This is a genomic window from Lamprocystis purpurea DSM 4197, from assembly GCF_000379525.1.
In the GTDB taxonomy this organism is placed as follows: Bacteria; Pseudomonadota; Gammaproteobacteria; order Chromatiales; family Chromatiaceae; genus Thiodictyon; species Thiodictyon purpureum.
The window spans coordinates 1-115,343 of record NZ_KB902363.1 but is presented as its reverse complement, the minus strand read 5'-3'; the positions used below and the strand labels follow the sequence as shown (position 1 = coordinate 115,343).

Annotated in this window: 109 protein-coding genes, 1 tRNA gene and 1 other RNA gene (1 of these 111 running past the window's edge); 57 read left to right on the top strand and 54 right to left on the bottom strand. The window is 62.9% G+C overall.

The window, feature by feature from the left end; translation table 11 throughout:
- The 7 genes from A39O_RS0101740 to hepT all read left to right on the top strand — a co-directional run.
- Nucleotides 1-108 carry the 3' portion of a cation acetate symporter gene (locus tag A39O_RS0101740; RefSeq protein WP_020502996.1) on the top strand. The gene continues 1,602 nt to the left of window position 1, outside the view, so only the last 108 of its 1,710 coding nucleotides appear in the window; its start codon lies off the left edge, out of view; the stop codon is at nt 106-108.
- A gap of 460 nt (nt 109-568) precedes the next feature.
- Nucleotides 569-826, top strand: coding sequence for a DUF4212 domain-containing protein (locus A39O_RS0101735; protein WP_020502995.1), 258 nt, complete (start codon nt 569-571; stop codon nt 824-826).
- Nucleotides 827-838: 12 nt separating this feature from the next.
- Nucleotides 839-2,632, top strand: a complete 1,794-nt coding sequence (locus tag A39O_RS0101730; protein ID WP_020502994.1) for a sodium:solute symporter family protein — start codon at nt 839-841, stop codon at nt 2,630-2,632.
- 11 nt (nt 2,633-2,643) lie between these two features.
- The gene (locus A39O_RS0101725; protein WP_020502993.1) at nt 2,644-4,509 is read left to right on the top strand and encodes a putative nucleotidyltransferase substrate binding domain-containing protein; all 1,866 of its coding nucleotides are present in this window, start codon (nt 2,644-2,646) and stop codon (nt 4,507-4,509) included.
- An 11-nt stretch (nt 4,510-4,520) separates the two neighbouring features.
- Entirely contained in the window at nt 4,521-5,198 is a 678-nt protein-coding gene (locus tag A39O_RS0101720; protein ID WP_020502992.1) for a 3'-5' exonuclease, read from the top strand.
- Between the two features lie 101 nt (nt 5,199-5,299).
- Nucleotides 5,300-5,710, top strand: a complete 411-nt coding sequence (mntA, locus tag A39O_RS40175; protein ID WP_020502991.1) for a type VII toxin-antitoxin system MntA family adenylyltransferase antitoxin — start codon at nt 5,300-5,302, stop codon at nt 5,708-5,710.
- Nucleotides 5,707-6,147: a type VII toxin-antitoxin system HepT family RNase toxin gene (gene hepT, locus A39O_RS40170; protein WP_020502990.1), complete on the top strand. Its 441-nt coding sequence runs from the start codon at nt 5,707-5,709 to the stop codon at nt 6,145-6,147. Before mntA ends, hepT begins: the two co-directional genes overlap by 4 nt.
- On the opposite strand, the gene A39O_RS0101705 is transcribed toward hepT, so the two are convergent.
- Together A39O_RS0101705 and A39O_RS0101700 are read right to left on the bottom strand one after the other, a co-directional pair.
- On the bottom strand, nt 6,144-6,356 hold the full coding sequence (locus A39O_RS0101705) for a cysteine-rich CWC family protein (RefSeq protein WP_040526863.1): 213 nt from the start codon (nt 6,354-6,356) through the stop codon (nt 6,144-6,146). The two genes, hepT and A39O_RS0101705, sit on opposite strands and share 4 nt — an antisense overlap.
- Nucleotides 6,357-6,558: 202 nt before the next feature.
- Entirely contained in the window at nt 6,559-8,043 is a 1,485-nt protein-coding gene (locus A39O_RS0101700; RefSeq protein WP_020502988.1) for a phosphomannomutase, read from the bottom strand.
- A gap of 225 nt (nt 8,044-8,268) precedes the next feature.
- On the opposite strand from A39O_RS0101700, the gene A39O_RS42010 reads away from it, so the two are divergent.
- The gene (locus tag A39O_RS42010) at nt 8,269-9,117 is read left to right on the top strand and encodes a hypothetical protein (protein WP_051088748.1); all 849 of its coding nucleotides are present in this window, start codon (nt 8,269-8,271) and stop codon (nt 9,115-9,117) included.
- Between the two features lie 72 nt (nt 9,118-9,189).
- Here A39O_RS42010 and yihA read toward each other — a convergent pair whose 3' ends face one another.
- The 11 genes from yihA to A39O_RS0101635 all read right to left on the bottom strand — a co-directional run bounded on the left by yihA (nt 9,190) and on the right by A39O_RS0101635 (nt 20,523).
- Nucleotides 9,190-9,840, bottom strand: coding sequence for a ribosome biogenesis GTP-binding protein YihA/YsxC (gene yihA, locus A39O_RS0101690; RefSeq protein WP_020502987.1), 651 nt, complete (start codon nt 9,838-9,840; stop codon nt 9,190-9,192).
- Nucleotides 9,840-10,349, bottom strand: coding sequence for a cyclic pyranopterin monophosphate synthase MoaC (gene moaC, locus A39O_RS0101685; protein WP_020502986.1), 510 nt, complete (start codon nt 10,347-10,349; stop codon nt 9,840-9,842). The genes yihA and moaC overlap by 1 nt, the downstream gene beginning before the upstream one ends.
- Before the next feature lie 22 nt (nt 10,350-10,371).
- The gene (gene ppa / locus A39O_RS0101680) at nt 10,372-10,920 is read right to left on the bottom strand and encodes an inorganic diphosphatase (RefSeq protein ID WP_020502985.1); all 549 of its coding nucleotides are present in this window, start codon (nt 10,918-10,920) and stop codon (nt 10,372-10,374) included.
- 418 nt (nt 10,921-11,338) lie between these two features.
- Nucleotides 11,339-13,363: a sodium-translocating pyrophosphatase gene (locus A39O_RS0101670; protein WP_020502983.1), complete on the bottom strand. Its 2,025-nt coding sequence runs from the start codon at nt 13,361-13,363 to the stop codon at nt 11,339-11,341.
- Nucleotides 13,364-13,401: 38 nt separating this feature from the next.
- The gene (locus A39O_RS0101665) at nt 13,402-13,629 is read right to left on the bottom strand and encodes a hypothetical protein (RefSeq protein ID WP_020502982.1); all 228 of its coding nucleotides are present in this window, start codon (nt 13,627-13,629) and stop codon (nt 13,402-13,404) included.
- A 69-nt stretch (nt 13,630-13,698) separates the two neighbouring features.
- Nucleotides 13,699-14,952 (bottom strand): 6-phosphofructokinase, encoded by a 1,254-nt coding sequence (locus A39O_RS0101660; protein ID WP_020502981.1) that lies wholly within the window; start codon nt 14,950-14,952, stop codon nt 13,699-13,701.
- 74 nt (nt 14,953-15,026) lie between these two features.
- Entirely contained in the window at nt 15,027-15,389 is a 363-nt protein-coding gene (locus tag A39O_RS0101655) for a hypothetical protein (RefSeq protein ID WP_020502980.1), read from the bottom strand.
- Nucleotides 15,390-15,580: 191 nt separating this feature from the next.
- Complete coding sequence (locus A39O_RS0101650; RefSeq protein WP_020502979.1) at nt 15,581-16,789, bottom strand: UbiH/UbiF/VisC/COQ6 family ubiquinone biosynthesis hydroxylase; 1,209 nt, start codon at nt 16,787-16,789, stop codon at nt 15,581-15,583.
- A gap of 6 nt (nt 16,790-16,795) precedes the next feature.
- Nucleotides 16,796-18,106 (bottom strand): 2-octaprenyl-6-methoxyphenyl hydroxylase, encoded by a 1,311-nt coding sequence (gene ubiH / locus A39O_RS31500; RefSeq protein WP_051088747.1) that lies wholly within the window; start codon nt 18,104-18,106, stop codon nt 16,796-16,798.
- A 591-nt stretch (nt 18,107-18,697) separates the two neighbouring features.
- On the bottom strand, nt 18,698-20,008 hold the full coding sequence (gene pepP, locus A39O_RS0101640) for a Xaa-Pro aminopeptidase (RefSeq protein ID WP_026199089.1): 1,311 nt from the start codon (nt 20,006-20,008) through the stop codon (nt 18,698-18,700).
- Entirely contained in the window at nt 20,005-20,523 is a 519-nt protein-coding gene (locus tag A39O_RS0101635) for a UPF0149 family protein (protein ID WP_245561727.1), read from the bottom strand. Before A39O_RS0101635 ends, pepP begins: the two co-directional genes overlap by 4 nt.
- 245 nt (nt 20,524-20,768) lie before the next feature.
- Here A39O_RS0101635 and A39O_RS0101630 point away from each other — a divergent pair, with 245 nt between their 5' ends.
- The 4 genes from A39O_RS0101630 to A39O_RS0101620 all read left to right on the top strand — a co-directional run bounded on the left by A39O_RS0101630 (nt 20,769) and on the right by A39O_RS0101620 (nt 22,274).
- Entirely contained in the window at nt 20,769-20,978 is a 210-nt protein-coding gene (locus tag A39O_RS0101630) for a TIGR02449 family protein (RefSeq protein WP_026199087.1), read from the top strand.
- Nucleotides 20,975-21,304, top strand: a complete 330-nt coding sequence (locus tag A39O_RS0101625) for a cell division protein ZapA (RefSeq protein ID WP_020502974.1) — start codon at nt 20,975-20,977, stop codon at nt 21,302-21,304. Before A39O_RS0101630 ends, A39O_RS0101625 begins: the two co-directional genes overlap by 4 nt.
- 13 nt (nt 21,305-21,317) lie before the next feature.
- Nucleotides 21,318-21,502, top strand: a non-coding RNA gene (gene ssrS / locus A39O_RS37460) — 6S RNA.
- Between the two features lie 199 nt (nt 21,503-21,701).
- Nucleotides 21,702-22,274 (top strand): 5-formyltetrahydrofolate cyclo-ligase, encoded by a 573-nt coding sequence (locus A39O_RS0101620; RefSeq protein ID WP_083924444.1) that lies wholly within the window; start codon nt 21,702-21,704, stop codon nt 22,272-22,274.
- A 277-nt stretch (nt 22,275-22,551) separates the two neighbouring features.
- On the opposite strand, the gene ilvA is transcribed toward A39O_RS0101620, so the two are convergent.
- Nucleotides 22,552-24,102 (bottom strand): threonine ammonia-lyase, biosynthetic, encoded by a 1,551-nt coding sequence (gene ilvA / locus A39O_RS0101615; protein WP_020502972.1) that lies wholly within the window; start codon nt 24,100-24,102, stop codon nt 22,552-22,554.
- Between the two features lie 80 nt (nt 24,103-24,182).
- Here ilvA and rpiA point away from each other — a divergent pair, with 80 nt between their 5' ends.
- Nucleotides 24,183-24,842 carry a ribose-5-phosphate isomerase RpiA gene (rpiA, locus tag A39O_RS0101610; protein WP_020502971.1) on the top strand — a complete coding sequence of 220 codons (660 nt, stop codon included), beginning with the start codon at nt 24,183-24,185 and terminating at the stop codon, nt 24,840-24,842.
- Between the two features lie 308 nt (nt 24,843-25,150).
- Here the strand turns inward: rpiA and A39O_RS36075 are convergent, their stop codons facing one another.
- Entirely contained in the window at nt 25,151-26,884 is a 1,734-nt protein-coding gene (locus A39O_RS36075) for a porin (RefSeq protein WP_020502970.1), read from the bottom strand.
- Between the two features lie 466 nt (nt 26,885-27,350).
- Between A39O_RS36075 and A39O_RS0101600 the strand changes: the two genes are divergently transcribed.
- The 15 genes from A39O_RS0101600 (at nt 27,351) to A39O_RS0101525 (ending at nt 46,290) form a co-directional block, all read left to right on the top strand.
- Nucleotides 27,351-28,472: a hydrogenase small subunit gene (locus A39O_RS0101600; protein ID WP_020502969.1), complete on the top strand. Its 1,122-nt coding sequence runs from the start codon at nt 27,351-27,353 to the stop codon at nt 28,470-28,472.
- A complete protein-coding gene (locus tag A39O_RS0101595) occupies nt 28,469-30,259 on the top strand; it encodes a nickel-dependent hydrogenase large subunit (RefSeq protein ID WP_020502968.1) in 1,791 nt (596 codons plus the stop codon). Before A39O_RS0101600 ends, A39O_RS0101595 begins: the two co-directional genes overlap by 4 nt.
- A gap of 544 nt (nt 30,260-30,803) precedes the next feature.
- Nucleotides 30,804-31,496 (top strand): Ni/Fe-hydrogenase, b-type cytochrome subunit, encoded by a 693-nt coding sequence (gene cybH, locus A39O_RS0101585; protein WP_020502966.1) that lies wholly within the window; start codon nt 30,804-30,806, stop codon nt 31,494-31,496.
- 194 nt (nt 31,497-31,690) lie between these two features.
- Nucleotides 31,691-32,335: a HyaD/HybD family hydrogenase maturation endopeptidase gene (locus tag A39O_RS0101580; RefSeq protein WP_040526833.1), complete on the top strand. Its 645-nt coding sequence runs from the start codon at nt 31,691-31,693 to the stop codon at nt 32,333-32,335.
- Complete coding sequence (locus A39O_RS0101575) at nt 32,335-32,673, top strand: HypC/HybG/HupF family hydrogenase formation chaperone (protein WP_020502964.1); 339 nt, start codon at nt 32,335-32,337, stop codon at nt 32,671-32,673. The genes A39O_RS0101580 and A39O_RS0101575 overlap by 1 nt, the downstream gene beginning before the upstream one ends.
- Before the next feature lie 136 nt (nt 32,674-32,809).
- Nucleotides 32,810-33,676 (top strand): hydrogenase expression/formation protein, encoded by an 867-nt coding sequence (locus A39O_RS0101570; RefSeq protein ID WP_040526858.1) that lies wholly within the window; start codon nt 32,810-32,812, stop codon nt 33,674-33,676.
- Nucleotides 33,677-33,908: 232 nt separating this feature from the next.
- Complete coding sequence (locus tag A39O_RS0101565; protein ID WP_020502962.1) at nt 33,909-35,423, top strand: sigma-54-dependent transcriptional regulator; 1,515 nt, start codon at nt 33,909-33,911, stop codon at nt 35,421-35,423.
- Nucleotides 35,424-35,563: 140 nt separating this feature from the next.
- Complete coding sequence (gene acs / locus A39O_RS0101560) at nt 35,564-37,510, top strand: acetate--CoA ligase (RefSeq protein ID WP_020502961.1); 1,947 nt, start codon at nt 35,564-35,566, stop codon at nt 37,508-37,510.
- A gap of 143 nt (nt 37,511-37,653) precedes the next feature.
- Nucleotides 37,654-38,487, top strand: coding sequence for a LabA-like NYN domain-containing protein (locus tag A39O_RS0101555; protein ID WP_026199084.1), 834 nt, complete (start codon nt 37,654-37,656; stop codon nt 38,485-38,487).
- A gap of 105 nt (nt 38,488-38,592) precedes the next feature.
- A complete protein-coding gene (gene pilB, locus A39O_RS0101550) occupies nt 38,593-40,305 on the top strand; it encodes a type IV-A pilus assembly ATPase PilB (protein ID WP_020502959.1) in 1,713 nt (570 codons plus the stop codon).
- 70 nt (nt 40,306-40,375) lie between these two features.
- Entirely contained in the window at nt 40,376-41,635 is a 1,260-nt protein-coding gene (locus A39O_RS0101545) for a type II secretion system F family protein (RefSeq protein ID WP_020502958.1), read from the top strand.
- Entirely contained in the window at nt 41,635-42,522 is an 888-nt protein-coding gene (locus A39O_RS0101540) for a prepilin peptidase (RefSeq protein WP_020502957.1), read from the top strand. The genes A39O_RS0101545 and A39O_RS0101540 overlap by 1 nt, the downstream gene beginning before the upstream one ends.
- A gap of 13 nt (nt 42,523-42,535) precedes the next feature.
- The gene (coaE, locus tag A39O_RS0101535; RefSeq protein ID WP_020502956.1) at nt 42,536-43,120 is read left to right on the top strand and encodes a dephospho-CoA kinase; all 585 of its coding nucleotides are present in this window, start codon (nt 42,536-42,538) and stop codon (nt 43,118-43,120) included.
- 71 nt (nt 43,121-43,191) lie between these two features.
- Entirely contained in the window at nt 43,192-44,955 is a 1,764-nt protein-coding gene (gene ilvB / locus A39O_RS0101530) for a biosynthetic-type acetolactate synthase large subunit (RefSeq protein ID WP_245561719.1), read from the top strand.
- Between the two features lie 288 nt (nt 44,956-45,243).
- Nucleotides 45,244-46,290, top strand: coding sequence for a quinone-dependent dihydroorotate dehydrogenase (locus A39O_RS0101525; protein ID WP_020502954.1), 1,047 nt, complete (start codon nt 45,244-45,246; stop codon nt 46,288-46,290).
- A gap of 157 nt (nt 46,291-46,447) precedes the next feature.
- On the opposite strand, the gene A39O_RS0101520 is transcribed toward A39O_RS0101525, so the two are convergent.
- Nucleotides 46,448-47,356: an aldo/keto reductase gene (locus tag A39O_RS0101520; protein WP_020502953.1), complete on the bottom strand. Its 909-nt coding sequence runs from the start codon at nt 47,354-47,356 to the stop codon at nt 46,448-46,450.
- A 167-nt stretch (nt 47,357-47,523) separates the two neighbouring features.
- Between A39O_RS0101520 and A39O_RS0101515 the strand changes: the two genes are divergently transcribed.
- A complete protein-coding gene (locus tag A39O_RS0101515; RefSeq protein WP_020502952.1) occupies nt 47,524-47,952 on the top strand; it encodes a GNAT family N-acetyltransferase in 429 nt (142 codons plus the stop codon).
- Nucleotides 47,953-48,137: 185 nt separating this feature from the next.
- On the opposite strand, the gene A39O_RS41515 is transcribed toward A39O_RS0101515, so the two are convergent.
- The 3 genes from A39O_RS41515 to A39O_RS0101500 all read right to left on the bottom strand — a co-directional run bounded on the left by A39O_RS41515 (nt 48,138) and on the right by A39O_RS0101500 (nt 50,759).
- Nucleotides 48,138-48,296, bottom strand: coding sequence for a hypothetical protein (locus A39O_RS41515; protein ID WP_020502951.1), 159 nt, complete (start codon nt 48,294-48,296; stop codon nt 48,138-48,140).
- 82 nt (nt 48,297-48,378) lie between these two features.
- Nucleotides 48,379-49,839 carry an NAD(P)/FAD-dependent oxidoreductase gene (locus A39O_RS0101505; RefSeq protein ID WP_020502950.1) on the bottom strand — a complete coding sequence of 487 codons (1,461 nt, stop codon included), beginning with the start codon at nt 49,837-49,839 and terminating at the stop codon, nt 48,379-48,381.
- A gap of 122 nt (nt 49,840-49,961) precedes the next feature.
- Nucleotides 49,962-50,759, bottom strand: coding sequence for an inositol monophosphatase family protein (locus A39O_RS0101500; RefSeq protein WP_020502949.1), 798 nt, complete (start codon nt 50,757-50,759; stop codon nt 49,962-49,964).
- A 77-nt stretch (nt 50,760-50,836) separates the two neighbouring features.
- Here A39O_RS0101500 and A39O_RS0101495 point away from each other — a divergent pair, with 77 nt between their 5' ends.
- From A39O_RS0101495 to iscX, 9 genes are all read left to right on the top strand, one after another.
- The gene (locus A39O_RS0101495; protein ID WP_020502948.1) at nt 50,837-51,619 is read left to right on the top strand and encodes an RNA methyltransferase; all 783 of its coding nucleotides are present in this window, start codon (nt 50,837-50,839) and stop codon (nt 51,617-51,619) included.
- Between the two features lie 4 nt (nt 51,620-51,623).
- Entirely contained in the window at nt 51,624-52,406 is a 783-nt protein-coding gene (gene cysE / locus A39O_RS0101490) for a serine O-acetyltransferase (protein ID WP_020502947.1), read from the top strand.
- A 60-nt stretch (nt 52,407-52,466) separates the two neighbouring features.
- The gene (gene iscR / locus A39O_RS0101485; protein WP_020502946.1) at nt 52,467-52,955 is read left to right on the top strand and encodes a Fe-S cluster assembly transcriptional regulator IscR; all 489 of its coding nucleotides are present in this window, start codon (nt 52,467-52,469) and stop codon (nt 52,953-52,955) included.
- A gap of 117 nt (nt 52,956-53,072) precedes the next feature.
- Entirely contained in the window at nt 53,073-54,287 is a 1,215-nt protein-coding gene (locus A39O_RS0101480) for an IscS subfamily cysteine desulfurase (protein ID WP_020502945.1), read from the top strand.
- A 506-nt stretch (nt 54,288-54,793) separates the two neighbouring features.
- The gene (gene iscU, locus A39O_RS0101470; RefSeq protein ID WP_020502943.1) at nt 54,794-55,180 is read left to right on the top strand and encodes a Fe-S cluster assembly scaffold IscU; all 387 of its coding nucleotides are present in this window, start codon (nt 54,794-54,796) and stop codon (nt 55,178-55,180) included.
- Between the two features lie 287 nt (nt 55,181-55,467).
- Nucleotides 55,468-56,013 carry a Fe-S protein assembly co-chaperone HscB gene (gene hscB / locus A39O_RS0101465; RefSeq protein ID WP_020502942.1) on the top strand — a complete coding sequence of 182 codons (546 nt, stop codon included), beginning with the start codon at nt 55,468-55,470 and terminating at the stop codon, nt 56,011-56,013.
- Nucleotides 56,014-56,106: 93 nt separating this feature from the next.
- Nucleotides 56,107-57,993 (top strand): Fe-S protein assembly chaperone HscA, encoded by a 1,887-nt coding sequence (gene hscA / locus A39O_RS0101460; RefSeq protein ID WP_020502941.1) that lies wholly within the window; start codon nt 56,107-56,109, stop codon nt 57,991-57,993.
- Nucleotides 57,994-58,007: 14 nt separating this feature from the next.
- Nucleotides 58,008-58,346 carry an ISC system 2Fe-2S type ferredoxin gene (fdx, locus tag A39O_RS0101455; RefSeq protein ID WP_020502940.1) on the top strand — a complete coding sequence of 113 codons (339 nt, stop codon included), beginning with the start codon at nt 58,008-58,010 and terminating at the stop codon, nt 58,344-58,346.
- A gap of 331 nt (nt 58,347-58,677) precedes the next feature.
- Nucleotides 58,678-58,872, top strand: a complete 195-nt coding sequence (iscX, locus tag A39O_RS0101445; protein WP_083924442.1) for a Fe-S cluster assembly protein IscX — start codon at nt 58,678-58,680, stop codon at nt 58,870-58,872.
- A gap of 28 nt (nt 58,873-58,900) precedes the next feature.
- On the opposite strand, the gene A39O_RS0101440 is transcribed toward iscX, so the two are convergent.
- Nucleotides 58,901-59,329 carry a rhodanese-like domain-containing protein gene (locus tag A39O_RS0101440; RefSeq protein ID WP_026199082.1) on the bottom strand — a complete coding sequence of 143 codons (429 nt, stop codon included), beginning with the start codon at nt 59,327-59,329 and terminating at the stop codon, nt 58,901-58,903.
- 125 nt (nt 59,330-59,454) lie between these two features.
- On the opposite strand from A39O_RS0101440, the gene A39O_RS0101435 reads away from it, so the two are divergent.
- Nucleotides 59,455-60,426: a lysophospholipid acyltransferase family protein gene (locus A39O_RS0101435; protein ID WP_020502936.1), complete on the top strand. Its 972-nt coding sequence runs from the start codon at nt 59,455-59,457 to the stop codon at nt 60,424-60,426.
- Here A39O_RS0101435 and sat read toward each other — a convergent pair.
- Nucleotides 60,423-61,610, bottom strand: a complete 1,188-nt coding sequence (gene sat, locus A39O_RS0101430; RefSeq protein WP_026199081.1) for a sulfate adenylyltransferase — start codon at nt 61,608-61,610, stop codon at nt 60,423-60,425. The two genes, A39O_RS0101435 and sat, sit on opposite strands and share 4 nt — an antisense overlap.
- A 234-nt stretch (nt 61,611-61,844) precedes the next feature.
- Nucleotides 61,845-62,390: an oligoribonuclease gene (orn, locus tag A39O_RS0101425; RefSeq protein WP_026199080.1), complete on the bottom strand. Its 546-nt coding sequence runs from the start codon at nt 62,388-62,390 to the stop codon at nt 61,845-61,847.
- A gap of 120 nt (nt 62,391-62,510) precedes the next feature.
- Here orn and A39O_RS31490 point away from each other — a divergent pair, with 120 nt between their 5' ends.
- The 3 genes from A39O_RS31490 to A39O_RS0101410 all read left to right on the top strand — a co-directional run bounded on the left by A39O_RS31490 (nt 62,511) and on the right by A39O_RS0101410 (nt 64,665).
- Nucleotides 62,511-62,843 (top strand): hypothetical protein, encoded by a 333-nt coding sequence (locus A39O_RS31490; protein ID WP_020502933.1) that lies wholly within the window; start codon nt 62,511-62,513, stop codon nt 62,841-62,843.
- Nucleotides 62,843-63,868 carry a ribosome small subunit-dependent GTPase A gene (gene rsgA / locus A39O_RS0101415; RefSeq protein ID WP_020502932.1) on the top strand — a complete coding sequence of 342 codons (1,026 nt, stop codon included), beginning with the start codon at nt 62,843-62,845 and terminating at the stop codon, nt 63,866-63,868. The genes A39O_RS31490 and rsgA (A39O_RS0101415) overlap by 1 nt, the downstream gene beginning before the upstream one ends.
- A gap of 332 nt (nt 63,869-64,200) precedes the next feature.
- On the top strand, nt 64,201-64,665 hold the full coding sequence (locus A39O_RS0101410) for an EVE domain-containing protein (protein WP_020502931.1): 465 nt from the start codon (nt 64,201-64,203) through the stop codon (nt 64,663-64,665).
- 370 nt (nt 64,666-65,035) lie between these two features.
- On the opposite strand, the gene A39O_RS0101405 is transcribed toward A39O_RS0101410, so the two are convergent.
- Both A39O_RS0101405 and A39O_RS31485 read right to left on the bottom strand, forming a co-directional pair.
- Nucleotides 65,036-66,502: a hypothetical protein gene (locus A39O_RS0101405; protein ID WP_020502930.1), complete on the bottom strand. Its 1,467-nt coding sequence runs from the start codon at nt 66,500-66,502 to the stop codon at nt 65,036-65,038.
- A 91-nt stretch (nt 66,503-66,593) separates the two neighbouring features.
- Nucleotides 66,594-68,003 (bottom strand): polysaccharide deacetylase family protein, encoded by a 1,410-nt coding sequence (locus A39O_RS31485; protein ID WP_083924441.1) that lies wholly within the window; start codon nt 68,001-68,003, stop codon nt 66,594-66,596.
- 152 nt (nt 68,004-68,155) lie between these two features.
- Between A39O_RS31485 and A39O_RS0101395 the strand changes: the two genes are divergently transcribed.
- The 6 genes from A39O_RS0101395 to A39O_RS37445 all read left to right on the top strand — a co-directional run bounded on the left by A39O_RS0101395 (nt 68,156) and on the right by A39O_RS37445 (nt 71,672).
- Nucleotides 68,156-68,395: a hypothetical protein gene (locus A39O_RS0101395; RefSeq protein WP_020502928.1), complete on the top strand. Its 240-nt coding sequence runs from the start codon at nt 68,156-68,158 to the stop codon at nt 68,393-68,395.
- Nucleotides 68,396-69,188: 793 nt separating this feature from the next.
- Nucleotides 69,189-69,386 carry a DUF4258 domain-containing protein gene (locus A39O_RS0101390; protein ID WP_020502927.1) on the top strand — a complete coding sequence of 66 codons (198 nt, stop codon included), beginning with the start codon at nt 69,189-69,191 and terminating at the stop codon, nt 69,384-69,386.
- Nucleotides 69,387-69,399: 13 nt separating this feature from the next.
- Nucleotides 69,400-69,630: a type II toxin-antitoxin system MqsA family antitoxin gene (locus tag A39O_RS0101385; RefSeq protein WP_020502926.1), complete on the top strand. Its 231-nt coding sequence runs from the start codon at nt 69,400-69,402 to the stop codon at nt 69,628-69,630.
- Nucleotides 69,631-69,958: 328 nt separating this feature from the next.
- Complete coding sequence (locus A39O_RS40165; protein WP_157639557.1) at nt 69,959-70,630, top strand: hypothetical protein; 672 nt, start codon at nt 69,959-69,961, stop codon at nt 70,628-70,630.
- A 56-nt stretch (nt 70,631-70,686) separates the two neighbouring features.
- Nucleotides 70,687-71,259 carry a GTPase RsgA gene (gene rsgA, locus A39O_RS31480; RefSeq protein ID WP_020502923.1) on the top strand — a complete coding sequence of 191 codons (573 nt, stop codon included), beginning with the start codon at nt 70,687-70,689 and terminating at the stop codon, nt 71,257-71,259.
- Nucleotides 71,253-71,672 (top strand): hypothetical protein, encoded by a 420-nt coding sequence (locus tag A39O_RS37445; RefSeq protein WP_083924415.1) that lies wholly within the window; start codon nt 71,253-71,255, stop codon nt 71,670-71,672. Before rsgA (A39O_RS31480) ends, A39O_RS37445 begins: the two co-directional genes overlap by 7 nt.
- 85 nt (nt 71,673-71,757) lie before the next feature.
- Here the strand turns inward: A39O_RS37445 and A39O_RS0101360 are convergent, their stop codons facing one another.
- Genes A39O_RS0101360 through ettA form a run of 3 tightly spaced genes read right to left on the bottom strand, consistent with a single transcriptional unit; the run spans nt 71,758 to nt 76,332 of the window.
- Entirely contained in the window at nt 71,758-72,645 is an 888-nt protein-coding gene (locus tag A39O_RS0101360) for an ATP-binding protein (RefSeq protein ID WP_040526854.1), read from the bottom strand.
- 8 nt (nt 72,646-72,653) lie between these two features.
- Nucleotides 72,654-74,657, bottom strand: a complete 2,004-nt coding sequence (locus A39O_RS0101355; RefSeq protein WP_157639556.1) for a putative bifunctional diguanylate cyclase/phosphodiesterase — start codon at nt 74,655-74,657, stop codon at nt 72,654-72,656.
- Between the two features lie 7 nt (nt 74,658-74,664).
- A complete protein-coding gene (ettA, locus tag A39O_RS0101350) occupies nt 74,665-76,332 on the bottom strand; it encodes an energy-dependent translational throttle protein EttA (protein ID WP_020502919.1) in 1,668 nt (555 codons plus the stop codon).
- Nucleotides 76,333-76,580: 248 nt separating this feature from the next.
- Between ettA and mobB the strand changes: the two genes are divergently transcribed.
- Nucleotides 76,581-77,120, top strand: a complete 540-nt coding sequence (gene mobB / locus A39O_RS0101345) for a molybdopterin-guanine dinucleotide biosynthesis protein B (RefSeq protein WP_020502918.1) — start codon at nt 76,581-76,583, stop codon at nt 77,118-77,120.
- On the opposite strand, the gene A39O_RS0101340 is transcribed toward mobB, so the two are convergent.
- The gene (locus tag A39O_RS0101340; protein WP_020502917.1) at nt 77,099-77,932 is read right to left on the bottom strand and encodes a class I SAM-dependent methyltransferase; all 834 of its coding nucleotides are present in this window, start codon (nt 77,930-77,932) and stop codon (nt 77,099-77,101) included. The genes mobB and A39O_RS0101340 overlap by 22 nt on opposite strands.
- 197 nt (nt 77,933-78,129) lie before the next feature.
- Between A39O_RS0101340 and A39O_RS0101335 the strand changes: the two genes are divergently transcribed.
- Nucleotides 78,130-78,220 (top strand) — tRNA-Ser (locus A39O_RS0101335).
- Nucleotides 78,221-78,478: 258 nt separating this feature from the next.
- On the opposite strand, the gene A39O_RS0101330 is transcribed toward A39O_RS0101335, so the two are convergent.
- The 17 genes from A39O_RS0101330 to A39O_RS0101250 all read right to left on the bottom strand — a co-directional run bounded on the left by A39O_RS0101330 (nt 78,479) and on the right by A39O_RS0101250 (nt 97,969).
- Nucleotides 78,479-78,811 carry a hypothetical protein gene (locus A39O_RS0101330; RefSeq protein ID WP_020502916.1) on the bottom strand — a complete coding sequence of 111 codons (333 nt, stop codon included), beginning with the start codon at nt 78,809-78,811 and terminating at the stop codon, nt 78,479-78,481.
- Nucleotides 78,808-79,038 (bottom strand): hypothetical protein, encoded by a 231-nt coding sequence (locus A39O_RS0101325; RefSeq protein WP_020502915.1) that lies wholly within the window; start codon nt 79,036-79,038, stop codon nt 78,808-78,810. Before A39O_RS0101325 ends, A39O_RS0101330 begins: the two co-directional genes overlap by 4 nt.
- A 204-nt stretch (nt 79,039-79,242) precedes the next feature.
- Nucleotides 79,243-80,325 (bottom strand): cell division protein ZapE, encoded by a 1,083-nt coding sequence (gene zapE / locus A39O_RS0101320; RefSeq protein ID WP_157639555.1) that lies wholly within the window; start codon nt 80,323-80,325, stop codon nt 79,243-79,245.
- Nucleotides 80,326-81,101: 776 nt separating this feature from the next.
- A complete protein-coding gene (locus A39O_RS31475) occupies nt 81,102-82,481 on the bottom strand; it encodes a putative O-glycosylation ligase, exosortase A system-associated (RefSeq protein WP_020502913.1) in 1,380 nt (459 codons plus the stop codon).
- Nucleotides 82,481-83,836, bottom strand: coding sequence for a phenylacetate--CoA ligase family protein (locus tag A39O_RS0101310; RefSeq protein WP_020502912.1), 1,356 nt, complete (start codon nt 83,834-83,836; stop codon nt 82,481-82,483). Before A39O_RS0101310 ends, A39O_RS31475 begins: the two co-directional genes overlap by 1 nt.
- A 76-nt stretch (nt 83,837-83,912) precedes the next feature.
- Nucleotides 83,913-85,130 carry a TIGR04063 family PEP-CTERM/XrtA system glycosyltransferase gene (locus tag A39O_RS0101305; protein WP_020502911.1) on the bottom strand — a complete coding sequence of 406 codons (1,218 nt, stop codon included), beginning with the start codon at nt 85,128-85,130 and terminating at the stop codon, nt 83,913-83,915.
- Between the two features lie 33 nt (nt 85,131-85,163).
- Nucleotides 85,164-86,360 carry a TIGR03088 family PEP-CTERM/XrtA system glycosyltransferase gene (locus A39O_RS0101300; RefSeq protein ID WP_020502910.1) on the bottom strand — a complete coding sequence of 399 codons (1,197 nt, stop codon included), beginning with the start codon at nt 86,358-86,360 and terminating at the stop codon, nt 85,164-85,166.
- Nucleotides 86,357-87,901, bottom strand: a complete 1,545-nt coding sequence (gene xrtA, locus A39O_RS0101295; RefSeq protein WP_040526827.1) for an exosortase A — start codon at nt 87,899-87,901, stop codon at nt 86,357-86,359. The genes A39O_RS0101300 and xrtA overlap by 4 nt, the downstream gene beginning before the upstream one ends.
- 95 nt (nt 87,902-87,996) lie before the next feature.
- Nucleotides 87,997-89,208, bottom strand: a complete 1,212-nt coding sequence (locus A39O_RS0101290) for a TIGR03087 family PEP-CTERM/XrtA system glycosyltransferase (RefSeq protein WP_020502908.1) — start codon at nt 89,206-89,208, stop codon at nt 87,997-87,999.
- 19 nt (nt 89,209-89,227) lie between these two features.
- On the bottom strand, nt 89,228-90,289 hold the full coding sequence (locus A39O_RS0101285; protein WP_020502907.1) for a FemAB family XrtA/PEP-CTERM system-associated protein: 1,062 nt from the start codon (nt 90,287-90,289) through the stop codon (nt 89,228-89,230).
- On the bottom strand, nt 90,289-91,119 hold the full coding sequence (locus tag A39O_RS0101280; protein ID WP_026199076.1) for an XrtA system polysaccharide deacetylase: 831 nt from the start codon (nt 91,117-91,119) through the stop codon (nt 90,289-90,291). Before A39O_RS0101280 ends, A39O_RS0101285 begins: the two co-directional genes overlap by 1 nt.
- Before the next feature lie 88 nt (nt 91,120-91,207).
- Nucleotides 91,208-92,248, bottom strand: coding sequence for an XrtA/PEP-CTERM system-associated ATPase (locus A39O_RS0101275; protein ID WP_020502905.1), 1,041 nt, complete (start codon nt 92,246-92,248; stop codon nt 91,208-91,210).
- A 6-nt stretch (nt 92,249-92,254) separates the two neighbouring features.
- Entirely contained in the window at nt 92,255-93,775 is a 1,521-nt protein-coding gene (locus A39O_RS0101270) for a TIGR03016 family PEP-CTERM system-associated outer membrane protein (RefSeq protein WP_020502904.1), read from the bottom strand.
- A 78-nt stretch (nt 93,776-93,853) separates the two neighbouring features.
- Nucleotides 93,854-94,807, bottom strand: coding sequence for an XrtA-associated tyrosine autokinase (locus A39O_RS0101265; RefSeq protein WP_020502903.1), 954 nt, complete (start codon nt 94,805-94,807; stop codon nt 93,854-93,856).
- A gap of 10 nt (nt 94,808-94,817) precedes the next feature.
- Complete coding sequence (locus tag A39O_RS0101260) at nt 94,818-96,407, bottom strand: XrtA system polysaccharide chain length determinant (protein ID WP_020502902.1); 1,590 nt, start codon at nt 96,405-96,407, stop codon at nt 94,818-94,820.
- A 27-nt stretch (nt 96,408-96,434) separates the two neighbouring features.
- Entirely contained in the window at nt 96,435-97,019 is a 585-nt protein-coding gene (locus A39O_RS0101255; protein WP_245561717.1) for an XrtA/PEP-CTERM system exopolysaccharide export protein, read from the bottom strand.
- Nucleotides 97,020-97,189: 170 nt separating this feature from the next.
- The gene (locus A39O_RS0101250; protein ID WP_026199075.1) at nt 97,190-97,969 is read right to left on the bottom strand and encodes an HAD-IA family hydrolase; all 780 of its coding nucleotides are present in this window, start codon (nt 97,967-97,969) and stop codon (nt 97,190-97,192) included.
- A 261-nt stretch (nt 97,970-98,230) separates the two neighbouring features.
- Between A39O_RS0101250 and dksA the strand changes: the two genes are divergently transcribed.
- The 4 genes from dksA (at nt 98,231) to A39O_RS0101230 (ending at nt 104,692) form a co-directional block, all read left to right on the top strand.
- A complete protein-coding gene (gene dksA / locus A39O_RS0101245; RefSeq protein ID WP_020502899.1) occupies nt 98,231-98,668 on the top strand; it encodes an RNA polymerase-binding protein DksA in 438 nt (145 codons plus the stop codon).
- Nucleotides 98,669-98,677: 9 nt separating this feature from the next.
- On the top strand, nt 98,678-99,610 hold the full coding sequence (gene gluQRS, locus A39O_RS0101240) for a tRNA glutamyl-Q(34) synthetase GluQRS (protein WP_020502898.1): 933 nt from the start codon (nt 98,678-98,680) through the stop codon (nt 99,608-99,610).
- Between the two features lie 99 nt (nt 99,611-99,709).
- Nucleotides 99,710-102,103: a phosphoketolase family protein gene (locus A39O_RS0101235; protein WP_020502897.1), complete on the top strand. Its 2,394-nt coding sequence runs from the start codon at nt 99,710-99,712 to the stop codon at nt 102,101-102,103.
- 81 nt (nt 102,104-102,184) lie between these two features.
- Nucleotides 102,185-104,692, top strand: coding sequence for a glycogen/starch/alpha-glucan phosphorylase (locus tag A39O_RS0101230; RefSeq protein WP_020502896.1), 2,508 nt, complete (start codon nt 102,185-102,187; stop codon nt 104,690-104,692).
- A 452-nt stretch (nt 104,693-105,144) separates the two neighbouring features.
- On the opposite strand, the gene A39O_RS0101225 is transcribed toward A39O_RS0101230, so the two are convergent.
- Complete coding sequence (locus A39O_RS0101225; RefSeq protein ID WP_020502895.1) at nt 105,145-106,263, bottom strand: glycosyltransferase; 1,119 nt, start codon at nt 106,261-106,263, stop codon at nt 105,145-105,147.
- Nucleotides 106,264-106,360: 97 nt separating this feature from the next.
- Here A39O_RS0101225 and A39O_RS0101220 point away from each other — a divergent pair, with 97 nt between their 5' ends.
- From A39O_RS0101220 to mtaB, 3 genes are all read left to right on the top strand, one after another.
- On the top strand, nt 106,361-106,921 hold the full coding sequence (locus tag A39O_RS0101220; protein WP_020502894.1) for a hypothetical protein: 561 nt from the start codon (nt 106,361-106,363) through the stop codon (nt 106,919-106,921).
- A gap of 421 nt (nt 106,922-107,342) precedes the next feature.
- Nucleotides 107,343-107,717 carry an Hsp20/alpha crystallin family protein gene (locus A39O_RS40160; RefSeq protein ID WP_020502893.1) on the top strand — a complete coding sequence of 125 codons (375 nt, stop codon included), beginning with the start codon at nt 107,343-107,345 and terminating at the stop codon, nt 107,715-107,717.
- 11 nt (nt 107,718-107,728) lie between these two features.
- The gene (gene mtaB / locus A39O_RS0101210; protein WP_020502892.1) at nt 107,729-109,108 is read left to right on the top strand and encodes a tRNA (N(6)-L-threonylcarbamoyladenosine(37)-C(2))-methylthiotransferase MtaB; all 1,380 of its coding nucleotides are present in this window, start codon (nt 107,729-107,731) and stop codon (nt 109,106-109,108) included.
- Between the two features lie 605 nt (nt 109,109-109,713).
- On the opposite strand, the gene A39O_RS37430 is transcribed toward mtaB, so the two are convergent.
- The 8 genes from A39O_RS37430 to A39O_RS37415 all read right to left on the bottom strand — a co-directional run.
- Nucleotides 109,714-109,956: a hypothetical protein gene (locus A39O_RS37430; protein WP_083924410.1), complete on the bottom strand. Its 243-nt coding sequence runs from the start codon at nt 109,954-109,956 to the stop codon at nt 109,714-109,716.
- Nucleotides 109,953-110,147 carry a type II toxin-antitoxin system HicA family toxin gene (locus tag A39O_RS37425; protein WP_083924408.1) on the bottom strand — a complete coding sequence of 65 codons (195 nt, stop codon included), beginning with the start codon at nt 110,145-110,147 and terminating at the stop codon, nt 109,953-109,955. Before A39O_RS37425 ends, A39O_RS37430 begins: the two co-directional genes overlap by 4 nt.
- 467 nt (nt 110,148-110,614) lie before the next feature.
- On the bottom strand, nt 110,615-111,304 hold the full coding sequence (locus A39O_RS0101195; protein ID WP_020502890.1) for a caspase family protein: 690 nt from the start codon (nt 111,302-111,304) through the stop codon (nt 110,615-110,617).
- 327 nt (nt 111,305-111,631) lie between these two features.
- Complete coding sequence (locus A39O_RS31470; protein ID WP_245561714.1) at nt 111,632-112,147, bottom strand: transposase; 516 nt, start codon at nt 112,145-112,147, stop codon at nt 111,632-111,634.
- A gap of 231 nt (nt 112,148-112,378) precedes the next feature.
- Nucleotides 112,379-113,590, bottom strand: a complete 1,212-nt coding sequence (locus tag A39O_RS40155) for a hypothetical protein (RefSeq protein WP_157639553.1) — start codon at nt 113,588-113,590, stop codon at nt 112,379-112,381.
- Nucleotides 113,591-113,635: 45 nt separating this feature from the next.
- Nucleotides 113,636-113,914, bottom strand: a complete 279-nt coding sequence (locus tag A39O_RS40150; RefSeq protein ID WP_157639552.1) for a hypothetical protein — start codon at nt 113,912-113,914, stop codon at nt 113,636-113,638.
- Nucleotides 113,904-114,392, bottom strand: coding sequence for a type II toxin-antitoxin system VapC family toxin (locus A39O_RS37420; RefSeq protein WP_083924404.1), 489 nt, complete (start codon nt 114,390-114,392; stop codon nt 113,904-113,906). Before A39O_RS37420 ends, A39O_RS40150 begins: the two co-directional genes overlap by 11 nt.
- Before the next feature lie 737 nt (nt 114,393-115,129).
- Nucleotides 115,130-115,343: helix-turn-helix domain-containing protein (locus A39O_RS37415; RefSeq protein ID WP_157639551.1), on the bottom strand; the 214-nt coding region annotated here is incomplete at its 5' end.

Here is a 115,343-nt window from a genome sequence, read left to right as displayed (position 1 = left end):
TCCATTACGGATAACTCCAAGCAGGCCCAGAAAGAGCGGGCACTCTTCCCGGCGCAACGCGTTCGCTGCGAGACCGGTATCGGCTCCGAGGGAACCGCCAGCCACTAGCGGGAGAACCGTCTGCGGAACAGGGATGTTCCGCGGCAGCACAGCAGGCCGGGACAGGCGTTCCGGTCACTGTGCATCCAGAAGCCCAGGGTCGTGTTGCGACCCTGGGCTTCTGTCTTTGTAGGTTGACATACGCAACAGGACAATCCAACAATGCCGTCACGCCGCTGGAACTACGGACCGGGCAAGTAACGCGTCAAGAACAAGATACACACAATTATTGTCGTTGTCGTTGTCGTAATCGAGTTGATGATACTCGCGAGGATGCGTTGGTCCCGTGCGTGGCGTTCGAAACCCGACAGACAGCGGGGTGCTCATGCCAAACTTGAATCGCTTATCCGATTACGACAACGACAACGACCGAGACGCCAAAGGCGTCCCCTAATGGGCTGAACAACTCCTCAGGCCCTCCCAGCCACACCCAAGCCACTCCCGCCGGAGCCGGACACCTATGACACCCATGACACCCGAGGATCGTGCCGCCTATTGGAGGGCGAATCTGCGCCTGGTCACGGTCCTGCTGATCTGCTGGTTCACCTGCTCCTTCGGATTCGGCATCCTGTTGGTCCATCCGCTGAATGCGATCACGATCGGCGGCTACCCACTCGGTCTCTGGTTTGCCCAGCAGGGGGCGATCTACTGCTTCATCCTGCTGATCTTCATATACGCCTTGGCCATGCATTGGCTCGACAAGAAATTCGAGATCCCCGAGGACTGAGGAATCGCTGCCATGACATCATTACAGATTTGGCTATGGCTCATCGTCGGCGGTTCGGTCGCCGTCTATATCGCCATCGCCTTCTGGTCACGCGCCGGCTCCACACGCGACTTCTATGTGGCCGGCCAGCGGGTCCACCCGATCGCCAACGGGCTGGCAACCGCCGCTGACTGGATATCCGCCGCCTCTTTCATCTCGATGGCCGGTCTGATCGCCTTCGCGGGTTATGACGCCTCGGCGTACCTGCTGGGATGGACCGGCGGCTATGTGCTGCTCGCCCTGCTGCTCGCGCCCTATTTGCGCAAGTTCGGCAAGTTCACGGTGCCGGAGTTCATCGGCGAACGCTACTACTCCCAGACGGCCCGACTGGTGGCCGTCATCTGCCTGGTCGTCATCTCCGTCACCTACGTGATCGGCCAGATGAAGGGCGTCGGCGTCGCCTTCTCGCGGCTGTTCGAGGTCGATCTCGAAATCGGCGTCTATATCGGCATGGGCATCGTCTTACTCTATGCCGTGATGGGCGGCATGAAGGCCATTACTTACACGCAGATCGCGCAGTATTGCGTGCTGGTCTTCGCCTACACCGTCCCGGCGGTGTTCATCTCACTGCAACTCACCGATACCGGCGTACCCCAGCTCAGCCTGGGTGCGGAGTATCTGCGCGACGGTGCCGACGGCGGGCTGTCCCTGCTCAATAAACTCGATGAGGTCGTCACCGATCTCGGGTTCAGCGCCTTCACGGCGCAGAAGGACAATACCCTCAACCTGTTCCTGCTGACCCTTTCGCTCATGATCGGCACCGCCGGGCTCCCCCATATCATCGTCCGGTTTTTCACCGTACGGCGGGTGGCGGATGCGCGCTCCTCCGCGGGTTGGGCGCTTCTGTTCATCGCCGTTCTCTACACTACCGCACCGACGATCGGCGCCATGGCGCGACTGAATCTCACGCAGACCATCCAGACCGGCCCGGTCGGGGAGCCCGCGGCCAACGTTGAAATCGCTCGGGTCCCGGACTGGATGAACCGCTGGCGTACGACCGGGCTGCTGGAATGGCAGGATCGCAATGGCGACGGCCGCATCCAATACTACAACGACCAAAACCCCGCATTCGCCGTCCAGGCCGCGGGTTTTGGCTGGAAAGGTAATGAACTGACCGCCATCGATAATGACATCATGGTCCTCGCCAACCCGGAGATCGCCCATCTGCCCGATTGGGTGATCGCCCTGGTGGCGGCCGGCGGCCTGGCCGCGGCACTGTCCACCGCCGCTGGTGTGCTCCTTGCCATCGCTGCGGCCATCTCGCATGATCTCCTGAAGGGCATGATCCTGCCGGCCTGTTCGGAGCGGACCGAACTGCTGGCGGGGCGGATCGCGATGGCCGCGGCCATCTTCGTCGCCGGCTACCTGGGGATCAATCCGCCCGGCTTCGCCGCGGAAGTGGTGGCCCTGGCCTTCGGCCTGGCCGCGGCCTCCCTGTTCCCAACCTTGATGTTGGGTATCTTCGATCGGCGCGCCAACCGGATCGGGGCCATTCTCGGAATGCTGGCGGGTCTGCTCTCGACACTCACCTATATCTTCTGGTTCAAAGGCTGGTTCTTCGTCAAGGGAACCGAGATGGCCGCCAATCTCCCGGACAATTGGTTCCTGGGGATCTCCCCGGAGGCGTTCGGCGCCCTGGGCGCGGCCATCAACTTCGGCGTTGCCTATGCGGTCTCCCGCCTGAGCGCCGAACCCCCGCAGGCGATCCAGCAGTTGGTGGACGAAATCCGCTTGCCCAAAGCCTCTCACTCCGTTGTGCAATCCTAAGAGGGATCAGCGTGGACGTTGAACTCGTTGAGATCCAGGAATTCCTGGCCAACCACCCACCCTTCGACAAGCTCCCGGCGGAAACCCTGGAGCGTTTGCCGAAACGGCTCTCGGTGCGCTACCTGCGCCGCGGCAGCGCCTTCCCTCCGGAGGATGCGGATCAGCCGTATCTTTACATCGTGCGCCGCGGGGCCGTGGAATTGCGTGACCCCGAGGGCGACCTGGTCGGCAAGCTGGCCGAGGGCGATCTGTGGGCCAAGCCCTGCGAACCAGGCGCCAACGACCCCAGCATTCGCGGCAACGCGGCTGAGGATGCGCTGTTTTACCTGCTGCCCTGCGAGGACCTCCAGACCCTGCGCGAGCAGCATATGGACTTCGCCGAACACTTCGAGCAATCGGCAACCAACCGGCTGCGCCGCGCCCTGGACGCGATGATCGAGACCCCGGCCGCGGGCTCCGGTCTGATGACGGTGAACGTCGGCCGCCTGGTCAACCGCATCCTCGTCCCCGCGACCCCGGAGACCAGTATCCGCAAAGCGGCACAGCTCATGTCCGAGCTACAATCATCCTCCCTGCTGATCATGGACGGCGAGCGGCTGGCCGGCATGATCACGGATCGGGACCTGCGCAGCCGCTGTATCGCCGCGGGGCTTTCCTACGACCGGCCGGTCCGCGAGATCATGACCGAACGGCTGCAAACGGTCGATGCCGAGACCCTGGGCTTTCAGGCGCTGATCACCATGACTCGGCTGAATGTCCACCACCTGCCGGTGATGGAGCACGGCCGCGTCGTGGGCATTCTCTCGACCACGGACCTGACCCGCGTCCAGAGCGCCAACGCCGTCTATCTGGTCGGCGACGTGCATCGTGCCCGCGACCTGGATACCCTGGTACAGATCAGCACCAAGTTGGGCGAGTTGCAGGTGCATCTGGTGAGCAGCGGTGCCACCGCGGATCAGGTCGGCCAGGCGATCAGCGCCATCAACGACGCGATCACCCTGCGCTTGATCGAGTTCGCCGAGGAGGAGTTAGGCCCCCCACCGGTCCCCTATGCCTGGATGGTCGGGGGCTCCCAGGCCCGGCGCGAACAGTCCGCCCACTCCGATCAGGACAATGCGCTGCTGATCGCCGACCACATGAAACCGGAAGACGATGCCTATTTTGCCGCGCTGGCCGGCATCGTCAACGACGGGCTCAATGCCTGCGGCTACATCTATTGCCCCGGCGATGTCATGGCCAGGAACCCCAAGTGGCGCCAGCCACTGCGTTTGTGGAAGAAGTATTTCAACACCTGGATTCAGCGCCCCGATCCCATGGCCTTAATGCTGTGCAGCGTCTTCTTCGACCTGCGGCCGGTCTATGACCCGGAGGGCATGTTCGAGGAGATCCACGACCAAGTCCTGCGCTTGTCGAAGAACAGCCGGATCTTCATCGCCTATCTGACCGCGAACGCCATCCAGCATCGGCCGCCGCTCGGCTTCTTCCGCAACTTTGTGCTGATCCACGGCGGTGATCACGATCAGACCTTCGATATCAAACACCGGGGCACCGTCCCCATCATCGATCTGGCGCGGGTCTATGCCCTATCCAGCGGCATCACCGAAACCAACACCCTGGAGCGACTGCGCACCGCGGCCGAAAACGGCGCACTGAGCCGCGAGGGTGCCGCCAATCTGACCGACGCGGCAGAGTTCATCGGAACCCTGCGCATGCGCCACCAGGCCGCACAACTGCGCCGAGGTGAAAAGGCCGACAATTTCGTCTCCCCGGACGAACTCTCACCCCTGGAACGCGGACATCTGAAGGACGCCTTCATCCTGATCGACAGGATGCAGGAGGCGCTCGGGCAGCGTTACCAGACTGGCCGATTCACCTAAGGCGCCGGGGCGTGCTGTCCCCGCTCGACTGGCGCCGACGCTGGCAGTTGCGGCGGACCCTGCCCTGTCCGCTGCGCGACTATCTGGCGCGACCGCTGCCGCCCAAGGGCCAGGACTATCGAACCACCGACTTTGTGGCGATCGACCTGGAGACGACCGGACTGGATGCGTCCCGCGATCTGATCCTGAGCGTCGGCTATGTCGTCTTGCACGGCAACCGCATCGATCTGAGCAGCACCTGCCACCGGGTGGTGCGGATCGACCGTTCCATTCCGGAAGCCAGCGCCGTGATCCATCAGATTACGGACGACCAATCCGCCCGCGGTCTGGAGCTCATCGACGTGATGGTTGAACTGTTGGACGTGCTGGCGGGCAAGGTCCTGATCGCTCACCATGCCAGCATCGAATGCGGTTTCCTGGGCAACGCCTGCCGCCGGTTATGGGGCGGCGGGCTGCCGGTGCAGGTGGTGGATACCCAGGTGCTTGCCCACCGGACCTTCGAGCGGCGCCAAACCGCCTTCAAGGCGTCGGATCTGCGTCTGCACTCACTCGGCGAGCGCTTCAACCTGCCGCGTTACGGCGCCCACAACGCGCTCAGCGACGCGCTGGCCGCCGCCGAACTCTTCCTGGCCCAAGCGGCTTACCGTGACAACGGCCAGGGGCTGCCGCTCAAGGAGTTCCTCTGGTGAGTCGGACCGGCTGACGGCTTGAGCCGGCGTGGCGCCTGGCGTAATCTGACAACTTGACCGTCGCCTGTTCGATTCAACCTTTGCAACCGTCCCATCGTCCGATGCGCAAACTGGATGACACCGATTTCGCGAGACTGACCAATCTCCTGCGCGACGCGCCGGAGCTGGCGGCGGGTTATTGCTTCGGCTCCCAGACGGACCCCACATGCCGGAATCCGCGCGATCTCGATCTCGCAGTGCTGGCGGCGCAACCGCTGGGCTTGCGGCGTCTGCTGGAACTGGGAGCCGACATCACCGACCTCATTGCCAACGACGCGGTCGACCTGATCGATCTCCACCAGGCCGGCCCCGTGCTCAAGTTCCAGGTCATCAAATCCGGACACCTGCTGTTCGCCCGCGATCAATCGCTGGTCAATCGCTTCGAGCTTGCTGCCATGCGCGAATACCAGGACTCCGCCTACCGTCGCCGGGTCCAATTCAGCGCGCTCTGTGCACGGCGGACAGCAGCGTGACACTGGAACCCCGCGTCGTCGAACAACGCCTGAAAAAACTCGACGAGACCATTCGTCGGTTGGAGCCCTTGGCGGCGATCCCCCGCGAGGCATTCATCGCCGATTTCCGCACCCACTGGGCCGCCGAGCGCGGCATCCAACTCGCGGCAGAGGCGGCATTGGACATTACCAACCACATCCTCGCCGGGCACTTCGACCGCTTTCCGGAAACCAATGAGCAGGGTCTGGACGCACTCTTGGAGACCGGCGTTATTTCCGCCCACACCCGTGCCCGTTTGCGAGGCTTTGGCCGTTTCCGCAACATCCTGGTCCACGGCTACCTCGAACTCGACGTTGGCCAGGTCTACGACCACCTTCAGCGGATCCCCGCGGACCTCGGTGCATTCGTTCAAGACGTGGTGCACTGGCTGGCAGGGGCTGGAACAGCAACAACTTAAGTCGCACCTACAGGCGTCTCGTTCGCCAACGCGGTCAGACAAGACAAACACAGACAGTCGCGATACTGCTCCTGAATGCGCAGCAGGGTCTCCTCGGACAAGTGAACTTGGGCGCACTCACAATGCACCGGATTGTTGAGCTTGCACTCGAACACCCGGCCACAGCGCGGGCAGGTCTTGACCTCGTGTTTGATCCAACACTCGGCCATGGTCTTCAAAGTCCTCTGACAACGCTGCGGCACGCCGCGCGTTCGGCGTTGAAGACGATGGCACACCCACACGATGGGCATCGCCCGTGGGAGCGGCCTCCGGCCGCGATGGGGGCTCGCCGGATCTCGCAGCGTCGGAGTTCACGATGGCCCCATCGCGGCCGGAGGCCGCTCCCACAAGATCGCCAGGTTATTTTCACAGTTATCGCCATCCCCCCAACACCTCCAGACAGATGGCGTTCATCCGCGCCGCTCGCTCCGGGCTGTCAGCCTCGGTGTAAGCACGCAGTTCAGGCGCATTGCCGGACGGGCGCAGGTGGGCGATCTCCCCGCTGGTGAAGGTGATGCGCAGCCCGTCGGTGCAGTCAATCCCGAACACCGGGCCGAAATGGCGGCCAAACAGCGCTTCCACGGCCTGGATGTCATGCGCCATATCACCACTGGTCAGGGCCGCAATGTGCGCCTGGCTGACCGCGGTCGGGAAATCCCGGATGCGGTCGCTGTGGGTAAAACGCCCGGGCAGATCCTCGGCCAGGGCCGACAGGCTCCGGCCCTGCTGCGCGGCGGCCTGGAGGAGACTGAGTGCGACCAGGACCGCGTCACGGGTCGGCAGGGCGGCCAGGGTGCGACCCTCGCACCGGATCGGGGTCTCCAGCAGGAATCCGCCGTTGGCCTCGTAACCCGCGACCGGGGCCAGCCCCTGAGCCCGCAGTTGCCGCATTCCCTCGATCACGAAGGGCGAACCGATCCGGGTGCGTAACACCTGGGCAAAGGCGCCGCAGCGCTCAACCGCGGTGTTGCTGCTCACCGGGGTCGCGACCGCGCTGACCCCGAGTTGGCGCGCGCACAGGATGCCCGCGATGTCACCGCGCAGCCAGGTACCGGCGGCGTCGGCCACCAGCGGCCGGTCACCGTCGCCGTCGGCTGACACCAGTGCATCGAAGGCCCCGCCCGCCGCCCAATCACGGGCCAGGGTCACATCCTCAGGGCGGATCGCCTCGGTATCGACTGGAATGAACCGCTCGGCGAAACCCAGACGCGTCACCTGGGCACCCAGCCCGGTCAGAATGTCCCAGTAAGCCTCGCGCGCGACGCTGGAGTGTTCATAACTGCCGATCCGCCAACCGCGCAGACAGCCGGCCGGAAAAAAATCCAGATAGCGCCGCACATAGTCATCATAGGCCGCCGACTCCGCGATCGGCAAAGCGGACGGCGCCCCATCCGCGAGCGTCCCGGCCGCGTCGAACAGCCCCGCCGGAAGCGTCACCGCTTGGGCGCGGATGCCTGCCTCGTCGGCCTTGAGCACTTCGCCGGTCGGCAGGTTGAACTTGATCCCGTTGCGGTCATCCGGGATATGACTGCCCGTCACCATCAGCGACGGGCAGCCGTGGGCAATCCCCCAGGCGGCCACCGCGGGACTGGGGATGCGGCCGAAGTGGCGCGGCTGACAACCCAGATCGCGAACGGCGCGGGCACAAGCGGCCAGAATGCGCCCGGTGCTGGGCCGTAAATCGCCGGCCAGACCGACATCCACACCCGGCCGCACGGCCCCCGCGGCGAGCAGATAGCCCAGGAACCCCGCCGTGTAGGCGTAACAGACCTGGTCGGTCATCGCCGCCGCGAGTCCGCGGGCACCGCTGGTCCCGAACCCAACCCCGCTCTCGTTCATCAGATCGCCGATATACATGAAAAACCTCGCTTGCGCCCTTACCTTGCGGCGAGGACGGTTACAGCCCGCGGGCGGGCAAGTCAGGGTCGGCCGCGACGCACCCGGCGGGGGGCGAGTATGCCACTGCACCCGGTCCCCGCCATGGAGCACGCGAGAGCACAAGGCGCTGCCGACACCGTCCTCCCGCGCACTGAAGCACGTCAATCGATTCGCAAACACTCAAACACTCCTGGAGACCTCCGCATGTTCGCTATCCCCCGAGTCCTGTCAATCGCGTCCGCGGCCGCACTGACCCTGGCCCTGAGCCAGGGTGTGGTCCTGGCGCAGCAACCGCCCGCGGCGCCGGCCGCTCCGGCCCCGGTCGCCCAGACACCTGCAGCCCCCATGCCCGCTGCCGCGCCGAGCGCAATGGACACCGCCCGTGCCAAGTCCGAGGCCCGCCGCGCGGAGCTGGATGCGGAGCGCGTCAAGCGCTACGAGGAATTGCGCGCGCGGGCCGCCGAGATCGGCGTGGACTTGCCCGCAACACCGCCCTGGGCCGGCGCGACGGCCGGCTCCGACCTGCCGCGGATGCCTGAGATGCCGCCTCAGGGCGCCGGAATGACACCCGAGGAAATGAGCGCGATGCGCGCTCAGCGGGAAGCCATGCGCGAGAAGATGCAGAAGATGACACCGGAAGAACGCAAGGCCGCTCGGGAAGCGCATTGGCAGGAGATGCGCACGCGCGCGGCCGAGCGCGGGATCGAGATGCCGGACTCCCCGCCCTGGGCCGAAGCCGAACAACGCTATAAGGCCGCCCAGGAACAGTTCGAGAAATACCGCAAGACCATCGATGAACTGACCCCCGAACAAGTGGAAGCGGCGCGGGCGGTCTTCGGCCGCGGCGGCCCCGGAATGCCGGGCATGAACGGCCCCATGCCGCCGATGGGTCCACGTGGACAGATGCCCCAAGGCGGTTATGGCTATGGTCCTCAAGGCGGCTATCCGGGATACGGCGGCTATCAGGAGGGGCAGGTCCCGATGGCACCGCCGGTCATGCCCGATGCCGGCGGGGGTATGGAGCAAGCACCGCCCCCGCCACAGGGCCACTGATCCAGCGGGTCGCGGGCCCGCCCGGGTCCGCGGCCCGCAACGAGCGGCCAGCGCTGACCGCTCTGTTCAGGTTCATTCGCCTTCGTTCGCGACCGAATCCGGATTCGCTTCGCCATCCGACAACCCGGCCACCCCGAGCCAGTGGTCCAGCACCGCCTGCACCGACTCAACGCCGGTCCGCTCGGTGGCCGAGAAGGTCAGCACCAGAACCTGCCCGTCCGCCGCGGCCGTCTCACGCGCCACGCCGAGTTGCGCGGCAAGCACCGCCCCGCGCTTGAGTTTATCGGCTTTGGTGAGGAGCAGCAGCACCGGCAGGTCGGCACGGCGCCCCCAGGCCAACATCTGCCGGTCATAGTCCGTCAGCGGATGACGGATATCCATCACGATGACCAGGCCGGCGAGTGCTCGACGGCGTTCGAGAAACTCTGCCATATGCGCCTGCCACTCGAGTTTGATGGATTCCGAAACCCGCGCGTAGCCATAGCCCGGCAGGTCCACCAGTCGGCGCTCGTCGTCCAAGCGAAAAAAGATCAACTGCTGGGTGCGGCCCGGCGTCTTGCTGGTCCGCGCGAGCGCGCGTTGATGGCAAATGGCGTTGATGGCACTGGACTTGCCGGCATTGGAGCGGCCGGCGAAGACCACCTCGCGCCCCAGATCCTCGGGCGCCTGGTCGAACCGTGTGGCGGCAGTCAGAAACTGCGCGCCTTGATAGAATGCATTCATCAGACAGTCACCTCGGTCGCGCCGGTTGCGTCGGCGGACCGCGACCAGGCACCCGATGTGCCGCCGGCCTTTTCAAGCAGACGCACCTGTTCGATGGTCATCCCGCGGTCCACCGCTTTGCACATGTCGTAAACCGTCAACAGGCTGATCTGGACAGCGCACAGCGCCTCCATTTCGACGCCGGTTTGGCCGGTGGTCTCAACCCTGGCACGGCAATAGACAGCCGCTGCCGCGGTGTGGACCTCGAACGCGATCTCCACCCCAGTCAACGCCAGCGGGTGGCACAGCGGCACCAAATCCGCGGTCCGCTTGGCGCCCATGATCCCGGCGATGCGGGCAACGCCGAGCACATCCCCCTTCTTGTGCCCACCCGCGGCGATCAGGGCCAGGGTGGCCGGCAGCATCCGGATCGAGCCCTCCGCGACCGCCACCCGGCGGGTGACCGCCTTGGCGGCTACATCCACCATGTGGGCCTCGCCCGCGGCATTGAAGTGCGTCAGTTGGGACATTGCGAAGATGACAAGAATCGCCTTAGAACGCCGGCTTCTCCGGGGCTTCCTCGAACATCTTCACGCTGGCCATGATCTCGGCGCGCGCTTCATCCACCCCGCCCCAGCCACCGACGCGGACCCACTTGCCCTCATCCAGGTCCTTGTAATGCTCAAAAAAGTGAGCGATCTGATCGAGCATATGCACCGGCAGGTCGCGGAAACTCTCGACGTTGCGGAAGCCCTTGTAGAGCTTATCGATCGGCAGGGCCAGGATCTTGGCGTCATCGCCCGACTCATCCGTCATGGTCAGCACACCGACCGGACGACACTTGATGACCGAGCCCGAGATCAGTGGGTAGGGCGTCATGACCAGCACGTCGACCGGGTCACCGTCGGAAGACAGGGTGTGGGGCACATAGCCGTAGTTGCAGGGATAGTGCATGGCGGTAGACATGAAGCGGTCCACGAACATGGCCCCGGTAGTCTTATCCATCTCGTACTTGACCGGGTCGGAATGCGACGGAATCTCAATGATGACATTGATTTCATTTGGAACATTAGCGCCGCGGGAGACCTTCGAAAGATCCATGACTCGACCTCGTGGGAACTGAAACGGATGATTGGGAAAGGCACAACAAGGCGCAGGACCCGCACGGGCACTGCCCCGGCGCCAAGCCTTCTAATTGTATGCCAGAAGACCCCGTAAAATCCCGCTTCCGATCATCCCGGATCCGGCAATTGCTCACACAAAGACACAAAGAACACGAAGAAAAACAGATCACTGAAAACGTCGGGCCGATAATCGCGCGAAGGACCTGCTAAACCAACCCATCGCGTTAAATATCTTTGTGATCTTAGTGTCTTTGTGTGAGAACTGCCTTTTTCCGGGTAGAAAGAAAAAAGGCCCTCGCGGGCCTCTGAAGGGCGTCGGCAGTACTGCCGACGCCGACTGCGTTGTCCGGGGCGCAGAGCACCCCGAACCGCAGGATCGCTGACAACAGGATCAATTACAACAAGGGCACGATCAGCAGTGCCACGATGTTGATGATCTTGATCAGCGGGTTCACGGCCGGGCCGGCGGTGTCCTTGTAGGGGTCGCCGACCGTGTCACCGGTGACCGCCGCCTTGTGGGTCTCGGACCCCTTGCCGCCGAAGTTGCCGTCCTCGATATACTTCTTGGCATTGTCCCAGGCACCGCCGCCGGCGGTCATGGAGATGGCCACGAAGAGACCGGTGACGATGGTGCCGATCAGCATGCCGCCCAGGGCGATGGGGCCTAAGATCAGGCCGACCAGGATGGGCAGGCCCACCGGCAGCAGGGAGGGAATCAGCATCTCGCGGATGGCGTCCTTGGTCAGCATGTCCACGGCGCGGGAATAATCCGGCTTCTGGGTGCCGGCCATGATCCCAGGCATCTCGCGGAACTGACGACGAACCTCGTTCACGATGCCGCCGGCCGCGCGACCGACCGCCTCCATGGCCATGGCGCCGAACAGATAGGGCACCATGCCGCCGATGAAGAGCCCGATGATGACCATGGGGTCATTCAGACTGAACTCCGTGTTGCCGCCCAGCGCGTGGGTGTAGTCGGCGAACAGGACCAGGGCCGCCAGACCGGCGGAGCCGATGGCATAGCCCTTGGTGACGGCCTTGGTGGTGTTGCCGACGGCGTCCAGCGGGTCGGTGATGGCGCGGATCTTCTCGTCCATCTTGGCCATCTCGGCGATGCCGCCGGCGTTGTCGGTGATCGGGCCATAGGCGTCCAGGGCCACGATGATGCCGGTCATGGAGAGCATGGCGGTCGCCGCGATGGCGATGCCGTAGAGCCCGCCGAGCCAGTAGGAGGTCAGGATCGCCAGGCAGATGACCAGCACCGGGGCGGCGGTCGCCTTCATGGACACACCCAGGCCGGCGATGATGTTGGTGGCATGACCGGTCTGGGAGGCGGCGGCGATGTGACGCACCGGGGCGTACTCGGTGGCGGTGTAATACTCGGTGATGACCACCAGCAGTCCGGTCAGGCCCAGACCCACCAGGGCGGCCAGGTACAGGGAAAAGTTGCTGTGGGCCGCGGCATACTCGCCGCTGCCGATCGGGTTGAACAGGAAGGTCAGTGGCAGGAAGGCCACCGCGGCGATGCCGCCGGCCACGATCAGGCCGCGATAGAGGGCGTTCATGATCTTCTCGCCTTCCTTCGCCTTGACGAAGAAGGTGCCGACGACCGAAGCGATGATGGACACGCCGCCCAGGACCAGCGGAAAGACGACCGCGTTGGTGTCCTTGATCAGGAGCCAGCCGAGCAGCATGGTGGCGACCGTGGTCACCGCATAGGTCTCGAAGAGGTCCGCGGCCATACCGGCGCAGTCGCCCACGTTGTCGCCCACGTTGTCGGCGATGACCGCCGGGTTGCGTGGATCATCCTCCGGGATGCCGGCCTCGACCTTGCCCACCAGGTCAGCGCCCACGTCGGCGCCCTTGGTGAAGATGCCGCCGCCCAACCGGGCGAAAATCGAGATCAAGGAGCCGCCGAAGCCCAGACCGACCAAGGCGTGCAGGATGGCGTCCTGTTTGAGCGGATCGGCACCGCCCAGCAGGGCGTAATAGCCGGCGACGCCCAAGAGCCCCAGACCGACCACGAGCAGACCGGTGATGGCGCCGCCACGGAAGGCGACCTGCAGGGCGGCGTCAAGGCCGTTATGGGCGGCCTGCGCGGTGCGCACGTTGGAGCGCACTGAGATGTACATGCCGATGTAGCCGGTGGCCCCGGAGAGCACCGCACCGATCACGAAGCCGAGCGCGGTCTCCCAGCCCAGAAAGAGCAGGATGAGGACGGCGAGCGCACCGCCGACCATGGCGATGGTGGTGTACTGGCGATTGAGATAGGCCTGGGCACCCTCTTGAATGGCGGCGGCAATCTCGCGCATCCGCGCGGTGCCGTCGGGCAACGCGAGTATCCACTTGACTGACCAGAGGCCATACCCGATCGCCACCAGGGCGCACAGGATGGCAAAAGTCGTACCGAACGATGACATAGTGACGTGACTCCTCGATCATTAAACCCTGAAATGGGCTAGGTTTGCGGATTTGGCCCCGGCGGGCGGCCGACCCCGCTGAAATCGGTTCCGGGCTTCAGACCAAAGGCGGCCTCAAGCCCCAGTTCCCGGATCAGCCCGTCCACGGCCCCCTGGCCGTGCGCGCGACCGATCTCTCCCAGCATAAGCCTTACAGCGTTGCGGTTATAGCCGCCGCCGAACTGCAACTGGGTCTGGATCAAGTCACGCGCCTGGTCGAGGGTCATAGCGGGCCTTTTCTTATGATGCAAGCCGGGCCTCGGCAGGAGGCAGTGACCCCCTGCCAACCAGGCATGTCACAGTTGGAAGGCACCGAGCCGGCGGGCGACCGGAGCGTTCGTCAGGGTGACATACTTGGGCAGGCCGTTCTCGTAAGGCGGGTAGTCCTCCCCTTGAATGAGCGGATACAGATACTCGCGGCACTTGTCGGTGATGCCGAAACCGTCCTCGGAAATGTAATCCTTGGGCATGAACTTCTCGACATTCGCCACCGCCGACAGAGGCGCCTGGCCGATCTCCCAGACATAGGGGGACGAGGACTTGCGCACCACCGTGGGCATGATGGAGCCGTGGCCGGCGATGGCGTACTCCACCGCCGCCTTGCCCAGTGCGTAAGCCTGCTCCACGTCCGACTTGGACGCCAAATGGCGGGCCGCCCGCTGGAGATAGTCCGCCACCGCCCAGTGGAATTTCAGACCCATGGCCTCCTTGATCATGTTGGCGACCACCGGGGCGGCCCCGCCGAGTTGGGCGTGGCCGAAGGCGTCGCGCGTGCCCTGCTCGGCCAGGAAACGGCCGTCGGGCCAGTGACAGCCCTCGGAGACACAGATGGTGCAATACCCATGGGCTGCCACCTTGGCCTTGACCGCGGCCAGGAACCGCTTTTGATCGAACTCCACCTCCGGGAACAGGGTGACGACCGGAATGCCCTGATCGGCCACCAGGGCGCCGGCGGCGGCGATCCAGCCGGCATGACGCCCCATCACCTCGATCACGAAGATCTTGGTGGAGGTGGCGCACATCGAGCGCACGTCGATCGAGGCCTCGAGCGTCGAGGTGGCGATGTACTTGGCGACCGACCCGAAACCGGGGCAGTTGTCGGTGATCGGCAGATCGTTGTCGACCGTCTTCGGCACATGGATGGCCTGGACCGGGTAGCCCAGGGTGGCGGAGAGTTGCGACACCTTGAAGCAGGTGTCGGCCGAGTCGCCGCCGCCGTTGTAGAAGAAATAGCCGATGTCATGCGCCTTGAAGACCTCGATCAGGCGCTCGTATTCGCGCTTGTTCGCCTCCAGGCTTTTCAGCTTGTAGCGGCAGGAACCGAACGCGCCCGAGGGCGTGTAGCGCAGGGCCGCGATATTCTCGGCCGCCTCCAGGTTGGTATCGATCAGGTCCTCGGTGAGCGCGCCGATGATCCCGTTGCGTCCGGCATAGACATTGGCGATCTTGTCCGGATGCGCACGGGCGGTCTCGATCACGCCGCAGGCCGAGGCATTGATCACGGCCGTAACGCCGCCGGATTGGGCATAGAAGGCATTCTTCGCGGTCATTGGTCTCACCTCGTTTGGTTCAGTCTCGAATATTGTTCTTGCAGCGCCCGGGCCTTGATCGTTGGTCTCATCACTCAAGGACCGGCGGACGGCAGATCGCCGCGTTGTTCAGCCGCATAGTCGGCCTGGGCCTGCAGAATCGCTACGGCACACTCGGCCAAGTCGTCGTACTCCTCGATGCCCGTGCCCATCTGCTTGTAAGGTTTATAGAAAAACTGACAGCGGTAGTGCTGCTCGCCAGTCTTGAACAAAACGAAACTGCAGCCGTCGTCGGCTTGCCAGAAGAACACGGGGCAGGTTGTCAGCTCCCGATCGGCAGCGTGCAGCCGGATATCGGCATCCGCCAGTTGATACGCGGGTTCCCGCCCGTAGCGCTCCCGCAGGGTCGTCTGGATGACCCAGCGTTCGGTGTCGGTGATGTCCGGAACTGAAGCCATAGAATCTCAACACTCGGAACGAAACCAGGGGGTCGGGTCACAGCCTACCAGCGCGGTCGGCGCTGACCGGGCAGCGAAGGCATCGGCAACCGACGCTGCGCGTGACCATCGCGTGTCATACGGCCGTCACGCCAGCCTGGACCGGGCGCAAGGCTACCCAAAATGTGCGTCCACTCCAAGTCTAATTATTTTCAGGGCCGCGCCAACGGCGGCAGACCGGGGTTCAGACCCAAGGCCCGGTCCATGAAGCGTCGCTTCAGGGGCGCCGCCCGGTCGGTCAGATCGAGCCCCCAACTGCGAAGCGCGGCAACCGGCGCGATGTCATTTCCGAACAGACGCTTGAACCCGTCCATCGCGGCCAGCATCACCAGATTATCGCCGCGGCGGGCGCGCTCGTAACGGCGCAAGGTCCACAGTGATGCGAGGTCGCGACCGCGCTCCAACGCAACATCCAGCGCGGCAACCAGTTCAGCGGCATCGAGCAACCCCAGGTTGACCCCCTGCCCTGCCAATGGGTGGATCGCATGAGCGGCATCGCCGATCAGGGCGAGCCCCGGCTCCACGTAACGTTGCGCATGCTGTAACCGCAGCGCCACCGACGCCCGCGGGCCATCGACCCGGACCTGGCCCAGACGGCACTCGAAAGCGTCGGTGAGCGCCTGCCCGAACGCGGCATCATCCAACGCCGACAGGTCATCCGCCCGTGACCCGCCCGCCGACCACACAATGGAGCAACGCCCGTCGCGCAGCGGCAGGAACGCCAGTGGACCGGTCGGCAGAAAGCGCTGCCAGGCGGTCTCCTGGTGCCACCGGGCCGTGACGACCGTAGCGACGATAGCGCGTTGATCGTAGTCCCAGCCTTGAGTGGGGATGCCCGCCAAGTCGCGGATCAGCGAATCACGGCCATCCGCGGCCACCAGCAGCCGCGCCCCCAGGCGCCGCCCATCGCCCAGCACCAGTGCGGGGCCGGCGGCCGTGCGCTCCAGCTCGGCGATGGTCGCCGGACAGATCAGCGTCAGGTCCGGCAGCGACTCCAGCCGTTCCCAGAGCGCCAGTTGAATCACCCGGTTCTCGACGATATGCCCCAGGTCCGGTTCGCCCAGGTCCGCGCTGTCGAAATGGATACTGCCGCCGCCGATGGCGTCCCAGACCCGCATCTGCCGGTACGGGCTGGCGCCCAGATCGCCGATACGCTCCCAGGCACCCAGCCGCGCCAGCATCCGCTCACTGGCGCGCGACAGGGCCGAGACCCGCAGGTCGACCTCACCGGCCGGCCACGCGCGACGGGGCGGGCGCGCCTCGACCAAAGCGATCGTGAGGCCCTTGCCGGAGCAGGCCAAAGCAAAAGCGGCACCGACCATGCCGCCGCCGACGACCAGCAGGTCATAGTTTGTGTTCATGGGCGTTCACTCGCGGCTGGATTTCGACTCAGCTGGATTTCGACTCAGGGGCAGCCCGCGCGCCAGACGCGGCGCCCGCCCCCCGGTCCCCATGAAATGGCGCGCCACCGCGCGCCGCGCCGGCGGCAGCAGGTCGAGCCCCAACAGACCCAGGTTACGCCCCAACCGCAGCGGCAGCCAAGGATTGACGAAGAGCCGGGCCAGCGTGTCGGTGAGGGTGGCCGTACGCTGCTGATCGCGACCGCGCCAGGCGCGGTAGGCCTCGAGCACCGTCGCCGCGCCTGGATCGAAGCCGGGCTCGCCGGTCGGCTCACCGATGGGGGCCAGCACCTCCGCCAGGGCGGCCACGTCGCGCAACCCCAGGTTGAACCCCTGACCGGCCACCGGATGCAGGGTGTGGGCGGCATTGCCGATGAGCACCAGCCGCGGCCGGATGGTCTCGCGCGTGAGCAGGAGCTTCAGCGGATAGGCGCGACGCGGCGCCGCCTGACCCAACCGGCCCAGCCGAAACCCGAAGCGCCCCTGCAGGCGGGCCAGGAAGTCGGCATCCGACAGCCCCAGGAGCGCCGCGGTCTCAGTGTCCCGACAGGTCCAGACCACCGAGTAGCGCCCGCCGGTCATGGGCAGCAGCGCCAGCGGCCCGGTGTCGGTAAAGCGTTCGAAGGCCCAGCCGGTGCGCGGCCGGTCCGGTGTCACGGTGGTGATGACGGCCTGCTGTTCATAGGCACGCTCCTCGACCGCGATCCCCTGGTCGCGCCGAATCAGCGAATCGCCCCCGTCCGCGGCCACCAGGAGGCGCGTACTCAGGCGGCGCGTCTCGCCGCCGCACTGAACCTCGAGATCCACCCGGTCGGCGTGCAGCCGCTGGCTGGTCACGCGCGCGGGGCACAGCCATTCCACCTGAGGCGCCGCCGCCAGGACCGCCCGGATGGCCGCCCCCATGGCGCGCGCGCTCGCCACGTAACCCAGGGCCTCGACCCCCAACTCGGCGTGGTCGAGCCGGGTGGTACCACAGCCGCCGCGCTCGGCGATATGCACCCGCAGGATGGGCTCCGCCTCCGGTGCAATCCCGTCCCACAAACCCATGGCGCCCAGGATGCGACGGCTGCCCAGGGACAGGGCGATGACCCGTTCGTCGTAGCTCGGCTGAACCGCGGCATCCGCCGCCACCGCCTCGATCACGGCCACCCGCAACCCGGTGTCGGCCAGAGCACAGGCCAGCGACCCGCCGATCAGCCCGCCGCCGACGATCACCAGATCGAACTGAGCCTGGCACGGGGCGGGTGAGGAATGGCGGGTGCTTGGTTCTGGATGCATGGACGCTCGAATGAATGTGAAGAGAATCTGAAGACCAAAAACGGAATGTCGTTGTCGTTGTCGTTGTCGTTGTCGTAATCGGAGAACCGATTCAATGTGGGCATACGCAGCCCGCTGTCGATCGGGATTCGACTCGCCACGTAACCTGGGCGGACAAGACCGCCAAACGCCTGAAAGGCTTCGATCGCCATGCACGGGACCAACACGCATCGTTGCGCTGATTGCCACGCTCGAACAGCGAAACGACGCGGTGCGATAGCCGGTATCATAAACTCGACTACGACAACGACAACGACAACGACAACGACAACGACAACGGTAGTTATTAACTTTCTAGCAGCCTGTCGGACTTTAGGCGATTTCCGAATAAGACGCTATCAAGAATCAAGCTCCGTAGGAGCCCGCTTGCGGGCGACGTGACCTGCCGGAATCGCGTCATTGTGCCCCACCCGTCGCCCGCAAGCGGGCTCCTACGGGTTGGATTTTTCGCGGAAATCACCTTACGTTAGATTGTGGAGCAACAAAAAGCCTTTATGTTGACTCATACCCTAATCCTAGGGGCTAAGTCCGACAGGCTGCTAGACGGGTTACCTAAGACCCTCCCGCCATCACCGCCTCGATCGCGTCCGGGTCCTTGGGCGCTGCCGCGGACAGGACCTCATTGCCGTCCTCGGTGATCAGCACATCGTCCTCGATCCGGATGCCGATCGACCGATAGGGCGCGGGGACCGCGTCGGTCGCCGGCATGTAGAGTCCGGGCTCCACGGTCAGCACCATGCCCGGCTCCAGGATACGCCAGGCGCCATCCTGCTTGTAGTGTCCGACGTCGTGCACGTCCATGCCGATCCAGTGGCCGGTCCGGTGCATATAGTAGGGCTTATAGGCTTCATCCTTGATCAACTGCTTCGGTTTTCCCGCCAGCACCCCGAGCCGGATCAACCCCTTGGTCAACACCTTCAGCGCCGCCTCGTGAGGGTCGATCCAGCGGTTGCCGGGGCGCGCCTGGGCGATCGCCGCCCGCTGCGCCGCCAGGACCAGTTCGTAGAGTTCCCGCTGGGGCGGACTGAAGCGACCGTTGACGGGGAAGGTCCGGGTGATGTCGGAGGCGTAGCCGCCGAGCTCGCAGCCCGCATCCACCAGCACCAGATCGCCGTCCGCAAGGCGTGCGTCATTCTCCACATAATGGAGGATACAGCCGTTGACCCCGCCGCCGACGATCGTTGGATAGGCCTGACAGCGGGCACCCTGCAGGGCACAGTGATGCTGGAACTCGACCTCCAGTTCCGACTCGACCAGACCGGGACGACAGCGGCGCATGAGTTGCCGATGCGCTTCGGCGGAGATCCGTGCCGCCCGGCGCATCCGCTTGATTTCGGAATGGCTTTTCCTGAGCCGCTGCTCGTGCAGCACGGCCTCGATGGTCACGAAGGTCTCGGGCGGGGACGCCCCCTTGCGCACATTGGCACGCACCTGATTGACCCAGCCCAATACCCGCGCGTCGAACGCCGGATCGGCACCGATGGGATAGAAAAGCCGGTCACGCCCGTCGATCAGCCCCGGCATGAGCCCGTCAAGGTCACTCAACGGATACGCCTGGGCCACGTGATAGGTCGCGACCGCCCCCTCCACGCCGGCCCGACGGCCGTCCCACTGCTCCCGTTCGGGGTCACGCGGACGGCAAAACAAGATGAATTCGCCCTCCTTGCGCCCGGGGGCGAAGACGGCGACAGCAGCGGGCTCAGGAAATCCGGTTAGATAGGTGAAGTCGCTCGATTGACGAAACGGGTAGTGAACGTCCCGGTTGCGTATCACCTCGGACGCGGCGGGCAGGATCGCGAGTCCGGCGGGGCCGATCGACTTGAGCAAAGCGCGACGACGGCGCTGCCACTCGGCGGGAGTCACCGCGCCTCCTGGCGGGGGAGTCCGCGCTCGGCATGGATCAACATGGCGGCCACCCAGACGAACTCGATCAACTCGGCGAGCGCCGCTTCATCCTCCTCGCCCTCACTCAGCGCATCCAAATCCATCCGGGTGAGGGTCGCGAAATCGCTTAAGACCTCGCGGCCCTGAGCGGAGAGATCCGGCGCGGATACCCCCAACACGCCCAGTGCGAACAGAAAGCCGCGGATCCAGTCGTACAAGGCGGTTGCCCGTTCGACCAGGGGTCGGTCGTCGGCGGGCAGCAGGAGCGTAAACCCGATACCCGGACCCTGAATCTCATCCAGGGTGCGCTGTGCCAGCGCGTGCAGCCCATCGCGCGCCGCCTCGAAGCGTGGATCGATCGGTCCTGATCCCTGCGCAACGTCCAGGATCGGGGTCGGATCCTGGTCGGGATCCGCCTGGGGCGTTTGCAGTAACTGGTTGAGCCAGACGCGCTCCGGGTGCGGTTCACCGCCGCAGATCAGACCGCACAGGATGCCCTGCGCCTCGCTCGGAGTCGGGGAGAGCGCGCTGACCTCGAGCAGTTGCCCGATCTGATTCCAGTTATGATCCCCGCTCTGATGAGGGTGAATATCCGTGGCAGCCTCCGATTAGCCGGTGGGGGTCGGGCGCCGCGGTGCCCGCCTTTGTGTCGGTGGCGATCATAGCACGCGCTTCGGCCTGATTGACCCTGCCTCGCACCCCTTCTATAGTGCGTAAAATTGCTTGGGAGCCCCGCATCTTGGCCAATTTCGACATCGATCAGCTCGAACGCCGGGTGGATGGCCTGATCCACCTCTGCCGTCGCCTCCGAGAGGAAAACGCCTCCTTGCGCGCCCGCCAGGACGTGCTGGTCGCCGAGCGCGGCGAGTTGATCGAAAAGACCGAACAGGCGCGCAGTCGGGTCGAGGCCATGTTGTCGCGGCTGCGCGCGATGGAGGAGAGCCTGTGACCGAACAACCCATCGGAGTCGACATCAAGATCCTGGACAAGGATTACCGGATCGCCTGTCCGGCCGAGGAACAAAACGAACTGCTGGCCTCGGCGCGCTTCCTCGACAGCCGGATGCGCGAGATTCGCCAGACCGGACGGGTCATCGGCACCGACCGCATTGCGGTTCTGGCCGCGCTGAACATCGTCCATGAATTGCTGCAAGTGCAAAACGGACAGCCCGGCCTGGACAGCGATCTCGCGCGGCGCCTGGCCCGACTGGAGGAACGGATCGGGGAAGCGCTTTCCGCCGAAGCGGGTCTGGACTCATCGCCCGAAAGGGTATAGCCTGTTCCTCAGACACCCCCTGTAGTGTTCGACCGTGGCCTGGGTATTTTCTTGAGCCTAATTTGTACCCCGGGAGCATGACCCTGAGGCTGTTGCGCAAGTCCGCCCCGAGCGGAAAGCCTGAAGCCGATGCGACTGTTCCCACTTGAACCCTGCGGTTCAAGAACAAAGGTCTGCGACGGCACCGGCGGGGGGTGTCCCCTTTTTTAGTGGATAGTGGATCGTGGAGAGTGGAGCGTCTTCGGGCTCGGTTCTGATCAGCGCGGATGGCCGCGGACAGACGACCGATTCACCGCTCCCGCCGCCGGCCGCCGATCCAACCTGTCCAGTCCCCGACGGGAACCTCAGTCCAGTTGGATCTGTCGCGAAAAATGTTCTTAGAGCATCGAGACGCGATCTGCGCGCGGCGCGGCGTCGGCTGTCTGCGCAAGAACAACGCGACCACACCATCGCCTTGACCCGATTGCTGGGATCCAAACCCGCATTCCTGAGCGCCCGCCGGGTCGCCGCCTACTGGCCCGCGGACGGCGAACTGGACCCCAGACCCCTCCTGGAATCAGCCATCGGCCGCGGTCGACGCGGCTTCCTGCCGATGTTGCGACCCGGCAAGCGCCGTCAACTCTGGTTCCTGCACTATCGACCCGGCGAGCCGATGCGCGCCAATCGCTTCGGCATACCGGAACCAGCCCGGCGGCAGCGACGACTGGCGCTCGCCTGGACCCTCGACCTCATCCTGGTGCCCTTGGTCGGATTCGATGCCGACTGCAACCGTCTCGGCATGGGCGGCGGCTTCTATGACCGCACCCTGAGCTTTTTGCGCCAACGCGCACACTGGCACCGACCGCGCCTGATCGGCATTGCGCATGAATGCCAGCGGATGGAGCGCATTCAACCCCAACCCTGGGACATCCCGCTGGACGCGGTGGCGACCGAACGGGGAGTCTATCGGCGCAGCAGGTGCATAAGCTGAACAATTCCAAATTTGGGCGGCATCCGCGACCCCCGGTGGATGCGGCGCGCGCGACCTATTTGCCAGGCCACCGACACCGAGTGGCGCGCCTTATCCACCCTACAGCTACAGCGGGGCCGGTTTCGTAGGGTGGATAAGCGTAGCGCATCCACCATCAGCCTCGCTGCCGGCACTCTGTCGGCGACGACCACGGAACTTTGGAACCGCCGTCGCGGAGCAACACATTGACATCCGATGAGTGCTATGTGATCTCTGTGGTGAAAAATCCGGGTGAGGATCAACCGGTACCGGAGCCGGGCAAGCGCCCGGCAAAAATCCGATAGGCCGGATTGTCGGTCTCATCCCAATGCGGATAGCCCAGATCGTCGAGTGAGCGGCGGAATGCGGCCTGTTCATCGGCCGGCACCGTCGCGCCCATCAGCACCCGGCCATAGGCCGCGCCGTGGTTGCGATAATGAAACAGGGTGATGTTCCAGCGCTTGCCGAGCCCGGTCAAAAAATCGAGCAAGGCGCCGGGGCGTTGCGGAAACTCGAAGCGCACCAGCGTCTCGACGGCACCGCAGGCCGCGATGCCTGGCGCGTGTCCGCCCACCATGTAGCGGATATGCAACTTTGCGGTTTCGTTATCGGTCATGTCCAGTACGCCGAATCCCTTTTCGATAAGCCGCGCGATCAACTCGGCACGTTCCTCGTCGCCGCGGCCGAGTTCCACGCCCACAAAGACTTGGGCGCGCTGCGCATCCGCATAGCGATAATTGAACTCGGTGATCTGACGCCTGCCGATCACTCGGCAGAAAGCAAAGAAACTCCCAGGCCGCTCCGGGATCTCCACCGCCAGTAGGGCCTCACGCCGCTCGCCCAGTTCAGCACGCTCGGCGATATGCCGCAGACGGTCGAAGTTCACATTGGCGCCGCTCTCGATGGCCACCAGGTGCTCGCCACGGCAGCCGGTGCGCTCGACATAACGCTTCAGACCCGCCACCGCTAAGGCTCCGGCGGGCTCGGCGATGCCGCGGGTGTCGTCGAAGATGTCCTTGATGGCGGCACAGATCTCGTCGGCGCTGACCAGGATCACCTCATCCACCCGGGTGCGTGCCAGACGGAAGGTCTCCTCCCCGATCAGCCGCACCGCCACGCCGTCGGCGAACAGACCCACCTGCGGGAGTTCCACCCGCTGCCCGGCCGCCAGTGCCGCGTGCAGGGTCGGCGCGTCCTCCGGCTCCACACCGACGATCCGCACCTGCGGCATCAGCCATTTCACATAGGTGCTGATCCCCGCGATCAGACCGCCGCCACCCACCGGGACGAAGATGGCATCGGGCGGCCGCGGATGCTGGCGCAGGATCTCCATGCCGATCGTTCCCTGCCCGGCGATGACCTCCGGATCGTCGAAGGGATGCACGAAGGTCAACCCGCGCTCGGCTACCAACTCCATCGCATGGGCATAGGCGTCGTCATAGGAATCACCGAAGAGCACCGCCTTGCCGCCCAAGGCACGCACGGATCGGACCTTGATGGCCGGCGTGGTCCGCGGCATGACGATGGTGGAAGCCATCCCCAGGCGCGCCGCCCCGAGGGCCACGCCCTGCGCATGGTTGCCCGCGCTGGCCGCGATCACCCCGCGGGCGCGTAGTTCCGGGCGCAGATGCACCAGCTTGTTATAGGCCCCGCGCAGCTTGAAGGAGAACACCGGCTGCAAGTCCTCACGCTTGAGAAACACCTGATTGCCCAGGCGCGATGACAGTTGGGCGGCCAGAGTCAGGGGCGTTTCCCGGGCGACCTCGTAGACTCGCGCTCTCAGGATCCGTTCGATGTAGCTGTCCGGCATGCAGAAACCTTCAGAGGCGAGAGGTGCGGAAATGGCTATGATACCCTTTGGTTCATCGTCGAATTCAGCGAGGTCCATCCATGCAACAAGACGAACAAAAGAAACAGGCCGCCCAGGCGGCTCTGGCTTATGTGGAAGGCGGTATCATCGGCGTGGGCACCGGGTCCACGGTCAATCACTTCATCGACGCGCTGGCGACCATCAAGGGCCGTATCGACGGCGCGGTGTCCAGCTCCGAGGTTTCCAGCGCGCGCCTGAAGGGCCACGGCATCCCGGTCTATGACCTCAACGCCGTAGGCGATCTGGCACTCTACGTGGATGGCGCCGACGAGACCAATCGTCAGTTGCAGCTCATCAAAGGCGGCGGCGGGGCCTTGACGCGCGAGAAAATCGTGGCGGCGGCGAGCGCGCGCTTCGTCTGTATCGCCGATGAGACCAAACTGGTGGACGTCCTCGGCCGCTTCCCGCTGCCGGTGGAAGTCATCCCCATGGCGCGCAGCCTGGTGGCCCGGCAACTGGTTCAACTGGGCGGCACCCCGGTGTGGCGCGAGGGCTTCGTCACCGACAACGGCAACCTGATCCTGGATGTCCACCACCTGAGCATCCTGGAGCCCGCCAAACTGGAACAGCAGATCAACAATCTGCCCGGCGTGGTGACGGTCGGCATCTTCGCCCTGCGGCCGGCCGATGTACTGATCCTGGGGACGCCCCAGGGGCCGAAGACGCTCAAGGTGGAGTGACCGCGCCGGCCCAGACACTTCCGTATTGTATTTCTTGGCGCCTTGGCGTAAGCAATTGCTCACACAAAGACACAAAGAACACCAAGAAAAACAAATCACTGAAAATCGTCAGGCCGATCACCGCGCGGGTGACCTGCGAGACCGACCTGTGGCGCTGAATACCTTTGTGTTCTTTGTGTCTTTGTGTGAGCACTGCTTTTCTTTGGTTTAAGGTAACGAAGTAGAATTCACCTCAACAAAAAAAACGGGGCCCGAAGGCCCCGTTTTTTGGTCCATCCCTGACCGCCCGAAGGCGGGCTTCTAAATCATCAGAAGCTGTGCATCATGCCGATCGAGAAGCCGCTCCAGTCCGCATCCTCGATGTTGTCCGTGACCTGGGTATACAGGGCGAACGCGGTGGTGCGCTTGCTGAAGTTGTAGTCATACCCGACGGCCCAAGAACTCTTCTCGCTGTTCTGGACCAGGATGTTCTCCGCAAAGTACTCGCCCAGGGCGCTCGACGGGCAGGTGTAGCGGAAGCCGACATTGTTCGGATCGGCGCAACGGTTCAGGTCGGCACGGCCCCACATCGCCTTGATCATGTTGTTGCCGAATGCATAGCCGGCCTGCACCTGGAAGAAATTGCCGTCGGCATCTTCCGGGGCACCATAGATGTGCTCACGATCTTCATATAGGGCGGTCAGGCTGAAGCCGTTCCAGTCCAGCAGGCCCAAGCCGACACGCCACTTGTTGTCGGACTCGGCGGTCATGCCGGCGCCGTACAGGAGCTCGTAGTTGGCATCGTCAGCCGCAAAGTTCTCGGCCTCCAGCGACTCGTAGGCAACAGACCCGTAGAAAGGCCCGTTCTTGTAGATCGCGGCCAGTGAGTAGGCGCCGGCGATGGAGTCTTCATCCTCGTTGAACACGCCCAGTGCGGTCGCGCCGCCCTGCGGAACGATGGCTGCCATGAACTGGAAGCCGCTCCAACTCGGGGACACATAGGCCACGACGCTGTCGGCGCGCAGATCCTGGAAGCCGACGGTGTTGTTGTAGTCCGCCAGGGTGTCGGAGAAGAGATCCAGCTTGCCGGTGGAGATCTTCAGCGGGGTGTCGTGACGACCCAGCAGGAAGGTACCCCAGTCGCCGGCCAGGCCAACGAAGGTATTCCGGAAGGCAAAACCATCGGCGCGGTTACCGTTGACGATATTATTATCGCGGTAGGCGTTGGTCATGTCGACGCCGAGTTCGATCTGGTAGACCGCCTTCAGGCCGTTGCCCAAGTCTTCGGAGCCCTTGACACCGACGCGCGAGGCGGGGCCGAACCAGCTCTGATCCATGCCCCAGCCCTTGAAGGCCGTACCAGCCCGGTAGCCCCTGAGCGCGGCCGTACGGGCAGCGAGCGGCAACAGCGCTTCCAGGTCAGCCACCCGGTTGTTGTACTCCTCCGGGGTGATCAGGCCCACGCTGAGGTTCTGACCCAGGGCCTCCATCTGCGAGTCCTGGTAGTTGACGATCGACTCCAGACCGAAGTCCGCGCCGCCGTCTGCAAAACCCATCTCGGTGGCAGCCAAGATGTTGGCAAGCTGCGCCTTCCGCTCGGGGGTACCGTCTGCGAACGGGTTGCTGGGATCGTAATAGCGAGCTGCGGCTACGCCGGCCAACTGCGCCTCGGCCTCAGTCTTGCCCTGGCCCAAGGCGGCCTGCGCCGCCGAGTAGTAGGCGCTCGTCTGATCCGCGCTCAGGTAGCCGGAAGCAATAGATCCGACAACCGGATCACCTGCGTAGGTCCCGCCATCCCGTGGTACCGGAGGCAAACCGGCATCCGGATACAGAAGGCTAGACGTCCCCAACGCACCAGTGGCATCAGCGCCGCTGCCCAGCGCAGTACTCAGGCTATATAGAGGCCCGACTTGGCGGCCCGGACGGAAGAACGTGGCGTTCTGATCGACATCAATATAGTCGAGCGAAACATTGACCTTGCCGTAGAGGATGGCTTCGGCAGAGGCGATGGCCGGGACGGCCATGGCGGCAGCGACTGCCAGGGTGAGTAACTTCTTGTTCATCGTGATCTCCGCTGTTGTGGATTTAGCAACAAGGACTGCATAAACCAAAAGCAATCGTGCTTTGCAGGGCTAATCATAGAGGACGCACGAAGCCTTTGCAACACGATCGAGAAAAAAAAGAGACACCCGTGACGAATGTTGCGTTTTCGGCACAAAAAGCAGGGGCCCGGCCCCCTTGCCAGCGACCGGACGACAGACCAGGTCGTGGCGCACCGGCGCACGATCGTCCTTCCGCAAACCAGCCCGGCACATTGGACAGTTGCCAATCACATTGCCATATACGGATACAGAACCGGTTATCTACTTGACAACACACAGGCCGCTCCGTCCGGACGCTTTGCAATAACTTACTGTTTAAGCTTCTATCTTTCGCTTCGCCCGGCGCTTGGCCCGAGGTTTGCTGATCCGTGCTGCGCACTCAGCCGCGGCCATCGCCGACGGCCGACTACCTTGAGGGGATGAGCAGATGCCGACCACCGAGACCTTCTATGAGGTCATGCGGCGCCAGGGGATCACCCGCCGCAGTTTCCTGAAGTTCTGTAGCCTCACGACCGCGGCCCTGGGTCTGAGCCCCGCGACCGCCGCCCAGGTCGTAGAGGCCATGCAGACCAAACCGCGCATTCCGGTGCTGTGGCTCCACGGGCTGGAGTGCACCTGTTGCTCGGAGTCCTTCATCCGCTCGGCCCACCCGCTGGTGAAGGACGTGGTGCTATCCATGATCTCGCTGGACTATGACGACACCATCATGGCGGCCTCGGGCCACCAGGCGGAGGCGATCATCCAAGAGATCCGCGAGAAGTACCGGGGAAACTATATTCTGGCGGTCGAGGGCAACCCGCCGCTCAACCAGGACGGCATGTCCTGCATCATCGGCGGGCGCCCCTTCCTCGAACAGCTTAAAGAGGCCTCCGCCGACTGCAAGGCGGTGATCGCCTGGGGCTCTTGCGCCTCCTGGGGCTGTGTGCAGGCGGCGCACCCCAACCCCACCCACGCGGTGCCGATCCATCAGGTCATCCACGACAAACCCATCATCAAAGTCCCGGGCTGCCCGCCGATCGCGGAGGTGATGACCGCGGTCATTACTTACATGCTGACCTTCGAGCGCATTCCCGAACTGGACCGCCAGGGCCGGCCGAAGATGTTCTACGGCCAGCGTATCCACGACAAGTGTTACCGCCGACCGCACTTCGACGCCGGCCAGTTCGTCGAGAGTTGGGACGACGAGGGTGCGCGTCGCGGCTATTGTCTCTACAAGATGGGCTGCAAGGGGCCGACCACCTACAACGCCTGCTCCACCGTGCGCTGGAACAACGGCGTGTCCTTCCCGATCCAGTCCGGCCACGGCTGCATCGGCTGCTCCGAGGACGGTTTCTGGGACAAAGGCAGTTTCTACGATCATGTCACCGACACCCGGGTCTTCGGCATCGAGGCCAACGCGGATCGCGTGGGTCTGGTCGCGGCCGGCACCGTGGGCGCGGCCGTGGCCGCCCACGCGGCGGTCTCCGCCTACCAGCGCATCAGCAAACCGGCCACCTTCGGCGACAGTGAACCCGGCGAGAGCAAAAAACAGACAGGGGACCGTTCATGAGCATCCAGACCCCCAACGGCTTCACCCTGGACAATTCCGGCACCCGTATCGTGGTGGACCCGGTGACCCGCATCGAGGGTCATCTGCGCTGCGAGGTGAACCTGGATGAGAACAACGTGATCCGCAACGCGGTGTCCAGCGGCACCATGTGGCGCGGGCTCGAGGTCATCCTCAAGGGCCGTGACCCGCGCGACGCCTGGGCCTTCACCGAGCGGATCTGCGGTGTCTGCACCGGCACCCATGCGCTGACCTCGGTGCGGGCGGTGGAAGACGCGCTCGGCATCCAGATTCCGGAGAACGCCAACTCCATTCGCAACATCATGCAGTTGACGCTCCAGTCACACGACCATCTGGTGCACTTCTATCATCTGCACGCGCTCGATTGGGTGGATGTGGTCTCGGCACTCAAGGCCGACCCCAAGGCAACCTCCACCCTGGCCCAGTCGATCTCGGCCTGGCCGCAATCCTCGCCGGGCTGGTTCCGGGATGTCCAGAACCGGCTCAAGCGCTTCGTGGAATCCGGGCAGCTCGGCCCCTTCATGAACGGCTATTGGGGCAATCCGGCTTACAAGTTGCCGCCGGAGGCCAACCTGATGGCGGTCGCGCACTATCTGGAGGCACTCGACTTCCAGCGCGAGATCGTCAAAATCCACACCGTCTACGGCGGCAAGAACCCCCACCCCAACTGGCTGGTGGGCGGGGTTCCCTGCGCGATCAATGTCGACGGCACCGGGGCCGTAGGCGCGATCAACATGGAGCGGCTGAATCTGGTCTCATCCATCATCGACCGCACCATCGACTTCATCGATCAGGTCTACATCCCTGACCTGCTGGCCATCGCGTCCTTTTACAAAGATTGGACCTTCGGCGGCGGGCTCTCCAGCCAGTCCGTCATGTCCTACGGCGACATCCCGGAGCGGGCCAACGACAATTCCGCGGCCAACCAACTGCTGCCGCGCGGGGCCGTCATCAACGGCAACCTGAACGAGGTCCACGAGGTGAATCTGCGCGACCCCGAGCAGATTCAGGAGTTCGTTGCCCACTCCTGGTACAGCTACAAGGATGAAAACAAGGGCCTGCACCCCTGGGACGGCGTGACCGAACCGAATTTCGTGCTCGGCCCCAACACCAAGGGCACGCGCACCAACATTCAGGAGATCGACGAGGGCGCCAAGTATTCCTGGATCAAGGCGCCGCGTTGGCGCGGCCATGCCATGGAGGTCGGTCCGCTGGCCCGCTGGGTGATCGGCTACGCCCAAGGCACCCCAGAGTTCAAGGAACCGGTCGAGAAGGTGCTGACCGACCTGAACCTCCCGGTCGCGGCGCTCTTCTCCACCCTGGGGCGCACCGCCGCCCGCGGCCTGGAAGCCTCCTGGGCGGTGCACAAGCTGCGCTATTTCCAGGACAAACTGGTCGCCAACATCAAGGCCGGCGACAGCGCCACCGCCAACATCACCAAATGGGACCCGGACACCTGGCCGCGCGAGGCTCGCGGGGTCGGTACCACCGAGGCCCCGCGCGGCGCGCTCGGGCACTGGATCGTGATCAAGAACGGCCGCATCGAGAACTATCAGGCGGTGGTCCCCACCACCTGGAATGGTTCGCCGCGCGACCCGGCGGGCAATATCGGTGCGTTCGAGGCAGCGCTGTTGAACACCCCGGTGGCGGTGGCCGACCAGCCGCTGGAGATCCTGCGCACCCTGCACAGCTTCGACCCCTGCCTGGCCTGCTCGACCCATGTCATGAGCCCGGACGGGCAGGAACTGACGCGGGTCAAGGTGCGGTGAGGCGGGGCCCGACGCGGTTACTGAACAATCGTTGTCGTTGTCGTAATCGGCCTTGATCGTAATCCCGGCCAGCGGCGTGCGTAGTCAGGGCTTCCAGCCCTGACGGTGTCAGGCCAGGATGGCCTGACTACGCACCCGGCGAGCCCAAGTGGCCGGAATCTTGATCGAGGCCTGGTAATCGGAGAAACGATTCGATTTGGGCATATGCGGCCCGCTGTCGACCGGATTTCGATTCAGTCCGCCGCTTGGACGTACCGGGCCGCCAGGCGTTAGAACGGCGGGGCCTCGATCGTTATCCCGACCAGCAACGCGCGAGCCTGCGTAGTCAGGGCTTCCAGCCCTGACAATGTCAGGCCAGGATGACCTGACTACGTACCCGGTGTGCCCAAGTGACCGAAATTACGATCACGGCCATCTTCGCGCGGATCATCAACTCGATTACGACAACGACAACGAAAGCGATACCAACGGCGTTCCCTAGTGGACTTGTTTCGCCTATTAACGAACGGTTCTTTCACCCCCTTTACCGCGGAGATCAGCACCGATGAACACCGCCGTTCCGACCGTCAAGCGCACCGCGGTCTATGTTTATGAGGCCCCGCTGCGCGCCTGGCATTGGATCAATGCCCTGTCGCTCACCGTGCTGGCCGTCTCCGGCTATCTCATCGGCAGCCCGCTGCCGACCCTGTCGGGTGAGGCCAGCGACCATTACCTCATGGGGTACATCCGGTTCGCCCATTTCGCGGCGGCTTACATCTTCGCGGTGGGCTTCCTCTTCCGGCTTTACTGGGCCATGGTGGGCAACCGCTGGTCGCGCCAGCTCTTCGCCCTGCCATTCTGGCGGCGGCGCTTCTGGAGCGAGCTATGGCACGAGGTGCGCTGGTACGCCTTTCTGGAACAGGAACCGCGTAAATATATTGGCCACAACCCGCTTGCTCACCTGTTCATGGTCGTCATCATCACGGTCGGCGGCATCGTGATGATGTTCACCGGGTTCGCGCTCTACTCGGAGCAGACCGGGCTCGGTAGTTGGCAGGACCGCTGGTTCGGCTGGGTCATCCCCTTCGTGGGACAAAGCCAGGACGTGCGCATGTGGCACCACTGGGGCATGTGGATCATCACGATCTTTGTCATGCTGCACGTGTATACCGCCATCCGCGAGGACATCCTGTCGCGGCAAAGCCTGATCAGCACCATGATCAGCGGCTGGCGGATGTTCAAGGATGATCGGCCTTAGGGAAGTGGATAGTGGAAGGCATGATCTGGCGCCCACGCTCCAGCGTCGGAGTAAGTCGCGACGCGGAAGCCGTCGCGTAGCGCCACCGGCCGCTGGAGCGGCCGGACGGCATTCCCACGCTGGAGCGTGGGAACGAGAAACATAGATGTGTTTCTTCATCTGTGAACGTCTGTGACATCTGTGGATAAATCCGCATGCCGAAACCTGATTTAAACGTGCTGATCCTGGGCATCGGCAATGTCTTGTGGGCCGATGAGGGGTTCGGGGTCCGCGTGGTGGAGACCTTGGCCGCGAATTATCGCTTCGGCTCCAACGTGCGACTGCTCGACGGCGGGACCCAGGGGATCTATCTGGTGGATCAGGTGCGCTGGGCGGATGTGCTCGTGGTCTTCGATGCGGTGGATTACGGTCTGCCAGCGGGGGCGCTCAAACGGGTCGAGGGCGCCGAGGTTCCCAAGTTCATGGGCGCCAAGAAGATGAGTCTGCATCAGACCGGATTCCAGGAGGTGCTGGCCCTGGCCGACCTGCTGGGCGAGTTCCCCGAACACCTGCTGCTGATCGGCGTGCAGCCGGTCGAACTCGACGACTTCGGCGGGAGCCTCAGACCCGAGGTGAAAGCGCGCATCGCGCCTGCAATCGCGCTCGCTCGCGACTATCTGGTCGGGTTTGGCGTGCACTGCGCACCGGGTAGCGACGCGGACGAGGACAACCATGACCAGCTGCGGGACCTGCCCGACCCGGCCCTGGCCCTGGATGCCTACGAGGCCGGCCGACCCAGTGCCGCCGTTGCCTATCGCCACGGCGACCCACGGGTGCGGACCGCGGCAGGAGCCTGCTGATGTGCATCGGCGTCCCCATGCAGGTCATCGAGGCCGGCCCCTATTGGGCCTGGTGCCAGGGGCCCGGTGAGCGCATCCAGGTCGACACCCGGCTGGTCGGGGCACAGCGGGCCAACGCCTGGCTGCTGGTATTTCAGGGGGCGGCCCGGGAAGTCTTGACCGAAGCCCGCGCCCGGCTGGTACTGGATGCCCTGGCCGCGCTCGACGCCGCCGCGGCCGGCCAGGCATTTGACCACCTCTTCCCGGACCTGGTGGACCGCGAGCCGCAACTGCCCGAGTTCCTGCGCGTTGCCCAAGCGGACTTTGATCGTAATAATCCCGGCCAGCGGCATGCGTAGTCAGGGCTTCCAGCCCTGACGGTGTCAGGCCAGGATGGCCTGACTACGCACGCCGGAATCTTGATCGAGGCCCACAAGCGAATAGCTGACCGATCGTCCCCTGTTGGAACCAACCATCACCTTCGGAGCCGCACTCATGTTCCCCATCCCGCTGACGACCGGCCTCGCAAGTCCAGGCACGCCACCGCCTGACCCGGACGAGGCGGCCCTGGACTATCTGCCCATGCCCAAGACGATGGCGACCTATCAGCCCCCCCTGCTGCCGGCGGCGGAGGATCTCAGCGCCTGCGGCCCCGCACTGGCCCTGCTGGAGCGGCTGCAGCAGGCGCTCGCCGCCCATCGGGTGGCGGAGCCGCCGGTGGTGATCGACCTGTCCGACCTGGACGGGGCCAACCGCGCGCTGCTCGAGCAGACGCTGGGCGACGGCGAGGTCAGCGCACTGATCAGCGGCCCGCGGGCCGCGCGCATTCAGGAAACCCGGCTGGCGGGCGTCTGGTGGATTCATGCCGACGGACCCCAGAACGCCGTGACGCCCAATCATTCGCTGGAGGTTGCGGATCTGCCCGGCCTGGTTCGCGCCGAAGCCTTTCGCGAAGCACCCCCCGCGGCGCCCATCCCGGATCACTGGCCTGCGGGCGTGATGAATGCGCCCGGCGTGCTGGCGGAGGTCAATGCGCAGGCCGCGCGTTATCGGCCAGGGGACTTGGCCCATGTCGTGAATCTCACCTTGCTGCCGCAGACCGAGCAGGATCTGGGCTGTCTCGGCCAGGTCCTGGGCACCGGGCCGGTGACCTTGCTGTCGCGCGGCTACGGGAGTTGCCGGGTGAGTACCGCCCGGGTCGAAAACCTCTGGTGGGTGCAGCATTTCAACTCGGAGGATCGCCTGATTCTCAACACCATCGAGGTGACCGCGGCCCCGACGGCGGTGCTGGCCGCACAGGAGGACATCGACGACAGCGCGGGGCGGCTCGCCGAAATCCTGGACGCCCTGCGCTGCGCGTGACGCGTCGGCTTAAGGTTCTATTCAAACCCAGAAGACCGATCGGACTTATAATGGCGGCTTTACCGTTACAACTCCCTGGAGTTCAATGGTCAAGCGTGTACAAGAGCCGTTCCCCGACCGCGCCGAGCCGCTGACGACAGCCGCCGGAGCGCTTCAGGACCGCCCCTGCCCGAACCATTCCAGTCGCCGCGCCGGCGCCCCGCGTGCGGTGTCGGGCGGGCGCCGCTGAAGCATGGCCGGCCCGCGCCCGAGGCTCCGACCGACCGTCCTGGTCGTGGATGACGAGGTCTTGTCTCTGGACACCCTCAACCGCACGCTCGATGAGGAGTTCGATTGCCGCACCGCCGCCAGCGCCGCTGAAGCCGAGCGCTGGCTGGAGCAGGACGACATCCGTGCCGTCATCTCGGATCAGCGGATGCCGGAGATGAGCGGGGTCGAGTTTCTCACCCGGGTGCGCGAGCGCTGGCCGGAGGTGGTGCGCATGATCCTCTCCGGTTACACGGACGCCGAGGATCTGATCGACGGCATCAACCGCGCCGGAATCTATCAGTTCATCAGCAAACCCTGGCACCCCGATCAGTTGCTGCTCACCGTGCGCAACGCTTGTCGCCTGCACCAACTCCAGCGGGAAAACGCACTGCTGGCCTTGGAAATGAAGGTCATGACGCCCACCCTGGAGCAGCGGATGCAAAACCGCCGCGCTCAGCTCAAGCGCAACTTCAGACTCGACAACATCATTCGCGGCCCGCAGAGCCCCTTGAACCGGGTCTGCGAACAGGTGGCGCAGGTCGCCCTCTACGACGTGCCGGTGCTGCTCACCGGTGAGTCCGGCACCGGCAAAGAGCTGTTCGCGCGCGGGCTCCATTACAACAGCCCGCGGGCCGACAAGCCGTTCGTGGCGGAAAACTGCGCCGCACTCGCCGATGACATTCTGGAGAGCGAGCTGTTCGGCCATGAGCGCGGCGCCTTCACCGGGGCCATCAACGCCCGCATCGGGCTCTTCGAACAGGCCGACGGCGGGACCATCTTTCTGGACGAGATCGGCGAGGTCTCCGCGGCGTTTCAGGTCAAGCTGTTGCGCGTTCTTCAGGAGGGCGAGGTCCGGCCGGTCGGCAGCAACCGCCGCCGCCGGGTGGACGTGCGCGTGGTCGCGGCCACCAATCGGGATCTGGCGCAGGACATTCGGGTCGGACGCTTCCGAGAAGACTTGTTCTACCGCCTGGCCGGGGTCTGCCTGCATCTGCCGCCACTGCGCGAGCGCCGGGTCGACATCCCGCTGCTCGCCCGCGCCCTGTTGAACGAACTGATCCAGACCCTGGGAAAACCCTGTCGCGGTTTCAACGACGACGTGCTCGAATGTCTCCAGGCCTACGACTGGCCGGGTAACGTGCGCGAGATGCGCAACGAGATCCAGCGCATGTTGATCATGACCCCGACCGACCAGTTAGGCATCGAACTGCTCGACCCGCGCGTGCGCGACGGCGCTGCGGGCGCGAACGCTGCGTCCGGGACGACCCGCCCGCCCTCAGCCCCCCACTCGCCCCTCCACTCGCCCCCCCCCAGGCCCGGTGCGGGCGGCCTCAGGGAACAGGTCGAGGCGCTGGAGGAACACCTGCTGCGCGAGGCCCTGACCCGCCACGGCTGGAACAAGAGCCGGGCGGCCGACGCCTTGGGACTGTCGCGCATGGGCTTGCGCAACAAGCTGGAACGGTATGGACTGCCGGTCAACCTACCTGGAAACCCTTAGGACGAGCGTTTAGTATTATCTTCCCCGCGACGACACACTTGACGAAAGCCAACCAAGACCCTGGGCGCCGCTGATTCACACCACTTCACCACCACTTCACCACCACTTCACCACCACCCGAAAACGAGAGGAAATACGAGATGTCAGACGAGAAGGTCTATCCAGTCCCGGCGGCCATCGCCGCCAAGGCGCACATCAACGCCGAGCAATATGAGGTCATGTACAAGCAGTCGATCGAAAACCCGGACACATTCTGGGCCGCACAGGCCGAACAGTTCGTGACCTGGTTCAAGCCCTGGGAGGCGGTGACCGACTGGAGCTTCGACGCGGAGAACCTGCACATCAATTGGTTCAAGGGCGGCAAGCTCAACGTCTCCTACAACTGCCTGGACCGCCACCTGGAACAGCGCGGCGATCAGGTCGCGATCATCTGGGAGGGTGACAACCCGGCGGAAGACCGCAAGATCACCTACCGCGAACTGCATGCGGAAGTCTCCAAATTCGCCAACGTGCTGAAGGCCAGCGGGGTGAAGAAGGGTGACCGGGTGTGCATCTATCTGCCGATGATCCCGGAAGCGGCGGTCGCCATGCTCGCCTGCACCCGCGTCGGCGCGGCCCATTCCATCGTGTTCGGCGGCTTCTCCCCGGACAGCCTGCGCGACCGTATCCTCGACTCCGACTGCCGGGTGGTCATCACCGCCGATGAGAGCATGCGCGGCGGCCGCAGTGTGCCGCTGAAGAAGAACGTGGACACGGCGCTGCAGGAGTGCCCGAACGTCGGCAGCGTGCTCGTGGTGCGCCGCACCGGCGGCAACGTCGCCTGGACCGCCGGCCGCGACCGTTGGTACCACGAGGAAATGGCCAAGGCGGACGCGGTCTGCGAGCCTGAGCAGATGGACGCTGAAGACCCGCTCTTCATCCTCTATACCTCGGGCTCCACCGGCAAGCCGAAGGGTGTCATGCACACCACCGGCGGCTATCTGGTCTTTGCCGCCATGACCCACAAGTACACCTTCGACTACCAGGAAGGTGAGATTTTCTGGTGCACGGCCGACGTGGGCTGGGTCACCGGCCACACTTATATCGTCTACGGCCCGCTGGCCAACGGCGCCACGTCGCTGATGTTCGAGGGCATCCCCAACTACCCGGACATGTCACGCTTCTGGGAAGTGGTCGACAAGCATCAGGTCAATATCTTCTACACCGCGCCCACCGCCATCCGCTCGCTGATGCGCGCGGGCGAAGACCCGGTCAAGAAGACCTCGCGCAAGTCACTGCGTATCCTGGGTTCGGTGGGTGAACCGATCAACCCGGAAGCCTGGGAGTGGTACCATCGAGTGGTCGGCGACGAGCGCTGCCCGATCGTCGATACCTGGTGGCAGACCGAGACCGGCGGTCACCTGATCACCCCGCTGCCCGGCGCCACGGCGCTCAAGCCCGGCTCCGCCAGCAAGCCCTTCTTCGGCGTGGTCCCGGCCCTGGTCGACGCGGCCACCGGCGCCCTGATCGAGGGCCCCGGCGAAGGCGCACTGATCCTTACCCAGCCCTGGCCGGCGATCATGCGCAGCGTCTACGGCGATCATCAGCGCTTTATCGACACCTATTTCAAGCAATACCCCGGGTCCTACTTCACCGGTGACGGCGCGCGCCGCGACAAGGACGGCTACTACTGGATCACCGGGCGCATCGACGACGTGCTCAACGTCTCCGGCCATCGCCTGGGCACCGCTGAAATCGAATCCGCCCTGGTGCTGCATCCGCATGTGGCGGAGGCGGCCGTGGTCGGCTATCCCCACGACATCAAGGGGCAAGGCATCTATGCCTACGTGACACCCATGGCCGGCGTGGAGCCAACCGACGCGCTCAAGAAGGAACTGGTGGCCATGGTGCGCACCGAGATCGGACCCATCGCCATCGTCGACATCATCCAGTGGGCGCCGAGCCTGCCGAAGACCCGCTCGGGCAAGATCATGCGCCGTATCCTGCGCAAGATCGCCGCCAACGAGATCGACTCACTGGGCGACACCTCGACCTTGGCCGACCCGACCGTGGTCAACGACCTGATCGAGAACCGCGCGAACAAATAGGTCTAGACTGTCATGCGGACACCCCGCGCCGTGCGGGCGCGGGGTCACCGCCCTGAACCATAACTTTACCAGAAAGTGTACTTTCAGCGCCGATCATCGTTACTTCAAGACGCACTTTCATTTTGCATTTGTCCGAGGTCAGCTTGAGTTCTTATTGCCGTGTGGGCGTCTTCGTCGACGCCGAAAATGTCCGCTACAATGGCGGCTATCAAATGCGCTATGACGTCCTGCGCCGCTTCGCGGCGCGCGGGGACTGTGCGCTGCAGCGTTTGAATACTTACATGGCCTTCGACGCCGAACGCGCCCGAGAAGACCAGGAATACGCAAAAAAATCACGTACGTACCAGCAAATGGTGCGTGACTTCGGCTGGAAGATCACGGTCAAGCTGGTGCGCCGCTACACCGACGAGGCCGGCAACGTGACCACCAAGGCCAACGCCGACCTCGACATGGCGGTCGATGCCATGCTGCAAGCCGATAAATTGGATCAGGTGCTCCTGGTCACCGGTGACGGCGATTTCATACAGGTCGTGAACGCCCTGCAAAACAAGGGCTGCCGGGTGGAACTGATCGGTTTCAAGAACGTCTCCCGCCAGCTCCAGCAGGAAGTGGATGCGTTCTACTCCGGTTTCCTGATTCCCGACCTGCTGCCCGTTTCCTATGAGCCGCGGAACGACTGGGGCAAGCCAGCCTCATGTGTGCGCGGCGTCTGCACCAAGTGGATTGCCGACAAGGGTTACGGGTTCCTGCGCATCATGGACCACATTTCTCCCGACCTGTGGATCACCGACCCGCGGGCGGAGGGCTCGCCATACACCAGCGTCTTCTGTCATGTCAATGAATTAGCTGACGATGTGACCGAGGATCAGCTGATGAACCGGGAGACCATCCTGGAGTTTTATGTCAATGAGAGTGAACAGAAAGACAACGGCCTGGTGGCCAACAACGTAAGGCTCGCATTTTCGGTCAACAGGTAACACACTGGTGTCGTCGCGGCGGCCGTCTGATGGCCGCTCGCGCGGAAAGAAAGCGGGTGATCGCCACCCGCAAGAACGCAGCCGACCAGACAGCACAGGCAGCCAATGGCGACCAATCCGACCACCATGAAACCCTCGGGCCTCGCCTGGCGTTTGGTCCGGGACCGCCTGCTAACCGAGGAGCAGGCCAACTTCGCGACCACCGAGTCGCTGCGCCGCCGCGAACCCTTTGTCCGTTATCTGGTCGAGCAGAAGATGCTCGACAGCCGCCGCATCGCCATTGCGGCATCCCATGAGTTCGGTGTTCCGCTGCTGGATCTGGCCGCGATCGATCTCGCCGATCTGCCGCTGACCCTGGTCGACGAGAAGCTGATCCGCAAGCATCGGGCGCTGCCCTTGTTCCGCCGCGGCAACCGCATCTTCCTGGCCCTGTCGGACCCGACCAACGATCAGGCACTGGAAGAAATCCGCTTCAACACGGGGCTCGCGACCGACGCCGTGCTGGTCGAGGAGGACAAACTCGCCGCCGCCATCGACCGCGCCATCGATGCCCAGGACACCACCATGACTGACCTCATGGATACGGACCTGGATAACCTGGATATCGCCAACGAGGATGAGGAGCAGCGCGACGACTCGGATGTGAACGTGGACGATGCCCCGGTGGTGCGCTACGTCAACAAGATCCTGGTGGACGCCATCACCAACAGCGCTTCCGATATCCACTTCGAACCCTACGAGAAATACTTCCGCATCCGCTTTCGCCAGGACGGGCTGCTGCGCGAGGTCGCCAACCCGCCGCTGAACATCGCGGGGCGCCTGGTGGCGCGACTCAAAGTCATGTCGCGAATGAACATCGCGGAACGCCGGGTGCCCCAGGACGGGCGCATCAAGCTGAAACTGAGCCGCACGCGCGATATCGACTTCCGCGTCAACACCCTGCCTTGCCTGTACGGCGAAAAGGTCGTCTTACGGATACTCGACTCGTCGTCGGCCCAAGTGGGTATCGATGCGCTGGGCTTCGAGCCTGAGCAGCGCGACGCCTTTCTCTCCGCCATCGCCAAGCCGTACGGCATGATCCTGGTCACCGGACCGACCGGCTCCGGGAAGACCGTCTCACTCTACAGCGCGATCAACATTCTCAACAAGCCGGAGGTCAACATCTCCACGGCCGAGGATCCGGTGGAGATTCAGGTACCGGGGATCAATCAGGTCAATGTCAACACCAAGACCGGGTTGACCTTCCCCGCCGCCTTGCGCGCGTTCCTGCGGCAGGACCCGGATATCGTCATGGTTGGTGAGATCCGCGACCTGGAGACCGCTGAAATCGCGGTCAAGGCGGCCCAGACCGGCCACCTGGTCCTCTCCACGCTGCATACCAACGATGCCCCGCAGTCACTGACGCGACTCGCGAACATGGGTGTCGCACCGTTCAATATCGCGTCCGCGATCCTGCTGATCATGGCGCAACGCCTGACCCGGCGGCTGTGTCCACACTGCAAACAACCCGAGGACGTGCCCCGCGAAGCCTTGCGCGAGGAGGGCTTCACGGACGAAGAAATCGAGGAAGGCATTACCATCTACCGCCCGGTCGGTTGCCCACGCTGCAATAAGGGCTATAAGGGGCGAGTCGGTATCTTTCAGGTCATGAAGGTGTCGGAGGCGATCGGCCGGCTCATCATGGAGGGCGGCAATTCGCTGCAATTGGCGGATCAGGCCGCCCGCGAGGGCGTCGCCGACCTGCGCCAATCCGGGCTGCGCAAGGTCAAGGCCGGGGTGACCAGCCTGGAAGAGATCAATCGCGTCACCAAAGACTAACCAGAGACTCACCACAGACTCACCACGTCACGCGACGCACCAAGTCATTTCACTAAGTCACTGAACGCCCATGGCACTCGCTGCAACCCAAAAACCCAAGCCGCAACACAAGGCCCCGCCCAAGGTTGAAAAGGCCTACGTCTTTGCCTGGGAGGGCACCGACCGACGCGGCGGCCGGGTCAAGGGCGAAACGCGCGCGCCCAGCATCACCGTGGTGCGGGCCGATCTGCGCCGCCAGGGAGTCAACCCCACCAAGGTCACCAAGAAGGCCCAGCCGCTCTTCAGCGGGCGCAAAAAAATCGGTGCTGGAGATATTGCCATCTTCAGCCGCCAACTCTCCACCATGATGGCCGCCGGAGTGCCGCTGGTTCAGGCGTTCGACATCGTCGGCCGGGGACATGAAAATCCGGCGATGCAGGATTTGATCCTCTCGATCAAGCAGGATATCGAAAGCGGCACGGCGATGGCGGAGGCGCTGGGCAAACAGCCGCTGTATTTCGACGATCTGTTCTGCAATCTGGTCGCTGCCGGCGAACAGGCGGGCGTGCTCGACATCCTGCTGGACAAGATCGCGACCTACAAAGAAAAGACCGAATCGATCAAGGGTAAGATCAAGAAAGCCCTGTTCTATCCCGCGGCGGTCATCGTAGTGGCCATCATCGTCACGGTCGTGATCCTGATGTTCGTCATCCCACAGTTCAAGGAACTGTTCAGCAGTTTCGGGGCCGATCTGCCGGCCTTCACCCTGCTGGTCATCGGCGCCTCCGACATCTTGCGGGACTGGTGGTGGGCCGTTTTCCTGGGGGTGGGTGCTGCCGTCTACGGTATCGCTTACGTCTTCAAGCGCTCGCGCAAGTTCCGCGATATCGTGGACCGTACGGTGCTGAAAATCCCGATCATCGGCGGCATCCTCCACAAGGCCTCATTGGCGCGTTTCGCCCGGACCCTATCCACCATGTTCGCCGCGGGCGTGCCCCTGGTGGAGGCCCTGGAATCGGTGGCGGGGGCCACCGGCAATGTCGTCTACCAGGAGGCGGTCCTCAAAATGCGCGAAGAGGTCGCCACCGGGCAGGCACTGCAACTGTCGATGCGCCAACGTAACCTGTTTCCTCACATGGTGATTCAGATGACCGCCATCGGCGAGGAATCCGGCGCACTGGACGACATGCTGGCCAAAGTCGCGGACTTCTACGAGGAGCAGGTCGACAATGCGGTAGACAGCTTGAGCAGCCTGCTGGAACCCATGATCATGGTGGTCATCGGCGGTCTGGTCGGCAGCCTGGTGGTCGCCATGTACCTGCCGATCTTCAAGTTGGCGGCCGTGGTCTGATGCTGGAGTTGACGATGGAGTGGATCGACGTTTTTCAAGAGAGCCCGAGCCTGCTCTACGGGACGACCCTGGCACTCGGGCTGATCGTGGGCAGCTTTCTCAACGTCGTCATCCTGCGTCTGCCGCGGATGATGGAGGCGGGCTGGCGTCGGGACTGCGCCGAGTTTGTCGGCACCGAAACGCAAGGCGACGAACCCGTGCTGAATCTGGCGCAGCCGCCGTCCCACTGCCCGGCCTGCGGGCATCGCATCAGCGCGCTGGAGAACATCCCGATCCTGAGCTACCTGTTCCTGCGCGGGCGCTGTTCCGCCTGCGGGATTCGCATCAGCGCGCGCTATCCGCTGATCGAGGGACTGACTGCCCTCCTCACCCTGGTCGTGGTCCTGCACTTCGGCTTGAGCTGGCAGACGGCGGCCGCGCTGGCACTGACCTGGGGGCTGATCGCGCTCGCCGTCATCGACTACGACACCCAGCTGCTGCCCGACGGCATCACCATCCCGTTCCTCTGGGCCGGTTTGCTATTGAGCCTGTTCGGCCTGTTCACCGACAGCGCGTCCTCGATCATCGGCGCCGTGGCCGGTTATCTGAGCCTGTGGGCCGTGTTCCAGCTCTTTCGTCTGGTCACCGGCAAGGAGGGCATGGGCTACGGGGACTTCAAGCTCCTCGGACTCTTTGGTGCCTGGTTCGGCTGGCAGTTCCTACCGCAGATCATCCTCCTCTCCGCCGTGGCCGGAGCGGTGCTCGGCACCCTGCTGATCATCGGCGGTCGCCATCAACCCGGACACCCGATGCCGTTCGGGCCGTTTCTGGCCACGGCCGGATGGATCAGCCTGATCTGGGGTCAGCAGATCAATGACGCCTATCTGCGTCTGTCCGGTCTGGCCTAAGGCGATCACCTCAGTGTTCAAAGTCGGCCTCACCGGCGGAATCGGCAGCGGAAAATCCACCGTGGCCGATCAGCTCGCGGCGCTGGGTGCCGGGGTCATCGACACCGATCTGCTGTCCCGCGAACTGACGGCACCCGGCGCACCGATCCTGGCGCGGATCGGCAGCGCCTTCAGCGACTGCCTGTTCCCCGACGGGCAGTTGGACCGCGCGGCACTGCGCGCGCGCGTCTTCGCCGATGCCGCGGCGCGGACGCGATTGGAATCCATCCTGCACCCGCCGATCCGCGCCCTGATGCTGGAACGGGCGGCGGGCCTGACGACCCCCTACGCGGTGCTGGTGATCCCGCTGCTGTTCGAGACCGGCCAGCAGACCCTGATGGACCGCATTCTGGTCGTGGACTGCCCCGAGTCGGTCCAGATTGACCGGGTGTGCCGACGCAGCGGCCTGAGTAAAGCGGAGGTCGCCCGCATCATCGCGGCTCAGGTCCCGCGCGCGCAGCGCCTGGCCGGGGCCGATGACATCATCGACAACGGCGGCGGGCCTGAGGCACTCGCACCCCAGGTCGAACGGATGCATCGGCGCTACCTGGCAGCTTAGGCGATTTCCGGCAACCGCCTTACGGCTGACCGCTTTTTCTGGGATCATGTCGCCATGACTCACTGCTCCCCATGAAACGCAGAATCACCATGAACGCCCCAGAGACCCCCACTCACCCCACCGGCGCTGCCCTGTTATTCGACGTGCTGACCGATCTCGGCGTCGAGGTCATCTTCGGCCACACCGGCGGGGCCGTCATCCCCCTGCACGTGGAGCTGAACAAGCGGATGCGCCGCGGCGAACCCTGCCCGCGCTTCATCATGTGCCGTCAGGAGGGCGGGGCCGGCCACGCGGCTGAGGGCTACGCGCGGGTGAGCGGCCGGGTGGGCGTCGCCCTGGCGACCTCGGGGCCGGGCTCAACCAACCTCACTACGCCCATCGCGGACGCCTACAAGGATTCGATTCCAACCCTGTTCATCACCGGCCAGGTACCGAGCCGGGCCATCGGTACCGATGCCTTTCAGGAAGTGGACACGGTAGGCCTGACCCGCCATATCTCCAAGCACAATTATCTGGTGAAGGACGTGCGCGACCTGGAGTGGGTGCTGCGGGAAGCCTATGCGCTCGCCATTCATGGCCGGCCCGGACCCGTGGTGGTCGACATTTGCAAGGACGTACAACTCGCGCAGGTGACCGAGACCAATCCGCCGCGACGGCGCCATCGTGAGCCCGTGCCGTTCGACGCGGCCCAGGCCGACGCCATCCTCGCCGCTCTGGCCACCGCCCAACGCCCGGTGATCAAGGCCGGCGGCGGGATCATTCATGCGGAAGCCGCCGCCGCCCTGTGCCGGTTCGCCGAGCGCTTCGATGTGCCGGTGACCACCACCTTCAACGCCCTGGGGGCAGTGCCTTTTGCTGATCCGCACAATCTGGGCATGCCCGGCATGCACGGCACCATCCCGGCCAACTATGCCCTGCGCGACGCCGACCTGATCCTGACGCTCGGCGGGCGCTTCGATGATCGGGTGGCGGTCAGCGGATTCGCCAAGGGAAAACGCATCGCCCAGGTCGACATCGACCCGTCCGAGATCGACAAGACAGTGCCGACCGACCTCCATCTGGTGGCCGGCCTGGACGCCTTTCTCGACTATGCGCTGGGCACCGGGCGCACCGCCAGCCACCCGGACTGGATGGTCCTGATCCAGCAGTGGCGCACCCAGATGCCCATGCCTTACCTGCCAATGCCCAACCTCAAGCCCCAGGCGGTCGTTGAGGCCATCTCCGAGCTGACCGGCGGCAACGCCACCCTGGTCACCGGAGTGGGCCAGCACCAGATGTGGGCGGCCCAGTATTACCGCTTCCAGCGCCCCCGCCAGTGGGTCTCCTCCGGCGGGTTGGGGACCATGGGATTCGGCCTGCCGGCGGCCATCGGCGCCTGGTTCGCCGACCCGACCCGGCCGGTGGTCCTGATCGACGGCGACGGCAGCTTCCAGATGAACATCCAGGAGCTCGGCACGGTGGTGGCGCAGCAGATTCCACTCAAGATTTTTGTGCTCAACAACAACTACCTGGGAATGGTGCGCCAGTGGGAGGACATGATGGACGACGGGCACCATTACGAGACCTGTCTCTCCCGCAACGTCGACTGCGATCGCGACTGCACCGAGATGGACGAGGACTGCCGCCGCCAGATTCCCAATCTGCTGGGGTTGAAGCACGTCTACCCGCGCCTCAAGACCCTGCGGATCACGACCGCGGCGGAACTGCACGAAGGCATCGCCCTGGCCCTGGCCGATGCGCACCCGATGGTGGTGGATTGCTGGGTCGACAAGGCGGAAAACGTGCTGCCCATGGTGCGGCCGGGGCATGGCCTGGACCAGATGATCGAGTCCTGAACCGGGAAAATCGCCTTTAAGGGCGATTTTCCCGGTCTGTGTTATAGCCTTCGGACGTGATTACCGGACGTAGGGGCGGGTTTCAAACCCGCCCCTACGGGTTTCAAACCCGCCCCTACACCAAGGGTCTGTCTGGATATCAGGTGCGAACGCTATCGTACCCCGCTCCAACTTCAGCTGCGGCGTCATTCCGGCAGGATGCCGGAATCCAGTGCCATGGATGGTAGCGCGCCGGCACGACGGATTCGCAGGACTCGATGGAACGGCGTATTAATTTCGGAATCAATGATGTACAGCAACGACTCCACTGGCCTGTGGCGCCTGATCCGACCCCTGGCCTTTCGGCTCGATCCGGAGTTGGCCCACCGACTCGCGCTGGGACTCCTGGCGCGCTGGTCGGCGGCCTTCGGCGGTGGGCTGCCTGCCACGGACCCCGCGCGGCGACCCGCGCTGGCGCGCCGGGTCATGGGTTTGGACTTTCCCAACCCGATCGGCCTCGCCGCCGGGCTGGACAAGGAAGGTGCGGCGGTCCCGGCCTGGCAGCGGCTGGGCTTCGGCTTCGTGGAGGTCGGCACCGTCACCGCCCTGCCCCAACCCGGCAACCCGCGACCGCGGCTGTTCCGCCTGCCCGCGGATGAGGCCATCATCAACCGCATGGGGTTCAACAACGGCGGTGCGGTGGCCATGCAGGCGCGCCTCACCCGACTGCGCGCGCGCGCCGTCCTCCAGGTGCCGCTCGGTGTGAACCTGGGCAAATCCAAGGTCACCCCGGCTGAGGGCGCCGCCGCGGACTATCGGGCGAGCTTCGAACGACTCGCCGAGCTGGCCGATTACGTGGTGGTGAACATCTCCAGCCCGAACACGCCGGGCTTGCGGGACCTGCAATCGGTCGATGAAGTCCGGCGCATCGTCGATGCCATCCAGACCCCCAACCAGGCCATGCGCCAGCCGCGCCCCCTGCTGCTGAAACTCGCCCCGGACCTCGCTGACGCGGACGCCATCGCCTGCGCCCGGGCGGCCCTGGACGCGGGCTGCACCGGCCTGATCCTGACCAATACCACGATCCGCTTCGCGGGATTGCGCAGCGTTACCGACGGCATGAGCGGCGGTCTGTCGGGCCGGCCGCTATTGGGCCGCAGCACGGCCCTGCTCAAAACCGTGCGGCAAGCCCTGGGCCCTGCGCCGGTGCTGATCGGCGTCGGCGGAATCATGGATGCAACAGGCGCGCAGGCCAAGCTGGCAGCCGGGGCGGACCTGCTTCAGGTCTACACCGGGCTCATTTATGGCGGACCCGGATGGGTGCGGCGCCTCCTCGATCGACTGGAGCGGGCCTAGTCAGGTGCTCCGTCTGAGTCTTCCCGACCGATAACGTCTCCCGTGGAGCGGCCCGCGGCCGCGACGCAATGCTGAGATGAATGCTGACGTTCGTGATCCCGCGAGCCCCCATCGCGGCCGGAGGCCGCTCCCACGGAATCGCGGGCTGACTTCAGGATCACGGCACCTCCGCCCCGGCGGCAGCCTGGAGGATGTGGAACCAGGCCTGCCGATCCAGGACGATCTGCTCCGACTCCAGCGCGTGGCGCACCCGATCGATTCGACCGCTGCCGATGAGCGGAAGCGGTCGGCTCGGGTGCGCCATGACCCAGGCATAGACCAGTTGCTCCAGGCTGCAGCCGACCGCAGCCGCCTCCTCTCCCAACACCTGCCGCAGCCGTTGGCTGCACGGGTCCTCCTCGCTGAACAGCCGTCCACCACCCAGGCAGCTCCAAGCCATCGGGCTGATCCGCCGCCGTTGGCACAGATCCAGACTGCCGTCGAAAAAGGGCGCGAGCTGATAGGGCGAGATCTCCAACTGGTTGGTCACCAGCGGAAATGGCAGCCGATCCTGCAACAACGCGAACTGATGCGGATTGAAATTGGACACCCCGAACCAGCGGACCTTGCCCGCCGCGCGCAGGGTCTGAAAGGCCTCGGCGACCTGATCCGCGTCCAGCAGCGGATCCGGCCGGTGGATCAGCAGGAGATCAATGAAATCGGTCTGGAGGTTCGCGAGACTCCGGTCCACCGACGCCAGGATGTGATCGCGGCTCGTGTCATAGTGCTTGATGCGATGGTCAGGCCGTTCGGGCGATACCAGCCCGATCCCGCACTTGGTGACGATCTCCAGGCGCTCACGCAGTCCAGGTGCCTGCGCGAGCGCCTCACCGAAACAGCGCTCCACCCGGTAGCCGCCGTAGATGTCCGCGTGGTCCACGGTGGTGATCCCCAGCGCCAAGCCCTGTTCGATGAACGCGATGAGTTGGTGCGTGGTCAATCCCCAGTCCATCAGGCGCCAATAGCCCATGACGAAGCGGCTGAAGTCAGGCCCCGCGGGACAGGCCGCAATGCGCGAGCACGACATAGGGCGATCCTCACACTGAAGGCGATGGCCGGATCGACCCGGCGGATCGATCTGACAGAGCGTCTACCAACAGCAACAAGCCAGGGAGCGAACGGGCTGCTGCGCCCGCCCTGTGGCAAAATACCGTCTGCCGCTCCCAGACCGGGCCGCGATGAGCCTGACCCCGCATGACCGATCAACCAGACATCCGTTTCGAATCGAGGCCGCTGCGGCGCGTGACGGCCGCCGAGCGCAAGCGACTGCGGGCGCTGACCGCGGGCGGCACTGATTCCCACCTGCTGACGATCCTGCGCGAGCGCCCCCCGTACGTCCGCTGTTTCCTGGCCTGGCACGACGACGTGATCGTCGGCTGGAGCCTGGCACGCTGGTTCGCCCCATTCAAGGACTCACCGCGCAATGCGCATATCAGCGTCTTTGTGGACCCGGACTGGCGTCGCCAGGGCCTGGGCCGTCGCCTCATCGGGCAAGCGGTCGACTTCGTGGTGGCGCACCGGCTGACCGCCTGGGTCTATGCCGGCAACGCGGATCAACTGGCGTTCGCTCGCGGGTGCGAGTGTCCAACGAGTATCGTCACCACACCTTTTCCGTTGCGTTAAACCACGTCCAGCGTGACATGCATGATTTTCATGGTGTGTTCGGTCTTGGTGATTTAACCAACCTCGGTGGAGACGCGGTTTAAAATTATATTTTTCAAAACGTTAAACCGCGCCACCTCCAGCAATCGTCGAGTCTGCCGGAGCCGATTCCATCCGAGAACATTACATACCGCGCTGGGCGCGGTTTAGTGATGCGACTTGGTCAGCAGCTTGAAGATCTTGAAATTGATGATCCAGAAGCGGATGAATTGCCAGACCAGCGACCGGCGCATGTAGCGCGTTAAACCGGTCGGCATCGGTGGATAATAGGATTGCTTATAGGGCTCTTTGTTCTTGGCGGGCATGTCATACCTCCGCTGGGTAAGGTGATCGCAAGGTTTTGTGGACGACCCGGCCGGTCATCAGACCGACCGGATTCCGTGAAGATCAATCCGGAAGGATCGACCAGCCGGGCTTGAGCTGCGCCTGGTAGAGGAAGACGTAGTGCAGAATCCACTTCATCCAGTGCCCGGCCAGACCGACCTCGCCGAAGGTGAGATCCATATCGCGACCGTAGTCAGGATAGGTCTCGTAGTCGGGTACGACCGGGAATACCGTCATGGTCGCTGCACTGCCCTTGAAAATATGAGAGCCGGTGGAAGCGACGCAGGCGGCACCCATCTCGGCCATCGATGCGGTGTGGGTTGGTCCAGTGGCCTTGCCGTTGAGAATATCCCGGATATTCTCAGCCACCGCTTTGCCGATGGCCGCCGAGGGCATGCCGGTGCGCGGCGGTGCCGGGTTGATCGGCGTACCGTTCGGACTGCTCATCGGCTTGCTGATCAGGTGCGGCGGCGCAAAGGCGATACCGACCGCGAAGACGTTTTTGTACTTCGGCGTCTCGTAGTACCGGGGCCAGTCGGCTTTACTCCACTCCTCGAATGGCTTGGGATTATAGTCCGCGTCCACCTTCATGAACCCGTTAGGGGCGAACACCGCCGCGGTGATGTCACTGCCGTCGTTACCGAAGGCCTTCAACCCGACTCCGGCAAAGGGCGGGATCAGCATCGCAAAATCGTAGTCCAACTCGTGGTAGGTTCCCTCCAGCGTCTCATAATGGATCTTGTTGGGCTCGATCTTGTTGACCGCAGCGCGCGTGATCCAACTGATACCGCGCTCGACCATCAGCGACTCGGCAAACACCTTGCCGTTGGTGACATAGCCGCCGCGTTTGATATGGACGCCGCCCATTCCGAAATCGCCGAGTTCGTACTCGTTGCTGATCCAGGTGATCTCGGCCTGATCACGGACCCCCGCCTGACGCAGCGAATGGTCGACATTGTAGATGTATTCGAAGGCCGCGCCCTGGCATGTACACATACCATGCCCGGTTCCGACGACAAAACGGCGCCGCGCACCAGCCCTCATGGCCTGGATGTGCTCCTGCAACTGCGCGTTTGCGTGTACGGCGTGCTCGGCGGTACACACCGAGACGGTATAGCCCCCCTCCGGCCCCAGACCGGGCGTGGCACCGAAGTTGAGCTTGGGGCCGGTGGCGTTGACCAGGAAGTCGTAATCGACATCCTCGGTCCGGCCGGCGTGGGCCGGGTCGGTAGACTCGATGCGGACGAAGGGGCGGCTGCGCTCCGCCGCGCCTTCGGGATGCACCGAAACAGCCTTACCCAGCAGAAACTCCACGCCGGCCTTCTGATAGACCGGCGCAAGGTCGAAGGTCACCTGCTCCGCGGTCATCTCGCCGCAGGCAACCCAGACGTTGGACGGGATCCAGTTCCACTGCGGTTTCGGTGAGACCACCGTGACCTGATGTTGTTTGCCGACCCACAGGGACAAATAGCGGGCCACGGTGTGGCCCGAGATACCGGCGCCGAGAATAACGATGCGTGACATCTTATGTACAGCCTCCTCGTTTGAGTTCGCCAGCCACGCTAGCAAGCCTGAGCAAGACTGTCAAATACAGCATTTTTATGGTAGTCAATGACTTGCCTAGGGAATCAGCGCCGGCGCCGATATCAGGCGCGCAGCGCGTCGCTCAAGTGGGGCCCAATGAGCTCGAGCATCGCCTGATGGACCTTGAGGTTGCCGGCCACCAGGTTGCAGGTGTCGAAATAACGGGTGCCGCCGCTCAGATCGGTCACGGTGCCCCCGGCCTCGGTGATCAGCAAGGCCCCGGCCGCGAAGTCCCAGGGCGACAGACCCAACTCCCAGAATCCGTCGGTGCGCCCGGCGGCGACATAGGCCAGATCCAGGGCGGCCGAGCCGGGGCGGCGCAAACCGGCGGTCGACAGGGTCATGTCCTTGAACATGCCCAGATAGGCGTCGATATGGCGCTGGTCGCGGAAGGGAAACCCGGTGCCGATCAGCGCCCCGTCGAGCGACGGCCGACCGGCCACCCGCAGTCGCCGGTCGTTGAGTTGGGCACCCTCGCCGCGCGCGGCGGTGTAGAGTTCTTCGCGCAGCGGATCGTAAACGACGGCACATTCCAGTTGCCCGCGCACCCGTAAGGCGATGGAGACCGAGAACTGGGGGAAGCCATGCAGATAGTTGGCGGTGCCGTCCAGCGGGTCGATCACCCACTGGTAGTCGCCCTCCCCTTGGGCGCCGCTTTCCTCGGCCAGGATCGCGTGGCTGGGGAAACGGGCCCGCAGTTCCTGGATAATGACCTGCTCGGCGCTGCGGTCGACTTCGCTGACGAAGTCGTTGCGGCTCTTGGTCTGGACCTTGACCTGGTCCAGGCGGTCGTAGTAACGAAGCAGCACCTTGCCTGCGGCACGGGCGGCGCGGATAGCGATATTCACGGTAGGATTCATGACCGACACGATACCCCAAGGGACGTGCGGATCAAAGATTGACAATGTACCCTTGTTCTGTAGAAGCTGAAGACCCCATGGACGCGCAGACCGACATGACCCTGGCCCGCATCCGCTGCGTGCTGGTGGAGACCACCCATACCGGCAACCTGGGCGCTGCCGCGCGGGCGCTGAAGACGATGGGCCTGAGCCGCCTGGAACTGGTGAAACCCCGCCACCCGCCCGATGCCGAGGCCCTGGCCCGCGCGGCCGGGGCCGATGACCTGCTGCAGCGGGCGGGAACGCATCAGCACCTGGTCGGCGCCCTCGCCGGCTGCCGACTGGTGATCGGCGCCAGCGCCCGGCAACGCACGGTGGAGTGGCCGCTGCTGGAACCACCCGCGGCGGCCCGCCTGCTGCTGGCCGAGGCCGCGGCGGGCGAGGTGGCCCTGGTCCTCGGGCGGGAGAGCTCGGGACTCACCAACGAAGAACTCGCCCGCTGCCACTATCTGGTGCAGATCCCGACCGACCCCGCGTTCAGTTCGCTCAATGTCGCCGCCGCCGTTCAGGTGCTTGCCTATGAAATCCGGCGTGCCTGGCGGGAGGGTCAGGGCGAGCAAATCCGCGAGGACGCGCGCGATCTGGCGACCGCGGAGGCCCTGGACGCCTTCCACGACCATCTGGCCCGGACCCTGGCGGAGATCGGCTTCGGTGATCCGGAGCAATCCAGCCGGCTGTTGATGCGGTTGCGGCGCCTGTTCAACCGGGCGCGCCCCGACTGGATCGAAATCAATATCCTGCGCGGCATCCTCAGCGCCGCCCAGGGACGCAAAACCGCGCACCGTCCGGCCGCGGTGCACCAGGAGCAGGAGCCCAGTTAAGCGCATGTTCGACCAACTGCGAGAGGATATCGGAAGCATTTACGATCGTGACCCGGCGGCCCGCACCGGGTTTGAGATCCTGACGACCTATCCGGGGCTGCACGCCGTGCTGGCCCATCGGCTGACTCACACCCTGTGGGTGCACGACCTCAAGCTGCTGGCGCGGATGCTGTCGAATGTCGCGCGCCTCTTCACCGGGATCGAAATCCATCCCGGCGCCCGGATCGGCCGCCGCTTCTTCATCGACCACGGCATGGGCGTCGTCATCGGCGAGACCGCGGTGGTCGGTGACGACTGTACCCTCTACCACGGCGTGACCCTGGGCGGCACCAGTTGGCAGCCGGGCAAGCGCCACCCGACCCTGGGGCGCGACGTGGTCGTGGGCGCCGGTGCCAAGGTCTTGGGACCGATTACGATCGGCGACGGGGCGCGGATCGGCTCCAATGCGGTGGTCGTCAAGACGGTTCCCGCCGGCGCCACCGTGGTCGGCGTGCCCGGCCGCATCATCGAGCGCGAGCGGGATGCGGACCAGCGCCGCCGCGCCGATACCGCCGCCCGCATCGGCTTCGACGCCTACGGCGCGACCGTCGATGCCCCGGACCCGGTGGCCAACGCCATCAACCGCATGCTCGACCACATCCACCACATGGATGGCCGCATGGAGGCCATGTCACGCGCCCTGGAGGCCAACGGAATCATGCCGCACTTCGACCACGACGCCGACCTGGACGCGGTGGTGATCGACTCACCCAACCCGGAACCCTTGAAGCCCAATCCAAGTCATTAATTGATCAATGAGGTCGGGTAACGTAGGATGTGCAGGGAAGACCCCCGGAGGGCGTGGAGCATGAGACTGACGACGAAAGGCCGCTACGCGGTCACTGCGATGCTGGACCTGGCCATCCATCACGGCCAGGGACCGACGGCGCTTGCCGACATTGCCCAACGGCAGGGTATCTCCCTGTCTTATCTGGAGCAGTTGTTCGCCAAACTCCGACGTAACGGCCTGGTGACCAGTGTCCGCGGTCCGGGCGGAGGTTACAATCTGGCCCGTTCCGCCGGCGAAATCCACGTCGCTGAGGTCATCGTCGCGGTGGACGAGAACGTGGACACCACCCGTTGCGGCGGCGCCGGCAACTGCCAGGATGGTCACCCCTGCCTGACCCACGCGCTGTGGTTCGACCTGAGCAACCGGATCCAGGACTACCTGGAGACCATCACGCTGCAGGATCTGGTGAATCGGCGCGACCCTGCGGGCGACCGCACCCAGCCCTGCACCACGGTCGACATCAAGCTCGGGGTGGTGGCGGGCGGACGCGCCACCGCCCCGATCTGAGCAGCCGGTTCGACCTGCCTGGTCGGTTGCGCGGGCCCCGCGGCGGGTTGCCGCGCGGCCCCTATCCCTAGCGAGTGCCCCTGCCTCCAGCACGGTGGAGGCGGCGCGGAGTTCGACATGAAGCTGCCGATTTATATGGACTATTCAGCCACCACCCCGGTCGATCCGCGGGTGGCGGAACGCATGTGTGCCTGCCTCACCCCGGATGGCGTGTTCGGCAACCCGGCGTCACGCTCCCACGCCTTCGGCTGGGCGGCTGAGGAAGCCGTGGAAGATGCCCGTCGACAGGTCGCCGAATTGGTGAACGCCGATCCCAAAGAAATCGCCTGGACCTCCGGTGCCACCGAATCCGACAATCTGGCGATCAAAGGCGCCGCCCACTTCTACCAGAAGCGCGGGCGCCATCTGATCACCGTCAAGACCGAGCACAAGGCGGTGCTGGACACCTGTCGCCAACTGGAGCGTGAGGGGTTCACGGTCACCTATCTCGACCCCGAACCGAACGGCCTGATCGACCTCAACAAGCTGGAGTCCGCCCTGCGCGATGACACCATCCTGGTTTCGGTCATGCACGTGAACAACGAGATCGGGGTGATCCAGGACATCGCCGCCATCGGCGAACTGACCCGTGCCCGCGGCTGCCTGCTGCACGTGGACGCCGCCCAGAGCACCGGCAAGGTCCGGATCGACCTGGACGTCATGCCGGTGGATCTGATGTCCTTCTCGGCCCACAAGACCTATGGTCCCAAGGGCATCGGCGCACTGTATGTGCGGCGCAAGCCGCGAGTGCGGATCGAGGCGCAGATGCACGGCGGCGGTCACGAGCGCGGCCTGCGCTCGGGCACCCTGCCCACCCACCAGATCGTCGGCATGGGCGAGGCCTTCCGCCTCGCCCGCCTCGAAATGGTGCAGGAGAATGCGCGCGTGCTGGCCCTGCGCGAACGGCTGTGGGATGGACTCAAGGACCTGGATCAGGTTTTTCTGAACGGCGATGCGCAACACCGGGTCGCCGGCAATCTCAATGTCAGCTTCGCCTATGTGGAGGGCGAGTCGCTGATCATGGCGCTCAAGGATCTGGCCGTCTCCTCCGGCTCCGCCTGTACGTCCGCCAGCCTCGAACCCAGTTATGTCCTGCGGGCGATCGGCCGCGAGGACGAACTCGCTCATAGCTCCATCCGCTTCACCCTGGGCCGTTTCTCCACCGCGGAGGAGGTGGACTATGCGATCGCCAAGATCCGCACCCAGGTAGAGCGGCTGCGCGGACTCTCGCCGCTCTGGGACATGTATCAGGACGGGGTGGATCTCAAGTCAGTGCAATGGGTTGGGCATTGACTAAGGAACGGTTCACTAAATCGAAACCTGATCGGCATCGGGCTGCTCATGCCTAACTTGAACCGCTTATCCGATTACGATTACGATTACGACAACGACAACGACAACGACAACGATATGTTTGACTCGTTACTAGCAGCCTGTCGGACTTAGCCCCTAGGATTAGGGTATGAGTCAACATAAAGGCTTTTTGTTGCTCCACAATCTAACGNAAGGTGATTTCCGCGAAAAATCCAACCCGTAGGAGCCCGCTTGCGGGCGACGGGNGGGGCACAATGACGCGATTCCGGCAGGTCACGTCGCCCGCAAGCGGGCTCCTACGGAGCTTGATTCTTGATAGCGTCTTATTCGGAAATCGCCTAAAGTCCGACAGGCTGCTAGCCGGACGAAGGGGCGAGTTTTGAACCGCCCCGACTCCTAAGGGTCTGTCTGGATGTCAGGGAACAAGGCTACCACAGCCTGCCTGAGCTTCAGGCTGACAGCTCCTCAACATGAGGTGAAACGCAATGGCATACAGTGACAAGGTTCTGGACCACTACGAGAACCCGCGCAACGTGGGCACTTTCGACAAGGACGATCCCAACGTCGGCACCGGCATGGTCGGTGCGCCGGCCTGCGGGGACGTGATGCGCCTGCAGATCAAGGTCAATGACCAGGGTGTGATCGAGGACGCCCGCTTCAAGACCTACGGCTGCGGCTCCGCCATCGCCTCCAGCAGCCTGCTCACCGAGTGGGTCAAGGGCAAGACCCTGGACGAAGCGCGGCAGATCAAGAACCAGGAAATCGCGGACGAATTGGCCTTGCCGCCGGTCAAGGTCCACTGCTCCGTTCTGGCGGAAGATGCGATCAAGGCGGCCATCCACGACTATGCCGCCAAACGTAAGCCGGAGTAATCGCCATCCGGGTCTCCGGCCCCAGGCGCCGGCATTGCAAAAAGGGACACCAGAGGACACCTTGCGCTTGCGTTCGCGCTCCCAAAGGGCCTAGCATTTCCCCATCCTGCAACACGCGGCCCAGGGGTCGCGTCCTTGCCCATTGGGATCGACCCGCGGAAGACACGCCCATGGCTATCTCCCTGACACCCGCTGCCGCCGCCCATGTCGCCCCCAACGCCAAACATGCCTGCGGTTGCGGCGAGAGTTTCAACGTCTAGCGAGGCATCTGCGCGGTGAATCTTGCCATGCTGGACTTTTCCAAGAACTATTTTGAGCTGTTCGACCTGCCGCTGGGTTTCGCCGTGGACGCCAAGCGCCTGGCCGAGCGCTATCGCACACTCCAGGCGGTGACCCACCCGGATCGCTACGTGGTCGCGGCGGATCATGAAAAGCGGGTGTCGCTGCAGGCGTCGACCCAGGTCAACGAGGCCTATCGCACCCTGAAAGATCCCCTCGCCCGCGCCCGCTACCTGCTGTCCCTGCACACCGGCGACCCCGGGACCGACAGCGAAACCAGCAAGGATGGCGCTTTCCTCATGGAGCAGATGGAGTTGCGCGAGACACTCGCCGAGGCCCAAAGCAGCCCCAATCCCCATGCCGCGGTGGCCAGGGTGCTGACTCATCTGGCCGAGCAGAGCGCGGCACTCGACAAGGAACTGGCGGGGCTGTTCGCGGACCCGACGCCGGCCAACCTGACGAGCGCCCGCGAGATCGTCCGCAAGCTTCAGTTCCTGGACAAATGTCGACGCGACGCGGAGGACCTGGAGGGGCTGATCGATGGCCGATATTAGTGACGAATCCATCCGCCAATGAACACCGTGCCGCGTTCATCGGCGGCCGGGATGGCTTCCCCGCAACATCCGTGAACGCGCAGACGAGATCCGATGCCACTGTTACAGATCGCTGAACCCGGTCAGTCGGCCGCCCCCCATCAGCACCGGCTGGCCGCGGGCATCGATCTGGGGACCACCAACTCGCTGGTCGCCACCGTGCGCAGCGGCGTCGCCGAGACCCTGCCGGACGCGCAGGGCCGCCACCTCCTGCCCTCCGTGGTGCGCTTCGGCGCCGCGGCGGCGCCGGTGGTCGGGTACCATGCCCAAGCGGCCGCCCTGGATGACCCGCTCAATACCATCGCGTCAGCCAAACGGCTGATCGGGCGCGGTCTCGCGGAGGTCAAGCAACTGGGTGGTCGCCTTCCTTACGTCTTCGTGAACCCGGACGCGGCCGTACCGCGCATCCACACGGCAGGTGGCGATCTGACCCCCGTAGAGGTCTCGGCAGAGATCCTGAAGACCCTGGCGCAGCGCGCGGAGGATACCCTGGGCGGCCCGCTGGCCGGGGTGGTCATCACCGTGCCCGCCTATTTCGACGACGCCCAGCGTCAGGCCACCAAGGACGCGGCGACCCTGGCCGGCCTCAAGGTCTTTCGACTCCTGAGCGAACCGACCGCCGCGGCGGTTGCTTATGGCCTGGATCACGCGGATGCCGGGACGGCCGAGGGTATACACGCAATCTATGACCTGGGCGGGGGCACCTTCGACATCTCCATTCTGCGTCTGACCCGCGGAGTCTACGAGGTACTGGCCGCGGGGGGCGATTCCGCCCTGGGCGGCGACGATTTCGACCGCCTACTGGCCCAATGGGCGTTGGAACAGGCCAGCGTCAACGATGGCGCCGACCACCGGACGCTGCGTCAGGCGATGCAGGCAGCCTGCACCGCCAAAGAGCAACTGAGCAGCACACCGACCGCGGACCTGGTGCTCAACCTGCCGGATGGCCGCCACTGGTCCGCCACCCTGGACCGGGCCGCGTTCGAGGCCCTGATCGATCCGCTGATCGACCGTTCACTGGCCGCCTGTCGGCGCGCCCTGCGCGATGCGCGGGTGCGCGTGCCGGAGGTCGACGCGGTGGTCCTGGTCGGCGGTTCCACCCGGATCCCGCGGGTCCGCGAGCGGGTCGCGGCCTTGTTCGGCCGGCCGCCGCTGGCCAACATCGACCCGGATCGCGTGGTCGCCATCGGCGCCGCCATCCAGGCGGACCTGCTGGCCGGCAACCGTCCGGGAGACAACCTGCTACTGCTGGACGTGATCCCGCTCTCGCTCGGCATCGAGACCATGGGCGGATTGGTGGAACGGCTGATTCCACGCAACAGCACGATCCCGGTCGCACGTGCCCAGACCTTTACCACCTTCAAGGACGGCCAGACCGCCATGGCGATCCACGTCCTCCAGGGCGAGCGCGACCTGGTGGACGACTGCCGGTCGCTCGCGCGCTTCGAGCTGCGCGGCATTCCGCCGCTGGTGGCCGGCGCGGCGCGCATCCAGGTCAGCTTCGAGATCGATGCCGACGGGCTGCTGCGGGTCGCCGCGAGCGAGTTGACCAGCGGGATCACGGCGCGCGTGGAGGTCAAACCCTCCTATGGCCTGACCGACGGCGAGATCGCCGCCATGCTGAGCGACTCCCGGCAGCACGCCGGCGAAGATCAGCTCGCGCGGCGCGTGCGCGAGGAACGGGTGGAGGCGCAACGGGTCCTCGAATCGCTGCGTGCCGCGCTCACGCGCGACGGCGACGCCCTGCTGGACACCGCTGAACGCACCCGGATCGAGGACGCCATGACCGCGCTGGCCGCCACTCTGAACAGTATCGATGCCAAGCGCATCGGCGATGCCCGCCGCGCCCTGGAACAGGCATGCGCCCGCTACGTGGAGCGGCGCATGAACCACAGCATCCAGTCGGCGATGGCCGGGCAGCGGGTCGATGCATTCGAGTAAGCGACATCAATCCCATGCCTAATCTGATCTTTCTGCCCCATGAGAGCATCTGCCCGGAAGGCGCCGTGATCACGGTCGAACCGGGTGTCAGCATCTGCGATGCCGCGCTGGCCGAGGGGATCGAGATCGAGCACGCCTGTGAGCGCTCCTGCGCCTGCACCACCTGCCATGTGATCATCCGCGAGGGCTTCGATTCACTGGCCCCGGCCGATGAACTGGAGGAGGATCTGCTCGACAAAGCCTGGGGTCTGGAGCACGAATCACGCCTGAGCTGTCAGGCCCTGGTGGGTGATGCGGATCTGGTGATCGAGATCCCGCGCTATACCATCAACATGGTCTCGGAACGGCGGTAGACGGTTTTCGGTTTTTCGTTTTTCGTTTTTCGTTAGAGTTTATCAAGCATCAGCTTACAGCAGTTCCAAATTTGGGTGGCCGCCGCCAACAGCGTGCCGGCCGCGAGGCTGATGGTGGATGCGCTGCGCTTATCCACCCTACAAAACCGGCTCCGCTGTAGGGTGGATAAGGCGCGCCGCTCGATGTCAGGGACCCGGCACGGCGGTCGCGCGCGCCGCATCCACCAGGAATCGCGCGATGCCGCCCAAATTTGGAATTGCTGATCAGCTTACGAAAAACGAGAAACGAAAAACCAACAACGACGGCGATAGGCGAGGTAATCCGATGGAACTGAAGTGGACCGACACGCGGGAGATCGCCATCGCCCTGGACGAGGCGCATCCGAAAGTCGACCCGCGTTACCTGAACTATGTGGACCTGCGCGTCTGGGTGGAGTCGCTTGCAAAGTTCGCGGACGACCCGGCGCGGTGCGGTGAGAAGATCCTGGAAGCCATCCAACTGGCCTGGATCGAGGAGCGCGAATAGTCGCGCCCCCGCCGGTGCCGTGAACAGGTCAGCACTGCTCCCAGGGCAGACCGCGGAAACGCCAGCCGCCCTGGCTGCTGCGGTGGTGGTGCTCGTCCAGATCGCCCTCGAACCCCTCGTCCACATGGTAGACCGCACGCAGCCCGTCCTTCATCAGGACCTTGCCGGCCTCCAGCGACCGCTTGCCGCTGCGGCAGATCAGGATCACCGGGGCGCAGGGGCTGTCCGGGTCGCAGACCGCCCCGCCCAGGAGCAGCTTGCGAATCTCCGTGTTGAAATGCGGGTTGACGGTCCAGTCCGGCTCATCGATCCAGGGCACATGCACCGCCCCCTTGGGGTGGCCCACGAACAGAAACTCCATGGAGGAGCGGATATCAACCAGGACCGCCTGGGGATGCTCTTCCAACATCCGCAGTGCCTCCTGCGGGCTCAAGCCTTTTGGGTGTTCGTCACTCACGCGGGGTTACCTCGATTGGTGGTCGTTATCATGCAGCGTCAGACGCGCCCGGAACCCGCGGCGCGCGGCGGACAGTGTAGCAAGCAGCGGCCGGTACGGGTCGCGTCGACGCACGGGCGATGCGGATGAAGGCGAAACAACTGAGCCGCTGGCGCCGCCTCCGGGTCAGGGCAACCGAGGGCATGGCCCGCGCCCTGGCGCAACTGACCGCGCGTCTGCCCCTGTCGCTGATCCATCGGATCGGCGCCGCCGTCGGCTGGGTGTTCATCCATTGGCCCAACCGACAACGGCGCAACGCCTTGATCAACATCGGACTCTGCCTCCCGGAACTGAGCCCGCCGGAGCTCATCCGGCTGCGCGACCGCAACCTGGTGGAGTTCGGCAAGACCTATCTCGAGATCGGTCACTTGTGGCTGCGCCCGGTCGAACAGGTGCACGCCCTGGTGCGCGAGGTCCGCGGAGCGCAACTGTTGCAGCGACAACCCGGTAAGGGCCTGATCGTCCTCTCCCCGCACCTGGGCGCCTGGGAACTGGCCGGCCTGCATCTGGCTCGCCAGGGTCCGACCGCCATCTTCTACAAACCCCAGCGCTATCTCGACGACCTGATCCTCGCCGCGCGCCGCCGCAGCGGCGCCGAGCTGGCGCCCATCACCGCCCGGGGAATTCGGGTCCTGGTCCAGGCACTGGAGCGCGGCGACTATGTCGGCGTGCTGCCGGACCAGGAACCCAAGGAAAACAAGGGCGCCTGCTTCGCACCCCTGTTCGGCATCCCCGCCTTTACCATGCTCCTGGTACAACGGCTCGCGCGACGCACCGGCGCCCCGGTCATTTTCATGTTCGCGGAGCGCCTGCCGGACGCTGCCGGCTTCCGCATGCACTGCCTCCCCGCCCCGGAGGGCATCGACAGCGCGGACGAATTGACCGCCGCGACCGCCCTCAACCGCGGTATCGAGCAGTGTGTACGGACCTGCCCAGAGCAATATGTCTGGCCCTACAAACGCTTCCGCCGCCGGCCGGACGACCGGCCCGGCCTCTACGACGGTCCGCTGAGCGATGCCGGCATCCTGCCGCTCATCGCGCGTCGGCGTTCGGTTTAACTGAGCGACTGATAATAATCCATCAGGATCTGGGCAACCTCCGGGCGGGAGAACTCGGGCGGCGGGGCAATCCCGCTGCCGAGCAGTTCGCGCACCTTGGTGCCTGAGAGGAGCACGAAGTCGTCCTTGGTGTGGTCCGGCGCCTCACACATCATCACGACCCGGTTGAGCTTCTTGGAGTAAGCCGTGTGGTCGGCCTTGAAGATCTCGATCGCCAGAGCGCCGGGCGGAACCTCGTCCTCGAAGATGGTCTGGGCGTCGAACGCGCCGTAGTAGTCACCGACACCGGCATGATCGCGGCCGATGATGAAGTGGGTGGCACCCATGTTCTGGCGGAAATAGGCATGCAGAACGGCCTCGCGCGGACCGGCATAAAGCATATCGAAGCCGTAACCGGTGACCATGGCGCTGTTCGGGGCGAAGTACAGATCCACCATCTTGCGGATGGCCGCGTCGCGCACCGGGGCCGGAATGTCGCCGGGCTTGAGCTTACCCAGGAGCATGTGAATGACCAGGCCGTCGCAGTTCAGCCGCTCCATGGCCATGTGGCACAGCTCCTCGTGGGCCAAGTGCATGGGATTGCGCGTCTGGAAGGCAACCACGCGCTGCCAGCCGCGTTCGGCAATGGCGTTGCGGATCTGTACGGCGGTGCGGAAGGTATCCGGAAAATCGTCCTGGAAGTAGGAAAAGTGCAGCACCTGGATCGGGCCCGAGACAGCGACGCGCCCCTGGCCGTGGAAGGCGGCCACGCCCGGGTGTTGCGGGTCCTGGGTGCGATAGACTCGCTCGGTCAGCTGCGCCATCTGGGCATCGCTGATCGTCTCGACCGCCTCCACGTCCATGATCGCCAGCACCGGATTGCCTTCCATGTTGGGATCACGCAGCGCAATGCGCCGGGCGTCGCCGATCAGCGCGGCGCTCTCCAGCAGGCAGAGCATCGGCACCGGAAAGAACAGGCCGCTCGTGGTGCGCATCGTCTCGGCCACGCTGACCGCATCCGCGACATTCATGAACCCCGGCAGCGGACTGAAATAGCCGGCGCCCAGCATGACCGCGTTGCCGGCGGCCTGGGAACTGATCACCACCGACGGCAGCGTCTCGGCCTGACGCATCAGCGCGTGATGCTGGTCCGGGTCGTAGACGAACAAGGGTTGCAAAGCGTCGGAACCCACGGGTTTGATCATCGACTTTCGCCTCTCTCGGCTCTGGCTCCACCGGCGCGCGGCACCGGTCACGCGGGGCGGAAGCGACTAATGGTTCGGGATCGGATGGCGCGCGGAATGCGCAGGGCGGCCGGAACCTGGAACTGCCGTCGGCGGCTCCAGGTCGGCGTCAACGCGGGTGAAACCTTACCACGGTCCAGGATTGAGGCTACCCAGGTTGTCTTTATGGGGACAACAGAAAACCGTCGGGCGGGATCACACCCGCAATAAATACTGTCGATAATGCTTCAACTCGGCGATCGACTCGCGGATGTCGTCCAGTGCCTGGTGCTTGCCGGTCTTCTTGAAGCTGCTCGCGATTTCCGGTGCCCAACGCAGGGCGAGTATCTTCAGCGTGCTCACGTCCAGATTACGGTAGTGACAATAGGCATCCAGACGCGGCATACAGCGGGCCAGGAAGCGGCGGTCCTGGCAAATACTGTTGCCGCACAGGGGTGAAGCACCGGCGGGCACCTGCCCGGCCAGGAAGGCGAGCGTCTCCGACTCCGCCCCGGCCTCGTCCCAGGGGGAAATCCGCACCCGTTCCAGCAACCCGGAGGCGCCGTGGTGACTGCGGTTCCATTCGTCCAGATCGGCCAGGACTTCCTCCGGCTGATGGACGGCGATCACTGGGCCTTCGGCCAGGATGCGCAGATCCTGATCGGTCACCACGGTGGCGATCTCCAGGATGCGGTCGGTGAAGGGGTTGAGACCGGTCATCTCGAGGTCCAACCAGATCAGATTTTGTTCGCTCATAGCCATTGCCGGATTCCTTGTTATTTGCCGCGGCGGGCGCCAGCCTCTCAGTGTACCAGCGGCCGGCCGTGCGCCGCGCCCGGTCAATCCCTACAATGGGCAAATCAACCCGACTGGAGCCAAGTCATGATCACACGACGTCTGCGCATCGCCCTGGCGCTTCCCTGCACCCTCGCACTGACCGTCCCGCTGACGGGTCCACTGGCCGCCGACCCGCCGGCGCCCCCGGCCGCGGCCGCCCCCAGCGGCACTGACGCGCTCTACCAGGAGCATTGCATCAAGTGCCACGGCAGTGAGGTCTATACCCGCGCGGACCGCAAGGTGACCTCCCTGGACGGTCTGGGCCGCCAGGTTCGGCGCTGCGAGACCGCGCTGAGCCTGCGCTGGTTCGACGAGGACATCGATGAGATGACGCGCTTCCTGAACGACCGGTTCTACCGCTTCAAGCCGGGCTCCTGATGCCGCGGCGGCGGCTGTCGGAACGACAGGTCCAGCGGATTCGGACCATCCAGGAGCGGCGCCGTCAGCATTTGGCCGACCGCGCCGAGAATGCGCTGGACACGGTGCGCGACGAGATCGCCGAGGAAGCCCCGCCGCGGTCCGGACGGGTGGTGGTACGCCACGGCGCCAACCTGGCGGTGGAGGACGCGGGCGGGCACATCACTCACTGCCTGGCGCGCCGCAACATCGGCCACCCGGTCTGCGGCGACCAGGTCGTCTGGCAGGACACCGCGGACGGCCAGGGCGTGGTCACCGCCATCCAGCCCCGCCATTCGGTCCTGAGCCGTCCGGATTACGGCGGCCACGACAAGCCGCTGGCCGCCAACCTCACGCGTCTGGTGGTGCTGATCGCCCCCGAACCGGACCCCAGCGGCTACCTGATCGATCAATACCTGGCGGCGGCTGAACTGATCGGCGTTCAAGCGCTGATCGTCGCCAATAAAATGGATTTGCTCCACGCTTCGGCCGAGGCCGCATTTCGGGCGCGCTTCGCACTCTACCCGGCGATCGGCTACCCGATCCTCTGGACCAGCCTGCGGCAACCGGCGACCCTGGACGCGCTGATTACCGCCCTGGCGGACCAGACCAGCATCCTGGTAGGTCAGTCAGGCGTCGGCAAGTCATCGCTGGTGCAGACCCTGCTGCCGGACCTGGACATCCAGATCGGCCGTTTGTCCCAGGCCACCGGACTCGGCCGTCATACGACCTCGACCGCGACCTGTTACCGGCTGATCGGCGGCGGCTTCCTGATCGACTCGCCGGGGGTGCGCAGCTTCCGCCTGGGCGCCATCGACCGTGAAACGCTGCAACGGGGATTTCGCGAATTCGGCCCCCACCTGGAAGGCTGCCGGTTCGCGGACTGCCGGCACGACCGCGAACCCGGCTGCGCCATCCGCGCGGCGGTCGAGGCAGGAGAGATCGCGCCTGAACGGCTTGCCAATTTCCATCACCTGGCCGCCGGGCTGGGTCCAGCATGGGCCTGAATCCGGCAAATGCTCACGCCAAGACACCGAAAAACAGAGGGATGTGTCGGGGCCTTCAGATCACCTATCGGGTGAGTCAGCGCGGAAAGTCCAAGAAAAAAGCAGTTCTCACACAAAGGCACTAAGATCACAAAGCTATTCAATGCAATAGGTTGGTCAAGCAGGTCACCCGCGCGGAAATTAGCCCGATACTTTCAATGATTTATTCTTCGTTGTGTTCTTTGTGTCGTTGTGTGAGCAATTGCCGGATTTCGGATAGCACATTGACAACATTCGTAACTTGGCGTCTTGGCGTGAGATCTGCTCTTTCTTGGGATAATTAAGGTGGCACCATGGCCTACTGGCTCTTCAAGTCCGAACCGGACGCCTTCAGCATCGACGACCTGGCGGCGCGGGCCGCCGCGGGTGAGCCCTGGGACGGGGTGCGCAACTATCAGGCGCGCAACATGCTGCGCGATCAGATGCGCAGCGGCGACGGCGTGCTCTTCTATCACTCCAACTGCCAGGTACCCGGCGTGGTGGGGCTCGCAGAGGTGTCAAGCGCAGCCTATCCCGACGCCACCGCCTTCGACCCCCAGGCACACTACTTCGACGCCAAGAGCGACCCCGAGAACCCACGCTGGTATCTGGTGGAGATCCGCTATCTCCGGCACCTGACGCGGACCATTGCGCTGAGCGAATTGAAAGACCATGCGGACGGACCCCTGGCCGACATGCCCCTGGTACGCCGCGGCAACCGGCTCTCGGTGATGCCGGTCACGGCGCAGCAATGGTCTTTCATTCTGGGGCTGGAATAGTCTGTAGGGTCCGCTGTGCGGACCGACGACCGCGCAGATCGCGAGGCAGCCGGGTCTATAGCATTCGGACGTGATAACCGGACCTAGCAGCCTGTCGGACTTTAGGCGATTTCCGAATAAGACGCTATCAAGAATCAAGCTCCGTAGGAGCCCGCTTGCGGGCGACGTGACCTGCCGGAATCGCGTCATTGTGCCCCACCCGTCGCCCGCAAGCGGGCTCCTACGGGTTGGATTTTTCGCGGAAATCACCTTACGTTAGATTGTGGAGCAACAAAAAGCCTTTATGTTGACTCATACCCTAATCCTAGGGGCTAAGTCCGACAGGCTGCTAAGGGCGGGTTTCAAACCCGCCCCTACACCAAGGGTCTGGCTACTCGAAATCGTAGTGGATGATATCCTTCACCCGCTGACAGATCTCGCGGCCATAGTCGGTCCACAGGCCCTGACCCCAGTAGCGGTAACAACTGGTCTGGGAGGCCATCAGGTGGAATAGCGCGTTGCGGTAGCGCGGATCATCGGTGGGCGTTCCGGGTTTGAGGACCTTTTCATAGAACAAGGCACTGGCCTCCTCCATGGGCCCAAGCACGTTGTCATAGCCCTGCACCCAGGACAGGCTGTTGGTCCAGCTGCCGCCATCCATATGGAAACGGCCGTCTTCCTGCTTCAGATCCGCAATGACTTTCGCCAGCACCTCCGGACCATCGCCGGGCTTCATGCGCGCCCAAATGCGGTCATGGAAGATCGGCTGAACCACGGGGAAATCAGTCTCCTTGATGCCCAGTGCGAACAGATGCTCCAGATATTCACTGGCATTCATCATGGGCACATCCCCATGGCTGGACGCGCGCGCCACCTCCATGAACTTGCCGGGGAACTCGTTCATCATCACGCCGCCGTTCTCACCGTCGGCGATCTGCGTCACCAGGGGCGGAATGGAGTGGCCGGCCAGTTCGACGCGGGACAGACTCTGCGCCTCGTACCAGGGCTGCATCTGCGCGACCAGCTTGGTATCCGAACCCTGCGTCTTGATGATGGCGATGATGCTCGCGGTCTCGCCCTTGGAATTGGTACAGACCAACCGGTGCGGAATGTGCGGGCGCTCCGGATTGCGGCCGTTACTGACTTGCACGACCGAGTGTTCCTGGATCAGCACCCATTGGAAGCCACAGTCGACCAGTGTCTTGACATAGGCATAGGCGACATCCGGATGATTGGGCAGCGCCATCTCGGAGGGCGAGAAACCGCGCATCCGCTCCAGCGCCTCCCAGCCGAAGATGGCGGCAAAATGATGCTGAAAGGCGCGCACATGCAGTTTGAAGTCCTGCACCGGGGTGGAGGGCGCCACCGCATGACCCCAGGGCATCCCGAGCCATTCGATGCAACTGTTGTAGTCCGGATTGCAGGTGATGTTCTTGAGTGCATCGATGACGTGGTTCTCACCCATCTTGCGCAGCCCGTGCAGCAGGGTGCCGGAGTATTCCAGCATACAGCGGGGCGACTTGCCCTCGCCCACCAACTGCGGGACGAACTCGCCCATCCGCTTGTAACACCAGACGAAGGCCCCGGCATTGTAGTTATCCCCGATCCCCTGATTCTCCATCATATATTGGAGATTGCTGATCAAGGTGGCGGTGCGCAGATCGCCGCCGCCCGCGGGGATCAGCGGCTGATGCTGGTGCAGCGCGATGGCGGTTGCCGCGCGCACCTTGCTGAAGTCGACACCGCCGTGCTTGGCGAACAGGGGCTTGGCCCGTGCGGCAGTCACGACCTGATCGACCAAGGGCTCCTGGCCGCAGATATTCGGTAGATCGCCGACATACTCGGGTAATGGGTTCATTTTAGGCTCCTATTGGTGGTCCCGGCACGGCCGGGGGCGGAGGACCGGGCCTGCGCGGACAGCCGCAGGCGTTCGGTCCGGGATCATGTTGTTATCGTTCGATCGGCGCCGCAAGGGCTGCCGGGGCGGACGCCGAAACCGGCAGCGCCGCATCCGCCAGGCTCGTCTGCGGATCACCCACATCCGCGGTGTCCAGGTCCGGAAGGTCCGCGAACGTCAGTACACCGGCGCCATGCTCCGGCGCCTCCTCTTCGAGCTGCGCGGCCGCCAACTCCGCGGTCGCGGTGGTTTCAGCCACCCCGGCGCTGTCCGCAGCGGCCGCCGCCGGGTCGATCCCGATCCGCGTCAGGACATCCCGCACCGCCTGGAGGTCCGCCTCCGCCCGCGGCACCCAGGCCTCGCCCCAGTACAGATTGCAACTGGTCTCGGCCCGCAGCAGACGCCACAGGGCCTCATCGAGCGCCGCCATCTGCGGCCCCTCGGTCACCCCGTGCTCACCCGCGTACCACCGGGCATCATGCACGACCTTGCTGAGCTGCGCATAACCCGCCAGCGTCGCCTTCTGGGCAGCGGACCCGGTCCATTGGGTGAAATCCCGGCCGTGATGCCAACCGGTGTTCCAGGCGCCGGTGCGTACCCTGACCTCCCCGTGCACTCCGTGCACATTGAGATAATCGCTGATGAAGGTCGGCGCGATCCCGGCCGTCCCGGCGCGCACCCGCTCCAGCAGCGGAAGATAGAAGGCCGTCCAATAATTGGCCCCCTCGGTCACATTGCGGAACCAGCCGCCGTTCTCCCCGTCGGTGCAGGTCGTCACCAGCGGCGGGAAGTCGCACCACTTGGTGCGCTCCGCCACCTCGGCGAGGAACCAGTCCAGTTCCATACCCGACTCCTGCGCATCGGACAGATCGCGGTCACGCACGATGACCGTGATCTCGGCATCGCCGTAGCGTGCCAGGTGCGGCCGATAGCGCATCTCCTGCCAACTCATGTCGGTCACCGGCTCGATATGCTCGCTGTCGACCAGAACATACCGGTAACCGCTGGCGCGCAGCAGCGGGATCAACTCCATCGAGAACCCCATCTCCGGCGGCCAGAACCCCTGGAACCGCGGACGCCACAGCAGGTGATGCGCAATGCCGAGCCAGCGCTGCAGGTGCTCCTTGCGGTCCGCTGCCGGGATCAGCGGCAACACCGGATGGTAATAACCGGTGCCCAGCACCTCGAACAGATCCTGATTCTGGAAGTGCCAGAGCAGGGCTCCGCAGTCGACGATCCCGTAGACCCGCTCCTGAAAGGCCGGGTCCGACAAGGTTTCGAGCAGCGTGCCCGACAGCGACAAATGGACCCGCGCCAGGGCCTCGTGGCCCCACAAGACACGCGGAATCCGGTCCATGGCGAAGAGAATCTCCTTGGCCTCCCAGGGCTGATGCTCCAGAAGATCTTGCAAATTACCGGGCGGCTGATGGAGATTGAGCACAAGCGCGTGGTGAGCAATCATCGGAAAGACCCCGCAACGGTTGAGACAGCGCCGCAGCATACCTAAAGTGGACACAGATCTGTAGGGTCCGCTGCGCGGACCCGCTGACCCACTGACCCGCGGACCAAGGCCCGTATCACCAGAACCAACTCAATACGACTCGGGAGCCGGACATGCCAAACGTCATCATCGACCCGGACAGCCGCTCGCTGCACCAGCGTTTCGCCCTGATCCACGCCCCGCGCCGCACCCGCGCCCGCTTCCCCGAGAGCTCCGTCACCCTGACCGCCGACGAAGCCGCCGCCCGCGCCGGCGCGGACGCCGGACGCAATCTCTACCCGGCCGAAGTCTATGGCCCATCCCGGTCGTCGGAAGGCCAGCGCATCTATTACCTGCTGCGGTGGCTCACTTAGGTCTCGGGCGCTTCCCAGGATCAAAGATCCCGACTGCGCCTATCTGCAAGATCCGCAGAGCCTGTAAGGGCGACTGTAGGGGCGACTTCAGTCGCCCCCACCCGTCGGTAGATCCTTTCCCGGAAATCACCTCAATCGTATTGACAAGGGCAACGCCGCTAAGCGGTCTTGATCATCAACCCAGTCCACCGGATGCGCACCGCCGTAGGATACGGTGAGGCACGAACCGCATCGTTCCCGATCCAACGGCCCGGAGGACTCACCACCAGCGTCAGGAACGGCCATGATCGTCGCTCCGGCCAGAGTGATCAGTCGAATTTATCCACAGATGACACAGATGAAGAAAAACATCTGTCGGTCGCATCGAGATCTGACACCAGATGCGCGAACTTTTTTGGACGTTGGACGCTTCAAGAGAGGACCTTACCCAGCGTTGACGAATCGTCGGACATGATTTAGGCTTCGTTAAGTGTGCACGGCAGGAAGGCATGGAGGCACGGGCCGACGGAGAGCGGAATGGAGCAGTGTCGATGCTAGGACAAATCTGTCTGGCGCGTCCAACGGCGACATCTTTATAAAACCATATTTCGGGTGCTTATAAAGACATTTACATTAGACCGTGCGTGGGGTACTTAGACAGACATCTTTATGACACCACGGTTAGCTCTAACTGAGACATGCTTCCGCAGCCTCTACCGGATTCGAATACACGGCAAGACAGGCGCACAGACAAATGAATGTGGCGAAGCGCGAACTCGGGGTGATTCGGCGCATGATGCGATAAGGACGCTACGTGCTGACCCACCATGCCTTAGACGAAATGATCGCGGATGATCTGCATGTTCAGGGCATTGAGCACATCGTCATGACTGGCTCGGTCATTCGAGTGGAGGCCGACCGGGACAGTGCGGAACGGAAATTTGTGATCTTTGGCTCTTCGCGCGAAGGCTTCGCCGCGGAAGTTGTCGCAAAGACCAAGTCGTTATTATAACGATGTATCTGCCATGAGTGAAACTTTCTGTCCGGTCTGCGGTGGGCCGGCTCAGATCAAGCGGGTCACCAAAGCCTTCGGCCGCGGTGATGGCCTCCTCGTTATTGAAGACATCCCTCTGATCGTCTGCCGAAACTGCCATGAGCAATATATCGCCGCGGAAACGCTGCGGGAAATTGAGCAACTTCGCGAACGGCAACAGCATCACGCACGGATGATCCAGGTCGAGCGGTTTGCGGCGTAAAGGGGATGGCGAAAATGAGTCAGATCAATTTTCTATGATCTCTCGGTTGAGTCGATTCGCAATCCTGAGAACTTCCCGCTTGTTTCTCAGGTACGGTGATGGTGCCCTCGATCATCGTTGCGGCCACACGAAGACCGGGCGTCGAGGCTTTAGTCGGTCGGCCTCGCGTCTGGGCGGTCCTCGTCCGGCTTAAGCGTCGATCACCACTGGGGGACGCCGGAACCTCAGCGGGAACGATGATCAAGACCGCAATGTTAATCGGTCAAACGCTATTGACCGGACCAGGCCTCCTGCGTCTTAGCACGCGACCCAACAAACGGGACTGAATATGAAGAAAATAGATCGGCAAGCGCTCGAACTGAAGTATCCTGACCTGCATCGTGTCGTTGTGGAGTTACAAAAAAATCATGTCAAGATCGATGATGATCAGGCTTGGCTAACCGCCGGAGCGCTTCTTGCGTATACCGGAATCGCCAGTATCCCGAAACAGATCGTCAAGGCTGCGGACAAGAACCCACATGATTATCCAAAAGTCGTGGGACAGATTAACAATGTACTTCGCGGAAAAGAGCAATGCACACCGGAGCACCATAACCTCCTTGCACTGCTGAAGAACATTGAGTATCTGACGGATTATCCTGCGCCGGGACTGGACCCTACAAGGATGATGGATCATTATGAGAACATTGATGAGCATTATAAGGTGAACAACGTTCTGCTCATGGGCGAAGTCGGCAGTGTCTGTCGCCATCGGCCTGCGCCGGGCATGTATCAAAAGAAATATCGCATTCATATTGCCGGGGGATTGAAGAATATTTCATTCCTCAACCCGGCTCAGCAAGAACTTATCTATGCTCCGGAGACCCCCTATCTGGTCGTAGGGCGGCGTACCGGTAAGATAAAGAATAAGAAAGGCCATCAGGCGCACGAACACATCTACCTGCAGTACGCCCCGCAGAGCCGAGCCCAGGGGATCAATCTTTGCCAGATAAGGGGGTAGCAACGAATAGCCCGCGTCGGCGTTGGTCGTCGTTCCGAATCTGACCGTCACTGCCCATGAACAACCCGAATCTCATCGCGCTCGGCTGGGACACCTGGTTTGCAGAGCAAGTCAGTGCCCAGTGTGATCCGGCCGCCACGGTGGCCCGCGTCGCGGCAGTGGACCGCGACCAGTTGCTGTTGCTCAACGCGTCGGGGGCGTTCCGCGCCAAACTCGCCGGGAAGCTCCTGTATGACTCGGTATCTTCGGCGCAGTTGCCCTGTGTGGGCGACTGGGTCCGCGTGGAAAGATCGACCGCCGATCAATTCGGACTGGTGCACGGTCTCTTGGCGCGCAAGACCAGCCTGCGGCGCAAGGCCGCCGGTGAATCGGTCGAGGTCCAGATGATTGCGGCGAATGTCGATGTCGTCATCGTTGTCCAGTCCTGTCACTACGACTTCAATCTCAAGCGACTGGAGCGCTACCTGGTCATGGCAAGGGACGGCGGGGCGACGCCTTGCATTCTGCTCACCAAGACCGACTTGGTGGAGCCTGCGGTGGTGGCGGCCCAGGTGGCGCAAATCCGCAGTGCCGGCATCGATGCGCCGGTGCTGACGCTCAGTAATTTCACAGGAGACCGGAGATGTTGATGCTCGAATATCGAACCATGAGTTGGTGGTACTGGTTGGCGACTGTTTTCTTTCTGACTGCCGGCGTGTTTGGATGGCGAACGGGTTTCGTCGTTGCAATCGGTATCACGGTATTTCAGCTGGTCCATTTCGCTATTCGCGAACGGAGTATGACCGCGTTCCCGGTTCAGGTACGACTCGGGTATTTGTTGCTGCTGCTCATTGCGTTGCCGGAGAGGCTTCAGCTGATTTACTGGTTTCCCATGATCGGAACATGGGCGCAAGTGCTGTTTGGATATTGCGCAATGGCACGGATAGTGTCGCTCTTTCCATGGAACCGCAAAGAAGCATTCTCATTTACGCTTCTTCGACGAACCTTCCTTTCTTCACCAGTTCGAGGAAACATCTTGCAGGGCTTGCCACCCTGTAAATGACATATTGGTTTGCACCTCGCGTTCCGTCCCATCGAGGTCGATATAGAGCGAATCGAACATTCCCATTGCCGGTCTCCACCAAAGATCAAACGCGGATTTCCGCTTGGTTCAGACTGCCGCTTTCCCGCCCGGCCCAATCCCGGGCGAACTGCCAGGCGGTGCGCCCACTCCGGGAACCGCGCCGCAGAGCCCATTGGAGTGCGGCTTGTTCGACCGGCGCCCACTGCGTCGGGGTCGTCCCCAGGCGCCCACACCAATGGCGGACCAAGGTCAGGTACTGGGCTTGAGTGAAGGGGTGAAAGCTGACCCAGAGCCCAAACCGATCGGAGAGCGAGATTTTCTCCTCCACCGCCTCGCCCTGGTGTAATTCACCGTCAACCATGTGCGCATCGCGGTTCTCCGACTGGAACTCGGGCATCAGATGGCGGCGGTTGGAGGTGGCATAGATCAGCAGGTTGTCCGGGGTGGCGCTGATCGATCCCTCCAGCGCGGCCTTGAGCGCCTTGTAACCGGGCTCGCCGGCCTCGAATGAGAGGTCATCACAAAAGAGGATGAAGCGCTCCGGCCGCTCCCGCACCAGATCCAGGATGTCCGGCAGGTCTTTGAGGTCTTCTTTGTCCACCTCGATCAACCGCAGCCCCTGGTCCTTGAAGGCGTTGTAAACGGCCTTGATCAGCGACGATTTGCCGGTCCCGCGCGCGCCCCACAGGAGCAGGTTATTGGCGCCATACCCGGCGATGAACTGGCGGGTATTGCGTTCGATCTCGGCCTTCTGGCGATCGAGACACAGCAGATCCGCGGGGTCCAACCGATGTGGCGCGTACAGGGCCTCAAGCGCACCGCGCCCGTTGCGGATGCGCCAGCGGAAGGCCGTGGCCTCCCAATCGGTCGGACGCGGCGGCTCGGGCAGCAGACGTTCCAGACGATCGAGTAAGGCGTCGAAGCGAGCGCTCAGGTCCGCTGGATCCATCATTGTCGGCTTCATCCCGCGGTCCCCAGACTGCGATGCAGCCGCAGATCATCCAGGGTCACCGCCGGGCCGACCCCGTAGCCTTGGGCGAAATCGACTCCCAGATCGCGCAGGATCTCGACTGCCGCGGGTGTTTCGGCCCATTCCGCGATGGTCTGGAGCTGGAGCACATGGGCGACATGATTGATGGACTCGACGACGGCCCGATCCACCGGGTCGTTGGCCAGATTACGCACAAAGCTCCCGTCGATCTTGATGTAACGCACCGGGAGTGACTTGACGTAGGTGTAGGAAGCGAAGCCGGTACCAAAGTCATCGACGGCAAATGAACTGCCCAGATCACACAGGCTCTGCATGAAGGCACGCGCCCTGCCCAGATCCGAGACGGCATTGGTCTCGGTGACTTCGAAACAGATCGCCTGATAGGGCACCCGGTAGTCGCTGAACTGACGCTTGAGATAGGGGAGGAATCCCTCATCGACCAGGGTGGTGGCGGAGAGATTCAGGGCGAGCATGAACTGCTCGGGGTGTTGCTCGTGCCAGGTCCGCAGTTGCTCGGCCTGGCGTCCGAGGACGTGGGCCAGAATCCAGCGGTCGACCGCCGGCATCAGGACATAGCGCTCGGCGGCCGGGATGAAATGGTTCGGGGCCACCGAACGGCCTTGATCGTCCTGCATCCGCACCAGGATCTCATAGTGCATCGACGCACCCGCGACCTGCAATGGTTTGATCGGCTGCGCCATCACGCGGAAACGGTTTTCTTCCAGCGCACGTCCGATGGTCGAGATGAGGGCCACGTCACCCAGTCGGCGAATGGCGTTGACGTCTTCCGGACTGAAGAGGTGCAGCCGATCGCCGCCGCGCGTCTTCGCGACCTGGCAGGCGATATCCGCCCGCCCCAGGGCACTGAGCGCACCTTCCACCGGCGCGAAGTTGACGAGTCCGATGCTGACCGACACATCGAAGGTGCGTTCCCGCCAGGTAAAGGGGAAGCTGCGTACGGTACGCACCAGTTCGGCACAGACGAACTCGGCGTTCGCCACGGCCTCCCCGACGAACAGAGCGGCAAATTCGTCGCCGCCCAGCCGTGCCAGGACGGCGGCGCCGCCAAGCTTGGTGGAGATGATCTGGCCAAGCTGTTTGAGCAGTTTGTCACCCGCGGCATGTCCGCAGGTGCCATTGATGAGCTTGAAGTGATCCAGATCGATCAGACAGAGTGCGTGCGGCTGCGCCGCGCGGTCCGGATCGGCAACCGCTGCACCGATCAGTCGCTCCAGCGTGCGTCGATTGTTGAGCCCGGTGAGTGTATCGTGATTCTCGAGATAGTCGATCTGCGCTTCCGCCCGTTCGCTCTCGGCCAGATCCTCGGCCAGAATCAACAGCCAGGACGCATCCTCCAGGGTCAGGTTGCGCAGCAGCAGTCGCAGCGCAAACGCCTCACCACCCCGGCGCAGACCATTGCAATGGCGCACGCGCGGGCCCGCCGCATCCTCCGCCGCGGTCTCGGCGGTCTCGGCGGTCATCGCAAGGCTCGGAATCAAGACCTGGACCGGGAGCGACGCGGCCTCGTCACTCAGACGCCCGAACAGCATCTCCGCGGCCGGGTTCAACAGGCGTACCCGCAGCTCCGGGTCGGCCAGAATAACCCCTTGACTCATCGCACCGAGGACGGCGCTCAGGGTCTCGCCAGCCGCACGCGGATCGATACCTTCGGCGCGCGCGGTGCGGGCGACAGAACGCCCCCGCACCATGATCAGCAGGGCAAACAAGCCCGCGACCGCCACCAAGGCGAATTCCAGCACCAGACGAACGCCGCCCCCCGCGGACATCCGTTCGGCAGCGGAGCCGTCGCAATACCAGAGAAACCCGGCGGCAATCAGAGCCCCGGCCGCCCCCGCCGACAGCGCAATGAGAGACAAATCCAGTGTTGCCGGCCACGGATCGGCGTGTCCGTGATCCTTAGGGTGGGACAGGGAGCGTCCCAACCGAGCACCCGGGAGGTGTGACGTCGGCATCGCATCCTCAGGCGGAGAGCCGCCGGTATTTGATGCGATGCGGTTGGTCCGCGTCGGTGCCCAGGCGGCGATGGCGGTCGGCCTCGTAGTCCGCGTAGTTGCCCTCGAACCAGGTCGCCTGGGAGTCGCCTTCGAAGGCCAGGATATGCGTGGCGATCCGGTCCAGGAACCAGCGATCATGGCTGATGACCACCGCGCAGCCGGGGAAGGTCAGCAGCGCCTCTTCCAGGGCGCGCAGGGTTTCCACATCCAGGTCGTTGGTCGGTTCGTCGAGCAGCAGCAGGTTGCCACCGCTCTTCAGCAGTTTGGCCAGATGGACCCGGTTGCGCTCGCCGCCGGACAGGTCGCCGATGCGCTTCTGCTGATCCGACCCCTTGAAGTTGAAGCGCCCGCAATAGGCCCGCGAGGGCATCTCATAGCGACCCACGATGATGGTGTCCAGGCCATCGGCGATCTCCTCCCAGACGGTCTTGCTGTCGTCCAGCGCATCCCGGCTCTGGTCCACGCAAGCCACCTGCACGGTCTCGCCGATGCGTAAGGTTCCGGCATCCGGCTGTTCCTGCCCGTTGATGATGCGGAACAGGGTGGTCTTGCCCGCGCCGTTGGGGCCGATGATGCCGACGATGCCGCCCTTGGGCAGGCTGAACGACAGATTTTCGTAGAGCAGGTTGTCCCCAAAGGCCTTCTTGAGGCCCTCGGCCTCGATCACCAGGTCGCCCAGCCGCGGACCCGGCGGGATATAGATCTCGTTGGTTTCGTTGCGGGCCTGGAACTCGGCGGACTGCAACTCATCGAAGCGCGCCAGCCGCGCCTTGCTCTTGGCATGACGCCCCTTGGGATTGGCGCGCACCCATTCCAGCTCCTGCTTCATGGTCTTGACGCGGGCGGCCTCGGTCTTCTCCTCCAGTTCCAGCCGCCGCTCCTTCTGATCCAGCCAGGAGGAGTAATTGCCTTCCCAGGGGATGCCGTGACCGCGGTCCAACTCCAGAATCCAACCCGCGACGTTATCCAGGAAATAGCGGTCATGGGTAACGGCAACGACGGTGCCGGGGTACTCGAGCAGGAAGCGCTCCAGCCAGGCGACGGACTCCGCGTCCAGATGGTTGGTCGGCTCGTCCAGCAGCAGCATGTCCGGCTTGGAGAGCAGCAGCCGGCACAGCGCGACCCGCCGCCGCTCGCCGCCCGAGAGGGTGGCCACGGCGGCCTCCCAGGGCGGCAGACGCAGCGCCTCGGCGGCCACCTCCAGGGTGCGGTCCAGATTGTGGCCGTCGGTCACCTCGATCAGGTGTTCGAGCTCCGCCTGTTCCTTGGCGAGTGCATCGAAGTCCGCATCCGCCTCGGCATAGGCGGCATAGACGGCGTCGAGCCGGGTCAGCGCGTCCTTGATGTGCCCGAGCGCCCCTTCCACGTTGCCGCGAACGTCTTTGGTGGCGTCCAGGTGGGGCTCCTGGGGAAGAAAGCCGACCTTGATCCCGGGCTGGGGGCGCGCCTCGCCCTCGATCTCGGTGTCGAGCCCGGCCATGATGCGCAGCAGCGTGGATTTACCCGAGCCGTTCAAACCCAGGACGCCGATCTTGGCTCCAGGGAAAAATGACAGCGAGATGTCGCGCAGGATCACGCGTTTGGGCGGCACGACCTTGCCGACCCGATTCATGGTGTAGATATATTGAGCCATGGCTTGCCCGCGTTAGAGACCGGATACTTGGGGAGACGGTGATGGTCGCGTCGCGGTGGGCCGCCCGGGAGCCGGGCCGGCGTCCGCGATCGAGAAGTGCATTGTGGGGCGCGGCATGGGAAATGTCCAAACTCGGGGGCCGGTGTCGCCGGGAGCATGGGTCGGACACGCGATTGACCGACATCCTTTGATACATGATGTTCCGGCAATCGCCTAAAATCGCGGCAACACCAGGATAAAGACCGCCTATGCCTCGCTACCCCATCCCCGTTATCGGCTTTGTCGCACCCAGCGGCAGCGGCAAGACCACCCTGCTGCGGCAACTGGTCCCGCTCCTGAAGCGGCGCGGCTGGCGCCTGGGCTACCTCAAGCACGCACATCACACCTTCGACCTGGACCGCCCGGGTAAGGACAGCTTCGAGGTCCGTGCCGCCGGCGCCGATCAAGTCCTGCTGGCATCCACGCGGCGCTGGGCGCTGCAAGTGGAAAACCACACACCAGGCGCGGACCCCGACCTGGGCGAACTGCTGGCCCGCTTCGCGTGCGATCACTTGGATTTGGTGCTGGCGGAGGGCTTCAAATACGCCGATTACCCCAAGATCGAGGTCCATCGTACCGCGGTCGGCGAGCCGCCGCTCTATCCGCGCGATCCGGCCATCATCGCCGTCGTGACGGACGCCGACCTGCCCGCCGACGATCACCCGCCGCGCCTGCCACTGGACGACCCGAACGCGGTCGCGGAGTTCATCGTCGCCTGGCTCGCGCTTCAGGGCTCAGCGCTCAGATAAGCGATCCAACCGGCATCGGGCTCCCCGGACTCGACCGGCTCGAAGCGGCCATCCGGCCGACCCTGCGCATCCCAGCCCTGCCAGTAGACCAGCACCCGCGAGAATCCGGCCTCGGCCAACAGATCCCGAATCTCCGGCAGCGACCACAGACGCCAGTCGTAGGTGAAGGCGCGCTCCAGACGGGATCCATCGGCGAAGGCAAAATGGATGTGACAGACCAGCCGGCCGCTGATCGGATCATAGTGGGCCTGTTCCCACTGGTAGCGCACTGGACCCAGTTCGGGGTCGTCGAGCGGGCGCTCCTCGATGATCAGTCGATAGGCGTCATAGCCCCCATAGGCGTCGAGAAAAAAGACCCCATCCGGTGCCAGGGCCGCGCGCACACGTTCAAAATAGGCCCGCAGCGCGGCCCGACCGCATAGCAGCCAGTAGCTGAAGTTCATGGCCAGCACCACGTCCAGGGGTCGGGTGACGACCCGCATCACGTCTTGCTCCAGCAGCTCGACCCGGACGCGCTGCGCTTGCGGCAGTGCCGCCAGGTTGTGGCAGCGTCCCCACGCCAGGACCTCCGGGTCCAGGTCAACCCCAAAGGCCCGATTGGTCTTGCGCCGCCGGACCCACTCGCAACACACCGCGGCCGTTCCGCAAAAATCCTCTCTGAGCCACCGGGCACTGCGTCCGCGCAGCAACCGATAGGTGCGGTCGACGAAATCCACCTCCACGCGCGGATTCTGCACCGCGCGCTCATAGAGACGGTGCCGATCCGCCAGCGCGGCGGCGGTCGGGCGAACAACAGGGCGTTGTGGTGACATGGTCGGAAAACCGGTCGGGCGGACAATGGACGGTGCACTACGCCAAGAGTCGGAGACGAAATCAATCGATCGATTGAAAGGACTCGAAGGTTGCTGTATTGTTCCCGGCTCGCGAGCGTTTCGGAAGACTGACCTCCCCGCGGCCACTGATCGGCCACAGGGCACCGGCAACCTTCGTCAAACGCACGCGCCTCCCCGGAGAGGTGTCCGAGTGGCTTAAGGAGCACGCCTGGAAAGTGTGTATAGGTTAACAGCCTATCGAGGGTTCGAATCCCTCCCTCTCCGCCATTTTAAAAAATAAACCGTTTATTTTCAGATAGTAAGAAAATAAATACGGTTTTTGCCCACAAACCTTCCCACAAAAAGACCTACAGGCCGACCGCAGGGCCATCAGGATGCGCCCGCGATGCTTCCCGGACCTTCCCATGGGTATGGTTGCCCGACCTATGCCAAAGTCTCGCGCATTTCCCGTAAGACCGAGCCCAAGTAGTCGGCCTCGTCCATCATCAGGACATGCTGCGCGCGCAAGCCCTGGCGTTTCTCCTGTCACGGCATCAAAGTCTTCGTCGGTCGCAACCGCCGCGAGCAAGAGCGACTGATAAGGATCAGGTGCAGGCTCAAGCCGCCAGCGCCGTGGAACAGGTCGCGCCGCAGATCGGCGACGAGTTGGGCAGGCGCGCGGTTGCGCCCCCGCAGATAGGGGAAACGGTCGGCAAAGCAGTCCGCCCCATCCGGGGGACGATGCAGACCACTGTTGCCTGAGAGGACCCGCGCCGCCAAGCCCTCCGCCCAGCCCTCGTCACCGGACACCCGGTCGAGAAAACGGATGACTTCCAGTACCTCGGGCGCCTTGCCCGCGGACAAGCAGGCGTTCTTCAAGAGTCATAGGTAAAACTCCACGAGTTGGCGGGGGCATTCCTTCGATCCGCGGCCTGGCCTTGCATGGCCGAGGCTAAGATTTCCGGCAAACGTTGGCCGAAGAACGCCTTCACCTCCTCGCGGCGGTACTTGAGGATGCGGTAAAAGCCGAAGTCCAGGTCTGCGAGGTCGACCTTCAGCAGGTCCTTGTAAAGCAGGGTCAGGAACTTGTCCTTGCTGGATTCCATAAGTGGGCGAAACCGTGTGGGCTGGTCTGGATTGGACTGGGGTTGGCGGGCAGGATACCGGAACCGGTCAAACCTGTGTGTGGCGCCTTCCTGGGACACCTGGGGAAGGGCACCGCGTGGTGATGATTGAAGCGCCTGAAGGCTGGCGGCAATTCGCGCCCCGGCTCCCGCGAACGCTCTGCCCTGGTTTCAATGATCATCAAACTAAGCTCGGCCTGGCGCAGCCAGGTAGGCCAGCGTCTGCATCTCAAGCAGGCGGCTTTGTACCCGTTCAAAGGGGAAATCAATGAGCCCGCCCGGATATAAATCCGCGATCGGCGCTTCAGCGGCCGTCACCAGCTTGACCCGACGATCGTAGAACTCGTCGATCAGGTGCACGAAACGCCTGGCGGCCGCCTCGTGCCTGGGACCAAGCACCGGCAGACCCGAAATCAGTACGGTGTGAAATAGTTTCGCGATTTCAATGTAATCAGCAACCGATCGCGGTGTTGCGCAAAGGTCCTGAAACGTGAACCAGGCAACATCGGGGCCTACCCGACGCACCGGGAAGCTCCGGCCGTTGACACTGAAATCCTGATCGAGCGTCCCATGCCCCCCGGTCAGATGATCAAAGTGCTCCGCCAGTCTGGCCTCGCCCTCGCCGCCGACGAAGTAGACCCCGCCCTGCGTCAACTCCCGTAACCGATAATCGACGGGGCCGTTCAGCTCAAAAACCTGCGTGTGAGCTTTCAGCAGTTCGATCGCGGGCAAAAACAACTGCCGCTGCAATCCGTTGCGATAGAGGGCATCCGGCTTGGTGTTTGACGTCGCCACCAAGGTGACACCGCGCGCGAACAGCGCGCGCAACAGCCGATGCAGGATCATCGCATCGGCGATGTCGGTCACCACGAACTCATCCAGACATAAGATCCGCACCGTGCGCCGCCATTGATCGGCGATCACCTCCAGCGGGTCGGGCTGGCTCGGCAGCCGGGACATCGCATCGTGAACATCGCGCATAAAGTGGTGAAAATGGATCCGGCGTGCCCCGGTGACTTCCAAGGACCCACAAAACCAGTCCATCAGGTAGGTCTTGCCGCGCCCGACTCCACCCCATAGATAGAGTCCGGGGATCGGGGGCTTGCCGGGGGCCGGCCGTGCGATCAACCGGTCCAGGAGGCCGCGCCTCGGCACTCCCTCGGGGGCACCAGCCAAGCGAACCTTGAGATCATGCAGTAACTGGAACGCCTCCTGTTGCACCTCGTCCAAAGGATGGAACCCTTCAATATTGCAGGGAAGAAAAGACATCGGCATGACTGGATGACCCGCGGATTTGTTATCGGACACACTATAATTGCGATAGCCGTCGAACGTGATAACCGGACACAGGGGTGGGTTTCAACCCGCCCCTACACCAAGGCGCTGTCCGGTTATCGGGTGCGAAGGCTATATTTTGACCAACCTGCCCGCGGGTCGGTCGATCGTCACCAATCAGTGGACTGCACGCCGGGTCCCGGCAGCGACGGATCGCCCGACCGACAGTGCCTGTGCCGCGGCAACGGAGTGACAAGCACAGCACTTTGAAATATGGTATGCAGCCTGTCGCGCTGAATTCAGCGCCCACACATCCTTAAGAGTACCCTTCGGATGCTCAATAAACTCAAGCGTTTCACAACATCCCTGTTGCCCATCGACGAGAATCGGCGGGGCGACTGCAACCGTTGCGGCGCCTGCTGCAAACTTCCCTATCCTTGTCCGTTCCTGCGCTTCGACGACCAGGGGCTGAGCAGTTGTGCCGTCTATCACGTCCGACCGCCGAGTTGCCGGAAATACCCTCGGACAGCATCCGAAAATTTAACACAGGAACAGTGCGGGTATTATTTCGTCACGGCTGAGAACCTCGACCAGACCCTGCCCCGGCTCGAACCTGCGGCAAACCCTCAGTGAGTCCCGGCGCCGCCAAGCGAAGCGCAGTACCAGGGACCGGGCGTCCATGAATCGCAGTCCATGCCAGCGGCCCAGGCGATCCGGGGCACGACCGTCGCCGCGCGGCGTGGACTTTCACGAGCCGCCCCGGTTCCTGCTCATAGTCTCGCGAACCAGCTTGCCAATCTGGAAACACCGAGCGGCAAACGTCGACCGGCAGGCACTGCACCCGCCGCAGCGCGACGTCGATGCCCCGTAACTCCCGGGGGAACGCCTGGCGGCTTCTCGATCGGTACCCCATCGCGTGCGTAGCGGCGGGTCAAGCCGGCAAGCCCGATCGTGATCGCGATCAGCATGTAATAATAATCGAACATGGAGAGTCCCAAGAATAGCCCGCTCGTCGCGTAGCCGATGAGGCTCACGAAAATCATTGATGCCAGATCGCGCATCCAACCCAAGGCCGCGTGCGGCTTGGCGAATCGTATCACCCGGTTCAAGGTTACCAGCGCGCCGAGCCCGATGGCCAGAAAGGTGAAAAGACCAACGAAACCATGCTCGCCCAAGGCCTCGAAATAGATGCTGTGCACGTCAAGAACATGCTGACGGTTCGGCGCATAGAGCGCATACGTCTGCCGATTGAACATGTCGGCGCCGCCGCCCACCAGCGGGTGGTCGAGTGCCACGTACCACGCCGTCCACCACGCATTGATTCGGCCTTGCGCCGATGCGTCCGCTTGGTAAGCCTGAATCGAGTCCATACGGCTGTACCAGGTCTCCGGCATCGTCATCAGAGCCAGCGGGAAGGCCAACGCGAGCAATAACAGCAGACCCGCCTTGTTGCTGCTCTTCATCGCCAGATAGAACGTCATTGCGATCATGCCAACCAGCGCACCGCGCGATTGCGTGCCGAAAATCGCCATCAGAGTCAGCACCATCATTGCCAGCATCCCGTACCTGATCCACCGACTCTCGCTGATCAACTGGAGATACCGTATCATCGGGACCGTCATCACCAGCGCGAGCCCGATCTCATTGTTACCGGAAATAAAGCTGCCTGGCGGACCATTGACGTGGTTTACCCCACCGCCGAGCAGTGTGAAGATACCGCCCTTCACCCCATAGAAACCCAATGACAGGACAATGACCCAAACCAGCGCATTGATGCGCTCCCGCGTCGTCAACAGGGCGATCATCAGGAACGTCAGGAGCAGGATCTTCCAGGTTCTATCCCATTCCGCCCAGGCGGCTGCCGGATAAAAAGCCGTCAAGGTGGTGACGAACCACCAGAACCACCAGAAAGCCAGCAGCCAGGTCAATGGCACAGCGGGCAGTCGCTTCACCTCCCGGGCGATCAGCAACGACAGCATGAGCGTCACCGCGACAATCTGCGCGAAGGGCATTTCGGTCGCAAAACTCCAGCCCAAACGATGGGGATTCATCAGACTGAGCCAGCTCCAGACCAGGATCCCGAAGAATGGTTTACGCAGGATCAGGGGTAGACAGCCGAATACCACCAGCGCGACAATATAGTCGCGCATCAGGCCACACCCACCTTGCTGAGCACGTAACGAAACTTTCCGGAACGCTCCGCCGGAATCCCGTCAACGACCTCGACTTCAATCCGCACCCCGGATCCGAGACGACATTTCAGCCCGGCAACGATGGCCTCGGCCCCTACCGGAGAATAAGCCGCGCCCGCCTCGATCAGCACGCGGGTTCGCGTCAGACTCTCCTGGATGATCTGAAAACGCTCGATGCCGCCGACATCGCGGATCACATAGATCAACGCCAATCCGTGCATCACCGTGCCGTCTTGCGCCACCACGAAGTCCGTGGCCCGCCCCTGAACCTCACGCAACACCGGCAATCCACGACCGCAGGGACAATCCGGCGGACCCAACACTCCAATATCGCCGGTCCGATAGCGGATGAAAGGGAAGTCTCCGGTGGCAAAGTGGGTGACCACGATCTCGCCCGCCTGACCCTCGGGCAGTACCCGGCCCTGCGGATCCACGATCTCAACCAGCAGGTCTTCCGCGGAAATGTGCAAGCCGCCCCGTGGACACTGATGCGCAATGAACCCCGCATCGCGACCACCATAGCCATTGGCAACCGGGCAGCCAAAGGTCCGCTCGATCGCCGCGCGCTGATCCTCATAAAGGCGTTCGGCGGTCACAAAGGCGACCCGGATGCCCAGATCGTCCATCCGCTGACCGCTGCTCCGGGCGTACCGCGCGATCAGGGCGAGCGACGAGGGATAGCCAAATAGCATCCGCGGGCGCCGACTGCGAATCGCTCGAATGAAATGATCCAGATTCCCGGTCGACATCGAGAAAGCGGGCAGCAGGCGTGTGCGCAACAACCGATCCCGCAATTCGCGTACCCGATCTTGTGCGGACAATTCGAGCGGCGAACCCCAGATAACGATTTCCGGATCGCCGATATCCACCCCCCACCAACGGGTCGCGCGCCATTTGGCCGCGACGTCATGACTGATGCGCTCGCGACCGACGAAAAAGATCAGCGGCTCGCCGGAAGACCCGCCCGTATTGAGGCGGGTCAGACGACCGGCATCCCGCGCTTTGAGCGCCTCACTCTGGGCCCGGATGTCCGGCTTGGTGAGAAAAGGCAAGGCGTCGATGTCCGCCAGCGTGGTGATACTGTCGGGGGTGATACCGCGCGCGGCCATGATGCGACGATAATACGGCACCTGGCGATAGGCGCGTTCAAGCAGCAGGCGTAATCGATGCAGCCTGACTGCCGCGAGTTGCTCCGCCCCCCACCATTGGCTTGCTTCAAGCCCGATGCGCACGGCGACACTGTTATGGCCCTTCATTCGCTCATGCAGCGGGAAAAGAAACCTGCTGACAGTACCGGTGTAGAAATCCGCCAACGCGTCACTCCCCAGTGAAGATCGCACCATCCGGACACCGGCGTCGCCGGCGACCCCAGCCAGGCACCATGAACCCTCAGGCAACAGCGGCGGCTGGAGTCAGCCGTCCGTAAACGGCTCGATAGCGTGCCGCAATCAGAGGCCACTGACGCTCGGACTCCACGTACGCTCGTGCCCGCCGACGCTGTGCATCCCACTGATCGCGTCGCGCGAAAAGTTGCGGTATCGCGCTGACCAGAGCGTCAATACTGCCCGCACGAAATAGCGAGCCGGTCTCCCCATCGCGTATCAGCTCACGATGACCGCCGACGTCCGACGCCATGACCAGTTTGCCCTGAGCCATCGCCTCCAGAGGCTTCAGCGGTGTCACCAGTTCAGTCAAACGCATCGGCATCCGTGGATACAGAACGCAATCGACCAAACTGTAATAGCGATGGACTTGTGCATGCGCCGCCCGCCCCGCAAAGATCAGCTGCCGCGCCACGCCGAGTTCACTCCCCAAACGCATCAAATCGGCCTCCTGCGGCCCCCCGCCGACCAGCAGCAGTCGTACCTGGGGAAACTCGGCAATGATTCGCGGCAAGGCACGCAAGGCCAGGGACAGCCCTTCGTACGCATAGAACGAGCCGAGATAACCGAGCACGGTCGCCGTGCCGATTCCCAACTCGGCCGCCAACGCCTCGTCCCGGGGCAGTCCGTACTGAAAATGAGCCAAATCCACGGCGTTGGGAATCACCGTCACCTTCGATGCGGCGATGCCGCGCGCGACGATATCCGTGTGCAGACCATCGCAAATACAAGTGACCGCGTCACACTGACGAAAGACCCAGGTCTCCAGATGCCTGGACAACCGATAACGCAACCCCCACTCCCTACTCGTGCCATGATCCGCCGCGGCATCCTCCCAAAAGGCGCGACACTCATACAGGACTGGTAAGCGACTGCGGCGCCCGGCACGGATGGCAGCGATGCCATTCAGACTTGGCGAGTGCGCATGCAAGAGATCGGGGCGTTCCAGCGCGATCACGTCCATGAGTCGCCGTTCCAGCCCGCTGACAATGGCCCACTGGTTCAACACCGGCACGCTGGACGTCGCCGGGGTGCCGAGGGCGGTGCGATAGAAACGCAGACCATCCACTTCCTCGACCACTGACTGAGAACCCGGATGCTTGGCCGAGGTCACCTGCACCGTCTCCCAGCCAAGCGCCCGCTGCTGCTCTAGAATCGCCCGGGTGCGAAAAGCGTAACCGCTATGCAGTGGGATCGAATGATCCAGGACGTGCAGAATCTTCACGCCGCGTCATCCCCCGCGACGCGGCCTTGATCCTCAGCGATCCGGCGCAACAAGGTCTCGAACAGCAGTCGGATCGATCCTATGTCCCAGCACCTCGTCGTACAATGATAAGTATGCAGCAACACAAGATCCCCAATCAAATCGTTGTACCACCTCAGCGCGGGCCGCCGCGCCACAGCGTATTCGATGCGCTTCATCCGTAATGAAATCGTACATCGCCGACGCCAATGCCCCAGCATCCCCAGCGGATACCAAGGCGCCGGTTCGGCCCGGCGTTACCAGTTCAGGATTGCCGCCAACCCGTGTCGCAATGACGGGAAGCCCGGTGGCCATGGCCTCCAGGATCGTATTCGAGATTCCCTCACCGAGCGACGGTAATACGAACAGATCAAACAGTCGCATCAAATCAGCAACGTCGCTACGGTCACCGGTGAACCAAACCGCGTGGGATACGCCACAGGCCGCCGCTTGCTGCTCCAACTCATGACGCAGTTCCCCTTCTCCGACCATGACCAGACGCAAACGCGACGCCAAGTCCCGGCTCCGACCAAGCAAGTCGGCGAACGCGAAGAGCAGGGTCCGCTGATCCTTGACTGCGACCAGTCGCCCGACGGTCCCAATCACCAGCGCCCCATCCGACAGGAACCCCGGCGGTCCCAGATCGGTGCGTGCCCCCACTGTGGGTGAAAACTGGTCGGCATCCACACCGTTGTAAATCTGCCTGATGCGCACCGGCGGAACCCTGACCCTGGACTCAAGCCAGTCGGCAAGATCCTTGCTGACCGCGATATAACGCTGGACGAGGGGCCGAATGCCCCGACGCAGCACATTGTACTTGCGATTCTTGCCTTCAAGGTCGAAGACATCGCGGCCGTGTTCCCCGTGAACACGTTTGACGCCGCGCAAGAAGAATGCGGGGACCTGCGCCTCGAGCGTGGCGAGATTACGCGTATGGACGATCGCCGGGCGTAGGGCCCGGAGCGCCGACCAGAGGCGAACATACACGGAAAAATCGTGCCCCGCGGAGCACCGCAGCGCGACGATCGGCACGTCATGCCGGACCATCCGCGACGCGAACAACCCCGCGTCGGTAAGACAGACGATCGCATGCCGATAGCGGTCAGGAGGGGTTCGGTTGATGATGTTCACGAGTCCATTCTCCAACCCACCAGTGCCGAAACCATACACGACGTGAACAATCCGCGGTGACTTGAGGCTACCCTCGATCATGGCGGCGCCGAGATCGCACGGACAATCTCCGCCTCCAGCGACGGCAACATCAGCGCCAGAAATCCCTCGAGCACCACGACCGCCTCGTCCTCATTGACGACATAAGGTGCGGCCACGGCGATCAAGGTCCCGGCACGCTCCCCTCCCCACAGCCGATCGGCCGCCTCGACCAGCTTGGCACGATAGGGACTGCTGGTGCTTACATCACCAATACGATACCAGTTCCACACCAGCAGATGGTCGCCATCGTGATGCGATGCGATCCGGCTTTGATTTACGGTGAAGGGCCCGTTCGGAAGGCGAATCACCCGTTTCGATATCTCCTTGTCGCTCCACTGCTGATCCCGTGTCGAGACCATTTGATTAGCGGAACTGACCAACTCTGCGCCTTGCCGCTGGGACCGAAAGACACCGAGATAGACACCGACCGTCCCAGAGCGTCCACGATAAAAAACATAGATGTCACCGTCGGGAGCCACGACGCGCGGGCGCCATGACCAGAGCCCCTCCGGCGCCTCCTGCCAATCACCAACGGCCGTCGGCACCTGTAAGGCGACCGCCATCGCGGAGTGATCCGAGACCCGTTCCAATCCCCACATCAGACCCGGCCAGATTCCCGCGGCCAACAGCACGGCGATGCCCACGCTGCCGACGCCACGCGCGCCACCCATGCGCTTCAAACCCGCGGGGATCTCACTCCCTGGATCGCGCCACATCGCTCCAAACCAAAACATAATGGCAATAACGATGCCGAAGAACACCCAACCATAGATCAGGTGATCGACACCCGTGGCCAGTTTCATATTGCTCAGATGCCCGATCATCACGATCAGGTAGGCACGCAGCCCATTGGCGAACACCGGAACGACCACGGAGAACAACACAAACACCAGACGCTTCCATAGAAACCTGAAGTTCAGATAGGCAAACAAGATCCCGAGGGTGACCGACGCCAGCAGATAACGAACCCCACTGCACTCTTCGACGATTGACCAGTCACCGCTCGGCAGAGAGAAAAAGGTCCCGTCGCGATACACCGGTATCCCCGTGAGCCGTAGCAGACCAACCGTGAAATCAGCCGTAAAGTTCATCAGTGGATAGGTGAGCGACTCGCCCACCGGAACGGCCAGCAGCAAGAATCCGAGCGGGAAGGCCAGAAAGCGCGTGACCGGCGTGCCCACCATCGACCAGATGGCAAGGATCAACAGGCAGATAAATCCATATTGCTGAAGCACCAGCACATCCGTAACACTTCCAAGAAGCCACACACCGCCAACCGGAAGCATCAGCAGCGTTGGGCCCAACGTTGGCCGCGGTGACGAGCCGGCGAGACCCGCCCGTTTCTCCCATATCAGCCACAGGCTGATGGGAAGGACAATGGCGCCGTGAGCATAGGTATCCGATCGCAGCCAGATCGACACCAGCGACCACAAGGTCGGAAAGAACAGCCAGAGAAGTACGAAGAGGACGGCGGCCAGCCCCGGCAACACGGCTGACCAGGTGACGCGGTGCACAACGGCATTCCGGCTTGCAGCTTCCATCAAGTCTCTACGCCTCGCACACCCGAACGACAAGCCTAAGGCTGGCCGCCGGATCAAGAACGCATCCGCAGGAACCGATCGGAATGACGGTCACCTCAGTGCTCTCCGAAAATCAACGCGACCATCTTCTCCGCCGACTCGGCCCAGCCATAATGCGCTTCAACAAGCCGCCGAGCAGCAGGACCTTGATTGGGTGCGCACCCGCTCAACACGGCAACGACTGCACGCGCGTAGGCTGCCGGCTCGTCCGCAACCAATAAATCGCGCCCCGGCACCGCCGCGATCCCCTCGAGCGCCTTGGAAGTCAGCACGACGGGCCGCCCCATTGCCATCCCCTCCAACACCTTGTTCTGGACACCGCGTGCGATCCGCATCGGCGCAACGACCGCTGCGGCGTGTTGCAGATAGGGCCGAACATCGGCAACCCGTCCAGTCACCCGGATATCCTCGCCACCCAACCTCAGGACCTCCCGCGTCGGTTTCGCACCGACGATCACAAAAAGAGCTCGCGGTCTTATCGCCTTGACACGGGGCCAGACCTCACGCACAAACCACAGCACCGCGTCGATGTTCGTCCAGTAATCCATAACCCCGGTAAACACCACCGGCTCACTCGACACCGGATAAGGCGACACGTGCTCCGTCGAAGCATCAAAATAGGACGTATCGACCCCATTCCTGATCGCCTTAACCCGCTCGCCAACATCGCCGACGCCGCTGCGAAAAAGATCGGCTTCATGCTCCGACACAAACAGACTCGCATCGAAAACATGCGCCAACCGTGCCTCCGCTTCGGCCAATCGTTTCGCCTCGCGCCGAAAGATCAGTGCCGCCGGCCCGCGCTTACGGTGGGCATACTGACGCCACTTATCGGAATCAACATCCACGAAATCTATGACGCGCCGCACGGTAGACCAACTGCTATTCTCCGCATACTGGGCCATCGCGGAAGAAAATACCAACACGTGTTCTATTCCGTGCGAAACGCGACATGCCAGCGCCCAGCGCCGCATACGTGCATCCCGATAATAGGGGATCGTCAACGCGGTGCCGCTGAGAAAACCACTCATGCTCCTGAACGTCGCGCCGTTTCGGGCCAACGGAAGAAACAGTGATGACGCACAACGCTCCCGCAACTGCGCAACATGCGCCCAATCTGCTGGGTCATCGATGAACGCGCCAAGATGCACGTGAAAATGCTGAAGCAGTTCCTGAAGCCAACGGTACGAGCGGACCTTGTCACCTTTGTCCGGCGGATAGGGAATACGATGACACAGAAACAGCAGGTGGGGGAAGCGCTGTTCCATGTTACTGCGCCAGCCCTGACTAACCAAGATGCCGCGCGAGCATCGGACCGACCGTGTTGGCGATCGATAACGGCAACCACTTCCAGGCTGCGATCAACAGTCGATAACGCGGATTCATCGGATTATTCTCCGGGATGACACGGGATCTGACAAGATAATACTCGTAGTGCAGTGGTTGCGGGACAAAGCCCCAGTTCTTCTTGAAGTGATAAGGGCCGGTGCCGACCTTGCTGCGGCCGTAATCGAACACCCGGACACCTCGCGCCGCAGCGCGTCTCATCAGATCCCAGTACATGAAGTCATTGCCTTTGACTGGCCGCGCCGCAAGCTGGCTGCCGCCGTAATAGGGGAGCACTTCGTCGCGAAAGTAAAAGCTCAGGACAGCAGCGACATCCCGGCCTGAAGCCGCGACGACCGACAATTCCGTATCGCTGTGAAACTCGTTGATCAGCACGGCGAAAAACCTCCTGGAAAAGACCGGCGTACCGAGATTGCGAACACTTTCCGAATAAATCCGGTAAAACCGATCCAGGTCATTCGTCACGCACGCCGACAGTCCGGCATCGATCGCCTTGCGCACCATCGCGCGCTGCTTGCGCGGAATTGACTTGAAGTTATCCGCATCGGCTTCGCTGATCGGCCGCCGAAACGTCACATATAGGTTCTGCGTGGGCCACTCTGGACAGACCGCTTCGCGGTTACGCATCTCCAGAGCGTCAACACCGAGCCGCCTCGCCAAGCGCATTGACTCCAGGATGAGCGCCTGCCTTGCGTCCTCACTCACGGCGGCCACTCCGCCATAGACACAACAGGGAGTCGAAATAAGTGCGTGCCCGAAGAGCCGACTACGCACTTCCGCCAACGGTAAGATGCCCTCGATTTCACCATTGCGTTCAGCCAACAAATACCGGCAGCGCTGGCCAAGCCCTTCGGTGATGACCCGAGACCAACCGGACCGATGGAAAAACGTTGCCTGCGCGCAATGTGCTACAAATGCGTCCCAGCGCGCGTGATCGGAGGCCAGATATCGCCTCACCCGCAGCCCGGTGTCGACGATCGCGTCGATCGGCTTCACGCACACTACCCGAAATCCGGCGCGATCAGGAAGATCTCATCCATCCGGCCCCAGTAGAAGTCGCGCAGCAGGGATCCGACACGAGCCTCCATACGATGCAGATTCAAGTAATGTCGCAACCGCGTCTTCGCTCCTAGATCCTGCTGCCGTGGTTGATCCGGATCGATCTCCCAGGGATGAAAATAAAAAACGCAGCTTTGCCGGTCGAGACGATTGACTCGCCGCATCGCCCACCGCGAAAAGGAATAAGGAAATAATCGAAAATAGCCACCGCCGCCACACGGCAGCTTTTGGCCGCCGACGTCGAGCGTCGTTATCGGAATCTCCAGAAACGACGAATCACTACGCGGGTTGAATTGAAACCGTGGCCCACCGGGCATCCCGTAGATGTCATGACGAATCGGATAGATGCTGGAAGAATAGCGGTATCCCGCTTCGTCCAAGACTTTCAAGGCCCACAGATTTCGCGTGCCGATCGAGTAACTCGCGGCACGATAGCCCAACACCGGGCATCCACCGGTATCCTCCAGAACAGATTTTGCACGAGTCACATCCGCGCGAAACTCCGACCGGCTTTGTTCAGTCACCCGAACGTGCTCCCAGCCATGGCTGGCAAGTTCGTGTCCCTCGGAGACGATACGCCTCACCATCGCTGGATAGCGGGCCGCGATCCAGCCGAGCGTAAAAAAAGTGCCCTTCACGTTATGCTGCGAAAAAAGCCCAAGAATACGATCAACACAACCTTCGACACGGTGCGGCATCCGATCCCAGTGCGCTCGACTGACATGCTGCTCAAAAGCGGTCACCTGAAAGTAATCTTCTACGTCGACTGTCATCGCATTGACGTGAGCCAAAGTACCGATGCCTTCTCGATCCGCCACGGGGATGAGCCGCGCCGAAACCCCGTCAAACGCAAGATCTCGATCAATCCAGGTCATCATAGGCATCAAGTTCAAGCTGCAACAAGACCGCTTTACGCAGGAGCTTGCGCTCCCGCGTGACGATCGCACGAATCCGCGCAACCTCCTCCTCCAAGGCCAGCAACCGAGCCGACAGATCGTCCGCGTCGGACGACTGCAAGGACCCATTGCCCCCGGACTTGGGACTGGCCGGAGCATTGCCGTCAGAGACACTTCCGGCCCCCACTGACCAGCCGATCTCCTGCCGCAGTTCGTTGGCGACGACCCGGACATCGTCCGCACTCAGATCAAGCTTGTTCTCAATGAATCCATAGAGCAATAATCGATCACATAATGTGTTTATGCGCCGCGGCACGCCGTTCGTTTCAGTGTGAATCAAAGCAAACACTTCTGACGTAAGCGTTGGCTTCCCGGACCACCCGACACAGTTCAGGCGAAATTCGATGTACGCTTGAGTCTCCTCACCGGATAGTGGATCGAGATGATAAGCGGCAATAATCCGTTGCCGGAGTTGCTCCATGCTCGGCAGCTGCAGCGTCCGGCGCAGATTATCTTGCCCCAACAGGAAGTTCTGGAAAAGCGAGCGCCCCTCGATCTGGAAGTTCGCAAGCATCCTCAATTCTTCAAGGGATCTCGCGGGAAGATTCTGCGCCTCATCGACAACCAATAAAACGCGACGACCCTCGGCGAATCGCGCGCGCGCGACTTGCTCGAGGTGATGCAGCAAAGTTGCCTTGTTGAACCCGTCATGCGCTAAACCAAAGGACGCACACACCATACGAAGCAGGTCCTCGGGCTCCACTTGAGTTGTTATCAACTGGGCGGCCATCACATGGTAGGTGTCGAGTTCGCCGAACAATGCCTGCAATAGCATTGTTTTCCCTGTTCCTATACCACCGGTAATGACGACGAATCCCTCACCTTGCTCCAAACCGTAGCGCAGGTAGGCCAAGGCCCGGTGGTGACCCCGGCTGTCGAAAAAAAACCGCTGATCGGGTGTCAATTGGAACGGCTTACCGGAAAGGTGATAGAATTCTTCGTACATTCCTTTTCACAAACCCCAATTCATGGTAAACCATAGCCCATTCTCGTCAAAACTCTGCGCTGCGGTGTCGGAGCTTCGCTGATTATAGAAATAACGAATGCTTCCGGATACCCTGCGGTTCACCTGATAGCTCAGTGCACCCCAGACTTTAAATTGATCAAAATCGACCGCGCCGACAGCGAACTGACTATATAGCCAGTATTGCGCGCCGACTTCCCCTCGGGTGCGTCGCGACAAGGCACGATTGAAAAGGAGACTGCCCTGAAGATCATCTACTTGGATACCTGAACGCTGATAGTCCCAGCGATTTTGATTAACCGAGAAATAGCCGGTCGTCCGACCTAACCGGTGCGCGATACTGGCCAGCGTCTGATACTGCAAAAAGACGCCGGCGACGAGCGGCGGGTTCGAAACCGAGCCCGCTAAGGTCTGTTCGGAAGTCGGGCTGATGATCGGCTCCCCGAAAGCGTCCTCAAAATAGACGACGGGGGTATCGAGCAAGGCCGTACGGGCATTCGACACCGCGACTTCATAGCTCATCGTGACCACTGTTTTCTTATGCCGGTACTTGATACTGGCGAAATAGTCCGCGCCGAAATACCGCCAGCCATAGCCCAGCCCGATTGATGTATTTTGGGACGGCGACCAGTACGGCGTGACCCGCCAGCGCCAGCCGCCAGGTTCGGACAGGGACTCGTACTGGCCCCACTCATATCCGACGAGACCCTGGATGTTCCACTTTGCACTGACCGGGTAAGTGACGGTTCCCCTGATATTGGAGATTCCATCGGTGTCGTTGTCGCTATCCTTGTCGTTGTCTCTGCTGAAGATATTGCTGAATGCTGCAACATCCCACGGGGCACGTGAAAAATAGTCGCCGCTCGCGATGGTTAAGTAACTCTGCGAGCCCGTGGAACCCGCGTTGCGCGCACCTTCGGCAGTCTTCGCGGCAAACACGTAGTTGAATCCCGGCGCGAACCGTACGGTCGCGACATTCGCCCGCAACAATGGGAACTGAATAACCGGCGCCACCGAAACCGAAGCGGTCTGAGCAAAGGCATCGGGATTCCCGAACGCGTCGAATCCAGTGCTCTGCACGGTCGGATCGACCAGGTTTTGATTTGCGTTCGCCGTCAACTGCAATGCAAAGTACTCCTTGATGAGGTCGACGCTCGCATTGGCCTGAAGCACGTGAAATACATGATTCAGATCAGAGTGACCACCGGAATAAAACAGCGCGCTGGGACCATAATACCAGCGATAGGATGACCGGCTACCTCTGCGACCACCCGTGATATTCGGCGTCAACTGAAAGATCATCGCCGGCTCCGGGCGCTGCGCCGTAAGGAAGAGATTATCGGTAAAAACCAGCCGTGACAACACACCGGCCGAGGCGACGATCGGCTCGGCCTCGATGCTCCGCGCACTCAGGATCGCCAGAACAAGCAGGACCCCAGGCGACGCGGACGCGCCAAGAAACCGCCTCGCCGAACACCTTTGGTAAAGATTCAATAACAAGGTGAACATGACTTTTCTTTCAAGCGGCTGGGTTTGCTTGTATTTCGTTAATCGCTGCGTATAGCCTGTTCTTGAACTGTCACTTGACTAGTTTTGCACGCCGTCGGCATCGCCGTAAGCGCCATAACCGTAGCCGTATCCGTATCCGTATCCGTAGCCGTAGCCGTAGCCGTACTGATTGGAGAACAGGCTGGCCTTGCATTTGTTGAGAACGAGAAAGACATTGTCCGTGGTTTCGAAATGCGCGAGCGCTTCTTTGACAACACCCTGGGCGGTGCTGTCATGCTCCACGACAATCACGACCTGCCCCATCAATGACGCCAGAACGCTTGCTTCGGTGGTTTCCAGGACCGGTGGAGAATCGAATAAAACAATACGATCCGGATAGCGCGATGCGACCTCCGAAAGCAGTCGACGCATGCTTCCGCTGGCAAGCAACTCGGTTGAGCGTTTATGCGCTGTTCCTGCTGGAAGCACGGTCAACTTGGGAATGTCGGTCTTCAGGAGCATCTGCGAAAGATCGATCGTTTCATCGACAAGGCGGTCGATCAAGCCTGGTCGGTCGCGAACATCCAGGCGCAGTGAAAGCCCCGGCCGGGCGACATCGGCGTCAATCAGCAGCACCGTGCTGTCCATCTCCATGGTAATGGAAATAGCCAGATTCAGGGAGGTAAACGTCTTGCCTTCGCCTTGAACGGAACTGGTTACCATGATCAGGTTTGGATAGTTGACACCCTCCGGCGTCTTCTCGAATGCATTCACGAGCAGAGGACGCTTGATAATACGGAACTCCTCGGCCGTTCGGGAGCGCCCGCCTTCCGGCGATAGCAGGAAGCCCTGGTCGAGGCTGGTCAGAGAAATGTCGGGATTGACCACTGTGCTCGGCGGTATATGGACTTTGCGCTGCGCCGCGGGCGATTCCGGATTGGCATCCACCGCCTCGCGGGTGGTCGCGTTGCGGCCGTCGGCAACAAGCACATCCGGCGAGAGCACTTGACGTGTCGCGGACAGTCGCTCGCCAGCGCGTTCAATGGTGTTCATCTAAATCTCGTTACGCCAAGAAAGGCAATCGCGACATGATGTCGATGCGCCAGTGAAATAGAGCCAGCACCCCGACAAATGCGAGAACCAGGCCGGACAACGTGGTACCGAAGACGATATTTTCCCAGAACCTCTTGCGGCGCTCCGCGGCGGTCCAGACCATATTCAGACTGCCGAGCACCGGCAATCCGGTGGCTTCGGACAACTGCCTGCGGTCACCAAACACAGGCCAGAGCATTGCAAGAAGGTATGCCAGGCCAATCCCGGCAGCGGTCGCTCCGGCGAACACCCCTGACGCGATCAGTACCCGGTCGGGAGCACTGGGTTCACTGGGGACTTTTGGGGGGTCGAGGGTCCGGAATTTCACGGTGTCCACGCTTGTGTCGACCTCGCGTGTGAGTCGTGCTTTTTCGATCCGCTCCAGGAGTTGGCTGTGGTTGGATTTCAGGATGGCATAGTCACGATTCAACTGTTGTTGCTCCGATTCCACCTGAAGCACTTGGTCGACCGAGGCCTGATACTGTTCAATCTCCGCCTTCAGATTCTCGACGAGTGCCTGCTGGGAAGCGATATCGGATTCAGCGTCCGAGAGCCGCAGCCGCAGTTGCTGGTAGATGGGATTCCCCGACAGTGATTTCACGACCGTATTCTGGTCCTGCTTCGAAATAAACAGCGTTTTTTCGGTCTCCCGCTGGACGTTGAGCCGTTCAAGCGCCGCCTTCAAGGCGACGATGCCGGGATGGACGTCGGTATAGCGCAGTAGGGATTCATCCAACTGTTGCTGCATCTCGCGAATACGCTGGTCGATGTCCGCCAAATGGATCTTCAGTTCGTCATTGATATACTGCGCGTAATCTGCGCTCTCGGCCCCCTCGTCCTCGACGATCGCAAGCTGATCGCCAAGTTGATCCCGGCGGCGCGTGGCGGAACTGACAGCGTCTTGCGCGCGCTTGAGGGAGGCGCGCGCGGCCTGCAGCCGGGTATAGTAAGATCCGCGATCGGACAGGATGTCGAGATTGCGCATTCTGAACTCTTTCATCTTGCGCTCACCATCGATCAAGCGCCGCTCGTAATCTTTCGCTTCGCGCTGCAGAAAGCGCTCGGCGGAATCCTGATCCTGGCGCGACGAGCCGAGGTTGGACTCGACGAAGATCGTGAGCATCGACTGTACGACCCGTTTGGCGAGATTGGGCGTGCGGTCCTTGAACGAAATGGTATAGATATTATCGCCCTGACGCGCCAGACTGACCCGCTCTTTCAATTCCTTTACCAAATCGTCCATCTGCTGCGGCGTCTTCGCGCGCAAATCCATGTCGGTCATCCGCGCGAGTTTCTCCATGTTGTCCCGGCTGAACAGTACATTGGTCATCATGGTCACGCGACGGCTGTCACTGGTCTGAACTGCCAGGCCGCTCAGCAGCGGCGTCAACACGGAGTCGGTATCGACATAGACGCGCGCCTGTGCGACGAATTCGTCAGGTAGGCTCGCGGTATAGAACCAGCCGATCGGGCTGGCGATCAGCGCCACGGCAAGGGCGGACCAACGGTGGCGCCAGACACCGGAAAGATATTGAATCGCGAGACGCAGCAAGTCTTGCATGGCGAGAATGTGCAGGCGCGCTGCAAACTAGAACCAGGACTCGGGAATAATGAGGATGTCGCCGGGCTGCATGTCGACATTCGCCGAAAGATCCGCCGCTTTCGTCAGGTCATCCAATCGTACCGTGTAATGCTTTTTTTCGCCCTTTTCGAACCGCATCAGCACCGCCCGGTTGCCGGCTGCAAACTGGGTTGTTCCGCCGACTTGGATCATGAGGTCAAGCAAGGTCATGCCGTCGATATAGCGCAATGCCGTGGGATGAGTCGCCTCACCTAATACACGGATCTGCTCAGGGAAAATCCCCTGGAACCCCTGCACGATGACGGTCACCAGGGGGTCGCGCAGATAAACCGATAGCGCCGCCTCCAGGTCGCGGGCAAGCTCGGTTGGCGTCTTGCCGGAGGCCGGAATATCTTCCAGCAGCGGCGCGGAGATGAAACCATCAGGCCGCACCGGCACGGTCGTACTGACTTCGGGGTACCGCCACACGAAGATCTGCACCGAGTCCCCGGGGCCGATCTTGTATTTACTGGCCGAGCGAAGTTCGTACGTCGCCTCCGGCGGCGATGGGAATTTCGGGGTAGAGCAACCGACCAGGAAAGACGCCAGCAACGCGCTCAGGAGAATGTCACAATGCCGCACTCGTGTGTTGCTCCCTACGATTCAGCCGATTTGGCCCGTCGTTGATCGCCGCGCTTCATCACTGAGAGTGAATCCTCACCGGATTATCGCACAGGGGAACCCGTCCGACACCGATTCTCGATCGCGACCGTCGCCCGCGCTCATGCGCCGCTGTAGACCGTCGCGTGGAGGCGGTCCAGTGCGGCCAGATCGACATAGTTCGACCCGCCCAAGTCGCCGCGCCGGACGACCGCGGCGGCGTCCGGCCCGCCGAGACTCTCCACCACCAGCGGGGCGGCGTCGAACGACTGATTCTCGGTGTAGGCGTTAAGGGTCACCAGGAGTGCCTTCAGACCTGCGGCCAGCGCAGCGCACATGCCGTTGTCGGAGTCCTCCACCGCGACACAATCCTGTGCGACCAGGCCCAACTGCGCCAAGGCGAGTGTAAAAATGTCGGGCGCCGGCTTCTTGCGCGGGACCACATCCCCCGCCGCGATGACCTCGAACCAATCGGGCAGCCCCGGCTCGCCGCAATGGCGGAGCAACTCGATGACATTTTCGGGGGTCGTGGTCGTTGCAATCGCCAACCGGATACCAGCCTCGCGTGCCTCGCGCAGCAGCCGTAGGACGCCGGGGCGCAGCGGGATGGCCCCGGTTTCGAGCAGGGCCAGATAATGGCGGGTCTTGGCACTGTGCAGGGCTGCGATAAAGGCGTCCAGGTTCACCGCCGAGTCCAGCCTGATCCCTTCCTGTTCGATATAGTAGCGGATCCGCTCCTTACCGCCGGTGATCGCCAGCAAGGCCCCGTAGCGCGCGACATCCCAGTGCCAGGCGAGCCCGGCCTCGGCGAAAGCGGCGTTGAAGGCGAGACGGTGACCATCACGCTCGGTGTCGGCCAGGGTCCCATCCACGTCGAAAATAATTGCTTTGAATCTGTACACGCCTTACCCGCCTCGCGCTATCGCGTTCATCTGAATGCCGGAAGGGTACCCCAGCGACCGACGACACGCACCCCTGATACACCATGTCGCCGGTCGGGTCCAGCCTGACACGCCGCCTGATCGCACCGCCGGGAAATGCCAAATGGGTTGCCCCGGACGCCGCGATCTGGTATTCAAGGGCGTTTTTCGTGACCAAGCCCAAGGATGGGGCTGGGACAACGGTCGCGGATCACCCCACTGCGAGCCTGCGGGAGCACGTTCATGGCCGAGACAGTCAGTAACCAAGAGCCTAAAGCGTTCGGTTTCGAACCTTACAACGCTGCCAGCGATGAGGAGTACATGAGCCCGGCGCAGGAGGAGCACTTCCGCCTGATCCTCCTGGCGTGGAAGCAGTCCCTGATGGAGGAGGTCGACCGGACCGTCCATCACATGCAGGACGAGGCGACCAACTTCCCGGATCCCAACGACCGCGCCACCCAGGAGTCCGAGTTCAGCCTCGAACTGCGTACCCGCGACCGCGAACGCAAGTTGATCAAGAAGATCGACGAGGCCATGGCGCGGATCACCGAGCACGAGTACGGTTACTGCGAAGCCTGCGGCGTCGAGATCGGCGTTCGCCGCCTGGAAGCGCGTCCCACGGCGACACTCTGCATCGACTGCAAGACCCTCGACGAGATTCGGGAAAAGCAGCGCGGCTGAGAGCCCTTGATGGCGGCGGGCGCCGGCCACCCGCCTTATCGGGGGCGCTTCGCGCCCTCACCGACCGGTGCCCTGCATTTCGGCTCACTCATCGCCGCGCTGGCCAGTTATGCTGACGCTCGGGCCCATGGCGGTGAATGGCTGGTCCGCATGGAGGACTTGGATCGGACCCGCGAGATTCCAGGGGCGGCCGACGCCATCCTCCGCACCCTGAACGCCTGCGGATTCCGCTGGGATGGACCACTGGTCTACCAGAGCCGCCGCACGCAGGCCTATGCCGCAGCACTGGAGCGGCTCAGCGAACGTGGACTGACCTACCCCTGCGCCTGCTCCCGCACTGAGATTGCCCGCCTGGCGCGCGACGGCAGTGAGGGTCCGATCTATCCCGGCACCTGTCGCGGCGGACTCCCGCCGGGACGCCTGGCCCGTTCCATCCGGCTGCGCACCTACCCGGGAGACATCCGGTTTCAGGACCGCATCCAGGGCGCTCAGCGCCAGGATGTCGCCGCGGCCGTCGGTGACTTCGTGCTGCGCCGCGCCGACGGCATTCACGCCTACCAACTAGCCGTGGTGGTGGACGATGCCTGGCAGGGCATCGATCAGTTGGTGCGCGGGGCCGATCTGCTGGCATCGACGCCCCGGCAGTTGTTGCTGCAACAGTCGCTCGGTCTGCGGCATCCAACCTACGCCCATGTCCCGCTGGCGGTCGATCGCGCCGGCCGTAAACTCAGTAAGTCATTGGCCGCGGCACCCGTCGATCCGGCTGATCCCCTGCCCGCCCTGCTGTGCGCCTGGGCCTGGTTAGGACAGCGTCCGCCGCCCGCGGGGTGCGCGTTGAGCGGATTCTGGCGGCACGCGATCCGCACCTGGTGCTGCGCGCGAGTGCCCGCCATCGCGTGCGCTTGCATCGATCCTGAGGCTTCGGCGAGTATCGGCACCTGAGTGCGCGGGTGTTGCTCCGGAGACCCCGTCAGGTCACGTCCCGGCAATCTCGCGGCGCTACGATTCGCAGGCCCAGAACCACCGAAAGAGGACATCTCCATGGCCGCTCAACCGCCCGTCGTATCGCAGCAGCAAGCCCCCCTGTCCGTCGAGATGCTGAGCAGGATCGACGCCTATTGGCGCGCCTGCAACTACCTGGCCGCGGGCATGATCTACCTGAAAGACAACGCGCTGCTGCGCGAGCCGCTGCAGGAAGCGCATATCAAAAGCCGGTTGTTGGGCCACTGGGGCGCGAGTCCGGGCCTGTCCTTCATGTATATCCATGTCAATCGGATCATCCGTGAACAGGACCAGGAGGCGATCTTCCTGGCCGGACCCGGTCATGGCGCCCCCGGCGTGCTGGCCCCGGTCTACCTGGAAGGGACCTACTCCGAGATCTATCCGAATAAGAGCGAGGACGAGGAGGGACTGCAAGCCTTCTTCAAGCAGTTCTCGTTTCCGGGCGGCATCGGCTCGCACTGCACGCCGGAGACCCCCGGCTCCATCCACGAGGGCGGCGAGCTTGGTTATTCCATCTCACATGCCTTCGGCGCCGCATTCGATAATCCCAATCTGCTGGTGGTCGTCGCGGTGGGCGACGGCGAATCCGAGACGGGGCCGCTGGCGACTTCCTGGCACTCCAGCAAGTTCCTCAATCCCATCCGTGATGGGGCGGTCTTGCCGATCCTGCATTTGAACGGCTACAAGATCAATAACCCGACCCTGCTGGCACGCATTCCCAACGCCGAGCTTGAAAGCCTGATGCGCGGCTACGGTTGGGTCCCGCATTTCGTGGAAGGCGATGACCCCCAGGAGATGCACCAGAAAATGGCCGCCGCCCTGGACGCCTGTATGGCCGAGATCCAGCGTATCCAGCAGGCCGCGCGCACCAGCGGCGAGGCCACGCGGGGCCACTGGCCGATGATCGTCCTGCGCAGTCCCAAGGGCTGGACCGGCCCCAAGACGGTGGACGGCAAGAAAGTGGAAGGCTTCTGGCGCTCCCATCAGGTCCCCCTGTCGGGCATGCACAACAACCCGGAGCATTTGAAACAGCTCGAAGACTGGCTGAAGAGCTACAAGCCCGAGGAACTCTTCGACGCCGCGGGCCGCCTCATCCCCGAACTCAAGGAATTGGCCCCCAAGGGCAACCGGCGCATGAGCGCCAACCCCCACGCCAATGGCGGCATCCTGCGCCGGGCGCTGCGCATGCCGGACTTTCGGGCCTACGCCGTGGACCCGAGCACCCCAGGCACCACCCGCGCATTCAACACCAAGCCCTTAGGCGCGATGCTGCGCGACATCATGGCCGACAATATGCGCAACTTCCGCGTCTTCGGCCCGGACGAGAACGCGTCCAACAAGCTCGACGCCGTCTATGAGGTCAGCAAGAAAACCTGGCTCTGCGACTATCTTCCGGAAGATGCCGACGGCAGCGAGCTGTCCCCCGACGGGAGAGTCATGGAGATGCTTTCCGAGCACACCCTGGAAGGCTGGTACGAGGGCTATCTGCTGACCGGGCGGCATGGCTTCTTCGCTACCTACGAAGCCTTTGTCCATGTCATCGACAGCATGTACAACCAGCACGCCAAATGGCTGGCCATCTGTAATGAGATCCCCTGGCGGGCACCGGTCTCTTCACTCAACCTGCTGATTACCTCCACCGTCTGGCGCCAGGACCACAACGGCTTCACCCATCAGGACCCGGGCTTCCTGGACGTGGTGGTCAACAAGAGCCCCAAGGTCACCCGCATCTATCTCCCGCCGGACGTCAACTGCCTGCTCTCCACCGCCGATCACTGCCTGCGCAGCATGAACAACATCAATGTGATCGTGTGCGACAAGCAAAGCCATCTGCAGTACTTGAGCATGGATGAAGCCATCAAGCACTGCACCAAGGGTCTGGGCATCTGGGATTGGGCCAGCAATGACGAGGGAGTGGAACCGGACGTGGTGATGGTCGGCTGCGGCGACATCCCCACCAAGGAGGCCCTGGCGGCCACGGCGATGCTGCGCGAGGCCTTTGCCGACATCAGGATCCGCTTCGTCAACGTGGTGGACCTGTTCCGCATTCAGCCCGACACCGAGCACCCACATGGGCTCTCACACAACGACTTCGACTCGATCTTCACCAAAGACAAGCCGATCATCTTCAATTTCCACGGCTATCCCTGGCTGATCCATCGCCTGGCCTACCGGCGCACCAATCACGCCAACCTGCACGTGCGCGGCTACAAGGAGAAGGGTAATATCAACACCCCGCTGGAGCTGGCGATCAGCAACGAAATCGACCGCTTCAGCCTGGCCATCGATGTCATCAACCGGGTGCCGCGACTCCAGGCCACCGGCGCTCACGCCAAGGAGCGCTTCCGCGACATGCAGATCGAAGCGCGCGCCTACGCCTTTGAATACGGCATCGACAAGCCGGAGTTCGACGACTGGACCTGGCCGCTGTGAGCTGACGCAGCGACTGAGCCGCCGTGCGGACGGGGCCTGGCCCCGTCCGCCGTTCCCGCCACCCGCCCCGACGAGACACCCATGACTACCGCCCAGACGCCGCAGAGCGAGCCCCCGGTTCCCGCCGCACCCCGCGAGCGCACCCGGACCGGCATGTCCCAAGAGGCCCTCAAGCAGGCCTTCATCGACAACCTGTTCTATGTGCAGGGGCGCTTCCGCGATGTGGCCACACCCAACGACCTCTATATGGCCGCTGCCTACACGGTACGCGACCGTTTGCTGGAGCGTTGGCTCAAGTGCGCGCAGAGCTACAAGGACAGCGCGGCACGCACCGTCTGTTATCTCTCCGCCGAGTTCCTGCTGGGCCCCCACCTGGCCAACAACCTGTTGAACCTTGGCATCACCGAAGCGGCGCACGCTGCCGGGGTGGAGCTGGAACTGGATTTTTCCGAGATCATGGCGACCGAGGAGGAACCCGGACTCGGTAACGGCGGCCTCGGGCGGCTCGCCGCCTGCTATATGGATTCGTTGAGCACGGTACAGATCCCGGCGATCGGCTACGGCATCCGTTACGAGTTCGGCATCTTCGATCAGGAGATCGAGAACGGCTGGCAGGTGGAGAAGAGCGACACCTGGCTCAAGAACGGCAACCCCTGGGAGATCCCGCGCTACAAGCTGCGCTTCCCGGTCAAATTCGGCGGCCACACCGAACAGTATCACGACGAGCACGGCGCGCTGCGCGTGCGCTGGGCCGCGGATTTGGAGGTCAATGGCGTTGCCTACGACACGCCGATCCTGGGGTACGGGGTGGGCAATGTGAGCCTGCTGCGTCTGTGGAAATCCGAGGCCCCCGAGTCGTTCGATTTCCAGGCGTTCAACGTCGGTGATTATTACGGCGCGGTCCACGCCAAGATCGAGGCCGAAACCCTCTCCAAGGTCCTGTACCCGAATGACGAGCCCGCGGCGGGCAAGGAACTGCGCCTCAAGCAGCAATACTTTTTCGTCTCCTGTTCACTCCAGGATATGATACGGCTGCACCTGCATACGGTCGGCAGCCTCGACAGCTTTGCCGAGAAGTTCGTCGCCCAGCTCAATGACACCCACCCGGCGCTCGCGGTCGCGGAACTCATGCGGCTCCTGGTCGACGAGCACGGCATGGGCTGGGATCAGGCCTGGGACATCACTCACCGGACCTTCTGCTACACCAACCACACCCTGCTGCCCGAAGCACTGGAGACCTGGTCGGTGCGGCTATTCGAGAAGATCCTACCGCGCCATCTGGAGCTCATCTACGAAATCAATCGCCGCTTCCTGGACGAGGTGCGCATCCGCTTCCTGGGCGACGAGGACCGCGTGACCCGGATGTCACTGATCAGCGAGGACGGCGGACGGCGGGTGCGCATGGCACACCTGGCGGTGGTGGGAGCGCGCGCCGTCAATGGGGTGGCCGAACTCCATTCGAATCTGGTCAAGACCACCATTCTCAAGGATTTCTACGAACTCTGGCCGGAGCGCTTCCATAACGTCACCAATGGCGTCACTCCCCGCCGGTTCATCGCGGTGAGCAACCCGCGCCTGGCAAAACTCATCACCGAGACCTGCGGCGACGACCGCTGGCTACGCGATCTGAGCTGCCTGCGCCAATTGGAACCCTATGCCGACGATGCCGAATTCAGAGCGCGCTGGCGCGCGGTGAAGACCGCGGCCAAACGCGACCTGGCCCGCTGGCTGGAGCAGCACGCCTGGGTCAAGGTGGATCCGCAGAGCCTGTTCGACGTCCAGGCCAAGCGCCTGCACGAGTACAAGCGCCAGCATCTGAACCTGCTGCACATCGTCAGCCTCTATCAGCGCATCAAGCAGGACCCCAACCACAGCGTGGTCCCGCGCACCTTCATCTTCGGCGGCAAGGCCGCGCCCGGCTATTACATGGCCAAGCTGATGATCAAACTGATCAACGCGGTCGGTGAGGTGATCAATCACGACCCTCAGGTCAACGGCACCCTACGCGTCGCCTTCATGCCCAATTTCAGCGTGCAGAACGGCCAGCGGCTCTATCCGGCCGCCGACCTCTCGGAACAAATCTCACTCGCCGGCAAGGAGGCCTCCGGCACCGGCAACATGAAATTCTCGATGAACGGCGCACTCACCATCGGCACCCTGGACGGCGCCAACGTCGAGATCCGCGAGGAAGTGGGGCCGGAGAACTTTTTCCTGTTCGGCATGACGGCCGATGAGGTTCGTCAGCGCCAGTCCGCGGGCTATCATCCGTGGGAGATTTACCAAGGCGACGCTGAACTCAAATCCGTCATCGACCTGATCAACTCCGGTCTGTTCTCGCATGGGGACCCCACCCTGTTCCGCCCGCTGACCGATCATCTGGTCAATCAGGACCCCTTCATGGTGCTGGCCGACTACCGCGCTTACGTCGACTGCCAGGCGCGTGTCGGCACGGCCTGGACGGATCAGCACCAGTGGGACCGCATGTCCATCCTCAATGTGGCGCGGATGGGCAAGTTCTCATCGGATCGGGCGATCCGCGAATACGCGGAGCACATCTGGCAGGTCGAGGCGAAGCCGGTGGCGTGCTGATCCCCTCAGTAACTAGGGGAAATAAGTTAGGTGATTTCCGGGAAGATGTACCAACGTGTAGGGGCGACTTTAGTCGCCCCTAAAGTCCCCTACAGCCTCCTGAGGATTTTGCTGCATCCGCACAACACACAGAAGGTCGAGGCTTCAGCCGGACGCGGCACCGCCGCCCGCTAAAGCGTCGGCCTCCGGTCGCGTCGCCCGGGTCCCCGGAGGCCGAGCTCGCGTGGTAGGAAATTCCTCGGAAATCGCCTTAACCAACGAATACCATCGTTGTCGTTGTCGTAATCGGATAAGCGATTCAATTTGGGCATGAGCCGCCCCGTAGGTCGGGTTACGCTGCGCTAACCCGACCTACTCGGACTCGGTGCCCAGTATCGTAGAGATCAGCCGACCGCCCAGGTCGCCGATCAACCAGCTATACGTGTACGGACACTGGATGCAGACCGGTCCGCTCAGACACCCTTGACCTTGTTCCAGGTGTAAACGGAGGTCACTGCATAGTTCCACACCGCCCCGACGATGATCCCGGCGACAGCCGAGAGCACCCAGGCGGTCTCGCCGACCAATTGCGTCTCAAAGGCATAGGTGGCGATCCCGACGTTCGCGACCGCCCCGAGCGAGCAGGCAAGGGTGAATGACACCCAGCCGCGCAGCATCCCCCAGCCGCGCAATTGCCGGTCGCGGTAGGTCACGGCATTGTTCACGAAGAAATTGAAGGTCATGGCGATGACAGCGGCGGCGGTTTGGCCCGTCGTGAAACCGTATCCACCAAGGTCGTAGACCAGCCAAAGAACCAGGAGGTGGACGAAGACCCCGGCGCCGCCGACCAGCGCAAAGGGGATGAAGCGGATCGGGATATAGCGCCCCAGGCTTTTGTCCAGCAACATCATCAGGTAGTCCCAGACCGCGGCACTGTCGAGCTTGCTTTCGCCGGCTTGCCGGATGCGGAACTCGTAGGGAATTTCGATATAGCGCAGCGGCTTGGTGCTGGACGCAAAGATATCCAGCATGATCTTGAAGCCGATTCCAGAGAGGTCGGCGACCGCCCCTTCCAGGACCTCCCGTTTGAGCAGAAAGAAGCCGCTCATCGGGTCCTTGACTCCCGCCTTGAGCACCAGCCGGGACAGCCGGGTCGCGAATTGGCTGGCGAACTGACGTTCCTCGCCCCATTCACCCAGACTGCCCCCGGCCACGTAGCGGCTGCCGACCGCGATGTCGTAGCCGTCGTCTTTGACCGCCCGCAGCATGGCGGGCAGGATGCGTTCGTCGTGCTGGAGATCCGCATCCATCACCGCGAGCAAGGGCGCGGAGGAGGCCAGCATGCCCTCGACACACGCGGTGGAGAGCCCCCGCCGGCCAATACGATGAATGATCCGCACCCGCGGATCGCGCTGCGCAAGCGAGCGCACCAGGGCGGCCGTGCCATCCGGTGAGTCGTCGTCGACGAAGATGACCTCCCAGCGGATCGCCTGCAGTGTTTCCGCAAGCCGGTTCACCAGTTCCTGGATATTCTCCCGCTCGTTGAAGGTCGGGACGACGACTGAGAGTTCGGGGGACGGAGTCAAGATCACCTCAAAAAAAGGGGGGATTGCCGGGCTTTGATCGTCGCTCCGGCCAGCCGGGGGAGTAGGATAGCGCGCAGTGTTTTCCACCTCGCCACGCTGTGCCATGCCAGACTGCCCGCCCGCCGCACACGCCAATCCCATCGCTCTAACGCCGGTCCTGGAGGCGGTGCTGCGCTGGTCGCAAATCGACCGGGCGCACGCGACCTCCCTGCTCGCCCGCTTCCGGATCGAAGTCCACGAATGGGGTGACGCGACCCCGATCCCCGGCAGCTACTGGGGCGAGTCCGAAGCCGGACTGGTCGGCAACCGATTGTACCTGCGCGCGGACACGCCGTTGCACTCGGCACTGCACGAGGCTTGCCACTGCATCTGCATGGATGAGGCGCGCCGGGCGGACTTGCACACCGATGCGGGCGGCGACTATGCGGAGGAGGACGCCGTGTGCTATCTGCAAATCCTCCTCGCCGATTGGATTCCCGGCTGCGGACGGGTGCGTATGTTCGCCGATATGGACGCCTGGGGCTACACTTTCAGGCTCGGGTCGGCGCGGACCTGGTTCGAACAGGACGCGCAGGATGCCCGTAACTGGCTGGTGCGCCATGGCCTGATCGACGCCCGGGAGCAGCCGACCTGGCTCCTGCGCAGTTATAGCCTTCGCACCTGATATCCAGACAGACCTTTGGTGTAGGGGCGGGTTTTAAACCCGCCCCTACGTCCGGTTATCACGTTCGACAGTTCTAACACGCGGGACCCTATACTTTCATTATCGGGCGTCCAGTCACTGCGGGCGCCCATTGACCGTGGAGTCACCCCCCATGCCTATCGCCTGCCGTCTTCACTGTAGCGCACTCGTCGGGATAATCGCTGCCGCAATCCCTGCCGTTACCCTGGCCTGGACCGGCTATGGGCCTCCGGTCTACGGCCCGCCGGGTTATGCGGCACCCCCGTACCCCTTTGCCCCCCCTGGCCCGTTCCCGCCCTGGGCTGGTGCTAGGACCGTACCTGGGGCGCCTGGCAGCGCCGCACCTGCCGAAAGCAGCCCCACGCCCGCCGAACCAAACACCGGAGCGCCGCGCCGGCCGCCGGTGGCCGCGTTCCCCCTGCCGAACCAGGCGATGGTGACCCGCGGGCTGCGCATCGCGCGCGAGACGACCGCGGATGCCTATCTGGTTCGCATCGGCATCGGCAACGCGAAGCCCGACGAGGTCCAGATCAACCTGGCGGGCCGCAACCTGATCATCGCCATGCACTCCGACGCCCGCACGCTCCAGGAAGACACGATGCCCGACGGGCGCGGCTATCGGCGCAGTTACAGCGTCGCACAGGGCTCCATGAGCCGGCGCCTGGCGCTTCCTCCCGATGCGGATGCCGCACGCATGACCAAGAGCGTGTCTGACGGGACCATTCTGCTCCGCATCCCCCGGCGCGCTATCACCGGGTTTCAGCGCGGCTGGCGTTAGGCAGCACCCGGATGCCCAGCCACCCGCGGGTCCGGTTGCAGTCACTTGGCTGCCGACTCAACGAAGCCGAACTGGAAGCCTGGGCCGATGCGCTGAGCGAGCGCGGATGCGCGCTCGCTGGGGACGATGAGCCAGCGGATCTGATCATCATCAACACCTGCGCCGTGACCCAGGAGGCGACCCGCAAATCCCGCCAACTGGTGCGGCGCGCGCACCGCGACAACCCAACCGCCCGCCTGGTGGTGAGCGGTTGCCTGGCGTCCCTGGACGCGCAAGCCCTGGCGGGAGAGGCGGGGGTGGATCTGCTGGTGGACAACCAGTCGAAAGATCGGCTGGTGGAGATTGCTGCCGCCGCCCTGGACCTGCCGGTGCTGCCGCTTGCCCGCGGCAGCGCCACCAGCGAGACGGCCAATCCCTGGTTCGACCGCGGCCGGCAGCGCGCCTTCATCAAGGTCCAGGACGGCTGTCGCTATGCCTGCACCTTCTGCGTGACCACCCAGGCACGGGGCGAGGAGCGCAGCCGCCCCTTACCGGAGATCATCGCGGCAGTGCAGCGGGCGGCGTCGAGCGGCATACGGGAGGTGCTGCTCACCGGTGTCCACCTGGGTGGCTATGGGAGCGAGATCGGGTCGGACCTGAGTCACCTGGTGCGGGCCGTGCTCGACCAGACCAGCATCCCGCGCATCCGTCTAGGCTCGCTGGAACCCTGGGACCTGCCGGACGACTTTTGGGACCTGTTCGCCAACCCGCGGCTGTTGCCCCATCTCCACCTGCCGATGCAAAGCGGCGCCGACTCAGTCTTGCGGCGCATGGCCAGGCGCTGCAAAACCGATGAGTTCGACCGCCTGGCCGCACGCGGCCGGGCTGCGGTACCCGGACTCAACCTCACCACCGATATCATCGCCGGCTTCCCTGGGGAGACCGAGACCGACTGGCAGGAGACTCTCGCATTCGTCGCGGCCATGGCGTTCGGGCAGGTCCATGGCTTCGCCTACTCGCCGCGGGCCGGCACCCGCGCCGCATTGCTGCCGGACCAGGTGGATGCCGACACCAAGCGGCGGCGCTGCCGTGAACTCAAGGATCTGGCCGATGGACTGCGGCACCGGCTGCTGCTGTCACAGGTGGGCCTGACCAGTCAGGTCTTACGCGAGGGGCCGTCCCGCCTGGGGCACCCTGGGGACCTGTTCGGTTACACCCCGAATTATCTCCCGATCCTGGTGGACCCGCGTCCGACTGCCGCGGCAATCGGGGAGGTGATGCAGGTACTGATTCGCGGAGTCGAAGCGGACGGCGCGGCGCTGCGCGGCGGCCTGGCCGACTGCGCAACCGGGCCAAATGGGGCGATGTCGCGTATAAGTAACGCCTCGGGAATTACGGTGACAGTTTACTAAATACAGTAATTACGGGTTGCGTTCAACGCCCATCCGCTTTCAGTGCATTTAGTAAACTGTCACCGAAATTCTAAACTGTCACCGTAATTCCTTTTGGTAATTCCTTTTGAGCCCGCTTGTTAAGCGCTATGCGACCTCACGCATCGGCCTGACCTTCGCTGCTGGAAGACTCCGAGCCTCCACCTGAAAATGGATGATTACATCTTCGACAACCGCGCATAGCTCACTGTACAGGGAAACAGGGTCGTCCCCATGAATGCCAGTAATTAGATCTGGGCATTTTCCGATGTACACTTGATCTTCGTCGCTCCACTCCACCCACTTGTGATATCGATCGCTGTCTTTCATTTTGTGACGATCTCGATGGAATTACGGTGACAGTTTACTAAATACAGTAATTACGGGTTGCGTTCAACGCCCATCCGCTTTCAGTGCATTTAGTAAACTGTCACCGTAATTCCACGTCAGGACTCAACCAAGCTGACCGACCGTTTCCCGCCGATGATCAAAATACCGCTGTGGAGTCTGCCCGCGCTATTTTGACGATCTGACGGGAACCGTCTTAGCAGGCCATCACCAGCCGCTGCAACTTGAGTTGGCTATCGCTACGCGGCTATCGCCAATAATCTCGACGCCAAGTGATTACCCGCAGTTGGAGGCGGAAGGGGTTTCCCGTCATCCTGCATCGTTTGAATCCACTCGTCCACGATTTGGCATAATTTATCATATACTTGAACCTCATCGTCACCATGGCAGCAAGGACCGATAATTCCTGGACATTCGCCGATGAAACATTGATCTTCGTTCGACCATTCGACAAGTTTTAAGTATTTAGCGCTTTCTTTCATTTCTTTGACTCCGCAATCTTTTGCCTTACTTCTCGCTCCTGATAAATTTTTGCATCATCACCTATCTGACCAGAAATTGTTATTCTTATGCCTTTCTTGTGTTCAAGATTCCGATGGCTACCTTTCCCGCCCCTGCTGGTGAATCCAGCCTGTTCAAGGTCATAAATTAGCTCTCGGATTTTCCTAGGCATAATCTATGGGCATAGAACTCGCAACGACATTAGCGTGTTGGCCTAACGTAACGCCCTGAGCCCCCCTGTCATATAGCGTTAACCGGCGCCCGGCCCAGCGCTCGCAGCCACTCCGACACGAGCGTCAGAGCGCGAACCGTGCCGTTGCCGCTGGCCTTTCGGAATTACGGTGACAGTTTACTAAATACAGTAATTACGGGTTGCGTTCAACGCCCATCCGCATTCAGTGCATTTAGTAAACCGTCACCGTACCACCGGCCGGCAAAGCGGATATCGTAGAGTGGATAAGCGAAGCGCATCCACCGGCAACCCGCGCGATGGCCCAAGTCCTAAACCGCCGCCTGGAGACCCAACACCGACGCCGCAGCGCCCGAGTACCAACCGACAGCCTACGCGACCACCGTACCTTCACTCCAAACGGGTTTCACAAGGAAAAAGCAGACAGGCCGCGAAAGAAGCAAGACCCCCTAGATCGATCGGCATCCAGCGAAAAAGACCAGGTTCAGCGTGCGCGCAGAACAGGCGTCCGCAAGCATCCCCACGCCGACAGCAGACTTCGCCAATTCCGCAGCGCCAACACCCTCCGGCATCGGATAGTCACCCGGAAGGAGATACACCATGCCTCCCTTCTCCACCCCGTGCCCGGTGCAATAGATGATGGCGTAGTCGGCATCGCGCGACCTTTCCGCGAATTCCTCAATGGCTTGCAGTATGGCGACACGGTCAGGCCCGACCCCTTGGGTGACCGAGAACCCATTGCGTGCCAGCATCGCCGCGACCCGCAGCTCGTCCCAAGCCGCACCGCCGAGGTCGTCCGTCGAATACCGGTAGTCCGACACGACCAACACCAGCGCGACGCGACGAACCTTCTCGGAGACCCATGGATGCGGCAACCGCCAATCCGCGGAGGGCGACGCCCCGACCCATTCCGGTGATTGATGTCCTACACTGACCTCGTGGGTGAGTGCGCGCAATCGCTCCGGGAAGTCCAGGATGCCGACATCCGCTGACGCCGACAGTTCGATGAGTGCAGTGGCGAACGGATTGCCGCCCTTGGCATCCCGGTCGATGGTGGTCCCACCGGACCGCGTGGCAAAACAGACCGGGACACTGAACCCCACCGACGGTGACTCGGAAGACCATTCGAGAGCACACATTTCTGTTCTCCAGAGGCAACCCATTCAGTTGCCGTGAAAGCCAGGCGCCCGCGGGTCGCTCGGGACCCGCTCGTTCCCACGCTCCGAGACCGCGAAATTTTTTCCGCCCACCCCGGCTGCCCGTGCGGCCCGGCCGGGGCCGCGGGACGGCCCGGGCGCCCTGGCTACGCCGCGCCCGGGCAGGCAAGGCAAATTCCGCGAATTACAGTGAAATTACAGTGACACTTTACCATTTACACCAATTTCAGTTGTCTGGGATCATCTTTCAGCAAAGCGGGGCGGCCTCGTTTGCCTGGTCGCAGAGCTCGGCCGAGCTGCCTCTCAAGATCAGCGAGATCGCGCCCCCCCCATCAACGGCCGCCCGATGGTTTGCCCCTGCATCAGAGCGGCTTCCATTTCAGGATCCGGCGGCATATTCAAGAACTCAGCGACATCTTCCACGCGTTGAAGTAAGGGCGCGATGGCAACTAATCCATCATCTCTGCGTAGGAGATGTGCTGGCGTGCTGGACCAAGGCCAGTCGGCTGCGCTGACAGCGAGGTTGGCCTTGACCGGATTCAACGCCACGTAGCGAAACGCGGCCATCAAGTGAGATTCATCCATTGCCACGCACCCAAACCGTCCCTGAAATAGATGACCCGTAACCCTCAGTCTTGCATTGATGTACCCGCTGTATTTGCGATGGGTTTCGCCGACTGCGCGGGAGAGTCCGGTCTCGTCCGAAGGTACGACAATCAGGTGAACATGATTCGGCATCAGGCAGTACGACCAGACTTCCACTCCGTTTTTCCGGCAAGACACGGCTAACCAATCCTTATAAAGCGCATAGTCGTCATCCTCCATGAAAACCCGCTCGCGTCTGTTGCCACGCTGAGTCACGTGGTGCGGAACGCCGGGGACGACGATTCTTGAGAGCCGAGCCATGCGCTTAGCGTAGCGCGGACGGAAAATAATGTAAATGGTAAAGTGTCACCGTAATTCCGGGCAACCGGAGTCCCTACGCCGGAGGCTCTTCATTCTTGGCGCAAAAGGCAAGACCTGACTCCGTTGCCTTCGATCGGACCAAGACAAAGCTCATCCGAAGCAAAGGAAAGTTGTAACCCGTCTCACAGCACCCTCTTTGTCACTAAGAGGTTGTTCAGTCCTAGAAATGGCGATCGCCTGCGTATGCGCACCTGCGGTAACGGGAGGCGGCACGGGTTTTACCCACGTTTCGCGCCCGCTTGGGTCAACCTGCAGAATTGCAGTGCCGACAAACAGCAATCCACCAAATAGTTCAGTGTGAAATGCGGTGGAACCATGTTGATCAATTGATGGTCCGCTGAATCTGCGAGCTTTCCCATCATCCCAGATCGGTTTGGTAGGCAATATTGCTTCGGTGTCGTCGTACATTGGTATGTCTACTCCGCCATCAAGGCGAACAGTGCCAACGAATCTCATCCCTATAGTGTAAAGGCGATTCGCAATCGATTCGCTGTCATTTTGAGCAAAGAATAGGCCCGTGACAGTGTTGTCATGAACTCGGACTATTACACTACCAGAGTCTCCGGGGTCGGTCATTTTCTCGAAAATCAGCTGTCCCCGGAACGTTCGCGTTGCTCCACCTGGGTACCCGTCCACATCACGATCTCCGATGCCGAGAAGTCTTCCTGAACCGCAGATAGGGGTGCGGGCTCCAACCGTTCGGTAATCCTCGCCCGGATAAATATCGTCGCTCAGTCGCAAAGGATATGGATGCTCGGTCCCATCAGCGCACAAGCGGCATCTCGCTTCAGCGTCGGCGGCGGTGTTGTATCGTGCAAGCGCATAGTCCCAATTCTCACTTAAAGTGAATGTGTGTAACTGCGCCCGGTGTACGCCGCCGAGGAAAAGGTCGATCCCGAACGTTGGATTGTCTGGGTTAACAAGCACATGGTGGTTACTAAAGCAGACCCACGCGTTCTGGGTTGGAAAAAACACATTCCATCCGGCGGTCCCGAACGGCAAACCTGTAGGAGACCAAGTTGCTGAATCACCAGATCTGACACTCGTCCTAGCGCGGTCGCGCACGATCGTGGTGGTCCGAATTGTCTTGCTTTGCGTATCGAACTTATAGGCGAATGTTGCTGGCACGATCTCGTCCGGCAATAATTGCGATTCATCACGATGCTGAGTGACCAGTATTTGGATGACGTATTCCTCGCCATCGAGAACAACTTGGACACCATACACATCTGGCCGCATCAGGGCGGCAGGGAGGCTCAAGCGGAACTGCGAGAGAATCGTGTCGAACTCGTCGTACTTCATTGAAGGGCTCCTAGTTGCATAACGACCGGGGTAAAGCGGGCGCGCCTACTCCGAACTCTCAGACCGGCGAAAGCGCTCGTGGCGCGCCTCGCTTTTTAGCCCGCTTGTTAGGCTGTCTTTGTTTCTTGGCTCGGAGGCATTTAAGTGAAGACCGCCCGAGACTCCCGGAATGAAAACCGCTTTGTCAGGGTCTGCTGCCATAGGAAAGCCTTGGCGCTCCCACTGCTTAAGATCCTCAGCGATAGCATGAACACTATAGTTCAGCTTTGCTGAATATTCATCGCGCAGGCGTCGGGTTTCTTCAACAATTGAATCATTCCACATCGAGCTTACCCCCGATTAGTTCGTCAGGTGTACAAAGAACTGGCGGTTCAAAACCACACTCACGACAGATACGCTCTATCATAGGACGTTTGATGGCATTCGCGATGTGCGCGCAATTCCATGTAAGTAAGAAGTTGACCCGATGATAAGCGGCTGTTGCGATGTGCAGTCCGTCGGCGGCCGCTTTGGCTGGGAGTGCTGCGCGCTGAATTAGCACTTCCGCTAGTTGCTCTGCTTCCGGTGTTATGGAAAGAAGTGGGATGTCTTGCAACCACCGCAGCCGAGCTATCACGGCTGAGGGGTCTCCTGCGCTGGCTTCCCTGAGAACCAGCGGGGATGCGTAAACAGCAAAGTTGTTGCGCTCCGACGCCCACCAGTCATGGGTTGTTTGTTGATGTCCCGCCGTAATGACCTCGCGGCTCGGCCGCGCAGCCAAGTAACTGATAACTGACGTTTCGACGTAGACGATGTTGCGCATATCCCAACCTTAGCACCGCACCAGGACGGGAACAACCGTCCTAGAGCATGTCTTCACGTTTTCCCAGGGCGGAAACCGTGGTCTGTCCCCGGTTTCCGTGCATGTCCCCGGTTTCCGTGCATCTGGGACAAACCTCGTGTGCCGCTCCGGCTCTCCTTGAGAAGCCTAACGTTTGGGACAGGGCGGCGCGCGCCACCCACGGAGCTTGCAAGCCAGCTCGAACCCTGATGGCGCGCGCTCGCTCTTTGGGCGTTCATTAGGCATTTCTTTGTCTTCGTACCTGCCCGGCAGGCGGTTCACAGGAAAACCGTGGTCTGTCCCCTATTATTCCGCATCTGCATGACCGTGATCATCTGCTCACGTAAGGGAGTCATCGTCCAGTTCTCTGTTAACGACCCGGAGTGGGCCGTTAAAAGTGTGGACGATGGGCGACGGGTCGGGGCTGGAGGTAACCCGCGGGACGGCTGGGGATATCCGCGCGTTGTTCGCGATTCAATGGCGCTAGGGGATGGGCGCGGTAGGCCCCGCGGAGCGGATTAGTTCAACGTTCGGCCCAAGGCGGCGCGCGCCACCCACTGACCCTGCAACCCACCTCAAACCCTGGTGGCGCGCGCTCGCTCTTTGGGCGTTTGTTAGGCATTGTCTCGCGGCCCTTGGGTTCGAGAATTAAGTAAACTATCCCCGGAACTCCGCAAAAACGCAATCAGTGCGGCATGTTGTTCCTAAGATTCCGCATCTTATGCGAGAATCTCGCGGACGACTTCTGGGTGCTTGCGCGCGATGCGAATCAGCGCCTGCGCGGCACCAGATGGAACTCTGCGTCCTTGCTCCCACTCTTGGAGTGTTCGCTTTGAAATGTTGAGTGCTGAAGCAAATTCGGATTGGGACAGACCAGTGCCTTGGCGCGCCTGAACGACATCGTTAACGTCGATTTCAGTAGTGCGAGCGAAC

Bases quoted from the DNA above. Each gene is read 5' to 3' on its own strand.
- A39O_RS0101735 (WP_020502995.1), top strand. From the start codon at position 569: ATGACACCCGAGGATCGTGCCGCCTATTGGAGGGCGAATCTGCGCCTG.
- A39O_RS0101730 (WP_020502994.1), top strand. From the start codon at position 839: ATGACATCATTACAGATTTGGCTATGGCTCATCGTCGGCGGTTCGGTC.
- mntA (WP_020502991.1), top strand. From the start codon at position 5,300: ATGCGCAAACTGGATGACACCGATTTCGCGAGACTGACCAATCTCCTG.
- A39O_RS0101705 (WP_040526863.1), bottom strand. From the start codon at position 6,356: ATGGCCGAGTGTTGGATCAAACACGAGGTCAAGACCTGCCCGCGCTGT.
- A39O_RS0101700 (WP_020502988.1), bottom strand. From the start codon at position 8,043: ATGTATATCGGCGATCTGATGAACGAGAGCGGGGTTGGGTTCGGGACC.
- A39O_RS42010 (WP_051088748.1), top strand. From the start codon at position 8,269: ATGTTCGCTATCCCCCGAGTCCTGTCAATCGCGTCCGCGGCCGCACTG.
- yihA (WP_020502987.1), bottom strand. From the start codon at position 9,840: ATGAATGCATTCTATCAAGGCGCGCAGTTTCTGACTGCCGCCACACGG.
- moaC (WP_020502986.1), bottom strand. From the start codon at position 10,349: ATGTCCCAACTGACGCACTTCAATGCCGCGGGCGAGGCCCACATGGTG.
- ppa (WP_020502985.1), bottom strand. From the start codon at position 10,920: ATGGATCTTTCGAAGGTCTCCCGCGGCGCTAATGTTCCAAATGAAATC.
- A39O_RS0101670 (WP_020502983.1), bottom strand. From the start codon at position 13,363: ATGTCATCGTTCGGTACGACTTTTGCCATCCTGTGCGCCCTGGTGGCG.
- A39O_RS0101665 (WP_020502982.1), bottom strand. From the start codon at position 13,629: ATGACCCTCGACCAGGCGCGTGACTTGATCCAGACCCAGTTGCAGTTC.
- A39O_RS0101660 (WP_020502981.1), bottom strand. From the start codon at position 14,952: ATGACCGCGAAGAATGCCTTCTATGCCCAATCCGGCGGCGTTACGGCC.
- A39O_RS0101655 (WP_020502980.1), bottom strand. From the start codon at position 15,389: ATGGCTTCAGTTCCGGACATCACCGACACCGAACGCTGGGTCATCCAG.
- A39O_RS0101650 (WP_020502979.1), bottom strand. From the start codon at position 16,789: ATGAACACAAACTATGACCTGCTGGTCGTCGGCGGCGGCATGGTCGGT.
- ubiH (WP_051088747.1), bottom strand. From the start codon at position 18,106: ATGCATCCAGAACCAAGCACCCGCCATTCCTCACCCGCCCCGTGCCAG.
- ilvA (WP_020502972.1), bottom strand. From the start codon at position 24,102: ATGCCGGACAGCTACATCGAACGGATCCTGAGAGCGCGAGTCTACGAG.
- rpiA (WP_020502971.1), top strand. From the start codon at position 24,183: ATGCAACAAGACGAACAAAAGAAACAGGCCGCCCAGGCGGCTCTGGCT.
- A39O_RS36075 (WP_020502970.1), bottom strand. From the start codon at position 26,884: ATGAACAAGAAGTTACTCACCCTGGCAGTCGCTGCCGCCATGGCCGTC.
- A39O_RS0101600 (WP_020502969.1), top strand. From the start codon at position 27,351: ATGCCGACCACCGAGACCTTCTATGAGGTCATGCGGCGCCAGGGGATC.
- A39O_RS0101595 (WP_020502968.1), top strand. From the start codon at position 28,469: ATGAGCATCCAGACCCCCAACGGCTTCACCCTGGACAATTCCGGCACC.
- cybH (WP_020502966.1), top strand. From the start codon at position 30,804: ATGAACACCGCCGTTCCGACCGTCAAGCGCACCGCGGTCTATGTTTAT.
- A39O_RS0101580 (WP_040526833.1), top strand. From the start codon at position 31,691: ATGCCGAAACCTGATTTAAACGTGCTGATCCTGGGCATCGGCAATGTC.
- A39O_RS0101575 (WP_020502964.1), top strand. From the start codon at position 32,335: ATGTGCATCGGCGTCCCCATGCAGGTCATCGAGGCCGGCCCCTATTGG.
- A39O_RS0101570 (WP_040526858.1), top strand. From the start codon at position 32,810: ATGTTCCCCATCCCGCTGACGACCGGCCTCGCAAGTCCAGGCACGCCA.
- A39O_RS0101565 (WP_020502962.1), top strand. From the start codon at position 33,909: ATGGCCGGCCCGCGCCCGAGGCTCCGACCGACCGTCCTGGTCGTGGAT.
- acs (WP_020502961.1), top strand. From the start codon at position 35,564: ATGTCAGACGAGAAGGTCTATCCAGTCCCGGCGGCCATCGCCGCCAAG.
- pilB (WP_020502959.1), top strand. From the start codon at position 38,593: ATGGCGACCAATCCGACCACCATGAAACCCTCGGGCCTCGCCTGGCGT.
- A39O_RS0101545 (WP_020502958.1), top strand. From the start codon at position 40,376: ATGGCACTCGCTGCAACCCAAAAACCCAAGCCGCAACACAAGGCCCCG.
- A39O_RS0101540 (WP_020502957.1), top strand. From the start codon at position 41,635: ATGCTGGAGTTGACGATGGAGTGGATCGACGTTTTTCAAGAGAGCCCG.
- ilvB (WP_245561719.1), top strand. From the start codon at position 43,192: ATGAAACGCAGAATCACCATGAACGCCCCAGAGACCCCCACTCACCCC.
- A39O_RS0101525 (WP_020502954.1), top strand. From the start codon at position 45,244: ATGTACAGCAACGACTCCACTGGCCTGTGGCGCCTGATCCGACCCCTG.
- A39O_RS0101520 (WP_020502953.1), bottom strand. From the start codon at position 47,356: ATGTCGTGCTCGCGCATTGCGGCCTGTCCCGCGGGGCCTGACTTCAGC.
- A39O_RS0101515 (WP_020502952.1), top strand. From the start codon at position 47,524: ATGACCGATCAACCAGACATCCGTTTCGAATCGAGGCCGCTGCGGCGC.
- A39O_RS41515 (WP_020502951.1), bottom strand. From the start codon at position 48,296: ATGCCCGCCAAGAACAAAGAGCCCTATAAGCAATCCTATTATCCACCG.
- A39O_RS0101505 (WP_020502950.1), bottom strand. From the start codon at position 49,839: ATGTCACGCATCGTTATTCTCGGCGCCGGTATCTCGGGCCACACCGTG.
- A39O_RS0101500 (WP_020502949.1), bottom strand. From the start codon at position 50,759: ATGAATCCTACCGTGAATATCGCTATCCGCGCCGCCCGTGCCGCAGGC.
- A39O_RS0101495 (WP_020502948.1), top strand. From the start codon at position 50,837: ATGGACGCGCAGACCGACATGACCCTGGCCCGCATCCGCTGCGTGCTG.
- cysE (WP_020502947.1), top strand. From the start codon at position 51,624: ATGTTCGACCAACTGCGAGAGGATATCGGAAGCATTTACGATCGTGAC.
- iscR (WP_020502946.1), top strand. From the start codon at position 52,467: ATGAGACTGACGACGAAAGGCCGCTACGCGGTCACTGCGATGCTGGAC.
- A39O_RS0101480 (WP_020502945.1), top strand. From the start codon at position 53,073: ATGAAGCTGCCGATTTATATGGACTATTCAGCCACCACCCCGGTCGAT.
- iscU (WP_020502943.1), top strand. From the start codon at position 54,794: ATGGCATACAGTGACAAGGTTCTGGACCACTACGAGAACCCGCGCAAC.
- hscB (WP_020502942.1), top strand. From the start codon at position 55,468: ATGCTGGACTTTTCCAAGAACTATTTTGAGCTGTTCGACCTGCCGCTG.
- hscA (WP_020502941.1), top strand. From the start codon at position 56,107: ATGCCACTGTTACAGATCGCTGAACCCGGTCAGTCGGCCGCCCCCCAT.
- fdx (WP_020502940.1), top strand. From the start codon at position 58,008: ATGCCTAATCTGATCTTTCTGCCCCATGAGAGCATCTGCCCGGAAGGC.
- A39O_RS0101435 (WP_020502936.1), top strand. From the start codon at position 59,455: ATGAAGGCGAAACAACTGAGCCGCTGGCGCCGCCTCCGGGTCAGGGCA.
- sat (WP_026199081.1), bottom strand. From the start codon at position 61,610: ATGATCAAACCCGTGGGTTCCGACGCTTTGCAACCCTTGTTCGTCTAC.
- orn (WP_026199080.1), bottom strand. From the start codon at position 62,390: ATGGCTATGAGCGAACAAAATCTGATCTGGTTGGACCTCGAGATGACC.
- A39O_RS31490 (WP_020502933.1), top strand. From the start codon at position 62,511: ATGATCACACGACGTCTGCGCATCGCCCTGGCGCTTCCCTGCACCCTC.
- rsgA (WP_020502932.1), top strand. From the start codon at position 62,843: ATGCCGCGGCGGCGGCTGTCGGAACGACAGGTCCAGCGGATTCGGACC.
- A39O_RS0101410 (WP_020502931.1), top strand. From the start codon at position 64,201: ATGGCCTACTGGCTCTTCAAGTCCGAACCGGACGCCTTCAGCATCGAC.
- A39O_RS0101405 (WP_020502930.1), bottom strand. From the start codon at position 66,502: ATGAACCCATTACCCGAGTATGTCGGCGATCTACCGAATATCTGCGGC.
- A39O_RS31485 (WP_083924441.1), bottom strand. From the start codon at position 68,003: ATGATTGCTCACCACGCGCTTGTGCTCAATCTCCATCAGCCGCCCGGT.
- A39O_RS0101395 (WP_020502928.1), top strand. From the start codon at position 68,156: ATGCCAAACGTCATCATCGACCCGGACAGCCGCTCGCTGCACCAGCGT.
- A39O_RS0101385 (WP_020502926.1), top strand. From the start codon at position 69,400: ATGAGTGAAACTTTCTGTCCGGTCTGCGGTGGGCCGGCTCAGATCAAG.
- A39O_RS40165 (WP_157639557.1), top strand. From the start codon at position 69,959: ATGAAGAAAATAGATCGGCAAGCGCTCGAACTGAAGTATCCTGACCTG.
- rsgA (WP_020502923.1), top strand. From the start codon at position 70,687: ATGAACAACCCGAATCTCATCGCGCTCGGCTGGGACACCTGGTTTGCA.
- A39O_RS37445 (WP_083924415.1), top strand. From the start codon at position 71,253: ATGTTGATGCTCGAATATCGAACCATGAGTTGGTGGTACTGGTTGGCG.
- A39O_RS0101360 (WP_040526854.1), bottom strand. From the start codon at position 72,645: ATGATGGATCCAGCGGACCTGAGCGCTCGCTTCGACGCCTTACTCGAT.
- A39O_RS0101355 (WP_157639556.1), bottom strand. From the start codon at position 74,657: ATGCCGACGTCACACCTCCCGGGTGCTCGGTTGGGACGCTCCCTGTCC.
- ettA (WP_020502919.1), bottom strand. From the start codon at position 76,332: ATGGCTCAATATATCTACACCATGAATCGGGTCGGCAAGGTCGTGCCG.
- mobB (WP_020502918.1), top strand. From the start codon at position 76,581: ATGCCTCGCTACCCCATCCCCGTTATCGGCTTTGTCGCACCCAGCGGC.
- A39O_RS0101340 (WP_020502917.1), bottom strand. From the start codon at position 77,932: ATGTCACCACAACGCCCTGTTGTTCGCCCGACCGCCGCCGCGCTGGCG.
- A39O_RS0101325 (WP_020502915.1), bottom strand. From the start codon at position 79,038: ATGGAATCCAGCAAGGACAAGTTCCTGACCCTGCTTTACAAGGACCTG.
- zapE (WP_157639555.1), bottom strand. From the start codon at position 80,325: ATGTCTTTTCTTCCCTGCAATATTGAAGGGTTCCATCCTTTGGACGAG.
- A39O_RS31475 (WP_020502913.1), bottom strand. From the start codon at position 82,481: ATGCGCGACTATATTGTCGCGCTGGTGGTATTCGGCTGTCTACCCCTG.
- A39O_RS0101300 (WP_020502910.1), bottom strand. From the start codon at position 86,360: ATGATCGAGGGTAGCCTCAAGTCACCGCGGATTGTTCACGTCGTGTAT.
- xrtA (WP_040526827.1), bottom strand. From the start codon at position 87,901: ATGGAAGCTGCAAGCCGGAATGCCGTTGTGCACCGCGTCACCTGGTCA.
- A39O_RS0101290 (WP_020502908.1), bottom strand. From the start codon at position 89,208: ATGGAACAGCGCTTCCCCCACCTGCTGTTTCTGTGTCATCGTATTCCC.
- A39O_RS0101280 (WP_026199076.1), bottom strand. From the start codon at position 91,119: ATGACAGTCGACGTAGAAGATTACTTTCAGGTGACCGCTTTTGAGCAG.
- A39O_RS0101275 (WP_020502905.1), bottom strand. From the start codon at position 92,248: ATGTACGAAGAATTCTATCACCTTTCCGGTAAGCCGTTCCAATTGACA.
- A39O_RS0101270 (WP_020502904.1), bottom strand. From the start codon at position 93,775: ATGTTCACCTTGTTATTGAATCTTTACCAAAGGTGTTCGGCGAGGCGG.
- A39O_RS0101265 (WP_020502903.1), bottom strand. From the start codon at position 94,807: ATGAACACCATTGAACGCGCTGGCGAGCGACTGTCCGCGACACGTCAA.
- A39O_RS0101260 (WP_020502902.1), bottom strand. From the start codon at position 96,407: ATGCAAGACTTGCTGCGTCTCGCGATTCAATATCTTTCCGGTGTCTGG.
- dksA (WP_020502899.1), top strand. From the start codon at position 98,231: ATGGCCGAGACAGTCAGTAACCAAGAGCCTAAAGCGTTCGGTTTCGAA.
- gluQRS (WP_020502898.1), top strand. From the start codon at position 98,678: ATGGCGGCGGGCGCCGGCCACCCGCCTTATCGGGGGCGCTTCGCGCCC.
- A39O_RS0101235 (WP_020502897.1), top strand. From the start codon at position 99,710: ATGGCCGCTCAACCGCCCGTCGTATCGCAGCAGCAAGCCCCCCTGTCC.
- A39O_RS0101230 (WP_020502896.1), top strand. From the start codon at position 102,185: ATGACTACCGCCCAGACGCCGCAGAGCGAGCCCCCGGTTCCCGCCGCA.
- A39O_RS0101220 (WP_020502894.1), top strand. From the start codon at position 106,361: ATGCCAGACTGCCCGCCCGCCGCACACGCCAATCCCATCGCTCTAACG.
- mtaB (WP_020502892.1), top strand. From the start codon at position 107,729: ATGCCCAGCCACCCGCGGGTCCGGTTGCAGTCACTTGGCTGCCGACTC.
- A39O_RS37430 (WP_083924410.1), bottom strand. From the start codon at position 109,956: ATGAAAGAAAGCGCTAAATACTTAAAACTTGTCGAATGGTCGAACGAA.
- A39O_RS37425 (WP_083924408.1), bottom strand. From the start codon at position 110,147: ATGCCTAGGAAAATCCGAGAGCTAATTTATGACCTTGAACAGGCTGGA.
- A39O_RS0101195 (WP_020502890.1), bottom strand. From the start codon at position 111,304: ATGTGTGCTCTCGAATGGTCTTCCGAGTCACCGTCGGTGGGGTTCAGT.
- A39O_RS31470 (WP_245561714.1), bottom strand. From the start codon at position 112,147: ATGGAGGATGACGACTATGCGCTTTATAAGGATTGGTTAGCCGTGTCT.
- A39O_RS40155 (WP_157639553.1), bottom strand. From the start codon at position 113,590: ATGAAGTACGACGAGTTCGACACGATTCTCTCGCAGTTCCGCTTGAGC.
- A39O_RS40150 (WP_157639552.1), bottom strand. From the start codon at position 113,914: ATGTGGAATGATTCAATTGTTGAAGAAACCCGACGCCTGCGCGATGAA.
- A39O_RS37420 (WP_083924404.1), bottom strand. From the start codon at position 114,392: ATGCGCAACATCGTCTACGTCGAAACGTCAGTTATCAGTTACTTGGCT.